This is a genomic window from Novosphingopyxis sp. YJ-S2-01 (assembly GCF_016093175.1).
Taxonomy (GTDB): domain Bacteria; phylum Pseudomonadota; class Alphaproteobacteria; order Sphingomonadales; family Sphingomonadaceae; genus Novosphingopyxis; species Novosphingopyxis iocasae.
Window position 1 is genome coordinate 506,146 of the sequence record NZ_JAEDAI010000001.1, and the last position, 111,712, is coordinate 617,857.

Annotated in this window: 110 protein-coding genes, 1 tRNA gene and 2 pseudogenes (2 of these 113 running past the window's edge); 63 read left to right on the top strand and 50 right to left on the bottom strand. The window is 64.2% G+C overall.

What is annotated here, in order from left to right; genetic code table 11:
- From I6A82_RS02390 to I6A82_RS02410, 5 genes are all read right to left on the bottom strand, one after another.
- Positions 1 to 91, bottom strand: the start of a protein-coding gene (locus I6A82_RS02390; RefSeq protein ID WP_198093577.1) for an MFS transporter. 1,118 nt of this gene lie to the left of the window's left edge; the window shows 91 of its 1,209 coding nt (coding positions 1–91); the start codon lies at positions 89 to 91; its stop codon lies off the left edge, out of view.
- A gap of 183 nt (positions 92 to 274) precedes the next feature.
- Entirely contained in the window at positions 275 to 838 is a 564-nt protein-coding gene (ssb, locus tag I6A82_RS02395; RefSeq protein WP_198093578.1) for a single-stranded DNA-binding protein, read from the bottom strand.
- A 137-nt stretch (positions 839 to 975) separates the two neighbouring features.
- On the bottom strand, positions 976 to 2,841 hold the full coding sequence (gene feoB / locus I6A82_RS02400) for a ferrous iron transporter B (RefSeq protein WP_198093579.1): 1,866 nt from the start codon (positions 2,839 to 2,841) through the stop codon (positions 976 to 978).
- A 24-nt stretch (positions 2,842 to 2,865) separates the two neighbouring features.
- Complete coding sequence (locus I6A82_RS02405; RefSeq protein ID WP_187334874.1) at positions 2,866 to 3,108, bottom strand: FeoA family protein; 243 nt, start codon at positions 3,106 to 3,108, stop codon at positions 2,866 to 2,868.
- Positions 3,109 to 3,239: 131 nt separating this feature from the next.
- Positions 3,240 to 4,337 (bottom strand): alkene reductase, encoded by a 1,098-nt coding sequence (locus I6A82_RS02410; RefSeq protein WP_198093580.1) that lies wholly within the window; start codon positions 4,335 to 4,337, stop codon positions 3,240 to 3,242.
- Between the two features lie 118 nt (positions 4,338 to 4,455).
- Between I6A82_RS02410 and I6A82_RS02415 the strand changes: the two genes are divergently transcribed.
- From I6A82_RS02415 to I6A82_RS02425, 3 genes are all read left to right on the top strand, one after another.
- Positions 4,456 to 5,133 carry a COQ9 family protein gene (locus I6A82_RS02415; RefSeq protein WP_442945046.1) on the top strand — a complete coding sequence of 226 codons (678 nt, stop codon included), beginning with the start codon at positions 4,456 to 4,458 and terminating at the stop codon, positions 5,131 to 5,133.
- A gap of 66 nt (positions 5,134 to 5,199) precedes the next feature.
- Complete coding sequence (locus I6A82_RS02420) at positions 5,200 to 6,330, top strand: CaiB/BaiF CoA transferase family protein (RefSeq protein ID WP_198093581.1); 1,131 nt, start codon at positions 5,200 to 5,202, stop codon at positions 6,328 to 6,330.
- A 12-nt stretch (positions 6,331 to 6,342) separates the two neighbouring features.
- A complete protein-coding gene (locus tag I6A82_RS02425; RefSeq protein ID WP_198093582.1) occupies positions 6,343 to 7,887 on the top strand; it encodes an acyl-CoA synthetase in 1,545 nt (514 codons plus the stop codon).
- A gap of 243 nt (positions 7,888 to 8,130) precedes the next feature.
- Here I6A82_RS02425 and I6A82_RS02430 read toward each other — a convergent pair whose 3' ends face one another.
- A complete protein-coding gene (locus I6A82_RS02430) occupies positions 8,131 to 10,305 on the bottom strand; it encodes an alpha/beta hydrolase family protein (protein ID WP_198093583.1) in 2,175 nt (724 codons plus the stop codon).
- 221 nt (positions 10,306 to 10,526) lie between these two features.
- Here I6A82_RS02430 and paoA point away from each other — a divergent pair, with 221 nt between their 5' ends.
- The 4 genes from paoA to I6A82_RS02450 all read left to right on the top strand — a co-directional run bounded on the left by paoA (position 10,527) and on the right by I6A82_RS02450 (position 15,315).
- Positions 10,527 to 11,162: an aldehyde dehydrogenase iron-sulfur subunit PaoA gene (paoA, locus tag I6A82_RS02435; protein WP_269750365.1), complete on the top strand. Its 636-nt coding sequence runs from the start codon at positions 10,527 to 10,529 to the stop codon at positions 11,160 to 11,162.
- 4 nt (positions 11,163 to 11,166) lie between these two features.
- The gene (locus I6A82_RS02440) at positions 11,167 to 12,117 is read left to right on the top strand and encodes an FAD binding domain-containing protein (RefSeq protein WP_198093584.1); all 951 of its coding nucleotides are present in this window, start codon (positions 11,167 to 11,169) and stop codon (positions 12,115 to 12,117) included.
- Between the two features lie 14 nt (positions 12,118 to 12,131).
- A complete protein-coding gene (gene paoC / locus I6A82_RS02445) occupies positions 12,132 to 14,330 on the top strand; it encodes an aldehyde oxidoreductase molybdenum-binding subunit PaoC (RefSeq protein WP_198093585.1) in 2,199 nt (732 codons plus the stop codon).
- A 115-nt stretch (positions 14,331 to 14,445) separates the two neighbouring features.
- A complete protein-coding gene (locus I6A82_RS02450) occupies positions 14,446 to 15,315 on the top strand; it encodes a 3-hydroxyacyl-CoA dehydrogenase NAD-binding domain-containing protein (protein ID WP_198093586.1) in 870 nt (289 codons plus the stop codon).
- A gap of 24 nt (positions 15,316 to 15,339) precedes the next feature.
- On the opposite strand, the gene I6A82_RS02455 is transcribed toward I6A82_RS02450, so the two are convergent.
- Positions 15,340 to 15,717, bottom strand: coding sequence for a metallopeptidase family protein (locus I6A82_RS02455; RefSeq protein WP_187337117.1), 378 nt, complete (start codon positions 15,715 to 15,717; stop codon positions 15,340 to 15,342).
- On the bottom strand, positions 15,717 to 16,322 hold the full coding sequence (locus I6A82_RS02460) for a DUF3617 domain-containing protein (protein WP_198093587.1): 606 nt from the start codon (positions 16,320 to 16,322) through the stop codon (positions 15,717 to 15,719). The genes I6A82_RS02455 and I6A82_RS02460 overlap by 1 nt, the downstream gene beginning before the upstream one ends.
- A gap of 100 nt (positions 16,323 to 16,422) precedes the next feature.
- Here I6A82_RS02460 and uvrB point away from each other — a divergent pair, with 100 nt between their 5' ends.
- On the top strand, positions 16,423 to 18,600 hold the full coding sequence (gene uvrB / locus I6A82_RS02465) for an excinuclease ABC subunit UvrB (RefSeq protein ID WP_198093588.1): 2,178 nt from the start codon (positions 16,423 to 16,425) through the stop codon (positions 18,598 to 18,600).
- A 172-nt stretch (positions 18,601 to 18,772) separates the two neighbouring features.
- Positions 18,773 to 19,099, top strand: a complete 327-nt coding sequence (locus tag I6A82_RS02470) for a hypothetical protein (protein WP_198093589.1) — start codon at positions 18,773 to 18,775, stop codon at positions 19,097 to 19,099.
- Here the strand turns inward: I6A82_RS02470 and I6A82_RS02475 are convergent.
- The 6 genes from I6A82_RS02475 to I6A82_RS02500 all read right to left on the bottom strand — a co-directional run bounded on the left by I6A82_RS02475 (position 19,096) and on the right by I6A82_RS02500 (position 28,111).
- Positions 19,096 to 21,222, bottom strand: coding sequence for a protein-disulfide reductase DsbD domain-containing protein (locus I6A82_RS02475; protein WP_198095457.1), 2,127 nt, complete (start codon positions 21,220 to 21,222; stop codon positions 19,096 to 19,098). The two genes, I6A82_RS02470 and I6A82_RS02475, sit on opposite strands and share 4 nt — an antisense overlap.
- 85 nt (positions 21,223 to 21,307) lie before the next feature.
- On the bottom strand, positions 21,308 to 22,240 hold the full coding sequence (locus I6A82_RS02480; RefSeq protein WP_442945120.1) for a right-handed parallel beta-helix repeat-containing protein: 933 nt from the start codon (positions 22,238 to 22,240) through the stop codon (positions 21,308 to 21,310).
- 152 nt (positions 22,241 to 22,392) lie between these two features.
- A complete protein-coding gene (metH, locus tag I6A82_RS02485) occupies positions 22,393 to 25,026 on the bottom strand; it encodes a methionine synthase (RefSeq protein ID WP_198093590.1) in 2,634 nt (877 codons plus the stop codon).
- Between the two features lie 96 nt (positions 25,027 to 25,122).
- Positions 25,123 to 26,187 carry a homocysteine S-methyltransferase family protein gene (locus tag I6A82_RS02490; protein WP_198093591.1) on the bottom strand — a complete coding sequence of 355 codons (1,065 nt, stop codon included), beginning with the start codon at positions 26,185 to 26,187 and terminating at the stop codon, positions 25,123 to 25,125.
- Positions 26,184 to 27,128: a methylenetetrahydrofolate reductase gene (gene metF, locus I6A82_RS02495; RefSeq protein ID WP_198093592.1), complete on the bottom strand. Its 945-nt coding sequence runs from the start codon at positions 27,126 to 27,128 to the stop codon at positions 26,184 to 26,186. The genes I6A82_RS02490 and metF overlap by 4 nt, the downstream gene beginning before the upstream one ends.
- Positions 27,125 to 28,111 (bottom strand): ArsR/SmtB family transcription factor, encoded by a 987-nt coding sequence (locus I6A82_RS02500; protein WP_232343501.1) that lies wholly within the window; start codon positions 28,109 to 28,111, stop codon positions 27,125 to 27,127. Before I6A82_RS02500 ends, metF begins: the two co-directional genes overlap by 4 nt.
- A 213-nt stretch (positions 28,112 to 28,324) precedes the next feature.
- Between I6A82_RS02500 and I6A82_RS02505 the strand changes: the two genes are divergently transcribed.
- Positions 28,325 to 28,585, top strand: a complete 261-nt coding sequence (locus I6A82_RS02505) for a hypothetical protein (protein ID WP_198093594.1) — start codon at positions 28,325 to 28,327, stop codon at positions 28,583 to 28,585.
- Between the two features lie 13 nt (positions 28,586 to 28,598).
- A complete protein-coding gene (locus I6A82_RS02510) occupies positions 28,599 to 28,829 on the top strand; it encodes a hypothetical protein (RefSeq protein WP_198093595.1) in 231 nt (76 codons plus the stop codon).
- A 6-nt stretch (positions 28,830 to 28,835) separates the two neighbouring features.
- Here I6A82_RS02510 and I6A82_RS02515 read toward each other — a convergent pair whose 3' ends face one another.
- The 3 genes from I6A82_RS02515 to I6A82_RS02525 all read right to left on the bottom strand — a co-directional run bounded on the left by I6A82_RS02515 (position 28,836) and on the right by I6A82_RS02525 (position 32,589).
- Complete coding sequence (locus I6A82_RS02515; RefSeq protein ID WP_198093596.1) at positions 28,836 to 29,954, bottom strand: serine hydrolase; 1,119 nt, start codon at positions 29,952 to 29,954, stop codon at positions 28,836 to 28,838.
- 134 nt (positions 29,955 to 30,088) lie between these two features.
- Complete coding sequence (gene nadB / locus I6A82_RS02520) at positions 30,089 to 31,672, bottom strand: L-aspartate oxidase (protein ID WP_198093597.1); 1,584 nt, start codon at positions 31,670 to 31,672, stop codon at positions 30,089 to 30,091.
- The gene (locus tag I6A82_RS02525) at positions 31,669 to 32,589 is read right to left on the bottom strand and encodes an ABC transporter ATP-binding protein (protein WP_187334893.1); all 921 of its coding nucleotides are present in this window, start codon (positions 32,587 to 32,589) and stop codon (positions 31,669 to 31,671) included. Before I6A82_RS02525 ends, nadB begins: the two co-directional genes overlap by 4 nt.
- 105 nt (positions 32,590 to 32,694) lie before the next feature.
- Between I6A82_RS02525 and I6A82_RS02530 the strand changes: the two genes are divergently transcribed.
- From I6A82_RS02530 to I6A82_RS02560, 7 genes are all read left to right on the top strand, one after another.
- Positions 32,695 to 32,940 (top strand): zinc-finger domain-containing protein, encoded by a 246-nt coding sequence (locus I6A82_RS02530; protein ID WP_198093598.1) that lies wholly within the window; start codon positions 32,695 to 32,697, stop codon positions 32,938 to 32,940.
- Positions 32,941 to 32,999: 59 nt separating this feature from the next.
- Positions 33,000 to 34,430, top strand: coding sequence for a metalloprotease TldD (tldD, locus tag I6A82_RS02535; protein ID WP_442945047.1), 1,431 nt, complete (start codon positions 33,000 to 33,002; stop codon positions 34,428 to 34,430).
- 47 nt (positions 34,431 to 34,477) lie between these two features.
- A complete protein-coding gene (locus tag I6A82_RS02540) occupies positions 34,478 to 35,017 on the top strand; it encodes a DUF924 family protein (RefSeq protein WP_198093600.1) in 540 nt (179 codons plus the stop codon).
- Between the two features lie 31 nt (positions 35,018 to 35,048).
- A complete protein-coding gene (locus tag I6A82_RS02545; RefSeq protein WP_198093601.1) occupies positions 35,049 to 35,267 on the top strand; it encodes a putative signal transducing protein in 219 nt (72 codons plus the stop codon).
- Positions 35,264 to 35,965, top strand: coding sequence for an endonuclease/exonuclease/phosphatase family protein (locus I6A82_RS02550; protein WP_198093602.1), 702 nt, complete (start codon positions 35,264 to 35,266; stop codon positions 35,963 to 35,965). Before I6A82_RS02545 ends, I6A82_RS02550 begins: the two co-directional genes overlap by 4 nt.
- Before the next feature lie 164 nt (positions 35,966 to 36,129).
- Positions 36,130 to 36,468 (top strand): P-II family nitrogen regulator, encoded by a 339-nt coding sequence (locus I6A82_RS02555; RefSeq protein ID WP_198093603.1) that lies wholly within the window; start codon positions 36,130 to 36,132, stop codon positions 36,466 to 36,468.
- Positions 36,469 to 36,497: 29 nt separating this feature from the next.
- A complete protein-coding gene (locus tag I6A82_RS02560) occupies positions 36,498 to 37,832 on the top strand; it encodes an ammonium transporter (protein WP_198093604.1) in 1,335 nt (444 codons plus the stop codon).
- Positions 37,833 to 37,945: 113 nt separating this feature from the next.
- Here the strand turns inward: I6A82_RS02560 and I6A82_RS02565 are convergent, their stop codons facing one another.
- On the bottom strand, positions 37,946 to 39,328 hold the full coding sequence (locus tag I6A82_RS02565) for a cytochrome P450 (protein WP_198093605.1): 1,383 nt from the start codon (positions 39,326 to 39,328) through the stop codon (positions 37,946 to 37,948).
- 183 nt (positions 39,329 to 39,511) lie between these two features.
- On the opposite strand from I6A82_RS02565, the gene I6A82_RS02570 reads away from it, so the two are divergent.
- Entirely contained in the window at positions 39,512 to 39,673 is a 162-nt protein-coding gene (locus tag I6A82_RS02570; RefSeq protein ID WP_187334900.1) for a hypothetical protein, read from the top strand.
- A 123-nt stretch (positions 39,674 to 39,796) separates the two neighbouring features.
- On the opposite strand, the gene I6A82_RS02575 is transcribed toward I6A82_RS02570, so the two are convergent.
- Positions 39,797 to 40,546, bottom strand: a complete 750-nt coding sequence (locus tag I6A82_RS02575) for a Crp/Fnr family transcriptional regulator (protein WP_198093606.1) — start codon at positions 40,544 to 40,546, stop codon at positions 39,797 to 39,799.
- 249 nt (positions 40,547 to 40,795) lie between these two features.
- Between I6A82_RS02575 and I6A82_RS02580 the strand changes: the two genes are divergently transcribed.
- From I6A82_RS02580 to I6A82_RS02595, 4 genes are read left to right on the top strand one after another with little or no spacing between them, the layout of a single operon-like run.
- On the top strand, positions 40,796 to 44,218 hold the full coding sequence (locus tag I6A82_RS02580) for a response regulator (protein WP_198095459.1): 3,423 nt from the start codon (positions 40,796 to 40,798) through the stop codon (positions 44,216 to 44,218).
- The gene (locus I6A82_RS02585; protein ID WP_198093607.1) at positions 44,218 to 45,042 is read left to right on the top strand and encodes a CheR family methyltransferase; all 825 of its coding nucleotides are present in this window, start codon (positions 44,218 to 44,220) and stop codon (positions 45,040 to 45,042) included. The genes I6A82_RS02580 and I6A82_RS02585 overlap by 1 nt, the downstream gene beginning before the upstream one ends.
- Positions 45,039 to 45,605, top strand: a complete 567-nt coding sequence (locus I6A82_RS02590; protein WP_198093608.1) for a chemotaxis protein CheB — start codon at positions 45,039 to 45,041, stop codon at positions 45,603 to 45,605. The genes I6A82_RS02585 and I6A82_RS02590 overlap by 4 nt, the downstream gene beginning before the upstream one ends.
- Positions 45,602 to 46,732 (top strand): hybrid sensor histidine kinase/response regulator, encoded by a 1,131-nt coding sequence (locus I6A82_RS02595; RefSeq protein ID WP_198093609.1) that lies wholly within the window; start codon positions 45,602 to 45,604, stop codon positions 46,730 to 46,732. Before I6A82_RS02590 ends, I6A82_RS02595 begins: the two co-directional genes overlap by 4 nt.
- A 44-nt stretch (positions 46,733 to 46,776) precedes the next feature.
- Here the strand turns inward: I6A82_RS02595 and I6A82_RS02600 are convergent.
- The 9 genes and pseudogenes from I6A82_RS02600 to I6A82_RS02635 form a co-directional block, all read right to left on the bottom strand.
- Positions 46,777 to 47,613, bottom strand: a pseudogene (locus I6A82_RS02600) (AMP-binding enzyme); the annotation flags it as partial.
- 182 nt (positions 47,614 to 47,795) lie between these two features.
- A pseudogene (locus I6A82_RS14715) lies at positions 47,796 to 47,852 on the bottom strand (hypothetical protein); the annotation flags it as partial.
- Positions 47,853 to 47,927: 75 nt separating this feature from the next.
- Entirely contained in the window at positions 47,928 to 49,448 is a 1,521-nt protein-coding gene (adh, locus tag I6A82_RS02605) for an aldehyde dehydrogenase (RefSeq protein WP_198093610.1), read from the bottom strand.
- 139 nt (positions 49,449 to 49,587) lie between these two features.
- Positions 49,588 to 50,553, bottom strand: coding sequence for a GAF domain-containing protein (locus I6A82_RS02610; RefSeq protein WP_232343229.1), 966 nt, complete (start codon positions 50,551 to 50,553; stop codon positions 49,588 to 49,590).
- 37 nt (positions 50,554 to 50,590) lie between these two features.
- On the bottom strand, positions 50,591 to 52,057 hold the full coding sequence (locus I6A82_RS02615) for an efflux transporter outer membrane subunit (protein WP_198093611.1): 1,467 nt from the start codon (positions 52,055 to 52,057) through the stop codon (positions 50,591 to 50,593).
- A gap of 8 nt (positions 52,058 to 52,065) precedes the next feature.
- A complete protein-coding gene (locus I6A82_RS02620) occupies positions 52,066 to 53,022 on the bottom strand; it encodes an efflux RND transporter periplasmic adaptor subunit (RefSeq protein WP_198093612.1) in 957 nt (318 codons plus the stop codon).
- Positions 53,023 to 53,034: 12 nt separating this feature from the next.
- The gene (locus I6A82_RS02625; protein ID WP_198093613.1) at positions 53,035 to 53,253 is read right to left on the bottom strand and encodes a DUF1656 domain-containing protein; all 219 of its coding nucleotides are present in this window, start codon (positions 53,251 to 53,253) and stop codon (positions 53,035 to 53,037) included.
- Positions 53,250 to 55,316, bottom strand: a complete 2,067-nt coding sequence (locus I6A82_RS02630) for an FUSC family protein (RefSeq protein ID WP_198093614.1) — start codon at positions 55,314 to 55,316, stop codon at positions 53,250 to 53,252. The genes I6A82_RS02625 and I6A82_RS02630 overlap by 4 nt, the downstream gene beginning before the upstream one ends.
- A 134-nt stretch (positions 55,317 to 55,450) precedes the next feature.
- The gene (locus tag I6A82_RS02635; RefSeq protein ID WP_198093615.1) at positions 55,451 to 56,092 is read right to left on the bottom strand and encodes a TetR/AcrR family transcriptional regulator; all 642 of its coding nucleotides are present in this window, start codon (positions 56,090 to 56,092) and stop codon (positions 55,451 to 55,453) included.
- Between the two features lie 62 nt (positions 56,093 to 56,154).
- Here I6A82_RS02635 and I6A82_RS02640 point away from each other — a divergent pair, with 62 nt between their 5' ends.
- The 4 genes from I6A82_RS02640 to leuD are packed head-to-tail and all read left to right on the top strand — an operon-like array spanning position 56,155 to position 61,854.
- Entirely contained in the window at positions 56,155 to 58,758 is a 2,604-nt protein-coding gene (locus I6A82_RS02640) for an alpha/beta fold hydrolase (RefSeq protein WP_198093616.1), read from the top strand.
- 11 nt (positions 58,759 to 58,769) lie between these two features.
- The gene (locus I6A82_RS02645; protein ID WP_198093617.1) at positions 58,770 to 59,843 is read left to right on the top strand and encodes an isocitrate/isopropylmalate family dehydrogenase; all 1,074 of its coding nucleotides are present in this window, start codon (positions 58,770 to 58,772) and stop codon (positions 59,841 to 59,843) included.
- Positions 59,840 to 61,240, top strand: a complete 1,401-nt coding sequence (gene leuC / locus I6A82_RS02650) for a 3-isopropylmalate dehydratase large subunit (RefSeq protein WP_232343233.1) — start codon at positions 59,840 to 59,842, stop codon at positions 61,238 to 61,240. The genes I6A82_RS02645 and leuC overlap by 4 nt, the downstream gene beginning before the upstream one ends.
- Positions 61,237 to 61,854: a 3-isopropylmalate dehydratase small subunit gene (gene leuD, locus I6A82_RS02655; protein ID WP_198093618.1), complete on the top strand. Its 618-nt coding sequence runs from the start codon at positions 61,237 to 61,239 to the stop codon at positions 61,852 to 61,854. Before leuC ends, leuD begins: the two co-directional genes overlap by 4 nt.
- Before the next feature lie 73 nt (positions 61,855 to 61,927).
- Here leuD and I6A82_RS02660 read toward each other — a convergent pair whose 3' ends face one another.
- A complete protein-coding gene (locus tag I6A82_RS02660) occupies positions 61,928 to 63,058 on the bottom strand; it encodes a PepSY-associated TM helix domain-containing protein (protein WP_198093619.1) in 1,131 nt (376 codons plus the stop codon).
- 182 nt (positions 63,059 to 63,240) lie between these two features.
- Here I6A82_RS02660 and I6A82_RS02665 point away from each other — a divergent pair, with 182 nt between their 5' ends.
- Genes I6A82_RS02665 through I6A82_RS02680 form a run of 4 tightly spaced genes read left to right on the top strand, consistent with a single transcriptional unit; the run spans position 63,241 to position 68,946 of the window.
- Positions 63,241 to 65,412: a TonB-dependent siderophore receptor gene (locus tag I6A82_RS02665; RefSeq protein WP_198093620.1), complete on the top strand. Its 2,172-nt coding sequence runs from the start codon at positions 63,241 to 63,243 to the stop codon at positions 65,410 to 65,412.
- An 8-nt stretch (positions 65,413 to 65,420) separates the two neighbouring features.
- Entirely contained in the window at positions 65,421 to 66,155 is a 735-nt protein-coding gene (locus I6A82_RS02670; RefSeq protein ID WP_198095462.1) for an ABC transporter ATP-binding protein, read from the top strand.
- Complete coding sequence (locus tag I6A82_RS02675) at positions 66,152 to 67,570, top strand: ABC transporter permease (protein ID WP_198093621.1); 1,419 nt, start codon at positions 66,152 to 66,154, stop codon at positions 67,568 to 67,570. Before I6A82_RS02670 ends, I6A82_RS02675 begins: the two co-directional genes overlap by 4 nt.
- Positions 67,567 to 68,946 (top strand): ABC transporter permease, encoded by a 1,380-nt coding sequence (locus tag I6A82_RS02680; protein WP_442945048.1) that lies wholly within the window; start codon positions 67,567 to 67,569, stop codon positions 68,944 to 68,946. The genes I6A82_RS02675 and I6A82_RS02680 overlap by 4 nt, the downstream gene beginning before the upstream one ends.
- Positions 68,947 to 69,251: 305 nt before the next feature.
- Here I6A82_RS02680 and I6A82_RS02685 read toward each other — a convergent pair.
- Positions 69,252 to 69,342: transfer RNA gene (locus I6A82_RS02685), tRNA-Ser, on the bottom strand.
- A gap of 78 nt (positions 69,343 to 69,420) precedes the next feature.
- On the opposite strand from I6A82_RS02685, the gene I6A82_RS02690 reads away from it, so the two are divergent.
- The 5 genes from I6A82_RS02690 (at position 69,421) to I6A82_RS02710 (ending at position 73,137) form a co-directional block, all read left to right on the top strand.
- Positions 69,421 to 70,413, top strand: a complete 993-nt coding sequence (locus I6A82_RS02690) for a peptidylprolyl isomerase (protein WP_198093622.1) — start codon at positions 69,421 to 69,423, stop codon at positions 70,411 to 70,413.
- 102 nt (positions 70,414 to 70,515) lie between these two features.
- On the top strand, positions 70,516 to 71,631 hold the full coding sequence (gene ald / locus I6A82_RS02695; RefSeq protein WP_198093623.1) for an alanine dehydrogenase: 1,116 nt from the start codon (positions 70,516 to 70,518) through the stop codon (positions 71,629 to 71,631).
- Complete coding sequence (locus I6A82_RS02700) at positions 71,628 to 71,828, top strand: DUF5818 domain-containing protein (protein WP_187337135.1); 201 nt, start codon at positions 71,628 to 71,630, stop codon at positions 71,826 to 71,828. Before ald ends, I6A82_RS02700 begins: the two co-directional genes overlap by 4 nt.
- A complete protein-coding gene (locus tag I6A82_RS02705; protein WP_232343236.1) occupies positions 71,825 to 72,889 on the top strand; it encodes a sensor histidine kinase in 1,065 nt (354 codons plus the stop codon). The genes I6A82_RS02700 and I6A82_RS02705 overlap by 4 nt, the downstream gene beginning before the upstream one ends.
- 56 nt (positions 72,890 to 72,945) lie before the next feature.
- Positions 72,946 to 73,137 (top strand): DUF1328 domain-containing protein, encoded by a 192-nt coding sequence (locus I6A82_RS02710; RefSeq protein ID WP_198093624.1) that lies wholly within the window; start codon positions 72,946 to 72,948, stop codon positions 73,135 to 73,137.
- Between the two features lie 28 nt (positions 73,138 to 73,165).
- On the opposite strand, the gene rpoN is transcribed toward I6A82_RS02710, so the two are convergent.
- The 5 genes from rpoN to I6A82_RS02735 form a co-directional block, all read right to left on the bottom strand.
- Positions 73,166 to 74,590, bottom strand: coding sequence for an RNA polymerase factor sigma-54 (gene rpoN, locus I6A82_RS02715; RefSeq protein ID WP_198093625.1), 1,425 nt, complete (start codon positions 74,588 to 74,590; stop codon positions 73,166 to 73,168).
- A gap of 44 nt (positions 74,591 to 74,634) precedes the next feature.
- Positions 74,635 to 75,375 carry an LPS export ABC transporter ATP-binding protein gene (gene lptB, locus I6A82_RS02720; RefSeq protein ID WP_232343506.1) on the bottom strand — a complete coding sequence of 247 codons (741 nt, stop codon included), beginning with the start codon at positions 75,373 to 75,375 and terminating at the stop codon, positions 74,635 to 74,637.
- Positions 75,376 to 75,601: 226 nt separating this feature from the next.
- Entirely contained in the window at positions 75,602 to 76,135 is a 534-nt protein-coding gene (locus tag I6A82_RS02725) for an LptA/OstA family protein (RefSeq protein ID WP_198093627.1), read from the bottom strand.
- 10 nt (positions 76,136 to 76,145) lie between these two features.
- Positions 76,146 to 76,871: an LPS export ABC transporter periplasmic protein LptC gene (locus tag I6A82_RS02730; RefSeq protein ID WP_198093628.1), complete on the bottom strand. Its 726-nt coding sequence runs from the start codon at positions 76,869 to 76,871 to the stop codon at positions 76,146 to 76,148.
- Between the two features lie 24 nt (positions 76,872 to 76,895).
- A complete protein-coding gene (locus I6A82_RS02735) occupies positions 76,896 to 77,513 on the bottom strand; it encodes a ribonuclease D (protein WP_187335016.1) in 618 nt (205 codons plus the stop codon).
- 328 nt (positions 77,514 to 77,841) lie between these two features.
- Here I6A82_RS02735 and I6A82_RS14615 point away from each other — a divergent pair, with 328 nt between their 5' ends.
- The 3 genes from I6A82_RS14615 to I6A82_RS14665 all read left to right on the top strand — a co-directional run bounded on the left by I6A82_RS14615 (position 77,842) and on the right by I6A82_RS14665 (position 80,166).
- Positions 77,842 to 78,624: a cold-shock protein gene (locus I6A82_RS14615; protein ID WP_198093629.1), complete on the top strand. Its 783-nt coding sequence runs from the start codon at positions 77,842 to 77,844 to the stop codon at positions 78,622 to 78,624.
- A 202-nt stretch (positions 78,625 to 78,826) separates the two neighbouring features.
- Positions 78,827 to 79,339 carry a hypothetical protein gene (locus tag I6A82_RS02745; protein ID WP_198093630.1) on the top strand — a complete coding sequence of 171 codons (513 nt, stop codon included), beginning with the start codon at positions 78,827 to 78,829 and terminating at the stop codon, positions 79,337 to 79,339.
- Between the two features lie 2 nt (positions 79,340 to 79,341).
- Positions 79,342 to 80,166: a M1 family aminopeptidase gene (locus I6A82_RS14665; RefSeq protein WP_198093631.1), complete on the top strand. Its 825-nt coding sequence runs from the start codon at positions 79,342 to 79,344 to the stop codon at positions 80,164 to 80,166.
- 19 nt (positions 80,167 to 80,185) lie between these two features.
- Here I6A82_RS14665 and I6A82_RS02755 read toward each other — a convergent pair whose 3' ends face one another.
- The 3 genes from I6A82_RS02755 to I6A82_RS02765 all read right to left on the bottom strand — a co-directional run bounded on the left by I6A82_RS02755 (position 80,186) and on the right by I6A82_RS02765 (position 81,723).
- On the bottom strand, positions 80,186 to 80,665 hold the full coding sequence (locus tag I6A82_RS02755; RefSeq protein WP_187335013.1) for a Dps family protein: 480 nt from the start codon (positions 80,663 to 80,665) through the stop codon (positions 80,186 to 80,188).
- A 134-nt stretch (positions 80,666 to 80,799) separates the two neighbouring features.
- Entirely contained in the window at positions 80,800 to 81,363 is a 564-nt protein-coding gene (locus I6A82_RS02760) for a TMEM165/GDT1 family protein (RefSeq protein WP_198093632.1), read from the bottom strand.
- 3 nt (positions 81,364 to 81,366) lie between these two features.
- Complete coding sequence (locus I6A82_RS02765) at positions 81,367 to 81,723, bottom strand: hypothetical protein (RefSeq protein WP_187335011.1); 357 nt, start codon at positions 81,721 to 81,723, stop codon at positions 81,367 to 81,369.
- 214 nt (positions 81,724 to 81,937) lie between these two features.
- Here I6A82_RS02765 and I6A82_RS02770 point away from each other — a divergent pair, with 214 nt between their 5' ends.
- The 4 genes from I6A82_RS02770 to rpmG all read left to right on the top strand — a co-directional run bounded on the left by I6A82_RS02770 (position 81,938) and on the right by rpmG (position 83,688).
- Entirely contained in the window at positions 81,938 to 82,288 is a 351-nt protein-coding gene (locus tag I6A82_RS02770) for a hypothetical protein (protein WP_187335010.1), read from the top strand.
- Between the two features lie 114 nt (positions 82,289 to 82,402).
- A complete protein-coding gene (locus tag I6A82_RS02775) occupies positions 82,403 to 83,011 on the top strand; it encodes a response regulator transcription factor (protein WP_198093633.1) in 609 nt (202 codons plus the stop codon).
- Positions 83,008 to 83,373, top strand: a complete 366-nt coding sequence (locus I6A82_RS02780) for an Hpt domain-containing protein (protein WP_198093634.1) — start codon at positions 83,008 to 83,010, stop codon at positions 83,371 to 83,373. Before I6A82_RS02775 ends, I6A82_RS02780 begins: the two co-directional genes overlap by 4 nt.
- A 147-nt stretch (positions 83,374 to 83,520) precedes the next feature.
- Complete coding sequence (gene rpmG, locus I6A82_RS02785) at positions 83,521 to 83,688, top strand: 50S ribosomal protein L33 (protein WP_022672986.1); 168 nt, start codon at positions 83,521 to 83,523, stop codon at positions 83,686 to 83,688.
- Between the two features lie 169 nt (positions 83,689 to 83,857).
- Here the strand turns inward: rpmG and I6A82_RS02790 are convergent, their stop codons facing one another.
- Entirely contained in the window at positions 83,858 to 84,223 is a 366-nt protein-coding gene (locus I6A82_RS02790) for a response regulator (RefSeq protein ID WP_198093635.1), read from the bottom strand.
- A 70-nt stretch (positions 84,224 to 84,293) separates the two neighbouring features.
- Here I6A82_RS02790 and I6A82_RS02795 point away from each other — a divergent pair, with 70 nt between their 5' ends.
- Genes I6A82_RS02795 through I6A82_RS02810 form a run of 4 tightly spaced genes read left to right on the top strand, consistent with a single transcriptional unit; the run spans position 84,294 to position 86,866 of the window.
- Positions 84,294 to 84,563 (top strand): DUF3572 family protein, encoded by a 270-nt coding sequence (locus I6A82_RS02795; RefSeq protein WP_198093636.1) that lies wholly within the window; start codon positions 84,294 to 84,296, stop codon positions 84,561 to 84,563.
- A 59-nt stretch (positions 84,564 to 84,622) separates the two neighbouring features.
- Entirely contained in the window at positions 84,623 to 85,231 is a 609-nt protein-coding gene (locus I6A82_RS02800; protein ID WP_198095465.1) for an HAD family hydrolase, read from the top strand.
- Complete coding sequence (locus I6A82_RS02805; RefSeq protein ID WP_198093637.1) at positions 85,228 to 85,689, top strand: RidA family protein; 462 nt, start codon at positions 85,228 to 85,230, stop codon at positions 85,687 to 85,689. Before I6A82_RS02800 ends, I6A82_RS02805 begins: the two co-directional genes overlap by 4 nt.
- A 37-nt stretch (positions 85,690 to 85,726) precedes the next feature.
- Positions 85,727 to 86,866: a GNAT family N-acetyltransferase gene (locus I6A82_RS02810; RefSeq protein ID WP_198093638.1), complete on the top strand. Its 1,140-nt coding sequence runs from the start codon at positions 85,727 to 85,729 to the stop codon at positions 86,864 to 86,866.
- Here the strand turns inward: I6A82_RS02810 and I6A82_RS02815 are convergent, their stop codons facing one another.
- On the bottom strand, positions 86,867 to 87,163 hold the full coding sequence (locus tag I6A82_RS02815; protein ID WP_198093639.1) for an SEL1-like repeat protein: 297 nt from the start codon (positions 87,161 to 87,163) through the stop codon (positions 86,867 to 86,869).
- Between the two features lie 74 nt (positions 87,164 to 87,237).
- Entirely contained in the window at positions 87,238 to 88,080 is an 843-nt protein-coding gene (gene panC, locus I6A82_RS02820; RefSeq protein ID WP_198093640.1) for a pantoate--beta-alanine ligase, read from the bottom strand.
- Positions 88,081 to 88,202: 122 nt separating this feature from the next.
- On the opposite strand from panC, the gene I6A82_RS02825 reads away from it, so the two are divergent.
- From I6A82_RS02825 to I6A82_RS02860, 8 genes are all read left to right on the top strand, one after another.
- Positions 88,203 to 88,982 carry a division plane positioning ATPase MipZ gene (locus I6A82_RS02825; RefSeq protein ID WP_198093641.1) on the top strand — a complete coding sequence of 260 codons (780 nt, stop codon included), beginning with the start codon at positions 88,203 to 88,205 and terminating at the stop codon, positions 88,980 to 88,982.
- On the top strand, positions 88,982 to 89,284 hold the full coding sequence (locus I6A82_RS02830) for a hypothetical protein (RefSeq protein ID WP_198093642.1): 303 nt from the start codon (positions 88,982 to 88,984) through the stop codon (positions 89,282 to 89,284). Before I6A82_RS02825 ends, I6A82_RS02830 begins: the two co-directional genes overlap by 1 nt.
- Before the next feature lie 146 nt (positions 89,285 to 89,430).
- On the top strand, positions 89,431 to 90,828 hold the full coding sequence (gene pgmG, locus I6A82_RS02835; protein WP_198093643.1) for a phosphoglucomutase/phosphomannomutase PgmG: 1,398 nt from the start codon (positions 89,431 to 89,433) through the stop codon (positions 90,826 to 90,828).
- Positions 90,829 to 91,037: 209 nt separating this feature from the next.
- Positions 91,038 to 91,241 (top strand): hypothetical protein, encoded by a 204-nt coding sequence (locus I6A82_RS02840; protein WP_198093644.1) that lies wholly within the window; start codon positions 91,038 to 91,040, stop codon positions 91,239 to 91,241.
- A gap of 25 nt (positions 91,242 to 91,266) precedes the next feature.
- Complete coding sequence (locus tag I6A82_RS02845; protein WP_198093645.1) at positions 91,267 to 93,705, top strand: ligase-associated DNA damage response DEXH box helicase; 2,439 nt, start codon at positions 91,267 to 91,269, stop codon at positions 93,703 to 93,705.
- A 201-nt stretch (positions 93,706 to 93,906) separates the two neighbouring features.
- Entirely contained in the window at positions 93,907 to 94,932 is a 1,026-nt protein-coding gene (locus I6A82_RS02850; RefSeq protein WP_198093646.1) for an aspartyl protease family protein, read from the top strand.
- Positions 94,932 to 95,621 carry a ligase-associated DNA damage response endonuclease PdeM gene (gene pdeM / locus I6A82_RS02855; protein ID WP_198093647.1) on the top strand — a complete coding sequence of 230 codons (690 nt, stop codon included), beginning with the start codon at positions 94,932 to 94,934 and terminating at the stop codon, positions 95,619 to 95,621. Before I6A82_RS02850 ends, pdeM begins: the two co-directional genes overlap by 1 nt.
- Before the next feature lie 61 nt (positions 95,622 to 95,682).
- A complete protein-coding gene (locus tag I6A82_RS02860; RefSeq protein ID WP_198093648.1) occupies positions 95,683 to 97,587 on the top strand; it encodes a cation:proton antiporter in 1,905 nt (634 codons plus the stop codon).
- Positions 97,588 to 97,591: 4 nt separating this feature from the next.
- Here the strand turns inward: I6A82_RS02860 and I6A82_RS02865 are convergent, their stop codons facing one another.
- Positions 97,592 to 98,251: a YggS family pyridoxal phosphate-dependent enzyme gene (locus I6A82_RS02865; protein WP_198093649.1), complete on the bottom strand. Its 660-nt coding sequence runs from the start codon at positions 98,249 to 98,251 to the stop codon at positions 97,592 to 97,594.
- Positions 98,252 to 98,274: 23 nt separating this feature from the next.
- Between I6A82_RS02865 and I6A82_RS02870 the strand changes: the two genes are divergently transcribed.
- Complete coding sequence (locus I6A82_RS02870) at positions 98,275 to 98,826, top strand: thiamine phosphate synthase (protein WP_198093650.1); 552 nt, start codon at positions 98,275 to 98,277, stop codon at positions 98,824 to 98,826.
- Positions 98,827 to 98,848: 22 nt separating this feature from the next.
- On the opposite strand, the gene I6A82_RS02875 is transcribed toward I6A82_RS02870, so the two are convergent.
- Positions 98,849 to 99,544 (bottom strand): hypothetical protein, encoded by a 696-nt coding sequence (locus tag I6A82_RS02875; protein ID WP_198093651.1) that lies wholly within the window; start codon positions 99,542 to 99,544, stop codon positions 98,849 to 98,851.
- 310 nt (positions 99,545 to 99,854) lie between these two features.
- Here I6A82_RS02875 and I6A82_RS02880 point away from each other — a divergent pair, with 310 nt between their 5' ends.
- From I6A82_RS02880 to I6A82_RS02905, 6 genes are all read left to right on the top strand, one after another.
- The gene (locus I6A82_RS02880) at positions 99,855 to 100,292 is read left to right on the top strand and encodes a DUF3576 domain-containing protein (protein WP_198093652.1); all 438 of its coding nucleotides are present in this window, start codon (positions 99,855 to 99,857) and stop codon (positions 100,290 to 100,292) included.
- A gap of 10 nt (positions 100,293 to 100,302) precedes the next feature.
- Positions 100,303 to 102,822, top strand: coding sequence for a leucine--tRNA ligase (gene leuS, locus I6A82_RS02885; RefSeq protein WP_198093653.1), 2,520 nt, complete (start codon positions 100,303 to 100,305; stop codon positions 102,820 to 102,822).
- Complete coding sequence (gene lptE, locus I6A82_RS02890) at positions 102,819 to 103,310, top strand: LPS assembly lipoprotein LptE (RefSeq protein ID WP_187334989.1); 492 nt, start codon at positions 102,819 to 102,821, stop codon at positions 103,308 to 103,310. The genes leuS and lptE overlap by 4 nt, the downstream gene beginning before the upstream one ends.
- A gap of 7 nt (positions 103,311 to 103,317) precedes the next feature.
- Complete coding sequence (gene holA / locus I6A82_RS02895) at positions 103,318 to 104,352, top strand: DNA polymerase III subunit delta (protein ID WP_198093654.1); 1,035 nt, start codon at positions 103,318 to 103,320, stop codon at positions 104,350 to 104,352.
- An 82-nt stretch (positions 104,353 to 104,434) separates the two neighbouring features.
- Complete coding sequence (gene msrB, locus I6A82_RS02900) at positions 104,435 to 104,842, top strand: peptide-methionine (R)-S-oxide reductase MsrB (RefSeq protein WP_187334987.1); 408 nt, start codon at positions 104,435 to 104,437, stop codon at positions 104,840 to 104,842.
- Positions 104,843 to 104,926: 84 nt separating this feature from the next.
- Positions 104,927 to 107,083: a PBP1A family penicillin-binding protein gene (locus I6A82_RS02905; RefSeq protein WP_198093655.1), complete on the top strand. Its 2,157-nt coding sequence runs from the start codon at positions 104,927 to 104,929 to the stop codon at positions 107,081 to 107,083.
- Here I6A82_RS02905 and I6A82_RS02910 read toward each other — a convergent pair.
- Genes I6A82_RS02910 through I6A82_RS02920 form a run of 3 tightly spaced genes read right to left on the bottom strand, consistent with a single transcriptional unit; the run spans position 107,077 to position 108,852 of the window.
- Positions 107,077 to 107,820: a M48 family metallopeptidase gene (locus tag I6A82_RS02910; RefSeq protein ID WP_198093656.1), complete on the bottom strand. Its 744-nt coding sequence runs from the start codon at positions 107,818 to 107,820 to the stop codon at positions 107,077 to 107,079. The two genes, I6A82_RS02905 and I6A82_RS02910, sit on opposite strands and share 7 nt — an antisense overlap.
- The gene (locus tag I6A82_RS02915) at positions 107,804 to 108,229 is read right to left on the bottom strand and encodes a YcgN family cysteine cluster protein (RefSeq protein ID WP_187334984.1); all 426 of its coding nucleotides are present in this window, start codon (positions 108,227 to 108,229) and stop codon (positions 107,804 to 107,806) included. Before I6A82_RS02915 ends, I6A82_RS02910 begins: the two co-directional genes overlap by 17 nt.
- Positions 108,226 to 108,852 (bottom strand): SCO family protein, encoded by a 627-nt coding sequence (locus tag I6A82_RS02920; protein ID WP_198093657.1) that lies wholly within the window; start codon positions 108,850 to 108,852, stop codon positions 108,226 to 108,228. Before I6A82_RS02920 ends, I6A82_RS02915 begins: the two co-directional genes overlap by 4 nt.
- Positions 108,853 to 108,915: 63 nt before the next feature.
- On the opposite strand from I6A82_RS02920, the gene I6A82_RS02925 reads away from it, so the two are divergent.
- Positions 108,916 to 109,539, top strand: coding sequence for an ankyrin repeat domain-containing protein (locus tag I6A82_RS02925; protein ID WP_198093658.1), 624 nt, complete (start codon positions 108,916 to 108,918; stop codon positions 109,537 to 109,539).
- Between the two features lie 39 nt (positions 109,540 to 109,578).
- Here the strand turns inward: I6A82_RS02925 and I6A82_RS02930 are convergent, their stop codons facing one another.
- From I6A82_RS02930 to I6A82_RS02945, 4 genes are all read right to left on the bottom strand, one after another.
- Complete coding sequence (locus I6A82_RS02930; RefSeq protein ID WP_187334981.1) at positions 109,579 to 110,067, bottom strand: MmcB family DNA repair protein; 489 nt, start codon at positions 110,065 to 110,067, stop codon at positions 109,579 to 109,581.
- Positions 110,068 to 110,147: 80 nt separating this feature from the next.
- Positions 110,148 to 110,873, bottom strand: coding sequence for a cell wall hydrolase (locus I6A82_RS02935; protein WP_198093659.1), 726 nt, complete (start codon positions 110,871 to 110,873; stop codon positions 110,148 to 110,150).
- 176 nt (positions 110,874 to 111,049) lie between these two features.
- The gene (locus tag I6A82_RS02940; protein WP_198093660.1) at positions 111,050 to 111,394 is read right to left on the bottom strand and encodes a DUF1491 family protein; all 345 of its coding nucleotides are present in this window, start codon (positions 111,392 to 111,394) and stop codon (positions 111,050 to 111,052) included.
- On the bottom strand, positions 111,391 to 111,712 hold the 3' portion of the coding sequence (locus I6A82_RS02945) for a PaaI family thioesterase (RefSeq protein WP_198093661.1). Its footprint extends 158 nt past the window's final position; 322 of the gene's 480 nt are visible here — the last part of the coding sequence; the start codon falls outside the window, past its right edge — the gene reads right to left on this strand; it ends in the stop codon at positions 111,391 to 111,393. Before I6A82_RS02945 ends, I6A82_RS02940 begins: the two co-directional genes overlap by 4 nt.

Consider the following 111,712-nt stretch of genomic DNA (forward strand, 5'->3'; position numbering starts at 1 on the left):
AAAATTCGGTCGAGCCGATCGCAAACCCGCCCAGAGCGAGGGCGAAAAGAACGAGAGCGCGCTTACCCGCGCCGGGATCGCTGGCGGTCATAGACTAAATCCTTGGCTAAAGCGGGCTCATGCGGCGGCTCTCCCGGTCCGGCCGCACCCGCTGGCGTTACAGCGCGCGAAATGGGCCGAAGGCTCCCGGCTTTCGACCCTGAATAGCTATGCAAAGCAAAAGCCCCGCTTTTCGGGCGGGGCTTTCGGTCTCGTTCGCTATGATGAACGCGTCTCAGAACGGCACTTCGTCGTCCAGATCGTCGGCGAAATCGCCGCCCTGGTTCCAGCCGCCACCGCCGCCGGATCCGCCACCCGAGCCGCCGCTTCCGCCGCCGCCCTGGTTCCAGCCGCCGCCCGATCCGCCACCGGACCCGCCGCCGCCATAATTGCCGCCACCGCCGCCATAGTTTCCGCCGCCGCCACCGCCGCCGCCGGAACCGCCCGATGCGCCGTCGAGCATGGTCATCACCGCGCCGGGGCCGCTCAGCACCACCTCGGTCGAGTAGCGATCGTTACCGGACTGGTCCTGCCATTTGCGGGTCTGCAGCTGGCCTTCGACGTAGATCTTGGAGCCCTTGCGCAGGAAGCGCTCGGCCACGCCGACCAGGCCGTCGGACTTGATCGTCACCGTGTGCCACTCGGTCCGCTCGCGCCGTTCGCCCGTCTGGCGGTCCTTCCAGTTTTCCGACGTCGCGATGCGCAGATTGCAGATGCGCCCGCCATTCTGGAAGGTCTTCACCTCCGGATCGGCACCCAGATTGCCGACGAGAATGACCTTGTTGACCGAGCCTGCCATGATTGTCTCCGTGTTCGGTGCGTCTGCCGCACCCATGTCCGTTCGTGCCGAGCTTGTCGAAGCACCGTCTTGCCGGAAGGCTTAGATAAAGGACCGGGCTTCGACAAGCTCAGCCCGAACGGTGCCGGGAAATTCCGCTACAGCCCCGCCGCGCGCGCGGCCCAATAGGTCAGCCCGCTCATCACATAAGCGAGGCCGAACAGGTACACGACCATGAAGGTGGGCCATTTCCAGCCTGCCGTCTCGCGCCGCGTCACCGCGATGGTGGAGATGCATTGCGGGGCGAACACGAACCACATCAGGAAGGCGAGCGCGGTGGGCAGCGTCCAGTCCGCGGCCAACCGGTCGCCCAGCACCACAGCCCCCTCATCATTCTCGGCATCGATCGCATAGACGGTGCCGAGCGCGGAGACGGCCACTTCACGCGCGGCCATGGCCGGGATCAGCGCCAGCGCAATGTCGCGGTTGAAGCCGATCGGCTCCACTGCTGGGGTGATCGTGTTGGCGATGCGGCCCGCCACCGAATAATCGACCTGACTGATGCCGCTGTCCGCAGGCGCCTTGGGGAAGCTGAGCAGCGCCCAGAGCAGGATGGTGGCGAAGAAGATGATTGTGCCCGCGCGGCGCATGAAGATCCAGGCGCGCTGGAACAGGCCGATCGCCACGTCGCGGATGTGCGGCATCTGATATTTCGGCATCTCGATCAGGAAGCCGGACCCCGCGCCCTTCGTCACGCTGCGCCGCAGGACCAGCGAGACGATCATCGCGCCGACGATGCCGAAGAGATAGAGGCCCAGCAGCACCAGCCCCTGCAACCCGATGCCCGGCCCCACGCTGCGCGCGGGAATGAAGGACGCGATGATGATCGTATAGACCGGCAGGCGCGCCGAACAGGTCATCAGCGGCGCGACGAGGATGGTGGTGAGCCGATCCTTCTCGTCGCGGATCGAGCGGGTGGCCATGATGCCGGGGATGGCGCAGGCGAAGCTGGACAGAAGCGGGATGAAGCTGTGGCCGGACAGCCCGACACTCGCCATCATCCGGTCCATCACAAAGGCCGCGCGGGTCATGTAGCCCGTCGCTTCGAGCACCAGGATGAAGAGGAACAGGATCAGGATCTGCGGAAGGAACACGATGACGGATCCGACACCCGCGATCACGCCGTCGACCACAAAGGATCGCACAATGCCGTCGGGCAGCGCGCCGCCCGCAAGGCCAGCCAACCAGTCCATGCCGCCCTCGATCCAGCCGATCGGCGCTTCCGACCAGGCGAATACCGCCTGGAACATCAGGAACATCAGGCCGATGAGGACCACCATTCCGGCCAGCGGGTGCAGCAGCACCGAATCGATCATGCGCGTCCATTGCCGCGTCGCCGTCTCGCTCTTGATTGCAGAGCGGGCAAGCTTGCGGGCGCGCACCGAATAGATGGCCAGCCGGTCTTCATTGTCGAGATCGGCCGGCAGCGGCACGTCCGAACGGCCGCCCGCCAGCGCGTTTTCGATGGCATCGTTCAGCTCGGCGATCCCGCGGCGGCGTACCGCGACGGTTTCGATCACCGGCACGCCGAGCTGCGCGGACAGGTTCTGCGGATCGAGCTCCAGCCCGTCGCGCTTGGCCAGATCGACCATGTTGAGCGCGACGACGACCGGCAGGCCGAGGTCGATCAACTCCAGCGCGAAACGCAGATGGTTGTCGAGGTTGGAGGCATCGACCACCACGACGATGGCGTCCGGGCGGCGCTGGCCGTCCAGCTGCCCGGTTACGACGTCGCGCGTCACCTTTTCATCGAGGCTATGGGGTTTGAGGCTGTAGCTGCCGGGCAGATCGACCACCTCGACCGGGCGGCCGTCCGACAGGAACAGGCGGCCCGATTTGCGCTCCACCGTCACGCCCGGATAGTTGGCGATCTTCTGCCGCGCGCCGGTGAGCGCGTTGAACAGCGCGCTCTTGCCCGCATTCGGGTTGCCCGCCAGCGCGATAAGGGGTTGATGCGTCGTCATAGCTCGCGTCCCGTCCGTCCCGGCCTAGCGCCGTTCCTCGCATTCGATGGCCGCGGCGTGGTGCGTGCGCATCGCCACCGTCATGCGGCCTATCCGCACCGCGATCGGATCGCGCCAGAACAGCATGCCCTTGTGCAGCGTCTCGACGAAAGCGCCAGCCTCGAAGCCGAGCGCGCGCAGGCGGCTGCCTTCGGCGGGGGGGAGCGAATCCCAGTCGATCGCGGCAATGCGGGCCGGGACACGTCGTGGCAGGTCGGACAGTTTCATGAAACTGCGACCGATTATCAATAAAGCCGGGGCTTGGCTAGCACCGATGTAGCAAAGTATCATTATTCCGTTCGGGCCGAGCCGGGTTTCGGCCGGCTCGGCCCGAACGGGTTTGGTCTATCCCGCGAGGCTCAGGCCTCCGCGCGCTGCTCTTCCAGCGTGGGGTAGTCGATATAGCCTTCCGGCCCCTGGCTGTACCACGTCTTCATCTCACCCTCGTTCAGCGGCGCGCCCTGGCGGAAACGCTCCACGAGATCCGGGTTGGCGAGGAAGGGGCGGCCATAGCTGATGGCGTCGGCGCGGTCCGCATCGAGATCGGCCTGACCGTCCTCGACCCCGTAATCGCTGTTGAGCACCAGCGGGCCGTTGAAGGCCTTGCGAATCGCCGGGCTCTTCTTGGGTACTTCGGTGCGCCCGAAGGTGCCGTCCGGGCCGGGCTCGCGCAGTTCCAGGAAGGCGATCTTGCGCTCGTTCAGCAAAGCGGCGGCATGGGTGAACAGCGCTTCCGGATTACTATCGTCGACGCCCTGCGTCGCGCCATTGGGCGACAGGCGCACGGCGGTGCGGTCCGCGCCCCAGATGTCAATCAGCCGATCGGTCACTTCGCGCAGCAGCCGGGTGCGATTTTCGATCGAGCCGCCATATTCGTCTTCGCGCAGATTGCTGTTGTCGCGCAGAAACTGGTCGATCAGATAGCCGTTCGCCGCGTGCAGCTGCACCCCGTCGAAGCCCGCCTTTTTCGCGTTCTCGGCGGCATTGGCATAATCGTCCAGCAGGCGCGGGATCTCGCTGAGTTCCAGCGGGCGAGCCTCCTCGAAATCCTGCTTGCCGTCATAGGTGTGGGCCTGGCCGGGCGCGGTGGTGGCGCTGGCGGAAACGGGCTGTTTGCCCTCGTTCAGGCTGGAATGGTGGATGCGGCCCATATGCCAGAGCTGCGCGATGATCTTGCCGCCCTTTTCGTGCACGGCATCGGTCACCGGCTTCCACGCCTCGGTCTGCTGCGCGTTCCAGAGACCGGGCGCATAGGGCCAGCCGAGCCCTTCCGCGCTCATGCCCGTCGCTTCGCTGATGATCAGCCCGGCGCCGGCGCGCTGCGCATAATAGGTCGCCATCATCTCCACGGGCACATGCGTGCGGGTTGCACGGCCGCGGGTGAGCGGAGCCATCAGGATGCGGTTCTTCGCCTCGATGGCGCCGAGGCGGATGGGATCAAACAGGCTTGCGGCCATGGGTCACTCCTTATCATGAATTCAGTTTCGGTCTGAAACCCAGCTAGGTGCGGCGCGTTCCCGCTGCAATCGAAGGAGTTCTTTGCATGCACGCAGCAAGACTATAGGCTCATCCCCCATGGACCAGGAAACAATGAGCGATCCCGCAGATCTGACATTGGACGAAGTGCGCGTGAAACTCGCGCCGCTGCTTGCGCAGAATGCGGCTTTCGATGGATGGACGCCCGAAGCGGTGACGATGACGGCCGAGGGTGCAGACGTGGATCCGGACATCGCCCGGCTCGCCTTCAAGGGCGGGGCGATGGACATGATCGACGCCTGGATCGAATCGACCGATGCCGAGATGGCCCGGCGGCTTCCGCCGGAAACACTCGATGCGATGAAGATCCGCGACAAGATCCGCTCCATGATCGAAACCCGGTTGGAGATCGCGGAGCCGGACAAGGAGGCGCTGCGCCGCGCGATGGCGATCCAGGCGATGCCGCAGAACCTGCCGCGCACCGCCAGGATCGCCTGGCGCACGTCGGACCGGATGTGGCGGATGGCGGGCGACACCGCGACCGATTACAACCATTATACCAAGCGCATGATCCTGACCGGCGTCTACGGCTCCACGCTGACCGTGTTCGTCAACGACGATAGCGAAGACCATGCCGAAACTCGCGGCTTCCTGGCCCGGCGGATCGAGAATGTGATGCAGTTCGAAAAGGCCAAGGCGCAGTGGACCGGCGGCGGAGACCGCGATCGCCTGAGCCTGTCCCGCTTCATCGGACGGCTGCGCTACCCCGCGCGCTGAGCGCCGACCCCCCGCGGGAGGGCCGGCGCCAAGATCGGCCCCTCGCTTTTGAGAGAGGAGCCTTTCATGGCAGGACCGCTGGCCGGTATCCGCATCATCGAACTGGCAGGCATCGGCCCTGCTCCCTTTTGCGGCATGATGCTGGCCGATCACGGCGCGGAGGTGATCCGTGTGGAGCGCATCGGTGGGCGTATACAGGCCACCGATCCGCTGCTGCGCTCCCGCCGCTCGATCGCGGTCGACATGAAATCGCCCGAGGGCGTCGCGCTGATCCGCGATCTGGCCAAGGATGCCGACGGGCTGATCGAGGGTTTTCGCCCCGGCGTGACCGAGCGGCTGGGCCTGGGCCCCGACATCCTGCTGGGCGACAATCCCAAGCTCGTCTATGGACGGATGACCGGTTGGGGGCAGACCGGGCCCTATGCGCAGGCCGCGGGGCATGACATCAATTATATCGCGCTGTCCGGCGCTCTGCACGGCATCGGCCGCAAGGGCGAAAAGCCGGTGCCGCCGGTCAACTATCTGGGAGATTTCGGCGGCGGCGGCATGATGCTCGCCTTCGGCATGGTGAGCGCGCTGCTGGCCGTGAAGAACGGCGCGGACGGCCAGGTGATCGACTGCGCGATGACCGACGGATCGGCGCTGCTCACCGCCATGACCTGGGGCTTCCGAGCGGCGGGCATGTGGAAGGACGAGGCGGGCACCAACCTGCTCGACGGTGCGGCGCATTTCTACGACAGCTACGAATGCGCCGACGGCAGGTTCATCGCGATCGGATCGATCGAACCGCAATTCTACGCGCAACTCCGCGAAGCGCTGGGGCTCACCGACGATCCCGATTTCGACGCGCAGATGGACGCAGGCCGCTGGCCCGCGCTGAAGGAAAAAGTCGCCTCCATCATTGCCTCCAAACCGCGCGATCACTGGTGCGAGAAGATGGGGCATACGGACATCTGCTTCGCGCCGGTGCTCTCGATGGCCGAAGCGCCCGAGCACCCGCACAATGCCGCGCGTGGCACCTTTATCGAGGTCGCCGGGACGACCCAACCCGCGCCCGCGCCGCGCTATGGCGGCACGCCGACCGATGCACCGACCCCGCCCCCGCAAGCAGGCAGACACAGCGATGATCTGCTCGGCCGATGCGGTTATGACGAGGAAAAGATCGCAGACCTGCGCAAAGCGGGCGTGATCGCTTGAAGGAGAGGAACGATGAGCGAGGCCGTGCGCCTGCACCCGGTTGACCATGCGGTGAACCGTCCCGACCACCCGGCCTATATCATGGCCGCGACCGGGGAGTGCGTGAGTTATGCCGAACTGGACGCGCGTGCCAATCGGGGCGCGCGGCTGATCCGCTCGCTAGGGCTGACACGCGGGCAGGGCATGGCGGTGCTGATGGACAATTCGCCGCGCTATTTCGAAATCCTGTGGGCGGCGGAGCGCAGCGGCATCTACTGCACCTGCATCTCGTCCAAACTGAACGCCGCCGAAGCCGAATATATCGTCCGCGACGGCGATTGCCGGGTGCTGATCGCGAGCAAGGGGGTGGCTGCCCTCGCCGCCGAACTGGCCCCGCGCATGGACGGCTGCGCACTGTTGATGGCGGACGGCACGATCCCCGGCTTTCGTTCCTATGAAGACGCGCGCGACGAGCAGTCCGCGCAGGCGCTGGACGATCCGCGACCGGGCGGCATCATGCTCTATTCCTCCGGCACCACCGGCCATCCGAAGGGCATCAAGCATCCGCTGAGCGAAGAGCCGTTCGGCTCCAATGTCTCGCCGCTCGCGATGCTCGGCAAGGGCCTGTACGGTTTCTCCGCGGACATGGTCTATCTCTCGCCCGCCCCGCTCTATCATGCCGCGCCCCTGCGCTGGTCGATGGCCGTGCAACAGGTAGGCGGCACCGTGCTGGTGATGGACCGTTTCGATCCGGAAGAAGCGCTTCGGCTGATCGAGCGGTACAAGGTCACCCATGCGCAGTGGGTGCCGACGCATTTCATCCGCATGCTGAAGCTGCCGGAGGAGGTGCGGAAGGCCTATGATCATTCCAGCCTGAAGGCCGTCTGGCACGCCGCTGCGCCCTGCCCCGTGCCGGTGAAACGCGCGATGATCGACTGGTGGGGGCCGATCGTCGGCGAATATTATGCCGGCACCGAGGGCAGCGGCCTGTGCGCCATTTCCAGCGCCGAATGGCTTGCCCATGAAGGCTCGGTCGGTCGCAATCTCATCTCCACCACCAAGATCGTGGGCGAGGACGGCACCGTGCTGGGCCCGCGCGAGGAAGGCACCATCTACTTCGCGGGCGGCGCCTCGTTCGAATATCATAACGACCCCGACAAGACCGCCGAGGTTCATAACGAACAGGGCTGGAATACGCTGGGCGATGTCGGCTGGCTGGACGAGGAGGGCTATCTCTACCTTACCGACCGCAAGAGCTTCATGATCATATCGGGCGGCGTGAACATCTACCCGCAGGAGATCGAGAACCTGCTGGTGACGCATCCCGACGTGGCGGACGCCGCCGTGATCGGCGCGCCGCATGAGGAAATGGGCGAGGAGGTGGTGGCCGTGATCCAGCCCGCCGATCCGGAAGCGGACCGCGACGAGCTGGCCGCGCGGCTGGGCGCTTTCGCGCGCGAACATCTCAGCCACGTCAAAGCCCCGCGCCGCTACGATTTCCGCGACGAACTGCCGCGCGCGGAGACCGGCAAGCTCTACAAGCGCCTGCTGCGCGACGAATATTGGGGCAAGAGCTGAAGGGCGGTCCACAGCCTCCACTCCGAAGCCCTGAGCCTGTCGAAGGGCGTTTATCGAACGCGCACCAAGGAGGCGAAACGCCCTTCGACAAGCTCAGGGCTACGGACTGCTGTTTCCTAACGAGCTGGAAAAGCCGTCATTGCGAGGAGCCCGCAGGGCGACGTGGCAATCCAGAGCCGTTACAGCGCTGCAGTCGCCCTGGATTGCTTCGTCGCCTCCGGCTCCTCGCAATAACGTTACCGCTTAAGGCGCAGCAGCCTCCGCGGGAGGCGTCCAGCTAGCCTTGTACTTTTCGAACCATGCCAGGATCGCCGCCGCCTTGGCCGCCGCCTGAGAAGGCCGCGCGGCGATGCTGCCGTGGCTGGCGCCGGGCACTTTGACCAGTGCGGTGGGCACGCCGCGCAGGCGCAGCGCGGTGTAATATTGCTCCGCCTCGCTCACCGGTGTGCGATAATCCTCGCTGCCGACGACAACGAGCGTGGGCGTTTCCACATTGCCGACCAGCGAGAGCGGCGAAAGCTTCCAATAGGCTTCCTGATTTTCCCAGGGTTGGCCGCCGATCCAATAGGGGCCGAAAAAGGCCGGGCCGTCGGCGGTGAGCGCCTGCGTGGTCCAGTTGATCACCGGCTTCTGCGCGGCGGCCGCTTTGAACCGATCCGTCTTGCCGACGATCCAGCTGGTCAGCACCCCGCCGCCCGAACCGCCGGTAACATAGAGCGCGTTCGGGTCGGCCACGCCCATCTCCACCGCCCGGTCGACGATGCTCATCAGATCGAAATAATCATTGCCCGGATAGGCCTTGTCGATCGCATCGGCGAAATCCTCGCCATAGCTCGTAGATCCGCGCGGATTGGCGGAAAGGACGGCATAGCCCGCGGCGGCATAAAGCTGGTTGTCGGTGGAGAAATGCGGACCATAGGCGGCGAAGGGACCGCCATGGATTTCCAGGATCAACGGAACGCGGCTGCCCTCGACATAGCCCGGCGGCAGCGTCAGCCAGCCGTCGATCGAGAGGCCGCCGACGCTGGATGTGGCGGTGATCTTGCGCACCTGCCCCAGCGCCTTGGTGGCACGCATCGAGGCGTTGAGATCGGTCAGGATGCGGGTGCGCCCGTTCGCCGCCAGCTGCACCTCGGCAGGCCGCGTCGCCGTGCCGCCGGTGAAGGCGATCGCATCGTTATCGGCCACCGAAAAGCTGCCGCCGGTATAGGGCCGGTCCAGTCCGCCGCCGTCCACGCCGCTCACCACGTCGCGCAACGATCCGTCGAGGCCGATGCGCGCCACCTTGGTCTCGCCCGCATCGTCATATTGGGCGTAGATGCCGCCGCCGTCATGATCCCAGACGATATTCGCCGGGCTGAAGTCCCAGTTTTCGGTGAGGATGCGCCGGTTCGATCCGTCCGTGTTCATCACATAGAGATCGTCATTCTCATAAGCGCGGCGCGCGTCGTCGAAACCGAGATAGGCGATTTTGCTGCCGTCCGGGGAAACCACGGGATGCCCGTCCGGCCCATCGCGGTCGGTAAGCTGGCGGATCGCGCCGCTGGCGATATCGAGCGCATAGACTTCGCCCTCCACCGGATCGGTCTGCCAGTCGGGCTTGCGGTTCGCACCGAAATAGAGCGTGCGGCCGTCCTTCGACCAGCTGAGCGGACCGCCGTCATGATAGGGCCCGAAGGTGAGCTGACGCGGCGCGCCGCCGCTGGCCGGGATCATGAAGATCTTGTCGAAGCCGGGCTGGATATAGCCCTGCCCGTCGGCGCGGTAGGTGAGCAGGTCGTAGATCTCCAGCGGCTCGGCCCATTTCGCGCCTTCGGGCTTGTCCTTGGGCTGACTGCCGAGCTTCAGCCCCTCATCCTTCACCAGCATGGTGTAGGCGATCGACTGCCCGTCGGGCGACCAGGCGAGGCTGCTCGGGCTGGTGGGAAGGCCGGTGAGGCGCACCGCCTCTCCGCCGTCCATCCAGCGCACCCAGAGCTGCGGGCTGCCGCCGGCGGTGGAGACATAAGCAAGCCGCGTGCCGTCGGGCGACCAGCGCGGCGAAAAGGCATCGCCGTCCTGCCCGGCGAGCGGCGTCTGCCTGCCGGTGGCGGTGTCGATCATCCAGATGTTGCTGACCGCGCGATCCTGCATGATGTCGTTCGACTGGCGCACATAGGCGATGCGGCGGCCGTCCGGGCTGATCTCCGGGTCGGCGGCGACGGCCAGGTTGAACAGATCTTCGCCGGTAAAGCGCCGGTTCGGCCCGGCCTGAGCGCTGCCGGTGGCGGAGCCTGCCATGGGCGGGGGCGTCGCAGCAGGCGCGGCCTCGGTCTGCGCGGGCGCGCCTTCGGGTGGGCTCTGCTCTTCCTGCGCGAAAAGCGGTTGGGCGGTAAGGGCGAACAGGCCGACACCGGCCAGGATCAGGGGGCTTCTCATAAGTCTCGCATGCGCTCCTTCCAGCTCGCTGGCCACTTCGATCCTGCAGGTCTGAACCGCATGTCACCGCTCGTCAATCACGGCGGCCCCGTGCACGACTCGCCCGTCCATGGGCCTAATCGAATCAGCCGATTAGACTTTGTGCGCGCCCGCCCCTACCCTCTTGGCCAAGACGTGCCCCTCCCGCACGCCAAACTCCCGAACGCTTCGGAGCCCGGACATTGACGAACAGCAAATTCCTCCCCCTCACGCGCCGGCACATGCTGGCGGCGAGCGCCGCGTCCGCTGCGGTGGTGAACGCCCCGCATGCCGCGCTGGCACAGCGCAGCCGGAACGAGGCCGCGCCGCCGCCGCAGATGAAGGTGAAGATGAAGGTGAACGGCAAGCCGCATGAGGTGGAGCTCGACACCCGCACCACGCTGCTCGACACGCTGCGCGAACATCTGCAGCTCACCGGTACCAAGAAGGGCTGCGATCATGGCCAGTGCGGCGCCTGCACGGTCATGGTGAACGGCACCCGCGTGAACAGCTGCCTCAGCCTCGCAGTGATGCACGAAGGCGACGAGGTGACCACGATCGAAGGGCTCGGCACACCGGACGATCTGCACCCGATGCAGGAAGCGTTCGTGAAGCATGACGGCTATCAATGCGGCTATTGCACGCCGGGCCAGATATGCTCCGCTGTCGCCACGCTGGAGGAAATCCGCAAGGGCATCCCGAGCCATGTGACCGGCGATCTGACCGGCTCCATCGCCCCCACCAATATGGAAATGCGTGAGCGGATGAGCGGCAATATCTGCCGCTGCGGCGCCTATTCCAACATTGCCGACGCCATGTCTGAAGTGGCGGAGGGCTGAGAACATGAAAAGCTTTACCTATGAACGCGCGGGCGATCCCGCCGCCGCGGCCAAGGCCGTTGCCACCCATCCAAATGCCAAGTTCATCGCCGGGGGCACCAACCTCCTCGATCTCATGAAGCTGGAGATCGAGACGCCCGCGCATCTCGTCGATGTGCAGGATCTGGGACTGGATAGAATCGAAAAGACCGACGATGGCGGGCTTCGCATCGGCACGCTGGTCAGCAACACCGCGCTGTCCGCCGACAGGCGGGTGCGGTCCGACTATGCCGTGCTCACCCGCGCGATCCAGGCGGGCGCGTCCGGCCAATTGCGCAACAAGGCGACGACGGGGGGCAATCTGCTCCAGCGCACGCGCTGTTCCTATTTTTACGACACCAACATGTCTTGCAACAAGCGGCGGCCGGGCAGCGGCTGCTCCGCCATCGGCGGCTCTTCCCGCCAGCTCGGCGTGATCGGCACGTCGGACGCCTGCATCGCCACCTATCCGGGCGATATGGCGGTGGCGATGCGCCTGCTCGATGCGGTGGTGGAGACGGTCAAGCCCGACGGCACTCGGCGCGCCATTCCGATCGCGGATTTCCACCGCCTGTGGGGCGATACGCCGCAGATCGAAACCGCGCTGGAGCCGGGCGAGATCATCACCCATGTGCGCCTGCCGAAGCCGCTGGGCGGACAGCATTTCTACCACAAGGTGCGCGACCGCCGGTCCTATGCCTTTGCGCTGGTCTCCGTGGCCGCCATCGTCATGCCGGACGGCACCGGCCGCGTCGCCTTTGGCGGCGTCGCGCCCAAGCCATGGCGCGTGGAGGAAGCCGATGCCCTGATGCCGCAGGGCGCCAAGGCGGTGGTCGCCCGCGCCTTTGCCGGTGCCCGGCCCACCGAGGACAACAAGTTCAAGATCCCGCTCGCCGAGCGCACGCTGGCCGGCGTGCTCGCGGACGCGAAGGCCTGAGAGGAGCGAACCCCATGGAATTCAACGCACCCGCAGGCGACAACCTGTTCGACAATGCCAAGATCGTCGGCAAGGCCACGCGCCGGATCGACGGCCCGCTGAAGACCAGCGGCCTGGCCCCTTACGCCTATGAACGCCACGATGTGGCGGCCAACCAGGCCTATGGCTGGGTGGTCGGCTCCGCCATATCGAAGGGGCGCATCAAATCGATGACCCTGGACGATGCGCGCGCCGCGCCCGGTGTGATCGCCGTCGTCGCGGCGACCGAGCATGAGCCGGTCGGCAGCAGCAATTTCAACATGGCGCCGCTGTTCGGCGGACGCGATGTCGCGCATTATCATCAGGCGATTGCCGTGGTGGTGGCCGAAACATTCGAGCAGGCCCGCGCCGCCGCCGCCCTGATCCGCACCGATTACGAGCGCGCGAAGGGCGTCCATTCGCTGGAAAAGGTGAAGGCTTCGGCCAAGGTCGGCAAGGGCTATGGCGGCGAGGATATGCGTGAGACGCGCGGCGATTTCGACGCGGCCTATGCGTCCGCCCCCGTCACCATCGACAGCCAATATACGACGCCGGACGAGAGCCATGCGATGATGGAGCCGATGGCGACCATCGCCGCCTGGGACGGCGACAAGCTGACGCTCTGGACGTCGAACCAGATGATCAACTGGTCCAAGCAGGCCATGGGCAGCATCCTGAAGATGCCGGCGGAAAACATCCGGGTGGATTCGCCCTATATCGGCGGCGGTTTCGGCGGAAAGCTGTTCATCCGCGCCGATGCGGTGATGGCCGCCTTGGGTGCCAAAGCAGCCAAGCGCCCGGTTAAAGTGGCGCTCCAACGCCCGCTGATCGCCAATAATTGCACGCATCGCCCCGCTACCATCCAGCGGCTGCGCATTGGCGCGGGCGAGGACGGGACGATCAGCGCGATCGCCCATGAATGCTGGTCCGCCAATATCACCGGCCAGGGCGGCGAGCATGGCACCGCGCAGACGCCCAAGCTCTACGCCGGGGACAACCGACTGGTCGCTTCCTATGTCGGTCAGATCGATCTGCCCGAAGGCAATGCCATGCGCGCGCCGGGCGAGGCGGTCGGCCATCTCGCGCTCGAGGTGGCGATGGACGAAATGGCGGAGAAGCTGGGCATGGACCCCGTAGAGTTCCGCATCGTCAACGAGCCCAAGACGTTGCCGGGCGATCCGTCCAAGCCGTTTTCGGAGCGGCATCTCGTCCGCTGCCTGCGCGAAGGGGCGGAGCGCTTCGGCTGGTCTTCCCGCAAGGCCGAGCCCGGTGCGACGCGCGAGGGGCGCTGGCTGAAGGGCATGGGTGTGGCCGCGGGCTATCGCGGTGCGCCGACGCAGAAATCGGCGGCGCGTGTGCAGCTGTCCGAGGACGGCCGCCTCACCGTGTTCACGGACATGACCGACATCGGCACCGGCAGCTACACCATTATCGCGCAGACCGCGGCGGAAAGCCTCGGCCTGCCGCTGGACCGCGTGCAGGTAGAACTGGGCGATTCGAACTATCCCGTAGCCGCCGGATCGGGCGGCCAATGGGGCGCGGCCTCCTCCACCGCGGGCGTCTATGCCGCCTGCGTCAACCTCCGCCGCAAGATCGGCGAGGCGCTCGGGATCGATGGCGATCAGGCCACCTTCGCGGACGGCTCGATTACATTGGGTGACGGATCCGCGAAGTTGACCGAAGCGGGCGCTGTGTCCGCGGACGGGGAGATGGACTTCGGCAAGTTCCAGCAGGATTACGACATCGGCACCTATGCGGGGCACTTCGTGGAAGTCGCGGTCGACGCCTATACCGGCGAAACCCGCGTCCAGCGGATGCTGGCGGTGTGCGATGCCGGACGCATCCTCAACCCGCTCTCCGCGCGCAGCCAGGTGATCGGCGCGATGACCATGGCCGCGGGCTCCGCACTGATGGAAGATCTGCATGTGGACGAACGCTTCGGCTTCTTCGTGAACCATGATCTGGCGGGTTACGAAGTGCCGGTCCACGCGGACATCCCGCATCAGGACTGCATCTTCCTCGACACGCTCGATCCCGTGATTTCGCCGATGAAGGCCAAGGGCGTGGGCGAGCTGGGCATTTGCGGCCCGGGCGCGGCGATCGCCAATGCGAGCTACAACGCCACCGGCATCCGCGTGCGCGAATATCCGCTGACGCTGGACAAATATCTGGACCGGCTGCCCGCCATCGCCTGACCCGGACGGGGTGGGCGGCGTGAAACCGTCTCCCGCCCCCGACGCGCTTGTCCCAAACGCGCCCATCTTCTAGGCCCGCGCCAACAAGGCGACCACGGGCGAAGGAGACACGGGCATGAACAGCGTAGGCATTATCGGCGCAGGGCAGATGGGCGCAGGCATCGCGCAGGTGTCCGCCGCAGCGGGCTACCGCGTGTTTCTGGCCGATGTGAGCCTGGAGGTCGCCGAAAAGGCCAAGGCGGATATCGGCAAGCGCCTATCCCGCCTGGTCGAGAAGGAGAAGATGGAGGCCAAGGCCGCCGAAACCGCGCTCGGCCGGATCGAGCCGGTCGGCTCCTTCGAACCGATGGCGAGCGCCGGACTGATTATCGAGGCGGCGACCGAGCGCGAAGAGGTGAAGCGCACCATCTTCGGCGAGGTCGGCAAGGTGCTGGGCCACAAGACGGTGCTGGCGTCCAACACCTCCTCCATCCCGATCACGCGGCTCGCCCAGGCCTCGCCCGATCCGGAGCGCTTTATCGGCGTGCACTTTTTCAACCCCGTGCCGGTGATGGACCTGATCGAGGTGATCAAGGGCCTCGCCACGTCCACCGAAACGGTCGAGACCGTGCGCGGTTACGGCAAGGCGCTGGGCAAGCAGATGGTGTTCGCCAACGACGCGCCCGGCTTCATCGTGAACCGCATCCTGCTGCCGATGCTGAACGAGGCCTGCTTCGCGCTGGGCGAAGGCGTGGCGAGCATCGAGGATATCGACACCGCCTGCCGCCTGGGCCTCAACCATCCGATGGGCCCGCTGACGCTGGCCGATTTCATCGGGCTCGATACCTGTCTGGAAATTACCCGCGTGCTGCACGAGACGACGGGCGATCCCAAATACCGCCCCGCGCCGCTGCTGGTGAAATATGTCGAAGCAGGCTGGTACGGCCGCAAATCGGGCCGCGGTTTCTACGACTATAGCGGCGATTCACCCAAGCCGACCCGCTAAGCGCACACCTCTGCGGGACGGGGCTCAGGCCTCGTCCTCCAGCGCGTGCATGTCATCGTCGGACAGGCCGAAATGATGGCCCATCTCGTGGATCATGACATGATGGACCAACCGCTCCACCGGAATGTCCCGCTCGCGTGCCTCCGCCAGGATCGGCAGGCGGAAGAGGTAGATGCGATCGGGCGTGCCGTCGGACACATCCCAGACGCTTTTGTTGTCGATCGGCCGGCCGGTATAGAGGCCCGAAAGCTGCATCGGATGGGTCAGCCCCACCGATTCCAGCATTTCCTGCGTTGCCAGATCCTGCACCCGCACGACCACATCTCCCAGATAGCGGCGGAATTCTTCCGGAAGGTTCGCGAGCGACCGCAGCGCGACCGCCTCCATCGCCGCTTCGTCCATCAGCCTTCACACGATCCGGTGCGCGTGCCGGTCAACTTGCCGGCCAGCTTGATCTTGCCGTTCGGGCTGTTCAGCACCTGGTTGGCCATGGCGAGTTCGAAGCTTTCCGGCTTCAGCTCCCCTTGCATGTCGGTGCGCATCCGGCGTCCACCCTCACCGCCGCAGGTCATGCTGATGGTGGTGAAATCGCCGCTTTGGCTGAACTTGTCGTAGCTGCAATCGCTATTGGTATCATTGCCGAAAAACTCCGGATCGGGCCGTCCGGCCTGATCGGCAGGCAGGCAATGGGCATATTCCTGAGTCGTGCCCTTCAGCGATTGGAGCGGTGCGCGAAGCGGCTCCGGCGCGTCGGGCGCATCGATGCTGGTGACGGTGAAACGCAGCTTCCACAGGCCCGGCTTCAGCTTGTCGGACAGGGTTTGGACCATCGCCTCCTGATTGGCGGCGCTTTCTTCCGGGCTCGCCCGCTCGGCCGCGGCCGCCTCGGGCGCCGCAGCGCTGCTGTCCGCCGCCGGCGCTGCATCCGTGCTTTCCTCCTTGCCCGAACAACCGGCAAGGGTGGCCAAGGCGGCCGCGGCGGCAAGAAGAACGGCGTGGGATTTCATCGGGCAACTCCGGTCGGGATCGGGCCGCTTTAGATAGGCGCGTGCTTCCGCCGTGCCTAGCCGCCTTGGCAGCGGGCCCCACCACCCACATATAGGCGCGATGGCAGAACTGGTGATCCGACGCGGGCTGGAAGAGCCCGAGACCGACGAGAATTTCAAGCCGCACAAGCCGGTTCGCCCCGAAAAGGCGGAAGGTGGGCAGAAGTTCAAGCTCGTCAGCGACTATGAGCCGTCCGGAGACCAGCCGACCGCTATCGCCGAACTGACGGAAAGCGCCCGCGATGGCGAGGCGACGCAGGTGCTCCTGGGCGTCACCGGCTCCGGCAAAACCTTCACCATGGCCAAGGTGATCGAAGAACTGCAGCGCCCGGCGCTGGTGCTGGCCCCCAACAAGATCCTCGCCGCGCAGCTTTACGGCGAGTTCAAGAGCTTCTTTCCGGAGAACGCGGTCGAATATTTCGTCAGCTATTACGACTATTATCAGCCCGAAGCCTATGTGCCGCGCTCCGACACCTACATCGAGAAGGAAAGCTCGATCAACGAGGCGATCGACCGGATGCGTCATTCGGCTACGCGCGCATTGCTGGAACGCGACGATGTGCTGATCGTCGCTTCCGTCTCCTGCCTTTACGGCATCGGATCGGTCGAGACCTATTCGGCGATGGTGTTCGACATCAAAAGGGAAGACACGGTCGACCAGCGCGAGCTGATCCGCAAGCTCGTCGCCCTCCAATACAAGCGCAACGACACCGCCTTTGCGCGCGGTAATTTCCGTGTGCGCGGCGATACACTGGAGCTGTTCCCTTCGCACTATGAAGACATGGCCTGGCGCATCGAATTTTTCGGCGACGAGGTGGAGTCGATCAGCGAGTTCGATCCGCTGACCGGCAAGAAGGGCGCGCAGTTGGACAAGGTGCGCGTCTATGCGAACTCGCACTATGTCACGCCCGGCCCGACGATGAAGCAGGCCGCCGAAGCCATCAAGTTCGAGCTTTCCGAGCGGCTGAAGGAGCTGGAAGCGGAAGGCAAGCTGCTGGAAGCGCAGCGGCTGGAACAGCGCACCAATTTCGATCTGGAGATGATCCACGCCACCGGCAGCTGCAACGGCATCGAGAATTACAGTCGCTTCCTCACCGGCCGCCTGCCCGGCGAGCCGCCGCCGACCCTGTTCGAATATCTGCCCGACAACGCGCTGCTGTTCGTCGACGAAAGCCACCAGACGGTGCCGCAGATCGGTGCGATGGCGCGCGGGGACCATCGGCGCAAGCTGACGCTGGCCGAATATGGCTTCCGCCTGCCGAGCTGCATCGACAACCGCCCCTTGCGCTTCAACGAATGGGACGCGATGCGCCCGCAGACTTTTGCGGTGTCCGCCACGCCCGGAAAGTGGGAGATGGAGGAGACCAGCGGCGTCTTTGCCGAGCAGGTGATCCGCCCCACGGGGCTGATCGATCCGCCGGTGGAGATCAAACCGGTCGAGGAACAGGTCGACGACCTGATCAACGAGGCGCGCATCACCGCGCAGAAGGGCTATCGCACCCTCGTCACCACGCTCACGAAGCGCATGGCCGAAGACCTCACCGAGTTCATGCACGAGGCCGGGATCAAGGTGCGCTACATGCACTCCGACGTCGAGACGCTGGAGCGTATCGAGCTGATCCGGGATCTGCGCATGGGCGTGTACGACGTGCTCGTCGGCATCAACTTGCTGCGCGAGGGGCTCGACATCCCCGAATGCGGGCTGGTCGCGATCCTAGATGCCGACAAGGAAGGCTTTCTGCGTTCCGAAACCTCGCTCATCCAGACCATCGGCCGCGCCGCCCGTAACGTCGACGGGCGCGTGATCCTCTATGCCGATCGCATCACCGGATCGATGGAGCGCGCGCTGGCCGAGACCGACCGGCGGCGCGAAAAGCAGCTCGCCTATAATGAAGAGCACGGCATCACGCCGAAGACGATCCGCAAGAACATCTCCGACATCGTGGCCTATGCCAGCAAGGACGATCGAGCCAAGGCGTCCAAGGACGAGCCCGAAAGCCTCGTGGGCCACAATCTGCGCGCCTATATCGAGGATCTGGAGAAGAAGATGCGCACCGCCGCGGCCGATCTGGAGTTCGAGGAAGCCGGGCGCCTGCGCGACGAGATCCGCAAGCTGGAGGCGGACGAACTCGGCCTGCCAGGCGACGAACAGGTCGCCGCACCGCGCGGCCGCGCCACCGAGGGACGACCGGGCACGCGCAAGATGCGATACGGCAAGACCCAGCGGAAAATGAGCTAAAGGCCGCCCGATTATTACTGCGTTACGATAGCGTAATTTTATTGCACGCATTTGCAGTGACTTCCGGTCATGACCACCAATCCGGGGTTGATGGGGTCGGCCGGGGTCGGCAGATGGGGAGAGGGGGGCGATAGTTCGGTCGCGTGTGACGGCCTGGAGTTTGAGTTTTTTAATGGTATCCAATCCCCCGCGTTCCCATACGGGCGCGCCCAATGCCCGGCTTATCGATTTCGACGAAGCGGTCATCAAAACCGGTCCCATGGGAAGCACGCGCTTCCTTCGCGTGCGCGGCACCCTTCCCGACGATGGCCTGGGCGTGAAGCTTGCGCCCCGCATTTACGCGACAAAGCCTGATTACTGGGTAATCGAAGTGGCCGCGCAGATATCGCGTGACGTGACCGAGCGCGCTTTCGAAGTGTCTATTCCGATCGACGGGGTTACCGGCACAAAGGGAATTATCGTGCGCGGACACACCCACGAAGTGCAGTTCGAAAACTAACGCGCCGCCAGATCGATCAGCATATCCTGGCTGAGCAGTTGCGGTAGCTCTTTCGGCGCTCCGCCGTCTTTTGGGTAGAACAGATAAAAAGGCACGCCCGCCCGGCCATGCGCGGCCAGGAATCGTGCGATGGCCGGATCGCGGCGGGTGAAGTCCCCACTCATCACCGCAACATTGCCCCGTTCGAACGCGCGGGCCACGCCCTCCCGCTCGATCGCGGCAGCCTCGTTCGCCTTGCAGGTGACGCACCAATCAGCAGTGAAATAAAGGAAGATCGGGCGCCCCTCGGCCTGCAATTGCGCCAGCCGCGCCTCATCGAACGGCAGCGAATTGCTGCGGCCATTGTGCGCAGCAAAACTGCTCTCCGGAGCCGCCGCGACCAGCGCGGGGGGCAGCAGCAAAACCGCCAAGGCGCCTGCCGCCAGCAGCGGCACCGCGCCCGCGCCGCCGCGCTGACCGCGACCCAGCAGCAGCAGAATGGCGAGCATCGCCACCGCCGCGACGACGCCCGCGATGATCAGGTTCGGGCCGCCCAGACGCCACAGCAGCCAGCCCAGCGCCAATGCGGTCAGAGCCATCGGCAGCGCCATCCATTTGCGGAAGGTCTCCATCCATGCCCCCGGCTTGGGCAGCCAGCGGCGCAGCGTGGGGATGAACCCGATGGCGAGGAAAGGCAGCGCCAGTCCGATGCCCAGCCCCGCGAACAGCAGCAGCGCGGCCGGAACGGGCAGCAGCAGGGCCGCGCCCAACGCGGCGGCCATGAACGGCCCGGTGCAGGGCGTGGCGACGAACGCAGCGAGCGCGCCGGTCCAGAAGCTGCCGCTCGCCCCGCCCGATCGGGTCAAGCGATCACCCACTGCGAGGCCAGGTACGGTGAACATGCCCAGCAGGTTGGCGACGATCCCCACGGTGAGCAGGAACAGCGCCACCACCACGGCCGGCTCCTGCAACTGGAATGCCCAGCCCACCGCCTCACCGCGCGCGCGCAAAGCGAGCAGCAGACCGCCCAGCGCCAGGCAGGCAAGGATCGCCCCTGCGCCATAAGCCAGCGCATCGCGGCGCGCCTCCGCCTCGCCGATGGCCGCGCGGCTCAGGCTGATCGCCTTCAGGCCCAGGATCGGGAATACACAAGGCAGGATGTTGAGGAGCAGGCCGCCAAGCAGCGCCGCGCCAAAGCTTAAAAGCAGGGTAGGCGCATCGGCGGCGGCGGGATCGCCACTGCCCGCCAGTGGCACTCCCCCGGTCGGCACGGCCCCCGGCGCGGCGGAGATGGAAAGGCCGGTGCCGTCTCCCAGCGCCAGCAGGCCGGAAACGTCCTTGGGTGATGCGCCGGCCGCCCTGGTCTCCATCACCAGCCGGTCACCCACGCGCGAAAACCGCTGGGGCGCGGCGTAATCGACCATGCCGTCGGCGCTCGCAAAGAAATGGGGTGCCGGCGCGGCGGCATCGGCCGGGAAGGGGATGGCGAGCCGCAACAGGCCGTTCGCCACCTCGAACGTTGCGGGCCGATCGAGCGGCGTCGGCAGGGCCGAGCGGAAACCGTCGAACCGTTCGGTGGCCGCCTTTCCGCCCGGACCGGCAACCAGCGTCGTTTCGAAATGGCCAGTCTCCGGCACGCAAATCTCGTCGGTACAGGCGAGCCATTGCGCGTCGAGCGCGATCGGCAGCCGCGTGCCAGGTGCGACGCTCTTGTCCAGCGTCAGATCGAACAGCAGCGCATGCGGCCCTTCATAGACATGGTTCATCAGCCCCGCGATCGTCAGCGTCTGCGGCACCGGAAATTGCGCCTCGCCCACCGTCACGCCCTTCGGCAGCGTCCATTTCAGATCGATCCCGAACCCCGCATCGCCGGGATTGGACCAATAGCCGTGCCAGCCGGCATCCGGCTTGAACGACAGCGCCAGCGTATCACCACCGCCTGGCGCCACCTTGCCGTTCTCGACCAACAGCGCACCGCGGATATGCGTGGCGTTGCCGCCCTGCGCATGGGCCGGGGCCGCCACGCAGAAGGTGGCCGTGAGCGCGATCAGCAGCAACGCCGCAAGGGCCGCGCCGATGCGAACGAAAGGTCGCAAATGTAACGGGACACCCCCGAAGAATTCGGTCGACGCGTGCCCTGCCATCGATGAACGGAGAAGAGCGGCGGTCGGTCGGGCGGTCATGGTGCGCCCCCTATACAGACTGCCCGCCGCGTAGGACAGCGCCGCCTCAGCGCCGCTCGAACGGCTTCAGCTTCGGGCCCAGACGGTTTGCGCCAAGCTGCACCCGGTCTCCCGACCAATCGGCCAGGAAGGTCGTGGTGCGGTCGATGCCGGGGCCGACGCGCGCGTCATTGTTGCGCACGATCAGGCCGTTGCTCGAATGCTCCTTGCCCTCCGCGGCGACGGCGATGAAGGCGGAGTAATTCTCCTTGTCGCGGCCTTGCACAAAGACATTGCCCTCGATCACCCCGGTGGAGCCGTTAGGCAGATCGATCATATAATTGGTGGCGCGCCCGCGCGTGTCGTCAAAGCTCGAATCGGTCACCGTCGTGCGGCGCGCGCGGCTTTTCACATAATGGCCGCCATTGCCCTGCTGAAAGCGGCTGCGCGTGACGCTGAGCGATCCGTAATCGCCGATGTAAATGCTGTGCGCGCAGGACAGCCCCCGGTCACACCGGCCAAGGCCGGAGAAGGTGGAACGATCGATTCGGATGGCAGACGAAGGGTCGTCGGCGGTGAGGATGCCCTGTTCGCTATTGCGGAAATAGCTGTTGGAGACGCTGAGATTGCCCTGCTCCAGCCGGATGCCCGCGCCGTTGCCGTCGGCAACCGCCATGTTCTGGAAGATAATCCCGTTCACCGTCGCGGCCCGTCCGCGCAGGACGAGCGCGGCCTTATCCTCGCAGATCCCGCCGTCGAAAATCGCCTTGCCGGGCACCGCCGCGCGATAGGTCACCGCGCCGCCTTCCTGCACCGCGCAATCACGATGTACGCCGGGGGAGACCAGGATCGTGCCCGTGCCATTGCCGATCGCATCGACTGCGGCTTGCAATGATCCGTAGCCGCGCCCGCTTTCGGCGACGCTGTAGGGCGCAGTGTTTTGCGCAGCGGCAGGCGCCGCAGCCATCAAGGCGAGAGCGCAAAGGGCGAGGCGGGGCATGGTGCGGTTCATGGGACGGGCCGATAGCATGGAGGGGGCGATGGCGACGAACAGCTTAACCATGACTGAAACGCCGCGTTCCAAGACGGGACGAAGGAGGCGGCAAAAGCTGCGTCATTGCGAACCGGAGGGGACGCGATGACACGGCTCTCTTACTCGTTCAAATTCGGCCGCAGCCACTGGCGCGCCTGGTCGATCGAAACGCCGCGCCGCGCCGCATAATCCTCCAATTGATCATCCCCGATCCGCGCCACACCGAAATAGTCCGCGTCCGGGTGGCCGAAATACATGCCGGATACCGCGGCGGTGGGATACATAGCGAAGCTCTCGGTCAGCGTGATGCCCGCGACGTCGCCCGCATCGTCCGCCAGCATATCGAACAGGATGGGCTTCAGGCTGTGATCCGGGCAGGCCGGATAGCCGGGTGCGGGACGAATCCCGCGATATTCCTCCTTGATCAGCGCTTCGTTGGTGAGCTGCTCACCGGGCGCATAGCCCCACAGATCCGCGCGGACGAGCGCATGCATCCGCTCGGCCATCGCCTCGGCCAGCCGGTCGGCCAGCGCCTTCAGCAGGATGTCCGAATAATCGTCATGCGCGGCCTGGAATTCCTTCGACTTCGCCTCGATGCCGTGGCCCGCGCACACCGCGAACCCACCGAACCAGTCGCCCGTAGGATCGATGAAATCGGCCAGGCACATATTCGCGCGCCCTTCGCGCTTGGGCACCTGCTGGCGCAGCATGGGCAGCGCCACGTCCTGCCCGCCTTTCGGAGAGGATTGCACGATCACATCGTCGCCATCGCGCGTGCAGGGCCACAGGCCGATCACAGCCTTCACGCGCAGCCATTTCTCCTCGATGATCCGCTCGAGCATCGCATCGGCATCGCGCTTCAGGTTGCGCGCGCTTTCGCCGACGATTTCGTCATCCAGGATCGCGGGATAGGTGCCCGCCAATTCCCAGGCGCGGAAGAAAGGCGTCCAGTCGATATAATTGCGCAGGTCCGCGATCGGCCACTCGTCGAACCGGTGAATGCCGGGCTTTACGGGCGCATCGGGCTTCAACGCGAAATCCGTCGGGAAGGCGTTGGCGCGCGCTTCTTCCAGGCTGGCGAGCTTCTTCGCCACCTTGCCGCCGCGCGCGACGCGCACCGCCTCATAGTCGGCGCGAATACCGGAGAGATAATCGTCTAGGCCGGTATCGCTCACCAGATTGGTGGCGACGCCGACGGCACGACTGGCGTCGATCACATGCACGGTCGCGCCCGAATAGGCGGGTTCGATCCGGAGCGCGGTGTGCGCCTTGCTGGTGGTGGCCCCGCCGATCAGGAGGGGCAGTTTCAGCCCCGCCTTTTCCATCTCCTCGGCCACTGTCACCATCTCGTCGAGCGAGGGGGTGATAAGTCCCGAAAGGCCGATCATGTCCGCATCATTCTCGTTCGCCGCCTGCAGGATCGTGGGCCAGGGTACCATCACGCCGAGGTCGATCACCTCGAACCCGTTGCACTGCAGCACCACGCCGACGATGTTCTTCCCGATATCGTGGACGTCTCCCTTCACGGTCGCCATCACGATCTTGCCCTTGCCCTTGGACTTTTCGTCCTTCTCCGCCTCGATATAGGGGAACAGGTGGGCGACGGCCTTCTTCATCACGCGGGCGGATTTCACCACCTGCGGCAGGAACATCTGGCCCGATCCGAAGAGGTCTCCGACCACATTCATGCCGTCCATCAACGGACCTTCGATCACCTCGATCGGGCGCCCGCCGGCTTCCTTCACCGCGACGCGCATTTCTTCGGTATCGTCCACGATATGCGCGTCGATGCCTTTGACGAGCGCATGTTCGAGGCGCTTGGCGACCGGATAGCCGCGCCATTCCTCGGCCGCCTTTTCCGCCGCCGCATCTTGGCCGCGATAGCTTTCGGCCAGCTCGATCAGCCGCTCGGTTGCGTCGTCGCGGCGGTCGAAGATCACATCCTCGCATGCTTCGCGTAAGGTCGGTTCGATCTGGTCGTAGATATCGAGCTGCCCGGCGTTGACGATCGCCATGTCCAGCCCGGCGGGGATGGCGTGATAGAGGAACACGCTGTGCATCGCACGGCGCACGATCTCATTGCCGCGGAAGGAAAAGCTGAGGTTGGAGAGCCCGCCGGAGAAATGCGCGTGCGGGCAGCTGACCGAGAGGTGCCGCACCGCCTCGATGAAGTCGATCGCATAGCGGCGATGCTCGTCGATGCCGGTGGCCACGGCAAAGACGTTGGGATCGAAGATGATGTCTTCGGGCGGAAAGCCGTTCTCCGTCAGCAGCTTGTAGGCGCGCTCGCAGATCTCGATCTTGCGCTCCTTCGTGTCCGCCTGGCCGGTCTCGTCGAACGCCATCACCACCGCAGCGGCACCGTAGGAGCGGCATTTGGCGGCGGCTTCCAGGAAGAGTTCTTCGCCCTCCTTCATCGAGATGGAGTTCACAATCGGCTTGCCCGACACGCATTTCAGGCCCGCCTCGATCACCTCCCATTTGGAGCTGTCGATCATGATCGCCACGCGCGCGATGTCCGGCTCCGCCGCGATCCGCTTCAGGAAGCGCGTCATCGCCTCCACCGCGTCGAGCAGGCCTTCGTCCATGTTCACATCGACGATCTGCGCGCCGTTTTCGACCTGATCGCGCGCGACCTCGACCGCGGCTTCATAATCGCCGGCCAAGATCAGCTTCTTGAAGCGCGCCGATCCGGTGACGTTGGTACGCTCGCCGATATTGACGAAATTGGCGGAGGAGGGGGTCTGGGTCATGATATAAATCCGTTAGCCCTGAGCCTGTCGAAGGGCGTCCAGCGCATGCGAGAAACGGGCTTCGACAGGCTCAGCCCTTATAGTTTCGAGAGAAAATCAGGCAGCCATCGTAAAGGGTTCGAGACCGGCGAGGCGCGTGCGCACTTCCGGCGTCGGAATGGTGCGCGGTTCGCGTCCTGCCACCACCTTCGCCATCGCGGCGATATGGCCGGGCGTTGTACCGCAGCAGCCGCCGACGATGTTGACGAGCTTTTCGTCGAGCCACGGACCGATCCGCTCCGCCGTCTCATGCGGCTGCTGATCATATTCGCCCAGATCATTCGGCAGACCGGCATTGGGGTAAGCGAGAATGAGCGTATCTGCCGCCTTGGACAGCGCGGTAAGGTACGGCCTGAGCGTTTCGGGACCGAACGAGCAGTTGAGCCCCACCGCGATCGGCTTCACATGGCGCACCGCATGCCAGAAGGCCTCGACCGTATGGCCGGACAGGTTGCGCCCGGACATGTCGGTCACCGTAAAGCTCAGCATGATCGGCACCTCGCGCCCCGCCGCCTGCGCCGCCTCGGCGGCGGCCATGGCGGCAACCTTGGCGTTCAGCGTGTCGAAGATCGTCTCGATCAGCAGGAAGTCCACACCGCCCTCGATCAGTGCATCGCACTGTTCGCGGTAGACCGCCTTCATCTGATCGAAGTCCACTTCGCGGAAGCCGGGATCGTTCACGTCCGGAGACAGCGAAAGCGTCTTGTTGGTCGGCCCGATCGCTCCGGCGACGAAGCGGCGCTTGCCGTCTTTCGCTTCGGCCGCGTCGCACGCCTCGCGCGCCACCTTGGCGGAGGCGAGGTTCACCTCGCGCACCAGATGTTCGCAGGCATAATCGGCCAACGCGATGGCGGTGGAGCTGAAGCTGTTGGTTTCGATCATGTCCGCGCCGGCGTTCAGATAATCGGTGTGAATATCGCGGATCACGTCGGGTCGGGTCAGGCTGAGCAGATCGTTATTGCCCTTCTGATCCGCCGAAAGCTCCAGATCCCCGCGATAATCGGCTTCGGTCAGCTTGCGGTTCTGGATCGCGGTGCCGTAACCGCCGTCGAACATGAGGATCTGCTTCGCGGCGCGATCGCGAAATTCTTCGGCGGCGGCGGATTTGGTCAGGACGCTCATGCGGCTTTCTCCTTGGACGCGTGGTCGGCCGGGCGTTTGCCGAGCAGGTGGCAGATGGCGTAAGCCAGTTCGGCGCGGTTCAGCGTGTAGAAGTGGAACTGGCGCACCCCGCCCGCATAAAGGCGGCGGCACATTTCGGCGGCCACCGTGGCGGCGACGAGCTGGCGGGCGTCGGGCATATCGTCGAGCCCGTCGAACAGGCGGTTCATCCAGTCCGGAATTTCCGCGCCGCACATACCGGCGAATTTGCGGGTCTGCGCGACGTTGGAGACGGGCAGGATGCCGGGCACGATTTCCTGATCGATCCCGTGCGCGGCGCAGGCATCGCGGAAGCGAAAGAAGCTGTCCGACTGGAAGAAGAACTGCGTGATCGCGCGGCTGGCGCCTGCATCCAGCTTACGCTTCAAATTGTCGAGATCGGAATCCGGGCAATCGGCCTCCGGATGCGTTTCCGGATAGGCGGCGACGGAGATTTCGAAATCGGCGATCTCCTTCAGGCCCTTCACCAATTCGGCGGCGCTGGCATAGCCTTCCGGATGGGGCACGAATTTCGCGCCTTCGCTCGGTGGATCGCCGCGCAGCGCGACGATATGGCGCACACCCGCTTCCCAATATTGTTCGGCGACTTCGCGAATTTCCGCCTTGCTCGCCTCTACGCAGGTCAGATGCGCGGCGGCCGGCAAGCCGGTTTCGCGGATGATGCGCGCCACGGTCTTGTGCGTGCGCTCGCGCGTCGATCCGCCCGCGCCGTAAGTGACTGAGACGAAGCGCGGCTCCAGAGGCGCCAGCGTCAGGATCGAATCCCAGAGCTTCTCCTCCATCTTCTCGCTCTTGGGCGGGAAGAATTCGAAGCTGATTTCCGCATCGCCCGGAAGGCCTGCGAACAGCGGCTCCCCCGTTGCGAACTGCGCCTCATTCAACTGCGCAACCGATAGCGTCATGCGGCCCTCCTCCTCGGCTTATCGCCGACCCGTTCCTCATTGCCCCGTTTGTCGTTCGACGCGCGCGGATGCGCCTCCGCCGGCCCGGCCTTGCGTCCCAGCCAGATCTTAACATCCAGCGTTTCGCCCTCCAGCGTTTCGCGACGCTCGGTCGTCAGCCCCTCGGCATCGAACCACCGCGCCATGGCGCCATCCGAAAAGCCCAGACGGGTGTGGGCGTGCGCGCCGCGCAGCTCCTCCAGCTCGTGCGGCGCGAAATCGACGATCATCAGGCGGCCACCGGGTGCCAGAACGCGCGCGGCCTCCGCAATCACCCGTTCGGGTGCCTGGGCATAGTGCAGCACGAGATGGCAGACGATCATGTCCGCGCTGGCATCGGCAACGGGCAGCGCGGCGATATCGCCCTGCAAAAGTTCGGCCTGCAGCGCGTCGTCCAGCTTGGCGCGGGCCAGGCGCAGCATGTCCGGGCTGCGATCGATGCCGCAGCTGCTGGAGGCGCGCGGGCCGAACAGTTCGATCATCCGGCCGGTGCCGGTGCCGATATCGATCAAGCGGCCAACCGCGCCATTGCCGACCATAGCCAGCATCGTCGCCTCCACCTCCCGCTCGGGAACGTGGAGGGAGCGGATCTCGTCCCATTTGTCCGCCTGCGCGGCGAAATAGGCCTCGGCATTGCGGGTGCGTTCGGCGCGCACTTCGGCGAGACGGCGGCGATCCTCCACCGCCATGGCATCCTCGCGGGTGCCGCAATCCTCCACCAATCTGCGAATACCGGGCAGCGCGGCCGATTGGCCGGGGCGAAGGAACGTCCAGCTGCCCTCGCGCCGCCGCTCGGCCAGTCCGGCATCGCACAGGATGCGGATATGGCGGCTGGCGCGCGGCTGGCTCTGTTCCAGAATCTGCGCGATTTCGCCGACCGCCAGCTCGGTCTCTAGGATCAGCAGCATGATGCGAATGCGGCTATCGTCGGCCAGCGCGCGCATGATCGCGGGCAAATCGCGGTGGCCATCGCTGAACTCTGCGGGCGCGGGGGTGGCGGATGAGGTCATTTGAAATTCGGATATAAAGTTTTCTTTATATGCGGTCAATCGCGCAGCGCGCAGCGCCTTCCGCTTGCCTGCACGGGGCCGGGTGCCTTAGACCGCATCGTGATGAAGGGCGCAGCGCGCCAGATGCTAGAAAAAGGTTCAGTTCCCATGAAGAAACTCATCCTCGCCGCGCTCGTCACCGGTTCGATCGGTCTGGCCGCATGCTCGGACAAGAAGGAAGAGACCGCTCCAACCGAAGAGGTTGCAGTGGAAGCCACCGATGCCGCCCCGGTCGACATGGCGAGCGATGCGGTCGCCGGTGCCGAATCGGATGCCGATGCGATGGGTGAAATGAACGCTGATGCGATGAGCGAAGGCGAAGCGGGCACGGCAACGCCGATGGCGACAACCACGCCTGCGGCAGAATAAGCGCTTTTACGGGATGCGCGCCGGGCCGAACCTGCTGTTTCCGGCGCTCGTCCTGGTGCTGGCCGCCTGCGGGCCGAAGGAAACCGATCCCGGCCCCGGCGGCGTTACGGTTGGCGAGGCGCGCGCGCTCGACGAGGCGGCGGAAATGCTCGACAGCCGCACCGAGCCGCCGCCATTGCCCACGGCTAGCCCGACGCCGCAGCCGAGCGGAGATCAGGCTAGCGGAGATATGGCCGCGAACTAAGCCGCCTTACATCCCGTGGTAGCGGGCCACCGCGCGCGTTACCGACTGCATCAGCCGCATGCGCGCGGGGATGCTCGCGGTGGTATCGCCCAGCATCACGGCAACGGCATAGCGCGTGCCGTCCGGCGCGGTCATGATGCCGATATCGTTATAGCCGGTGGCAATCCCGCCCAGTTCCTGCCCCGTCCCCGTCTTGTGGAGGAAATCCCAGCCGTCCGGCACGCCTGCCTTTAGCCGATTCGGGCCGCTATGCGTGCGCTCCATCGTCTCCAGCATCAAACGGGTCGATTCGGGACTGAGCAGTTCGCCGCGCGCCAGTTTGCCAAGCGCATCCACGATCGCCTGCGGGCTGGCCCCATCCATCGGATCGCGCAGATAATCGTAAAGCGCGGCGCGGCGCGTCTCGACCGGCAGCTCCGCCCGCGCGGCGTAGAAGCGGCGGCCGATCGCATAATCCTGATTCCAGGTAAGCCCCGCGATCTTGGATTGCAGCAGCCGCTCACCCGGCCCGAACCGAATGGCACCAAGCCCCTTGTCGCGGATGAAGGCGTTGACCGCATCCGGCCCGCCTGCCTTCCACAATAGCGCATCATTGGCGGTATTGTCGCTTCGGGTGATGGCTTGCTGGATCAGGCTGTAGACCGTCTCAGTGACCGAACCGTTTGCGATCACTCGGTCGCGGATCGGCTGGTGAAACACGGCCAGATCGTTCACGCCGATGGTGACGGGATCGCTCAGCTTGATGCGGCCCTTGTCGACCTCATCCAATATGGTGAGCGACACCCAGGTCTTGGACACGCTCTGCTGCGGAAACAACTCGTCCTGACGCTTGCCGAAGGACCAGTCGCCATCAATCCGGCGCACCGCGATGCCGGTGGTGCCGGGAAAATTGCGCCACAGCTCATCGATCTCGGCGACCAAGCCAGGCGCCGGACGCTCTGCCGCCGGATTGCGATAGGGCGCGGGCGCGGGCGGCGGCGTTGGCGCGGGCACGCGCTGAACCGGCCCTTTGGCGACGGGCGGCACCGGTTGCGGCGCGCGGGCGCTCGGCACGCAGGCCGCCAGCATGGCAACAGATCCAAGAAACGCGGCGGAACGGATCCGCCCGGTCAAATGAAAACGCATCGAAATCTAATCCTCCCGGAACGCACGGGTATAACCGTCGTGCGTGAACCCGGACTTAAAGGCATGCAGGGGCACGGCGCGGCCAGATGGCTGCGGCGAATCTTTTTCTGTGTGCGATGAATGGAGTAGTGGCCTTAGGGAACGATCACCGTGTCTTCGGCCACCGGCAACAGCTCCGGATAGTCGGTGGTATAATGAAGGCCCCGACTTTCCTTGCGCTTTAGCGCGCTGCGCACGATCAGTTCCGCCGTTTGCAGCAGGTTGCGCAGCTCGACCAGATCGCTGGTTACGCGGAAATTGCCGTAATAGTCCGCCACTTCTCCGTTCAGCAACTGGATGCGGTGCTGCGCACGTTCCAGCCGCTTGGTGGTGCGCACAATGCCGACATAGTTCCACATGAAACGCCGGATCTCGGTCCAGTTCTGCTTGATCACCACCTCTTCGTCCGAATCGGTGACGCGGCTTTCATCCCACGGGCGGATCGGCGGCACCTCACCAAATTCTTCCCAGCGCGCCATGATGTCGCGCGCCGCCGCCTCTCCGAAGACGAAGCATTCGAGCAAGCTGTTGGAAGCGAGGCGGTTCGCGCCATGCAGGCCGCTCTCGGTCGCCTCGCCTGCCGCGTAAAGGCCCGGCAGATCGGTGCGCCCCTGCAGATCGATCAGGATGCCACCACAGGTATAATGCTGCGCCGGCACCACCGGGATCGGCTCCTTCGTCATGTCGATGCCGAGGCCCAGCAGCTTCTCATGGATATTCGGGAAATGGCCGGCCACGAATTCGGGCGGCTGATGGCTGATATCGAGATGGACATAATCCAGGCCGAAGCGCTTGATTTCCGCATCGATCGCGCGGGCGACCACATCGCGCGGAGCCAGCTCCATGCGTGTCGGATCGTAAAATTCCATGAAGCGCTTGCCCGTGCGCGGGTTGATCAAACGCCCGCCCTCCCCGCGCACCGCCTCGGTGATCAGGAAGTTCTTCACTTCCAGATTGTAGAGGCAGGTGGGGTGGAACTGCATCATCTCCATGTTGGAGACGCGTGCGCCCGCACGCCACGCCATGGCGATGCCGTCCCCGGTCGCGCCGCGCGGGGCGGTGGAGAATTGGTAGACGCGTCCAGCGCCGCCGCTGGCAATGATGGTGGCGCGGCCGGTATGCGCCTGCACCTTGCCGCTTTCCTGATCGAGCGCATAGACGCCCCAGACCCGGCCCGAGCCGGAGAATTTCTCTTCATGGTGGCCGGTGATAAGATCGATCGCCACCTGATGCGGCAGCAGCGTGATGTTGGGATTGGCGCGCGCGGTCTTCAGCAGCGCCTCCTGCACCGCCCAGCCGGTGGCATCATCCACATGCACGATGCGCCGATGCGAATGCCCGCCCTCGCGCGTCAGATGCAGCGCGTCCTTTTCCTTGTTGAAGGGCACGCCCATATCGATCAGCCGCTGGATGGCGCCCGGCGCGCCGGCGATCACGCGCTCCACCGTATCGCGCCGGTTCAGCCCCGCGCCCGCGATCATGGTATCGCGGATATGGTTCTCGAACGTATCGCCCTCGTCCAGCACCGCGGCGATGCCGCCCTGCGCCCAGGCGGTGGAGCCTTGCGAAAGATTGCCCTTCGCGAGCACGAGCACGCGGTGTTTTTCAGCAAGCGAAATCGCGGCGGTAAGCCCGGCAGCGCCCGATCCGACGATGACGATATCGTAAGGCGCGCTCACGCTGCGGACCGCGTCAGATTGAGGAACACGTCTTCCAGATCGGCCTCGCGCGTCGAGACGTCGACGATGTTGTGGCCCGCACCGCTGACGGCGGCCAGCACCTCGCCTGCATTGGCGCGGTCCTTGCGATAGCTGATTTCCAGCCGGTTTTCGTCCAGCTTCTCCACCTTCTCGAAACAGCGCGAGTCGGGCATCGTCGCGATCGGGCGTTCCACCGTCACCACCACCACCTTTTCCTGCGCCATGCCGACGAGATCACGGGTCGGTTCATTGGCGATAAGCTTGCCGTGGTTGATGATCGCGATTCGGTCACACAACTGCTCGGCCTCTTCCAGATAATGGGTGGTGAGCACCACGGTGACGCCGTTGTTGTTCAGCTCCGTCACATATTCCCACAGCTGCTGGCGAAGCTCGATGTCCACGCCCGCCGTCGGCTCGTCGAGGATGATGACGGGCGGCGAATGGACCATGGCCTTGGCAATCAGCAGCCGCCGCTTCATGCCGCCCGACAGCGTGCGCGAATAGGCGTCCGCCTTGTCCTCCAGATGCACCGCGCGCAGCAGCGCATCCGTCTGCCGCTTGGCCTTGGGCACGCCGTAAAGCCCGGCCTGCAAATCCAGCGTCTGGCGCGGGGAGAAGAAGGGATCGAACATGATCTCCTGCGGCACGATGCCGATCGAGGCCTTGGCGTTCCGGGGGTTCTCGTTGATATCGAAACCCCAGATGCTGGCATGGCCGCCGGTCTTGTTGACCAGGCCCGCCAGGATATTGATCAGCGTGGATTTGCCCGCGCCATTGGGCCCGAGCAGCCCGAAGATCGAGCCGCGCTCGACATCGAAGCTGACGTCGCTGAGCGCCTGCTTGCCCCCGGCATAGGTTTTGGACAGGTTCTGGATGGAGATCGCGGCATTTGACATGGCGCCACATCTGAACCCTTAGCCGCAGCGCGGCAAGGCTTTCGCAGGGAGCGCGCCGCAAATCGTTGCGCGGGCGGGCGGGCGTTGCTAATCGCCATCCTCGTTATGAACCAACCGCCCGAAACCATCCGCACCCAGCATCGCCGCGTTGCCTGCGACGGCGCAGGAGAGATTTCCCCCGCGCTCGGCCATCCGCGCGTGTGGCTGGAAATTGCCGATGACATCGGCTGGGTGGATTGCGGCTATTGCGATCGCCATTTCGTGCTGATCGGCGGCCCCGCCGACGGCCCGCTAGCCGAGGAGCGGATCGCCGAAGAGCATCAGAGCGAGCACGGTCGCAAGGAAATCTGAGCGACCTCCGCCGCTTCTCCACCTTCCCCCGCCGCGCCCGCGCCCCTATGTCCACTTCCATGGATATTCAGGACCCGCGCAGCTTTCTCTACCGTCCCGGCCAGCTCGATCCGGAGACCGCCAGCCGCGTCACCGGCGAGGTGCTCGGCCAGTGCGACGATGGCGAGCTTTACCTTCAATATAGCGCCAGCGAGAGCTTCGTGTTCGACGACGGCCGGCTGAAGGTGGCCGATTACAATATGGATTCCGGCTTCGGCCTGCGCGGGATCTCGGGCGAGATGACGGGTTTCGCCCACGCCAATGAAATCAGTGAGGCAGCCATCCGCCGCGCGTCCGAGACGCTGAAGCTGATCGAACTCACCAAATCGACGATGGCCGCGCCCCCGCGCCACAACAACCGCCACCTCTATACGGACGACAATCCGCTGGACGCCGTGCCGTTCGAGAAAAAGGCCGCTCTGTGCGCGGAGATCGATGCCGCCGCCCGCGCGCGCGACCCGCGCGTGGCGCAGGTTTCGGTCGGTCTGTCGGGCAGCTGGTCGGTCGTCGAGATCGTGCGGCCGGACGGCTTCGTCGCCACCGATATCCGCCCGCTGGTGCGCCTTAACGTCTCGATCGTCGCCGAAGAGAATGGCCGGCGCGAGACCGGCAGTTTCGGCTTGGGTGGGCGCTATCTCTATGGCCGCCTGTTCGAAAAGGCGGAGTGGGAACGCGCGATCGACACCGCGCTGGAACAGGCGCTGGTCAATCTGCGCTCGGTCGCTGCGCCTGCGGGCGAGATGACGGTGCTGCTCGGCCCCGGCTGGCCCGGCGTGCTGCTGCACGAGGCGATCGGCCACGGGCTGGAAGGCGATTTCAACCGCAAGGGCACCAGCGCCTTTTCCGGCCGCATCGGAGACCGCGTGGCCGTGCCCGGCGTCACCATAGTCGACGACGGGTCAATCGGCGAACGCCGCGGCTCGCTTTCGATCGATGACGAAGGCACCCCGACGCAGGAAACCGTGCTGATCGAGGACGGAATCCTCAAAGGCTATATGCAGGACCGGATGAACGCCCGGCTGATGGGCGTGCCCGCCACCGGCAACGGCCGCCGTCAGGATTATGCCCATCATCCCATGCCGCGCATGACCAACACCTTCATGAAGAGCGGCGAAGACGATCCGGAGGAATTGCTCAGCCGCGTCAAGGACGGCATTTTCGCCAAGAGCTTCGGCGGCGGACAGGTCGATATCGTGTCCGGTAAGTTCGTGTTCTCCTGCACCGAGGCGTACCGGGTGAAGAACGGTAAGCTGGGCGACCCGATCAAGGGCGCCACACTGATCGGCGATGGACCGACGGTGCTCACCAAACTGACCGGGATCGGCAACGATATGGCGCTGGACGAAGGCGTGGGCATTTGCGGCAAGGGCGGCCAGACGGTGCCCGCAGGCGTGGGTCAGCCGACCCTGCTGGTGGGCGGCCTGACGGTAGGCGGTACTGCCGCGGCCTGACGCGAATTGATCGGGGACCTTTGCTGCTTTCCAGCGTTTCCCCGTTCATGAAGACCTGGACTGACGACATCCTACATTTCTGGTTCGAGCATGTCGGGCCGGACCATTGGTTCAATTCCCGCCCCGAGCTCGACCGCGAAATTCGCGAACGCTACCGCCCGCTCTGGGAAGAGATGCGCGGGGAAGAGGCGATGTTCTTCCTGGGTTCGGCCCGCGAGGCAATGGCTGCGGTAATCCTGTTCGATCAGTTTCCCCGTAACATGTTCCGTGAGAAGCCGGATAGCTTCGCCACCGATCCGCTGGCCAAATCCATCGCCACCCAGGCTGTCGACATGGGCTATGAGGAAGCGCTGGAAGGGTCCGAAAAGGCGTTCCTGTTCATGCCCTTCATGCACAGCGAAAGCCTTGAGGATCAGGACCGCGCGGTGGCGCTGTTCAGCCGCGCTGGTCTGGAAGAGAATTTGCAGTTCGCCATCGGCCACCGCGAACTGATCCGTCGCTTCGGACGCTTTCCGCATCGCAATCCCGTGCTGGGCCGCGAAAGCAGCCCGGAAGAGCTTCAGGCTATCGAGGACTGGCATTCGTGAAGGGCATGGCATCAGTCAGGGAGAAGAGCTGATGGGGCTGGTCCGGATCGCGCAATTTCCCGATCGCATGGCAGCAGATCTGGCACGGTTGCAGCTCGCCGCCGAGGGCATCGAGAGCGTCGTCTTCGATGGCGGGATGGCGAGCCTTGGCCTGGGCATGATGACGCCCGCGCGGCTGATGGTGGCAAAAGAGGACGCGGATGACGCGCGCGATCTTCTGGGGAGCGCCGAAACGGACGAGGGCGCATGATCCGCGTCGCCAGCTACAATATCCACAAGGCCGTCGGCACCGATCGCAAACGCGATCCGCAGCGCATTTGCCGCGCGCTGGGTGCGCTGAAGGCCGATGTGGTGACGCTGCAGGAAGCCGATATGCGCTTCGGATCGCGCCAGAGCGTGTTGCCCGAGGCACAGGTGCGCGAGGCGGGTTACGACATCGTACCGTTCCATATCCGCCCCGGCGGCATCGGCTGGCACGGCAATGCAGTGCTGGTGAAGCACGGCCACCGGGTACGCACGGCGCGCGCGCTGGACCTGCCGACTCTGGAGCCGCGCGGCGCGGTGTTGGCCGAGGTCGATATCGACGGGCGCACCATGCGCGTGATCGGCATGCATCTCGACCTGTCCGGCCTATGGCGGCGGCGGCAGGTGCGCAGTGTGATCGCGCATCTTGATGCCTGCGGCGAAGCCATGCCCACCGTGCTGATGGGCGATCTCAATCAATGGTCCAACCGCGGCTGCCTCAGTGAATTTACCGGCCACCCGCATTACCGGCTGCTCGATACCCCGAAGAGCTTCCACAGCCGCAAGCCGGTGAGCCGGCTGGACCGGATCATCACCAGCCACGAATGGCGCTGCGAGGCCACGGGAACGCTGGAAAATGCTGCACTGCAAGCAGGATCGGACCATCTGCCGGTATGGGCGGACCTGAAATTGCATGACCACTGAGCATTGGGTCAAAAACGACTGATCTACAGCTTCATCCCGTAACAAAATTGCAAAAGCGTCTTGTGCGCTGCAACATGAGTTGATAGCCTCCGTGCTCCGGCGCGTCAGAATCGAAGTGAAAAACCACTCGGCTGCCGTGCGATGCAGCAAAAGGGGGCATCGACGTGAAATTATGTATCGCCATCATCAAGCCGCACAAACTTGATGCGGTCCGCGAAGCGCTGACCGACATCGGTATTTCCGGCATGACCATCACCGAAGTGAAGGGCTTCGGGCGCCAAAAGGGCCATACTGAGACCTATCGCGGCGCAGAATATTCGATCAGCTTCGTACCCAAGGTAAAGATCGAGATCGCCTGTTCGGACGATCTGGCGGCGCGCGTCGTCGAAACGCTTCAGGAAAGCGCGGGCAGCGGATCGATCGGCGATGGCAAGATCTTCACCGTGCCGCTGGAGAGCGCTGTGCGCATCCGCACCGGCGAAACCGCGGACGCTGCGCTGTGACCGGATTTCAGACGAACAAGGGGGCCCCGATGCTCAAACTCCTTCCCAAGATTGCGGGCGGCCTGACCGCTGCCGCCTTCGCCGCTCCCGCCGCGGCCATGCAGACGCCCGTCCCGGCGGAAGCGGTCACCGCCGTGGTCGACAAGGGCGACACCGCCTGGATGATGACCGCCACCGTCCTCGTGATGGCGATGATCGTGCCTGGCCTAGCGCTGTTCTACGGCGGCCTGGTGCGCACCAAGAACATGCTCTCGGTGCTGACGCAGATCATCGCGGTGGCCAGCTTCGCCATGATTATCTGGGTGATCTACGGCTATTCCACCGCCTTCGGGCCGGAAGGCAATGCCTTTATCAGCTGGGGCAATCTGTTCCTGGCGAACACCAATGCGGAATCCACCGCGGCGACGTTCTCGGATGGGTTCAAGATCCCAGAATATGTGTTCATCGCCTTCCAGATGACCTTCGCCGCGATCACGGTGAGCCTGGTCGTCGGCGGTCTGGTGGAGCGCATGAAATTCTCTGCGCTGATGATCTTCGCACTGATCTGGCTGACCATCGCTTATTTCCCGATCGCGCATATGGTCTGGGCAACCGGCGGCCTCATCTTCGACATGGGCGCGCTGGACTTTGCGGGCGGTACCGTGGTCCACATCAATGCCGGTATCGCGGCGCTGGTGGGCGCGATGATCCTGGGGCCGCGGCTCGGCTACAAGAAGGATATCATGGCGCCGCACTCGCTCACCATGACGCTGATCGGCACCGGTCTGCTTTGGGTCGGCTGGTTCGGCTTCAACGCCGGTTCCGCGCTTGAAGCGAACGGTTCGGCGGGCCTGGCGCTCATCAACACCTTCGTCGCCACGGCTGCGGGTGTCCTGTTCTGGATGCTGACCGAGCGGATGATGGGCCATAAGGGTTCGCTGCTCGGGGCCTGTTCGGGTGCGATCGCGGGCCTTGTCGCAGTGACGCCCGCCGCAGGAAACAGCGGCCCGTTCGGCGCGATCCTGCTGGGCGCGATCGCTGCGATCCTGTGTGCCTGGTTCGTCGTCGGGGTGAAGCCGAAGTTGAAGCTCGACGATTCGCTGGATGCCTTCGGTATTCACGGCATCGGCGGCATCATCGGCTCGATCGGCACAGCCTTCACCATGCTGCCCGCGCTGGGTGGCCCAGGCGCGGCGGATTACAATGTCATCGGCCAGCTTATCATCCAGATCGAAGCGGTGCTGATCGCCATCGTCTGGTCCGGCGTCGCGGCGGCCATCGCCTTTACGATCGCCAAGCTGCTCACCGGCCTGCGCGTTTCCGAAGAGGTGGAGCGCGAAGGGCTTGACCTCGGCGAACATGGCGAGCGCGCCTATAATTACTGACAAGATTGGCGACGCGGATCACCCTCTCCGTCCGCGTCGCCAAACCGGCGTTCCTCCTGCGAACGAACGACTGGCCGGTGCCCCATGGGGTGCCGGCTTTTTTCTTAACCGGTTCAGCGGTCCAGCGGCACCATGCGTAGCCTCAGCCCGTCCTTCGGCTTCGGGATCGGCCAGGCTTGCCATTCGGGCGCATAGCCCGGCTCGATCTCAAGCCGCATGCGCGTGAGCATGTGATGCACGATGATCTTCATCTGCATATAGGCGAAGTGCAGCCCCAGGCACATATGCGCGCCCCCGCCGAAGGGCACCCAGGCGAAGCGATGCCTCGCCTTTACCTGATCGGGCGTGAAGCGTGTGGGATCGAACCGCTCCGGATCCGGCCAATATTCTGCCATCATATGGGTGAAGCTGGGGCTGACGCTCACCGCCGTTCCCGCCGGAATGTCATAACCACCGAAGGAAAAATCGCGCAGCGCCCGGCGCGGGATGGAGGGCACCGGCGCGATCATGCGCAGCACTTCCTTGAAGAACATCTCGGTCTCTTCCAGCTTGCCGAGATCGTCATAGGCCAGGCCCTCGCCCGCAGGCGCGGCGGACAGGCATTCGGCGCGCAGCCGCTCCTGCCAATCGGAATGCTGCGCCAGATACCAGGCCATCGACGTCACCGAGCTGGTAATCGTGTCGTGCGCAGCCATCATCAGAAAATTCATGTGATCGACGATTTCGGCAGCGGTCAGGCGGGAGCCATCCTCGCGCTCCGCCCGGCAAAATTGGCTGAACATATCCTCGCCGCTTCCATCGGCACGGCGCTGCTCCACCATTGGCCTGAAATAATCGACCAGAAAGGCGCGCCCCTTCACCCCGCGGCCCATCTGCGTGAACGGCAGCGGGCGCCGCACCACGCCCACAGAGGCCTGCACCATATCGACGAAGGCCTGGTTCACCTTCTGCGCATCGGGCCCGAACGGGATACCGAGAAAGGCCGTGGCGGCCAGTTCCAGCGTAAGCTGCTTGATCTCCGGATAGAAACGGATGTCGCGTCCCGCCCAACCGGCGATCCGGTCTCGCGCGCCATCGCGCAGCACCTCTGCATATGCGCGCATCGGCTCCGGCTTGAAGGCTGCCTGCAGCGCGCGCCGGTCCACCCGGTGCTTTTCGAAATCGAGCAGCATCAGCCCGCGCGGGAAAAGCAGGTTCAGGATCGGTCCCCATCCCTGTTCGCTGCTGAACAGTTTATCGCGATCGAACAGGACAAGCTCGTTGGCGTCCGCGCCCGCCAGCGCCACGGTGTCAAAACCGAAGCTTTTCACACGGTAGACAGGCCCGTGCGCGCCATACATCCTGCGCGAAAATGCCGCCGGATCGCGCAGCACCTCCAGTGTCGATCCCAGAACCGGCAGGCCGTCCGCGCCCGGAATAGCGGCGAGCGCCGCGCTGTCCGCTCGTCTGGTCCAATGAGGATTGGCCACCTCTTCGTGCGCCAGCGCCCTTGCCATAATCCGCTCCTGATCAGCACGCATCTAATGACGTCCGTAGCTGGATCATGTGCGATTTCATTTCGAAATGAAACCCTTACGCAGCGTCAGCGGACGGCGTGGCGACGGCTTACCTTCTCGGCGGGAGGAACCCTGCCCGCCCCCGCCGGTTGACCCGGCAAGCAGATATCAAGGACATGAAGAATGAAAAAATCGCGCGACGATGTTGAAGCTCCCGAGGCAGTAAATACCGAACAGCAGGAGGCCGGGCAGGCTCAGGATGTGGCGCAGGACGCGCTCGATCGGCACAACCAGTTCGGCCATGAAAGCACCGACGAGGATAAGCCCGGCAAGTCGGGCGAGTAAAGATACCTCTTCAGGGGCCGGTAACCGATCCGGCTCCCATCCGATAAAAAGCGACTTCGCGCTCCAACGGGCGCGAAGTTTGTGTGCTGGAGATATGGTGCGTCTTAGCCCGTCGACCGACGTTCAGGCGCCGTCATCTTTCAGGCCGTCCAGCGCCAGTTCTCCTTCGCCATAAAGATAGCTGGGATCGAACTCCCCGATGACGCGCAGGCCTTGCTCGTCCAGAATTTCGATCTGGCCGTCGCCATGAGGCTTCAGCAGGCCGCGCTCGCGCAAGTTTCGGAAGCTGCGATTGGCGTGGACTGGCGTAATCCCGCAAGCTTCCGCATAATCGCGCTGCAGCAGCGGGATAGGCAAAGATTGGCCGTCATATTGGCCGATCAACCGCAGCCGCTCGATCAATTCGCAGATCAGGTGCGCTATTCGGCCCTCGGCGTGCAACCGTCCGAGGCGGAATATCCATTCGCGGTGCTGAGCGGCATCGAGCAATGTGGAAAACCACATCGCCCGGCCGAGATGGGGCCAATCGGCGATGAGGCGGGTAAGATCGCTGTGAGCAAACTGGGCGACCACCGTTTCCGTCAGCGTACCGACATGGTGATCGAGCCGCTTCATGGCGTAGCCGTGCAAATCCACGAAATCGCCCTGAACATTCACGCCGAGAAGTTGCCGTTCGCCCTTCTTATCGTCGAGATGCCGCAGCATTGTGCCCTCGACGATAAAATAGCTGTATTCGAGCCGATCGCCCCGCCGGACCAGCGTTTCGCGCGGTCCCAGACGGATAGTGCTGCCGGCGGTCGCTTCGAGCGCGGCCCGTTCATCGTGCGAAAGATCGTGTCGCAGCCGCCCGCGAAGAAAAAGCTTCGTCAGCACATAGGTCTCCTTGGCATCACAGTCCGGTATCAGTGGCCGAGGGGGTGGTCAAACCGACATAGATCAACCGGGGACCAGACAGGGGCGGATCGTATGCCGCAAACCGTGCGCTAAGCGGCAAGCCGTTGTCGCAGCGCGAAGAGCCATTGCGGAGATATCAGCGTCCTCTCCAGCGATATCGATTGATTGCGACCGTAATGCGCCGATAAAGCGGTTTCGAATTTGCTGAAGGTCCAGAATTCCTTGAACATGAAAACAGACGCGCGGACATTTCGGGTTTCCGCGAGCGGATGGGCGCTGGCGGGCCTGTTCGTTGGGGTTGCGTTCTTCATCTTCAGCGCGCTCGCCGCCTATTCAAACGTGCTCGACATGCGCGAATATGATGCGCGCATCCGGAACACCCATGTCGTGCTGAACACGCTCGACGATCTGCTGATATCCGCGTTGAATGCGGAAACGGGCGAGCGCGGATTCCTGGTGACGGGCAATGAATCCTATCTGGAGCCTTTTCATGAGGGCGTCGGCGACGCACGTAGAAATCTCCTCCTACTTGAGCAACTTACGCAGGATAGCGCCGCACAGCGCGCCCACGTCGATACGCTGCGGTCACGGATAGAGAACAAGTTCCGCTTTACTGAGCGAGCAATCCGCACGCGGCGCGATGAGGGGCTGGCGCCGGCTGTCGACCTGACCGAAACCAATGGCGGGAAAATCGCGATGGACGCGATCCGTGATCAGCTGGCGCAGATGGAGCAGGAAGAACTGCGCCTGCGCGAAGAGCATGTGAGCGAGCTTAAGACAGCCACCCGTACCGCCCTGCTAAGCGCCATCGGCACCAGCCTGATCGGTATTGCCCTGACGATCGCGATCTTCATCCTGCTGATCCGCACCAACCGCAGCCGTGAGCGTCAGCAATGGCTACAGACCGCGCAGGTGACCCTGTCCGAAGCGATGCGGGGTGAGAAAACGGTGCGCGAACTGGCGGCAGCGGTGCTGTCCGTGCTGGCGGAGCGAAGCAGCGCGAGCGCGGGTGCGCTGTTCAAGGGCGAGGGCGGGAAATTCCGGCGCGTCGCCATGCTGGGTGTGGCCGACGAAACCGCGGTACCCAGCAGCTTTGGCCAGGGCGAAGGTTTGCTCGGCAAAGTCGCGGCGGACGCGCGCGCGGTGAAGCTGTCCGATATCCCGCCCGGTTATCTCAAGATCGGTTCGGCGCTGGGCAATGACGCACCGCGTCACTTGGTGATCGCCCCGGCCTTTACCGACGGCCATGTGAATGCCGTGATCGAACTGGGCTTTTTCGGCGAGGTCGATGAGCGGGTCCTTGATCTTCTCGAAACCGTCTCCGGCTCGGTGGGCATCGCGCTGCGCTCGGCGCGTTTCCGCGAGCAGTTGCAGGAGGCCCTGGAAGAGACGCAGCGGCAGGCCGGCGAATTGCAGGCGCAGAGCGAAGAACTGCGCGTCTCCAATGAGGAATTGGAAGAGCAGGGCAACGCGCTGAAGGAATCGCAGGCGCGCCTGGAACTGCAGCAGGTAGAGCTGGAACAGACCAATACGCAGCTGGAGGAGCAGGCACAGACGCTCGAGGCCCAGCGCGACGAACTGAGCCGCGCGGCCGCGACGCTTCAGCTGAAAGCGCGCGAGCTGGAGCAGGCGAGCCAGTATAAATCGGATTTCCTCGCCAATATGAGCCATGAGCTGCGCACGCCGCTCAATTCCCTACTGATCCTCTCCAAGCTGCTCGCCGACAATGCCGACGGCAATCTTTCGGCCGATCAGATCAAGTTTGCGCGCACGATCGAGTCTTCGGGCAACGATCTGCTGGTTTTGATCAACGATATTCTGGATCTCTCGAAGATCGAGGCGGGTCATGTCGAGATCGAGGCGGCACCCGTTGCGACCGAGCGGCTCGCCGCCGATCTTCGCAAGACCTTCGAACCGATTGCGCAGCAGCGCGGGCTGACGCTGGACATCTCCGTCGACACCGACGCGCCGCGGTCCTTGGAGACCGACCGGATGCGACTGGAGCAGGTGCTGAAAAACCTGCTGTCCAATGCCCTCAAATTTACCGAGGAGGGCAGCGTTTCGCTCTCGATCGCATCCGGGGAGGATAACCATGTCCTGTTCACGGTCGCCGACACCGGCATCGGTATCGCGCAGGCGCAGCGGGAGGCGATCTTCGAGGCGTTCCAGCAGGCCGACGGCACGATCAGCCGCAAGTTCGGCGGCACCGGCCTTGGTCTGTCGATCTCGCGCGAGCTGACCCGTCTGCTAGGCGGCACCATCCGGCTGGAAAGCGAAGTGGGCAAGGGCAGCACCTTCATTGTGACCATTCCCGCCGCCTATGATCCTGGCAAGGTGGCCCCGCGCCAGCCGCCCCTCGCCGCGGCGGAACTGCCGGCAGTCCCCCCGCCGCCTCCGACATCGAAGCCCGCCCGTGCAGCCCCCGCCGCGCTGGCCGATGATCGCGACAAGCTTAGCGAAGACGAGCGCCTGCTGCTGGTGATCGAGGATGATCCGTCGTTCGCCGCGATCCTGTGCGATCTGTCGCGCGAACTGGGTTTTCAGTGCATCGTGGCGGGAACCGCGCAGGACGCGATCAACCACGCAAAGGAGTATCGGCCGAACGCCATCCTTCTGGACATTGGCCTGCCCGATCAGTCCGGCCTCACCGTGTTGGACCGGCTGAAGCATGACGAGGAAACGCGGCATATCCCGGTCCACGTCATCTCCGGATCGGACCAGAGCCAGACCGCGCTGGCGCTCGGCGCGATCGGTTTTCTGGAAAAACCCGCACCGCGCGAGCAGCTGGCCGAGGTGCTGGCCGGTTTGCAGGAGAAACTCGCATCGCGCATGCGCCGCGTGCTGATCGTGGAAGACGATCAGGTCCAGCGCGAGGCGGTGGGCGCGCTTCTTCGCTCGCAGGACGTGGAGACCGTCGGCGTCGGCACCGCCGCCGACTGTTTGGAGGAGCTGCGCGGCGCGCCCTATGACTGCATCGTCCTTGATCTGTCGCTTCCCGACGCATCGGGCTTCTCGCTGCTGGAAACGCTGAGCGAGGAAGGCGAAGCCGCGCCCCCGCCGGTGATCGTCTACACCGGGCGCGATCTGTCGGCACAGGAGGAGCAGAGGCTGCGGCGCTATTCCAGCTCCATCATCATCAAGGGCGCCAAGTCGCCCGAACGACTGCTGGACGAGGTGTCGCTCTTCCTGCACCGGGTGGTATCGGAACTGCCGCCGGAACAGCGCCAGATGATCGAAAAGGCGCGCCACCGCGATGCCGTTCTGGAAGGCAAGCGCATCCTCATCGTCGAGGATGACGTGCGCAACGTCTATTCGCTCACCAGCGTGCTGGAGCCGCGCGGCGCGCTGACGCGGATTGCGCGTAACGGGCAGGAGGCGATCGATGCGCTGCAGGATGCGGCAGGCGATGCCGATAAGACCATCGATCTGGTGCTGATGGACGTGATGATGCCGGTGATGGACGGGCTTACCGCCGTGCGGGCCATCCGCGCCGATCCGCAATGGCGCAAGCTTCCGATCGTGATGCTGACGGCCAAGGCGATGCCCGATGATCAGCAGAAATGCATCGATGCGGGAGCCAATGACTATATGGCCAAGCCGATTGATGTGGACAAATTGCTGTCCTTGGTGCGGGTCTGGATGCCGCGCTGATGAGCGAGCATATCGAGGATATCGAGATCCAGCTTCTGCTGGACGCGCTCTATCGCCACTATCACTACGATTTCCGGCATTATGCCCGCGCCTCCATCAAGCGGCGCCTGCTGCAAGCGCGCGACAAATGGGGCTTTGACAGTATCTCGGCGATCCAGTCCGCCGTCCTGCACGACGAAACCATGCTGCCGCAGCTGCTCGATTTCCTGACGGTTCAGGTCAGCGAGATGTTCCGCGATCCCGGTTATTTCCGGGCCTTGCGCGAACAGGTCGTGCCGCATCTTCGCACCTATCCGTCGCTGAAAGTCTGGGTTGCTGGCTGCAGCAATGGCGAGGAGCTCTATTCGCTCGCCATTCTGTTCGCCGAGGAAGGGCTGGCGCAGCGGACCATCTTCTACGCTACCGATATCAATCCGGCGGCGCTGAAAGCGGCTCAGGCAGGCATCTATCCTATGGACCGCATTCGCCTGTTCACCGAAAATCACCAACTATCCGGTGGCCGGTCTTCGCTATCGGACTATTATACCGCCAATTATGACCGGGCGATTTTCGACAAATCCTTGCGCGAGCGGACCGTTTTCTCCGATCATAGCCTGGTGACCGACGCGGCCTTTGGCGAAATGCACCTGATATCGTGCAGGAATGTCCTGATCTATTTCGATCGGGCGTTGCAGGACCGCGCCGTCGGCCTGTTCGGCGAATCGCTTGCGCGCGGGGGCTTTCTCGGCATCGGATCGAAGGAAAGCCTCCGCTTTTCCAACCAGGCCGCCGCCTTTGCCCCTTTCGTGCGCGAGCAGAAGATTTATCGCAGGAAGAGCTTGTGAAGAAGCGTGCGGTGGTCATCGGCGCGTCGGCCGGCGGGGTTCAGGCGCTTTCGCAGCTGCTACCGGACCTGCCGCCGGACTTTCCGGTGCCGGTGATGATCGTCGTCCACATTCCGGCGCGCCGGGACAACGCGCTCGTCGAGCTGTTCGATCGCAAGTGCCGGATGGCGGTGAAGGAAGCGGAGGACAAGGAACCGCTGGCCGCGGGCACGATCTATTTCGCGCCGCCCGATTATCATCTGCTGGTGGAAGCCGATGGCACGCTCGCGCTGTCTTCCGATGAAACCGTCAACCACTCGCGCCCCGCGATCGATGTATTGTTCGAAACCGCTGCCGACGCCTTTGGCCCGGCGCTGACGGGCATCCTGCTGACAGGGGCAAATCATGACGGCGCGCGCGGCATGAGGGCCATGTCCGATGCAGGCTCTCTTTGCATCGTTCAGGATCCGGCAAGCGCGGAAATTGCCACCATGCCGGAGGCCGCGCTTGCCGCATGTCCCGATGCCCGCGCAATGGAACTGCACGAAATCGAACAATTACTGGAGGCGATGGTCGAACGATGACCGATCCCGTCAAATTCCTGCTGGTGGACGATCTGGAGGAGAACCTGATCGCGCTGCAAGCCCTGCTCGCGCGGGACGGGTTGCTTCTGCACACCGCCCGAAGCGGTGAAGAAGCGCTCGAGCTGATGCTGGATAATGATTATGCGCTCGCCCTCCTGGATGTGCAGATGCCGGGTATGGACGGTTTCGAACTCGCCGAATTCATGCGCGCCAATGAACGATCGCGGCACATCCCGATCATTTTCGTGACGGCCGGCACGGCAGACGCCTCGCGCCGCTTCCGGGGATATGAAGCAGGCGCGGTCGATTTCATCCAGAAGCCGATCGAAGCGGACATCCTGCGCTCCAAGTCCAACGTGTTCCTGGATCTTTACGCGCAGCGCCGTCAAATCACCGCGCAGCGCGACGAACTTGCCGAGCTGACTGCCGCCCTGCAGGATGCCGACCAGCAGAAGAACCGTTTTCTGGCGGTACTCGCCCACGAATTGCGCAATCCGCTGGCGGTGCTTTCCTCCGGTCTCAACATTCTGGAGCGCGCGTCCGAAGGCAGCAGCGCGGACCGCGTCCGGCAATCGATGCGCCAGAACATGCTCCACGTCTCGCGCCTCGTCGACGATCTGCTCGATATCAACCGGATCGAGCATGGCAAGATTTCGCTGCAAAGCCAGACCGTCGAGCTACAGCAGCTGTTACCCACCGCGCTGGACCTCAACCGGCTCGGCATCGCCGAGGGCAATCATCAGCTGATCGTCGATGTGCCCGACGCGCCGATCCTGCTGGAAGCCGACCCTGCCCGTCTGATCCAGATCATCAGCAATATCGTCGGCAATGCCGCGCGCTACACGACCCGCGGCGGGGAAATCCGGGTCGATGTGTCGCGCGAAGACAGCTTCGCCGTCATCATCATATCCGACAATGGCATCGGCATCGCGCCCGAGAAACAGGCGCGGATTTTCGATATGTTCGAACAGTCAAACAGCGGTCTCGGCACGGTGGGCGATGGGCTGGGAATTGGCCTGGCCCTCGTCAAACAGCTTGTGGAGCTTCACGGCGGCACTATCGGGTTGCGCAAAAGCCTCCCTGGTGAAGGCAGCACTTTTGAAGTGCGCCTTCCCATCAAATCCTAGCGCACGCTGCACATGGCCCGGTCGGCCGCCAAGGATCGCCGGCGTCAGCGGCTGCCGACCATGCCTTCGCACAACTGCTCCACCACCGCCGGATCGGCTAGGGTGGAGACGTCACCGATCTGATCGGGCTGCCCTTCCGCGATCTTCCTCAGCACGCAGCGCATGATCTTGCCGCTGCGCGTCTTGGGCAGGCCGGGCGCGAACTGGATCGCATCGGGCATGGCGATCGGGCCGATCTCGCTGCGCACCCATCTGCACAGCGCGTCGCGCAGCGTTTCGTCGCCCTCCTGATCCGCATTGAGCGTGACGAAGGCGTAGATGTCCTGCCCCTTGATGTCGTGCGGCATGCCCACCACCGCCGCTTCCGCCACCTGCTCATGTGCCGCCAGCCCGCTTTCCACTTCGCCGTACACCTTGCGCATTTGCCCCGGCCAGCTCCGTGTGAGCACCAGATCGCCCTCCAACGTCCGCCCTTCTGTATCGACCAGCTGCAAAAACACGCCCGGCAGCGGCTTCGTCGCCGAGACCGGCTTCGCCTCCGCCACGCCGGGGACGGGCGCGATCAGCGCCGCCCCGGTTTCGGTCTGCCACCAGCTATCGACGATGTCGCAACGCCCGCCGCCGACCACGCGGTGATACCAGTTCCAGGCCTCCGGATTGATCGGCTCACCCACCGTGCCGAGCAGCCGCAGGCGGGACAGATCGTGGCGCTTCACCGGCTCCTCCCCCTCGCGCATCAGCGCGCGGATCGTGGTGGGCGCGGTGGGCGCGGTGTAGAACACGGTGACGCCCAGCCGCTCGCAAGCGAGCATGGCGACCTCCGCTTCGGGCATCATCGGCATGTAGAGGACGACGCGGTCTCCCTTCGCGACGCCCTGCGCCTTCAGCGCATTGGCGAAGCGGCAGACCTCGCATGCAGTTCGCGAAAGCTGAGCGTACGTCCCTCGCCCGGCTCATCCCCTTCGAAGACGATGGCGGGCTGCTCACCGCGGCTTACCAGATGGCGATCGAGACAATTGACTGAGACGTTCAGCTCCCCGTCCGCGAACCACCCAATGCCGAAATCGACTTTGTTGAACCTGCTTCCGTCCGCTTTCGTCGGGAAGACGCTCCAGTCCAAGCGGCGGGCCTCCGGGCGCTACCGGTTGCGGTGAACCCGGCGACGTCAGATGCGATCGCCGGGCGGTGCAGCGCCTCAGAAGAAGCCGAGCTTTTTCGGGCTGTAGCTGACCAGCATGTTCTTGGTCTGCTGGTAGTGGTCGAGCATCATGCGATGGTTTTCGCGCCCGATGCCGGACTGCTTGTAGCCGCCGAAGGCTGCATGGGCGGGATAGGCATGGTAGCAATTGGTCCACACGCGGCCCGCCTGGATCGCGCGGCCGAAGCGATAGCAGGTGTTGGCATCGCGGCTCCACACGCCGGCCCCCAGGCCATAGAGCGTGTCGTTGGCGATGCTCAGCGCCTCGTCCCGATCCTTGAAGGTGGTGACGGAGAGGACGGGACCGAAGATCTCCTCCTGGAAAATCCGCATCCGGTTGTGGCCGCGGAACACGGTGGGTTTCACATAGTATCCGCCCGCGATGTCGCCCTCGAACCGCGCCGCCTCGCCGCCGGTCAGCAGCTCGGCGCCTTCCTGCTTGCCGATGTCGATATAGGAGAGGATCTTCTCCTGCTGTTCGGACGAGGCCTGCGCGCCGATCATCGTCTCCATATCGAGCGGGTTGCCCGCCTTGATCGCCTCGACGCGTTGGATCGCGCGTTCCATGAAGCGGTCGTAGATGTTCTCGTGCACCAGCGCGCGGCTGGGGCAGGTGCAGACCTCCCCCTGATTGAGCGCGAACATCACGAAGCCCTCGATTGCCTTGTCGAGATAATCGTCATCCTCCCGGCACACATCCTCGAAGAAGATGTTCGGGCTCTTGCCGCCCAACTCCAGCGTTACCGGGATCAGGTTTTCGGTGGCATATTGCATGATGAGGCGGCCGGTCGTCGTCTCGCCGGTGAAGGCGATCTTGGCGATCCGGCTGCTGCTGGCGAGCGGCTTGCCCGCCTCCACGCCGAAGCCGTTGACCACATTGACCACGCCTGCGGGCAACAGATCGCCGATCAGCTCCATCAGCACCATGATCGAGGCCGGGGTCTGTTCTGCCGGTTTCAGCACCACGCAGTTGCCCGCCGCCAGCGCAGGGGCAAGCTTCCACACCGCCATCAGGATGGGGAAGTTCCACGGGATGATCTGGCCGACCACGCCGAGCGGCTCGTGGAAATGATAGGCGACCGTGTCGTGGTCGATTTCCGAAATGCTGCCTTCTTGGGCGCGGATGCATCCGGCGAAATAGCGGAAATGGTCGATCGCGAGCGGGATGTCGGCGGCCATCGTCTCGCGCAGCGGCTTGCCATTGTCCCAGGTCTCCGCGATGGCAAGCTTCTGGAGGTTCTCCTCCATCCGGTCCGCGATCCGGTTCAGGATCAGCGCTCGCTCGCCCACGCTCATGCGGCCCCAGGCGTCCTTCGCTGCGTGGGCGGCGTCCAGCGCGGCTTCCACATCCTCCGCCTGGCTGCGCGCGATCCGGCCGACGGGTTTGCCGGTGACCGACGAGATATTGTCGAAATAGCGCCCGTCTTTCGGCGCGGTCCATTTGCCGCCGATGAAGTTATCGTAGCGTTCCGCGAACGGCGCCGTCATCGCAGCGGCGGGGTTGGTCTGCATGTCCATCACGTCATCCTCTCATGTTCGCCGGGCCCTCCCGGTCATGAGCATGATGGTTCCGCGAAATGGGGTGCTTGGCCAGAGCGCCGGGCCGACGCATGCCCACATCTGTCTCGCTATCGAGACAGATCAGGCCGTCGACCCGTCAGCCGCGCGAAAGGCCGGCCTTTTCCATGCGCCGATAGAGCGTGGCACGACCGATACCGAGCGCTTTGGCGGCGCGGGTGGCGTTGCCGTCGGCCGCCGCCAAAGCGCGCCGCAGCACCGCCCTGTCCGAGTCGCGGAAGCTGTCCACCGGGGCGCCGCCCAGAATATCGGACGCGCTGCGGCAGGCGGTCAGGCAGTCGTCGGACAGGCTGAAACGGCGACGCGCGGCGTGCGTGGCACCGATCACCAAGTCGTCGCGGTCCACCGCCAACAGGGCCGCATCGCCGCCGGGCAGGTTCGCATCGATGATCCGGTGGCCCGCGAAATAGCGGCGGAAGACTCCGCTTTCGATCCGGCGCGCCGCATCCTGCACGATCTTTTGAATCAGCGCCGCCGTGGCCAGGCTGTGGTCGTCCCGGCAACTCGAAATATCGAGCGCGCCCACCAGCCGCCCGCCTGCGTCGCGAACGGGCGCGTCCATGCAGCTGATACCGATATTGCGGCAGGCGAAATGCTGATCGCGGTGGATGGTCACCGGGCGGCCTTCCACCAGGCAGGTGCCGATCCCGTTCGTCCCTTCGCGGCTCTCGCTCCAGATGCCGCCGGGGGTGAGGCCCACCTGATCGAACATATCGCGGTCCCCCTCCTGACTCCGCGCCTCCAGGATCACGCCGTCATTGTCGGACAGCATCACGGCGCATCCGGTGGCCGCCACGGTCTGGAAAAGCTGGTCGAGCAGCGGCCGGGCCACTTCCAGCATGAGTTCATGGCGCCGCTGCCGCTGCGTCAGATCGCTTTGGGAAACGAGTTCCGGCTTTTGCGCGGCGCCGGCGTCGAGGCCGTGTTTGAGCCCGGACCGGCACCAGCTGGCCGCAACCAACGACTGCGCGGCGCGCGTCGTTGAGCTTAAGACCCTCTCCACATAGTCCCGATGTCGCTCGGCCATGAAGAGGTCGTAGCGCAATTTCACCCGTTTGGCGACGGGCCTGATATTGGTGCGATTACGGCTCGCGGATCACCGGTGTCAGGGGTTTGCGGATGATCGCGGGCGCATCGCGCCATCCGCCGCCCAGCGCCTCGAACACGCGCACCTGATCGGTGGCGACCTGCGCGCGCGCGCTGGCGAGTTCGGTCTTGGACTGGATCAGCGTGCGCTCGGCATCCAGCACATCGAGGAAACCCGCAACGCCTCCCTTGTAGAGCCGCCGGACATCGCGCGCAGCCAGCGCGGCATCCTCCTCCGCCAGCCTAAGATCTTCCGCCCGGTCCAGATCCTGCGCCAGGCGGGCTATGCTGGTTTCCGTCTCGCGCAGCGCGGTCAGCACGGTACCGTCGAAATCGGCAAGCCGCGCTTCTGCCTGCGAATTTGCCGCGGCAAGCTGCGCGCGCGCGACGCTGCGATTGGGGAAAGTCCAGGTGAGCAGCGGGCCGATGCTCCAGCGAAAGCCGCGATCGCGCACGATATCCTCGATCTTGGTCGCGGTGGTGCCGATCGATGCGCCAAGGCTGATCGAGGGATAGAGATCGGCCGCCTGAACGCCGATCTGCGCGATAGACTGGGCCAGCCGCCGCTCTGCCTCCCGCACGTCCGGGCGGCGGCGCAGCAGCGCGCGTCCGTCCCCGGTGGGGATCGGATCGGCGAGGATTGGCGGCTCGGTACAGGCCGCCGCCGCGCTCGGCTCGTTCTGCGGCAGATCGCCCGTCAGCGTTGCGAGCCGCAGCAGAGCGCTGCGCCGATCGGTAAGCAGGGGCGGCAGCGACGCCTCCGTCTGGCGCAGCAGCGTGCGCGCGCGCACCACATCGTTGCGGCCCGTAATCCCCGCAGCGAAGCGCCGCTGCGTCACGTCCAGATTCTGCTGCGCCCGGCCGATCGCCTCCTTCTGCACCGCGATGCGGAGGTTGGCCGAGCAGCTGTCGACATAAGCGAGCGTCGTCTGCGCAGCGACATTGACGCGGGCAAGATCGAGCGCCGCCAGCGCTGCCCCCGCATTGGCATCCTGCGCCTCCACCCCGCGCTTCAGCCGCCCGAACAGGTCGAAATCGTAGGAGATCATCTCGCCTGCTTTATAAACCGGCCCCGGATCGAGCGCTTGCGGAGCGCCCACCGCATCGGCGGACTGCTGGCCATAGGTCGGGTTGACGCTGAGCGATGTCTCCGGAAGCCGCCGCGCATCCGCCGCCCCCAGCAGTGCCAGCGCACGGGCCAGGTTCGCCGCCGCCGAACGCAGATCGGTGTTGTGGACCAGTGCTTTTTCGACAAGCGCATCCAGCGCCGGATCGCGATAGAGCTGCCACCAATGGTCGGGCAGCGGCTGCTGGGTGAAGGCCGGTCCGTTGTCGGACAGCTCGGGTGCCGGAGCCTCGCCGGTCAGCACCGGCGGCGTGCGATAGTCCGGCCCCGCCGTCTTGCACGCGGCCAGCGAGAGCAGCGCCGAAGCGGCCACCATCGCGGAGAGAATCTTCTTCATCGCCGCGCTCAGTCAGCCAATGGCGGCTGGCCTTGGCGCAGCGTCGTTTTGGGGCGGGCGGGCGTCACGGGACGGCCCACCGTGCGGCGCGGCGCGGCGGTCGGCACGATGGTGACCGAAGCCGTGCGCCCCGCGATCAGGCGCATATCGCGCGGGATCTTGTCGATCACGATGCGCACCGGGACGCGCTGGGCCAGGCGAATCCAGCTGAAGGTGGGCTGGATATTCGGCAGTTCGTTGTTCGAAGGCTGGCTCTCGCGGTCGTCGATCCCGCCGCTGATGCTGTCGACATGGCCCAGGATCGCGCGATCGTCATTGCCCAGCAGCGTGACGCGCGCCTTGTCCCCGATCCGGAACTCATCGAGCTTCGTTTCCTCGAAATAGCCCACCACATAGTAGCTGTCGGTATCCACCAGAGCGAACACCGGTTTGCCGGTCTGCACATAATCCCCCGGCCTGAGGCCGAGATTGGTGACGAGCCCGTTGACCCGCGCACGCACGGTCGCGCGGTCCAGATCCAGCGCGGCCATCTCCCGGTCGGCGATCTTCTGCCGCAGGTCCGCGCGCGCCAGTTGCACCGCAGTCGCGCGCTGATCGCGCACTTCGGCGGACACCAGATCGCCGAGCGACTGATAACGCGCCGAATCGCGCCGCGCATTGGCAAGCGAGGCGCGCGCATTCTCGATTCCCGCGTCCACCTGCGCCAGTTTGGTCTTGAAGCGGGCGCGGTCGATTACGAACAGCGGGTCCCCGGCTTTCACCGGCTGGTTGTCGCGCACCAGCACGTCCGTCACGATGCCAGACACATCGGCGCTCACCTCCACCACATCGACGCGCACCTTGCCATCGCGCGTCCAGGGATCGGTCTCGTAATAGCGCCAGATCCAGACGACCGCCGCGATGGCGAGCGCCACCATCAGCAGAGTCAGCAAAATGCGGCCGATATGGGGAACCAGGCGGGTCATCCGAACCGCGCCTTAGCCCGAAGCAACGGGGTTAGGAAATAGCGCAACGATGGCGCCCGTCAGGATCAGGAAAAGCGCCAGTTCGAAGAGCGGGCGGTTCCAGATGAAGCGGTAAAGCCGCAGCCGTGCGAGCAGCCAGGAAAGAAAGCCCGCAAGCAGCAATCCGCCCAGAACCGCCGGAACGATGGTGGAAATGCTGACCGTATCGCCGATGAGCCATTGGGTCGTCATGCGCCGCCCTCTTCGGCGAAGGGTGTAACGCTGGGCGCCAGCGCGATGCTGAGCCCCACCAGCGCGCGCAGCCTCTCGGGCTCCTTCGTGCCGTGCGAGTGCACCACGTCGCGAACCAGCTGCCGGGACAGCTCCAGCGGTTCGCGAGCCAGCCGGTCGCCAATCCTGAGGTGGCGGAATTCCTCGGCGATACTTTGACGCAGCCGCCCGAAACGGTCCGCGAAATCGGGCGCGAACGCCTGCTCCTGATCGCGCAGCGTCAGAAGGTTCAGCCCCACGCGCAGATCGTCGATCGCATCGACATGCTTCAGCGGCTCGCCGTCTTCCAGCATGTCGATCTCCGGCAGCGCCAGCGCCAGGCGATCGATCGTTAGCAGCAGGAAGCGGTTGCGGTCCGGCACGCGGCGCGCGACGGCGAGATCGGCGATGTCGGTCCAGATCGCCCGGACCTGCCGCCGCGCCAGGAAGCGCGACCGGTTGTAGCTGAGGAGATGCAGCGAGGCGGCGGCGAAGGATACGCCCGCCCCGGCCGCGCCCAGACTGAGCAGCGAGCGCTCGAAATCCGCCGAATAGGCGTTCTGCAGGCCGAGAAAGGCGAACCCCAGCACGCAGATGAGCAGGCCCGCAATCGTCATCGAATAGACCATGCCGAGCGGGAAGAGGGCGAGCGCCAGCACCGCCATCAGCGGCACGAAACTGCTCACCGTGGGAAGCACAGCGAAATTATAGGCGAAGACGAGCGCAAATGCGCAGGAAAACCACATTACGAGGCCGATGATCGAGCGCATCTGCTGCGGTTTGCCCAGAATGAACACGCAGGACAGGAAGGCGAACAGCAGCGCGCCGCCCCCGCTCGCAAAGGCCGTCCAGTACCAGAGGCCCGCGACCCCGAACAAGGCGAGCGCCATCGGCGCGATGTCGCGCAGCGTGAGCAGATAATCATAGGCGCGCACGGGCCGGGCGGCCTTTGCATCCTCCAGCAAATGCCGGGGAAGCGCCTCGTCCTGCCGGATCACCGCGATGAGTTTTCGAAAATCGCCCCAATGCCGCACGAACTGGGCAAGGCGGTCGCAATAGCCGGTCTGGACCAGCCCGTTCCAGTCGGTGCGCTGCACGAAGCGCTCCGCCGTCCGATCGATCATGGCCAGGCAGTCCGCCTGCGTCCGCTCATCCTCCTCGTTCAACCAGCGCGCCACCGCGCCGATGGTGACCGCCAGCGCCGGATCGGGGCCCCCGCCCTCGCGCAATTCCACGGTCCAGTCCTCCAGCGAGGCCATGTCCGAGATCAGATACATGATCGTGCGGCGCAGAATGTTGACGTCGCGGCGGCGCGGCGGCCGGTCCACGATGTCATAGGGCAGCTGGATGGCGAGCTGATCGAGGTTCTGCACCGCACCCACGAGACCCCGCAGCCGCTCCCGCACGTGGACCCGCTCTTGCCCAGGGTCCGAACCGCCATCGACGCGGTTCAGAATGTCGGTCACCCAGCCCCGCGCCTTCTGGCGCCAGTCCTCCATATCGCTTTCGAACTGCGGCATGATGCGGGTGGGCGAAATCACGCTGTCGACTGCCGCAACGGCGAGCACGGCGAGCGTGATCTCCGCCACCCGCGCCGCGGTGAGATCGAAAATCTGGTTTGGCTGCATCAGATTGTTGAACGCGATGAAGCCGGCGGTCAGCCCGATGGTGAACCAGGTATAGGCGCGCGGCGTCCGGTCGATCATCCGGCCGTAGACGGAGGCCAGCACGATCATGATCGCGACGAATACCAGCATCGCTTCATGATCGGCGAATAGCGCCACCGCCGCCAGCACCGCGGCGCCGCCCAACACGGTGCCCACCACACGGTAGATCGCCTTGGTCCGGATCGCACCCGACTGCGGCTGCAGCATCACGATATAGACGGTGAGCGCGGACCAATAGGGATTGGCGAGGTTCTGGCTGAAGCCGATGAACAGCGCCAGCGTGGTCGCGATCAGCGCCTTGGCGGAGAAGATGGCATCGGATTTGGTCGGCCAGCGCAGCGCCTGCCATACTCCGGCGGGACTGAGCGGTGCTGCCACCTCGCTGTTCCTTCCGCTGCCCCATGCGCGCTTCAGGATCGAAGACCGCACCCACAAACTTGCCTATGCCGCTTCAGCGCGCGCCACAACCGAATTAGGATGGGGAGCGGAGTCCTTCGGGCTGCAGGAACAGCCTATCGGGCGTCTTCGGCTATCAGGAGCCGGCAAAACGGCATCGCGATTGCCACCAGATCAGTAATGGGTTCTTTGCATCCACGGGCGATCCAGCTTCTCGCAATCGCCAGAAGTCCGTGCATGGTGCCTGTTTCGCGAAGGGAGCGCGCCTCTGTATCGCGCCATTCGGGATCGAGGGTTTGCGCAAGCAATCGGGCGAATTTCGCGAGGCCCTGTTCGAATGCCATATCGACGGCGGCGCTGATTCCCGACATCTCCGTCACGAACACGCGAGCGGCTGCGGGTTTGTCGCGTAACAAAGCGTAATATGCGTTGAGCATGGCCTCCAGACGCGTTTCGGGTTCCGCTTCGTCCAGTTCGGACGCCGCGGCCTGCACGGTCTCCAGGGCGATCCGGGTGACGGCTTCATATGCGGCGATCAAAAGCGCCTCGCTGTTCGCGAAAGATTCGTAGAAATAACGCGGGGTCAGGCCGGCCGTCCGGCATACGTCCGCCACCGTCGTGTGGCGAAAACCCTGTTCGCCATAGGTATCGACGGCCGCCCTGATAAGCCGCTCCTGCCGCTCCGCCTGTCGTTCGCCCGACGACTGCCCGCCATAAGTCCGGCCTTGTCCGGTTCCGCTTGTCGTCGCTTTCGCCAAGTGATAACGTCCATTTCCAGATGGGAATCGATCTCGCCTCCTCTTGCCGATGGAACCCGAAAATGACCAGTGCTACCGAAACACGCCAAACCCCTTCTGCCTCCGTTAGCCTGGAGCGGTTCGATGTCCTGATCGTTGGCGCGGGTCTTTCCGGTATCGATGCTGGCTACCGCGTATCCACCGAATGCCCGAACAAGAGCTATGCGATCCTTGAGGCGCGCGATGCGATCGGCGGGACGTGGGACCTGTTCCGTTATCCGGGCATCCGATCGGATTCGGACATGTACACGCTGGGTTTCCCCTTCCACCCCTGGCCGAGCGATCAGGCCATCGCCGATGGCGAGGCGATCCGCGATTACATTGTCGACACTGCCCAGAAATTCGGGATCGACCGGCATATTCGCTTCGGTTGCAAGGTGGTGGCGGCGCGCTGGTCCACCCAAGATGCCGAGTGGACGCTGGAGATCGAGGAGAATGGCGAGAAGCGCCATGTCGCCTGCTCGTTCCTCTACATGGGCAGCGGCTATTATGATTATGCGGGCGGCCATACGCCGCATTTCGAAGGCGCGGAGACTTTCCGGGGGCAGATCGTCCACCCGCAGCAATGGCCGGACAATCTGGATTTTGCGGGCAAGCGCGTGATCGTGATCGGCAGCGGCGCGACGGCGGTGACGCTGGTGCCCGCGATGGCGCAGACCGCAGAAAAGGTCACCATGCTGCAGCGCTCGCCGACCTATATCGTCGCGCGCCCATCGGAAGATGCCGTCTCCCGCTGGACGCATGAACATCTGCCGAAACCGCTCGCCGACGGCATTACCAAGTGGAAGAGCGTCGGGCTCGGCATCGCGACCTATGGCTATGCCCGGCGCAAGCCCGCCAAGGTCAAGGCCGCTATCCTCGATGGCGTGCGTGCACAGCTTCCCGAAGGCTATCCCGTCGAACGCGATTTCGAGCCGTCCTACAATCCCTGGGACCAGCGCATCTGCCTAGTGCCCGATGCCGATCTGTTCGACACCATCCGCAGCGGCAATGCGGACGTCGTCACCGATACGATCGAGCGGTTCACGCCCGAGGGAATCGCCCTGTCTTCGGGCAAGGAGCTGCCCGCCGATATCATCGTCACTGCCACCGGGCTCACGCTCACCATGGTGGGCGGCGTCGACCTGTACGTGGACGGCGATCGCGTCGATCCCGCGGACCGGCTGGTCTATAAGGGCATGATGCTGGAAGGCGTGCCGAATATGGCACTCGCATTCGGATACACGAATGCCAGCTGGACGCTGAAATGCGACCTGTCAGCGCGCCATGCTTGCCGGTTGATCAATTATCTCGACGCGCACGACAAGGTGGCCTGCCTGCCGCGCCGCGCCCATTCGGGGATCGAGCCAGAGCCGATGCTTGATTTCAGTTCGGGCTATGTCCAGCGTGCGGCGAATGTGCTGCCGAAGCAGGGATCGGAAGCACCGTGGAAACTGCACCAGAATTATGCGCTCGATCTCGCATCGCACAAGCTGTCGCCCGTCGCCGACGGCACGATGCGTTTCATCGAAGCAGGGCAGGCGCTGGACGACGCGGTTGCGCCCAAGTCGAAGCGCAAGCCGATGGCTTTGGCCGCAGCCGTCGGGACCGCGGCGGTCGGCACCGCGCTGCTCACACGGAGTCAAAGCATGCATGACGAATCAACCGAGAATAGGGGAACGGCGTTGACCTCAGCGAAGCGGATCGGCGGCGGCGCTCTGCTGGCCGGGCTTGTGGGGGGTGCCGCTCTTGCCGGTTTTGCCGCCTTGGCCCGTTCGCGGGCGGAAGCGGCGGTGCCTGCCGATGGCCAGTTCGTCCGCGTAAACGGCAAGCGCGTGCATTACCGGGACGAAGGGTCCGGCCCTGTGGTCGTGATGATCCATGGCCTTGCCGGACAGATGCGTAATTTCTCCTACGCGTTGCTCGATAAATTGGCGAGCGACCACCGGGTGATCCTGATCGACCGGCCGGGGTCTGGCTATTCCGACCCGATCGACAGCGCCACGATCCGCAGCCAGGCGGCGCATATTGGCGATGCTCTGCAGGCGCTGGGTCTCGACCGGCCACTGGTGGTCGGCCACTCGCTGGGCGGCGCCGTCGCGCTCGCCCTCGCGCTCGATCGGCCGGACGCGGTCGGCGGCCTCGCTCTCGTATCGCCGCTCACCCACCCCTTGACCGATGTTTCGCCAGCGTTCGACGGGTTGGCCATTGCCTCGCCCGCAGCGCGCTTTGCCGTGGCCTGGACCCTGGCAGCCCCGATGATGATGATGCGCGGTGAGAAGGGGGCGCAGGCAGCGTTCGCCCCTGAACCGCTGCCCGGCGATTTCGCGACGCGGGGCGGCGGGGCCTTGCTGGCCCGCCCGGGTAATTTCCAGGCGGCGAGCGCCGACCTCAACGCCGCGCCGACAGATTTGCCCGGCATGGTATCCCGCTATCCCGCGCTCGCGATGCCGGTATCGGTCCTGTTCGGCCGCGACGATCCGGTGCTCGACCCGGAAGCGCAAGGGCAAGCCTTCGTGTCCGCCGTCCCCGGTGCCGATCTTACGGTGATCGATGGGGGGCATATGATACCGGTGACGCAGCCTGACACGGTCGCCGACTGGATTCGCAAACGCGTCGGTAATTCCGGCGCTGGTAAAGCCGAGTGACACCCTCCGGCATGACGCGCGATCGGATCTGCGTGATCCCGGGCGAAGATGCCGCTGCCGAAGCGGTTATGCACGTTCTTGGCCTGATGAAGGCACTCGATACCGGTCTCGACTGGCATGTGTGCGAAAACACGTCCGCAATCGGAGAGGACGGCCGGCCGCAGCTGGCTGCCGAAGCGAAAGCGGCGATCGACAGCAGCCGGGCAACGCTGTTCGGCGCCACCGGGGGGCCCAACGCTGCCGCGCTGTTCTATCTGCGCTGGGGCAAGCAGACCTTTGCCAATGTCCGCCCCACGCGGTGGAGCGCCGGCATGCCGAGCCCGCTGGCAAAGCCCGAAGGCATCGATCTCGCGATCGTGCGGGAGAATCTCGAGGACGCCTATGTCCTGATCGAAGGCGATCTCGCGCAGCTCGCCCCGCTGAAGCTCAGGAGCCGGACCGCCGGGATCGGCCCGGAAGCGATGGGCGAGGGGGCTTTCTCCGTAAAGGCGATCACGCGCGAAGGTTCGCTGCGCGTCGCCCGCTTCGCCTTCGAGCTTGCGCGCCAGCGCAAGGCCACAGGCGGCGCGGGGCGGGTGACGGCGAGTGCGAAATACAACATGCAGCCGCGCACCGATGGCCTGTTCATCGAATGCGCCAGAGAGGTCGCGAACGACTTTGCCGATATCGATTTCGACGTTCTGATCGTGGACGATTGCGCCCACCGGATCGTGCGCGATCCGCAGCGCTTCGACGTGCTGTTATTGCCCAATCTCTACGGCGACATCCTGTCCGACGCTGCGGCGGGACTGACCGGCGGCCTCGGCCTTGCGGCAAGCGGCTGTTACGGCGGGGATTACGCCTATTTCGAATCCGCGCACGGCACGGCTCCCGATATTGCGGGCAAAGGCATCGTGAACCCGGTCGCCACGCTGCTGTCCGCTGCGATGCTGCTCGACTATTGCGACCGTGCGCCGATCGCCTCCGCCCTGCGCGACGCGATCGACCGCCTGCACGCAGACGGCCGCGTCCTGACGCCCGATGTCGGCGGCATCGCCTCGACCGCGCAGGTCTGCGACGCCATATTGGAGCATATGCAGATATGACGATGGACCAGAGCCTGTTCGAAAAATTATGGGCGCTCCACCGGGTCGAAGAACTCGAAGGCGCACGCGATCTGATCGCGATCGACCTGCATCTTCTCCATGATCTCAGCGGCCCGGGCGCGCTCAATGCCTTGAAAAAGCGCGGCATGGTCGTCGCCGCGCCCGGACAGACCTTCGCCGTTCCCGATCATGGGGTGGGAACCATGCCCGGACGCGGGGACGACAGCAGCGAGGCGAGCCGCAAGACGCTGCAACCGCTGCGCCGCCTGTGCGCGGACATGGGCGTCACGCTGTTCGATCTCCACTCCGAAGAACAGGGCATCGTCCATGTGATCGGCCCGGAACAGGGGCTGACGCTGCCGGGCCTCTCGATCGTCTGCGGCGACAGCCACACCTGCACGCAAGGCGCGTTCGGCGCGCTGGCCTGGGGGATCGGATCGACCGAGATCCTGCAAGTGCTCGCCACGCAGATGCTGATCGTCGAAAAACCGAAATCGATGCGTGTGACGATCGAGGGCACGCTGGCCGACGATGTCGATGCGAAGGATCTGATCCTCACGATCATCGGCCGCTGGAGCGCGGAAGGCGGGGCGGGGCATGTGATCGAGTTCGCCGGGTCGGCGGTGCGGGCGCTCGGCATGGAGGCTCGGATGACGCTGTGCAATCTGGCGGTCGAATTCGGCGCTCGCTTCGGGTTGATCGCGCCCGACGAGACCACTTTCGATTATCTGCGCGGCCGCCCGTTCGCGCCGCAAGGCGATGCATGGGATACCGCGCTTTCGCACTGGCGCACGCTGCCTTCGGATCCCGACGCTCGCTTCGATGCGGAACTGCATCTCGATGCAAACGAGGTCGTGCCGCACATCACCTGGGGCGTATCGCTCGATCAGGTTGCGCCCGTCACCGGAGCAATTCCCGAGGAGCCAAGCGATGCAGCGGGCGCCAAGGCCCACCGCCAGGCGCTGGACTATATGGAACTGGAAGCAGGCAGCAAAATCGCATCGACCCCCATCGACCGCGTCTTCATCGGTTCCTGCGCGAATGGAAGGCTGTCCGATCTCGAGCGGGCAGCGCAGGTCGTCGCCGGGCGGCGTGTCGCAGACGGGGTCGAGGCGTGGGTCGTGCCGGGATCGCGGTCCGTAAGTCGCGCTGCTCAGGAGCGCGGCCTCGATGCCGTATTTCGCGAGGCGGGCTTCGAGTGGCGCGAGCCGGGCTGTTCGATGTGCCTCGCGATGAACGGCGATCAGGTCGCCAGAGGAGAGCGCTGCGTCTCCACCTCGAACCGCAATTTCGTCGGGCGGCAGGGGCCGGGCGCCCGCACGCATGTAACCGGCCCTGCCGTCGCGGCGGCCAGCGCGATATTGGGGCGCATCGGCACACCGGGAGAGCTGGCATGAACGAAGCATACCCACCGGTTCTGGATTCGCTGGCGGTGGTTCTCCGGCTCGAGAATGTCGACACCGACGTCATCACGCCGATCGGCCGCGTGCTGGAAGGGCCGCAGGCGATCGTCGACTATGCGTTCGAACCGCTGCGTTTCGCCGATGACGGTACCAAGCGCGCCGACGATCCCTTCGCCGACCCCGATCGGCAGAATGCGCAGATCCTGGTCGCCGGGCGCAATTTCGGCTGTGGCAGCAGCCGCGAAACGGCGGCGCAGGCGATCAGGGGCATGGGCTTTCGCTGCGTCATCGCACCCAGCTTCGGCGATATCTTCTATTCGAACTGCCTGAAGAACGGCGTGCTCGCCGTCGCACTCGGCAGCCGGGAGGTCGAGCAGATCATGGCCTCGGCGGATGCCCTTTCGCGGATCATTGTCAGGCTGCCCGAACAGCGAATTGAGCTGGACGGGCAAGTCGCCCAGTTCGAAATCGACCCCCTGTCGAAGCGCATGCTCCTGGGCGGGATCGACGAGATCGGCCTACTGCAAGGTTACGCGGAAGCGAAGGCGAACTTTGATCGCGCGGATGCGGCGACCCGGCCGTGGGTCCGCGCCCGCCGGCGCGCATGATGGCGATGTTCGGGCGAACGCTTGCTGCCAGCGCCGGTAAAGCGGTATCCGTCCCGCGTTTCCCCATGCTCGGCTAGCCGCCTTCCTGACCGCCCTCAGATCGCTGGCGACGTTTAAGATGAATTGGCCGCCGACGACGCAGCAGGAAACGCCAGGTGCCGGTGACTACCAGAAATATGGTGCCGACTCCCGTCAGTAACACCAGCAGACGACCAAAAAGGCCCAGGACTTCGCCTGCGTGGAGAGGGTGCAGCCAGTTCAGAACCTTGTCGCCCGAACTTTCGCTCAGCCCATCACGGATGGCGAGGATCTGGCCGGAATAAGGATCGAGCCAGACGGTGGTGCGTGGAAACCGCCTGCTCGGTTCGCCCGGGCGCGCAAGGCTGATGCGAACCGGCGCGGTGGCATCGGCCGATGTCTCGATCCAGGCAAGCTTCCCGTCGGGAAAGCGTGCCTTGGCCTTCATCACGAGAGGGTCCAGAGGCAGGGCCGCTCTGCCTCTGGGTTCCAGATGAATTGCTGGCGACGCGAAGAGCGGTGAGGCGCGTTCCAGCAAGGGACGCGCATATTGCGGCAACTCCAGCATCACGCCCGTCGGCAAGACAACGAACAACAGAATCAGGATACTGATCGCAGTCAGCTTGTGCAGATCGTACAGGCGGCGGACCGGCGCAGCGCTTCGTTTGAAGCGAAAGGCGTTGCGGATATGGCCGCGCCGCGGCCACCAGGCGACAAGACCGCTGACGAGCAGCACCAACATCGCGGTGCCGGCGATGCCCATGATGATGGTGCCGGTTGTTCCGGCCAGCAATTGCCAGTGAAGTTTGTACAGCCAGGTCGCGGGATACTGGCCCCAGAACCCGCTGCGGATGGTCGAGCTATCGCGCGGGTCCAGCCACAGCATCAACGGCGCGAACAGCTCGCCGCGCGTTTCCACAGGGTCATGATAGCGCACCGGGATAGGGCCGCCCTGTTCCCGAACTTCGATCCGCCAAGCGCCGGTTCGTTCCGGATGGTTGCGCTGCAAGGCCGTGTACACGCTTTGCCAGGACGCGGGCCGCGCGTCGGACGGAACGTCCCGCAGCCCCGGCACTAGGGCCTCATCAATCTCGATATAGAAGACCAGCGCCGCGCCGGTCAGGGCGGACAGGAACACCAGTCCACCCAGGAACAAGCCCAGATAGAGATGGATACGTCGCATCATCACACGCCAATGACGTGGCGCTGCAGAAGCCTGATGCGATTCAGTCGTCACGGCAGCCCATGAAGCAAGCCAGCATCAATTTGTGATGATATATCATTGACTGGCGAGTCTCAGCAATTAAGGGCTCGGGGAACACGAGACATTATCTCATCGCCCGCTCCCACTGCCTTCGAGTTAGCTGAATGACCACCCGTTTCTTCGCCACCTCCGCCCTTTGCTCGCTAGGACTGTTCTTCGCGCCGACGCCGGCGGCCGCCCAGCAGGACGGAAATGAACGCGCTGCCGAATCCAATGACATTGCGGAAGAGGACGGCGCCCAGATCGTCGTCAACGGCGTGCGCCAGGCCTATCGCGGCAATTTCGCGTTGCGGGAAATTCCCCAGTCCATCGACGTCATCGATACCGAGACGCTGGTGGAGAACAATATCGTCCGTCTCAACGATGCGCTGGACCTGAATGCGTCGGTTGCGCGCCAGAATACCCTCGGCGGCCTGTGGGATTCCTTCGCCATCCGGGGCTTTGCCGGCGATGAGAACATCCCGACGGGGTATCTCGTCAACGGCTTCAACGGCGGCCGCGGCTTTGGCGGTGAACGCGATACGGCGGGGATCGAGCGGATCGAGGTGCTGAAAGGCCCCGCCGCCGCCCTTCTCGGGCGCGGCGAGCCGGGCGGCACGGTTAATCTGGTCACCAAGCAGGCGCGGATCGGCGACACATTCGGTACGTTCGGCGTGCAGTTCGGCAGTTTCGACCGGTTGCGGTCCGAAGCAGATCTGAACCTGGCCGTGACGCCGGGACTGAGCGTACGCCTGATCGGCTATATCGAAGGCGGCGACACCTTCCGGGACACGGTGGAGGAATATCGTTGGGGTTTCCTGCCGTCGGTCGGTCTTGCGATCGGGCCTGACACCCGGATCACCTATGATCTCGAAAAGACCCGCGTCGAAGTGCCGTTCGACCGGGGGATCGTGGTGCTGAACGGCGATTTCGAAACCGTTCCGCGCAACCGTTATCTGGGCGAACCGGGCGATGAGGACCATATCGCGCGCGCCGAAGGGCACTCGCTGCGGATCCAGCATGATTTCAATGGGTCGTGGAGCCTGCTGCTCGGCGGCAGCATCCGCGATACGCTGCTGACCGGTTTGTCTTCCGATCCGGACCTTAGCGGATCGCGTCAGAAACTGTTTCGCGATGGACGCTCGCTCGCCCGCGAACGACGCTCACGCCTGTACGATTCCGAACAGAAGGTTATTCGCGGTGAATTGAGCGGCCAGTTCGAGACCGGTCCCGTCAGCCACCGCATCCTGATCGGTGCGGATCACGACGTGTTCGACAATTATCAGCAATTCGGCCGCCGCCGTCCCCCTGCATTGTCGACCAATCCAAGCGACGCGGCATCCTACGTCATCGACATCTTCGATCCGGTCTATGGCCGCTTCGTCCCGCCGACGCCCCTGCCCAACAATGATCGTCTGGATCGCCAGACATCGACCGGCGTCTTCGTTCAGGATCAGATCGAACTGACCGATCGTCTGCAGATAAGGCTGGGCGCGCGCTATGACGACTTCACGCTGCGGACCGAAAACTACATCACCGGCATCAACAGCGAGCGCAAGGACAACCGCGTCAGCCCGCAATTCGGCGTGGTTTATGAGGTGGCGGATCCGGTTACGCTCTATGCCGCCTATAGCGAGGGGTTTCGCGCCAATATCGGCACCGACGTGACGGGGCGCATCTTCGATCCCGAATCCAGCCGTTCGATCGAGGCTGGCGCCAAGCTGGTGCTGCTGAACGGCGCGTTGACCGGCACGTTCACCGTCTACCAGCTCGACAAGGACAATGTCCTTGCCAGCGATATCAACAATCCTGGATTCTCGGTCGCGATCGGCGAAGCGCGCAGCCGCGGCGTGGAGCTGGATATGAACGGGCGTCTGCCGGGCGGCGTCGATCTGCTGCTGAGCTATGCTTATGTCGATGCCGAATCCCGTTCCAGCGTGCTCGACCCGAATTTCTCCTTCGTAATCGCGCCGGGCGACCCGCTGATCAACATCCCCGATCACAGCTTCAACGCGCAAGTCTCCAAGACCTTCCAGCTTGGCACGCGCGAGGCAAAACTTGGCGGCGGCGTGCAATATGTCAGCGATCGTCTGGGCGCGACGGGCACCGACTTCTACCTGCCGGCGCACACGCTGGTCCGCCTGTTCGGCGAGATCGAACTACTGGAAGACGTGACCTTGTTCGGGACGGTCGCAAACCTTTTCGACGAAAATTGGTACGCCAACAGCTATTCCCAGCTTTGGGTTCAGCCCGGCGCGCCGCGCACCGCAACCATCGGCTTCAGGGCGAATTTCTGATGAGCAACATGACTCAAACCCATCCGGCGATCGCGATCACCGGGCTGCATCACAGCTATGGCGCGAATGCGGTGCTCCACGGGCTGGACCTGACGGTGGGCCGCGGGGAAATCTACGCGCTGCTGGGCGGCAACGGCGCGGGCAAATCGACGACCCTTTCCGCGCTGCTGGGCTTCCTCACGCCCAAAGCGGGCACGGTGCGCGTATGCGGCATCGACCCGGTGGCCGATCCGCGCGCCGCGCGCGGAGCCATGGCTTATGTGCCGGAAAATGTGGCGCTCTACGATCACCTCACCGCGCGGGAGAATATCGGCTATTTCCTGGCCCTTGCCAAAGCCGACCGGGACCCCGCAGCGATCGATGACGCGCTGACATCCGTCGGCCTTGCCCCGGCGGCGTGGGACAAGCGGCTGTCCGGCTTCTCCAAGGGAATGCGCCAGAAAGTCGCGATCGCGCTGGCCTTGGCGCGCGATGTCCCCGTGCTGTTGCTGGACGAGCCGACTTCGGGCCTCGATCCGCGCGCGGTGCTGGAATTCAACCAGCTGCTCGATGCCGCACGCGAACGCGAGGTTGCCGTGCTGATGGTCACGCACGACATCGTCAGTGCCGTCGACATCGCGGACCGGATCGGTTTTCTGGGCAAGGGCCGTATCGAGGAAGAGCGCGAGGCCAGCACAAGCGGTGCGCGCTTCGATCTCAACGCTTTGCACGACCATTATACGCAGGCGGGAGCTACAGCATGAACACCGCGATGCTGATCGCGCGTGAAGAGTGGCGTGTGCTGGCGCGCAACCGCGCCGGCCTGATCGCCAGCGCGCTTCTCGTCCTCCTTATCCTTGTTTCCAGCTTCACCAGTCTCGAACGGCGCAGCGCGATCGAAGCGGATCGCGAACGCTATCAGGCGAGCGTCGATACGGACTTCGATGCCCAGCCCAATCGCCACCCCCACCGCATGGTCCATTACGGCCAGTTCGTGTTCCGCCCGATCGCCCCGCTCGCCTTTTTCGATGCGGGCGTGGACAGTTTCACCGGCAACACGATCTTCCTCGAAGGACACCGCCAGAACAGTGCGAATTTCGCCGAGGCACGCCAATCCTCTCTACTGCTGCGCTTCGGCCAGCTGACCCCGGCCTTCGTGCTACAGACGCTGGCACCGCTGCTCCTCATCTTCCTCGCCTTTGCGAGCGTGGCGCGGGAGAAGGAACGCGCCACGCTCAAGCTCATGCTGGCGCAGGGCGTCAGCGGACGCAGCGTGATTGCCGGCAAACTGCTCGGCCACGGCGCCATAGCGCTGGCGGTGGGCCTGCCCGCCTTCGCCGTGCTCGTCGCCTTTGCCGCCAACGGCGCAGCGGACTGGGCCAGTGCGCTTCTGATGATCCTCGGCTATGGCGCGTGGCTGCTGCTGTGGGCGGCGCTCGGCGTCGTGGTTTCCGCTCTCGCCGCCCGGCCGCGCGATGCGCTCGCCATCCTCGTCGGCCTCTGGATGGTCACCGTCATCCTTCTGCCCCGCGCGCTGCCCGAAGCGGCCTCTGCGCAAAGCCAGCTTGCAACCAAGATCGAAACCGAAATCGCGCTTCACCGTGACCTTCTTAAGATCGGCGACAGCCATGATCCGGACGATCCCTATTTCAACGATTTCCGCGACCGCGTTCTCGCCCGCTATGGGGTGGCAACGGTCGAGGAACTGCCGGTGCAATATGCCGGGCTCGTCAGCATCGAAGGCGAGCGTCTGACCACACAGATCTATGCCGATGCGGCAGACCGCCAGATTGCCAGAGAGAACGACCAGAACGCATTCGTCCACGCCTTTTCGGCGCTCAGCCCCATGATCGCCATCCGCCAATTATCGATGGCGCTGGCGGGCAGCGACCCGGCCGCGCATTACGACTTTCTCAATCAGGCGGAGAGCTTCCGCTACGATTTCGTTCAGCAGCTGAACCGGATGCAGGCCGAACTGCTTCCGAGCATCGAGGGTGACGACCCGCGCATTTCCGCCGCAAATTGGCAGAAGGTGCCGCGCTTCTCTTATGAACCGGCCAACCCGCTTGGGCGGCCTGCTGACATTATCTGGCCGTTCGCAGTCCTGCTCGGCTGGATTGCCGCGCTGGCCGGGATTGCCGCCTTTGCTGCACAGCGCATCGGGAGGACCGCACGATGAGCGCTTCCATGTCGATCTGGACTGCCGAGCTGCGCCTGCTGCTGCGCTCCGGCCGAAACCTGCTGGCGCTGATCCTGCTGCTGCTTCTGTCCAGCGCAGCAGTCTGGGCCGGGATAGCAGAAATCCAGAACCAGCGCGCAACCATTGAGCGGGTGGCGGCCGAGCAGGCGCGCGATCTCGCCGCGGTCGAAAAGGCCAATGCCGGGCCGGAGGGCGAGGCCGGCTACAACGCCTATTACGCCTTCATGCTGACGCAGGACCCGCCGCCGCCGCTCTCCTTCGCGGCGATCGGCCAGCGCGATCTGCAGCCCTATGTGCTGCGCGTCCGTGCGCTCGGACTGCAGGCCCAGCTCTACGATTCGGAAACCTATAATCCCGAACTGGCGCTTCCCGGCGTGTTCGACTGGGCGTTTGTGTTGATCTATCTAATGCCCCTGGTGATCATCGCTCTTGGCCATGATCTGGTGACGGGCGAGCGGGAGACGGGGCGGCTGCGCTTGCTGCTGTCGTTACCGGGCGGCGGATTATGGCGCCGCCGCGTCGGTCTACGCTACGCTGCCGTGCTGATCGCGCTCGGCCTGCCGCTGGTGGTGGGCGGGTTCGTAATGGCGGCGCCCGGAACGGGCATCACCATCATGTTGCTGACTGCGGCGCTCTACGCGGCATTCTGGTTCGGCCTCAATATGCTGATCGGGGGGCGTCTGCGCACCTCCTCCACCGCAGCGGCGGTCATGATCGGCTGTTGGATCGTCCTCACCCTTATCCTGCCGACCCTGGCCAATGCGGCCATCGCGCGCGGCGTGCCGGTTGCCAAGGGGATCGACCTCACTTTGGCCCAGCGCGAAATCGTCCATAGCGGCTGGGACATTCCCAAGGAGCAGACCTTCGAGCGCTTCCTCGCGGGCCATCCCGAATGGCGCGGGAAGGAAGAGTTTGAGGGGCGTTTCCACTGGAAATGGTATTATGCCATGCATCAGGTCGGGGACGAGGCGGTGGCAGAAGATGTCGCAGCTTATCGCGCCAGCCTGGCCAAGCGGGAGGAGATGACGCGCGCGCTCGGTTTCGTCCTGCCCGGCGTCGGCACCATGAACGTGCTGCACCGGCTCGCCGACACCGACATCGCAGGACAGCTCGCCTATCAGGACAGCATCGCCGCCTTCCACCAGCGATTGCGCCAATTCTATTACCCCTATCTGTTCAACGACCGCCCCTTCACCCGCGCCGATTTCTCGCAAATCCCACGCTACGCCCCGCGCGATCACGCCGGAACGCTGGAAGCCTCGGCATTGCTGGCGCTCGCTATCATCGCTTTGCTGGCGCTGGGAATCGGCATGGTCCAACTGAACCGCGTCAGCGGGCGATCACGAACTGGATGAGGGCCGCATGTCAGTGCATCGCCTCTCCGCGCCCACAGACAAGGGTTCCAGCACCCCGCTCTGACGCACGCTTACTTCGGAACTACCGCGATGGAGCACGCGCTCGCCGGCAATATCAAGATCAGCCCCTGCTCAGCGTTCGAGGATGAACCGGTACCGGCCTGCCGCGTCGGTATGATGCATGCGGGCCGCAGCCATCCCCACCCTCATGATTGCCATCAATTGAAGCAGAAGCGAAAGGGAGCAAACCAGACCGAAAACCGCGCGGGCTTGCGGAGGAATACGGATCAGGCTGGAAAAGCAGCTGGCGGAGCGGGAGGGATTCGAACCCTCGATACGGTTTTGCCGTATACTCACTTTCCAGGCGAGCGCCTTCGACCACTCGGCCACCGCTCCGCATATCGCTGGAAGGCGCTGCCTCTAATCGTTCGCACACGCTTTCGCAAGACGCGGCTTTGTGCCACCTTCATTCGCATGATCTTGCCAGCTCGCCGCTTCCGCCCCGTCCTTGCCGCCGCCCTGCTGGGTGCGGCGTTTTTCGCGCCTGCCGCCGTCGCACAGGAGGAAGCGAAGACCTATCCCTCGCCCGGCGAGATCGTGGCCGAGGCGGCGCCGTCCGAATGGGTGACGATTGCGCCCGAGGACATGCTGGTGATGGAGCTGGGGCCCGGCGCGAAAGGCGAACCGCGCCGCGTCGTTATCCAGCTGATGCCGCCGCCGTTTGCCCAAGGCTGGATCGGCAATATCCGCAAGCTGGCGGAGGCGCATTGGTGGAACGGCACCAGCGTGAACCGCGTGCAGGACAATTATGTCGTGCAATGGGGCGATGCGACCGAGAAGAAGCCGCTGCCGGATGGGTTGGAGACCGTGCCGGAGAGTGCGTATACCGTGGTTTGGGAAGACTTGTCGCCACCCCTAACGAATAACATCAGTAAGGCGAAAGCTTCTCTTTATCCCTGGCACGCTAAAGATCCTTGGCGTGATGCTTACTCAGGCGGTGCGGATTTCGTATATGGTTGGCCGATAGCGGGGAACGCTGAGAGGGCCTGGCCCATCCACTGCTACGGCATGGTCGGCGTCGGTCGGAACCTTTCGCCGGACACCGGCACCGGCGCGGAACTCTACACCGTGATTGGACAGGCGCCGCGGCATCTGGACAGGAACATTGCGCTGGTCGGGCGGGTGATCGAGGGCATGGAAAATCTTTCCAGCCTGCCGCGCGGCACCGGCGATCTGGGTTTTTACGAGAACCCGGAAGAGCGCACGCCGATCGTTTCGGTCCGGCTGGCCTCCGAGCTGCCGGAAGCAGAGCGGCCTAACTTCCAGTATCTTTCCACTGAAAGCGCCACCTTTGCGCGCTATGCTGAGGCGCGCGCGAACCGGCGCGATCCGTTCTTCAACGTGCCCGCAGGGGGCGCGGATATCTGCAACATCCCGGTGCCGATCCGCAAAACGCCTGCGCAATGAAAATTTCCGCAGGCTGAAACAAAGTAACAGCTTCGGAGTCGCATTCCGTTACGGCGCGCGCTACAGCGGCGATACCAATTCAGTCTGTTCGAGGAACACGTCATGCTCGTCGGAACCGTCCGCGAAATCAAGAATCACGAATATCGCGTCGGCCTGACGCCTGAAAGCGCGCGCGAGCTGGTGGCGCACGGCCATGAGGTGATGGTGGAAACCGGGGCGGGCGAAGGGATTGGCTCGCATGACCGCGAATATGAGGCGGCTGGCGCGCGCATCGTTTCCGACGCGAAGACCGTCTTCGCCGAGGCCGAGATGGTGGTGAAGGTGAAGGAACCGCAGGCCGGTGAACGCGCCATGCTGCGCGAAGGCCAGATCCTGTTCACCTATCTCCACCTAGCCCCCGATCCGGAGCAGACGAAGGACCTCGTCGCGTCCGGCGCGACCTGCATCGCCTATGAAACGGTTACCGGCCCCGGCGGCCAGCTGCCGCTCTTGAAGCCCATGAGCCAGGTGGCGGGCCGCATGTCGGTGCAGGCCGGCGCAAGCGCGCTGGAAAAGGCGCATGGCGGGCGCGGCGTACTGCTGGGCGGCGTGCCCGGCGTGGCGCCGGCCAATGTCACTATCATCGGCGGCGGCGTGGTCGGCTTCAACGCGGCGCAGATGGCAGCGGGCCTCGGCGCGCAGGTGACGATCCTGGACCGCGATCCGGAAGTGCTCGAAAAGCTGGGCAATTATTTCGAGGCGCGTGCGGTCACGCGCTTCTCCAACAAGGCGAACCTGGCCGATTGCGTGGCCAATGCGGACCTCGTCGTCGGCGCGGTGCTGATCCCCGGCGGCACGGCACCCAAGCTGGTGACGCGCGATATGCTGAAGACGATGCAGCCCGGCGCGGTGCTGGTCGACGTAGCGATCGACCAGGGCGGCTGTTTCGAAACGTCCAAGGCGACGACGCATGACGATCCTACCTATGTGGTCGACGATGTGGTGCATTATTGCGTGGCCAATATGCCCGGGGCCGTGGCGCGCACCAGCACTTATGCGCTGAACAACGTGACTCTGCCGCACACGATGAAGATCGCGGAACTTGGCTGGAAGGAAGCGCTGCGGCGCAACGCGCATCTCGCCGAGGGCCTCAATGTGTGGGACGGCAAGGTGACCTACGAAGCCGTGGCCCACGATCTCGGCTATGAATATGTGCCCGTTACGCAGGCACTCGCCTGAGCGACCGGCTCGTCCTCACCGGCACGCTCAAGCGGGCGCCCGGCGGCTTCCTGCTGGTGGCCGACGACGGCGCCCGCTGGCAGCTGGAGCTTTCCCGCACGCCGGTCGATCTGGTCGAGAAGCGCGTGCGGGCCGAAGGCACAGCTATTGACGAGGGCGTCATGCAGGTTGCCGGGCTGCGGGAAGACGCGGAATGAACGTTGTCGAGGAAAGCGCCGCCGGAAGCCGCCCCGTTCGCCGCAGCGCGATGCGCACGATCAGCGGAGTGCTGCGGGGCAATAGCACGCTGGGCCTGTTGTTCGCGGTTGCGGCCTTCGCGCTGGCGCTGATCGTGCGGTTCGAGGTGGGCAGAATATTGCCCAGCGGCTTTCCCTACATCACCTTCTTTCCGGCGATCATCCTGACCACCTTTCTGGCCGGAACGCGGCCGGGCGTCCTATGCGCGGCGCTGTCGGGTATCGCCAGCTGGTACTTCTTCATCACTCCGCTACGCAGCTTCGCGCTGGACGGCCCGGCGGCCACCGCGCTCTGCTTTTTCCTGTTCATCGCGGCGGTCGATATCGCTCTGATTCATTATATGGAGCTGAGCCGCGAACGCCTGAGCGAGCAACGCTCCGTCAGCTCTTCGCTATACGAGCAGCAGCGCGCCATGTTTGCGGAACTGCAGCACCGCGTCGCCAACAATATGAGCTTCGTCTCCTCGCTCCTTTCGCTCGAACAGCGGCGGGTTGCGGCCGATCCGGCATCTGCCGTGGCCGTGATGGAAGAGGCGCAGCGGCGCATCACCGTCATGTCGCGCGTCCATCGACGGCTCTACCGCCCCGAAGCGGTGGAGATGTCTCTAGAGAAATATTTCTGCGATTTATGTGAGGATCTGCGGGAAGGCAGCGGCGCGGGTAATGTGCATTTCGATGTCGATATGGACCCGGTGCGGCTCGATATCGGCAAGATGATGACGCTGTCGCTGCTGGTGACCGAGATCGTCACCAACAGCCTGAAGCATGGGGTGGCGGAGCAGCCCTCCAGCCAGATCGGCGTCATGCTGCGCGATCTGGGCCCTGCCGGGCTCGAGCTGACGGTGCGCGACAGCGGCCCCGGTTTCCCTGATGATCATGAGGAGCGAGCGGGCCACGGTCTTGGATCGCGGATTGCGCGCGGCTTTGCAGCGCAGCTAGGCGGGCAGCTGGCCTATTCCAACGAAGACGGCGCGGTCACGCGGCTGGTGTTCCCTCGCCCGCAGCCGACAGCCGAGACTTAAGCGCAGGCAATCGATGCCGCCGCGGAACCGCATCGTGGCTCGCGGCTTTCAGCATCATGATCAAACTCGCTATTCTCTGCCTCATCATCGCGCTGGTCGCGGCCATCCTCGGCTTCGGAGGCGTGGCGGGCACCTTCGCCAATATCGCCATCTGGCTGTTCGTGATCGCGATCGTTCTTTTCGTGGTTTTCCTGGTTCTCGGCTTCATCGCCGGGAAGAAGGTGACCGACAAGATCGACCGGCTCTAACAGACACGCGAAGCGAAGGGCGGGCCGCTTACAGCCCTGCCATTTTCTTCTGCCGTCGCCGCTGCACGGACGATCCGTGTCCCATCGCCTCGCGATATTTGGCAACGGTACGGCGGGCAATGTCGAAGCCTTTTTCCTTCAACAGCTCGCACAGCCGATCGTCGGACAGGATGTTCTTGGCATCCTCCGCATCGATCAGCTTCCCGATATGGCTCTTCACCGCTTCCGCGCTGGCCGCCTCACCCGCATCGCCTGACGCGACGCCGCTGGAGAAGAAATATTTAAGCTCGAACACGCCGCGTGTGCAGGCGAGATATTTGTTGCTGGTGACACGGCTGACCGTGCTTTCGTGCATCTCGATATCCTCGGCCACTTCACGCAATGTCAGCGGGCGAAGCGCCGTCACCCCTTTATGGAAAAACGCCTCCTGACGCTTCAGAATGGCACTCGATACCTTCAGGATCGTGCGCTGGCGTTGGTCGAGCGCCTTGATCAGCCAGTGCGCTTCGCTGAGGCATTCGCCGATCCAGCTCTTCGTGGCCTTGTCTGCACCGGCTTCCAGATCGGCCTGATACTGCCGGTCCACCAACAAGCGCGGCAGGTTCGCCTCGTTCAGTTCGACGCGCCAGCCGCCCGCATGCTGCCGGATGAAAATGTCAGGCACCACCGGCGGCAGCGTCTCGCTGTCAAAGCGCGAACCGGGCTTCGGGTCATATTCGCGAAGCTCCGCCACCATTTCGGCGAAATCCTCGTCATCCGCCCCGCATAGGCGCTTCAACCGCGTGAAATCGCCCTTGGCGAGCAGATCGAGATGACCGATCAGCATCGCCATGCAGGGATCGAAGCGGTCCGCCTCGCGCGCTTGAATGGCTAGGCATTCGGCCAGGTTGCGCGCGCCCACCCCAGTGGGATCGAACAATTGCACCTCGCCAAGTACCCGCTCGACCTCATCCTCTTCGATCCCCAGCCGCGCGGCGATGACATCCACGCTTTCGCCGAGATATCCCGCGGCGTCGATCTGTTCGATCAGCGCGAGCGCGATGGCGCGGTCGACGGGGCCGAAATGGGCATTGGCCTGCGCTTCGAGATGTTCGTGCAGCGTGGGTTCGGGCGATGCCATCCGGTCGAAATCCGGGCCCTCGCCGGGTTCTGCCGACGGCAGCGAACCGCCGCTGCCGGGCGAACCGAAATGCTCTGCACGCTCGCCGCGCGCTTCGACCGGGTCCACACCCTCGTCAGCGCGCGCTTCTGCCGGTGCATCGCGCACCGCCTGCTCCTGCTCGCCGCCGCGGCTTTCGCTGGCGAGCAGCGGATTGCGCTCCAGCGCATCGTTCAAATAGGCCTCGACCTCGAGATTGCTTAGCGCGAGCAGCTTGATCGCCTGCTGCAACTGCGGGGTCATCACCAGCGACTGGGACTGGCGTAGATCGAGCCTAGGTCCCAGGGAACTCATGTCTGGAAACGCACCTTACTCACACCGGCCCCCTTTGCCTGTTCCTAAAGCGCGAAGCTCTCACCCAGATAGAGGCGGCGGACATTGGGATCCGCCACCAGATCTTCCGGAGAACCCGCGAACAGCACCTGGCCGTCATAGATGATACAGGCCCGGTCCACGATTTCCAGCGTCTCGCGGACATTGTGGTCGGTGATTAGGACGCCGATGTCGCGCTTCTTAAGATCGGCGACCAGATCGCGGATGTCCGCGATGGAGATCGGATCGATGCCCGCAAAGGGTTCATCCAGCAGCATGATCGACGGATCGGCAGCCAGAGCGCGCGCGATTTCGCAGCGGCGCCGCTCACCGCCGGACAGCGCCATCGCCGCGGAATCGCGCAGACGGGTGAGGCCGAATTCGCTGAGCAACTGTTCCAGCCGGTCTTGGCGCGCCTGCTTGCTGGGCTCGACCATTTCCAGCACGGTGCCGATATTCTGTTCCACCGTCATGCCGCGAAAGATCGAGGTTTCCTGCGGTAGATAGCCAAGGCCCAGTACTGCGCGGCGATACATCGGCAGGCCGGTGATATTTTCCCCGTCCAGCACGATACGGCCGCTGTCGGGCTTCACCAGCCCCATGATCGAATAGAAACAAGTGGTCTTGCCCGCGCCATTGGGCCCGAGCAGCCCGACCACCTCGCCCCGGCCGACCGACAGCGAGATGTCCGACAGCACTTGGCGCTTGTCATAACTTTTGGCGATCGAGACCACCGCCAGGCCGCGGTCGAGCGCATGATCGGTCATCGCCGCTTCGGGGCTGATCGCGGTGCTTATGTCATCCATGCGCTTCATGTTCCTGCCGGCCGCTCCCCCGGCGCGAGATAGGCGCGCGCGGCACTGCTTGCAAACACTCGCCGCTCAGAAAGGAAGGGCCGGAAGGGACAGTCCATTAGTCTTGCTTGTGGGCCGCACCTGCAGGTTTCAAGCCGATCTCGACGAACGACGGCGAAACCGCGCGAGGGACGCGGCTCTAGCGGCTGTTTTGCGGAACGGTAAATGTGCCGGTGACGCGGCCCGGCCCGGCGCTTTCGATGCCGGGCGGCGGGGCGCCCCCACCACTGCCGTCGATCACGGCCTTGCCGCTGTCGAGATCGATCACCAGACGGCCGCCGTTCAGATCATTACCGCTCTGGCGCAGCGTAACATCGCCCACCAGGGTGATCAGCCGCCGATCAAGATCGTAGATCGCGGCATTGCCGGTGGCGCGCTCGTCCCCGCGGGTGATTACCACATTTCCCGTCGCGTCGATGCGGTTCACGTTGATGTTCCGCCCGTTGGAATAAGCGATCGTCATGCGCGCCGAGCGCAGCGTGAGATTACCCTGCGTTACCTGAACCCCGCCGGAGAGCACCACCCGGTCGGACCGGTCCTGGATCTCGATCCGGCCCGCGTTGAAATCCACCGGGGCGTTGCTGTTGTGCCCGGTGAGCACCTGCGCGCTGGCCGTCGGCAGCACCATTGCCGATCCGAAAAGGCCAAGGGTGAGTATCGCGATCCGCTTCATATCCATGTCCTTAACGCAAGCGGCCCTGATTGACGTGAACTTTCGCACCGCCGGACAGCGCAATCGTTCCCTTGGCGAGATCCACCGTCAGGCGATCGGCGCGGAACGGGCCTACTTCGGTGCGGCCGGTGACATTGCCCGAAACCACCAGCGTGCGATTGGCAAGATCGGCCTCCAGCCGGTCTCCCTTGAAACTGCCCAGATCGGTGGTCCCAGTGACGCCCCCGGTGGAACTGAGCGTTTGCGGCCCGAAGGCCAGCACGGCATTGCTGGTGGAAATCCGGTAGCCCGGCTCCGCTTCGAATGCGAGCGGGCCCGGTACCAGCGCCGTCTGCGCCTCGACATCGTAGACAGCGCCGCCCGCCTGCACGGATGCCGGGCCGTCATCCAGCATGATGCGCGCCGACAGATCGTTCAGCTGCACCTGCCCCGGCGTGGCGTTGCGCTGCACCGCGCTGCCCGCTTTCAGCGCGAAGGGGCGGCCCTTGTCATCGACGCCGCGATACATTGCATTGTTCGACTGAAGCCGCTCGGGCGCGCGCTCGACACGGTTCTTGTCGAGCACAAAGCTCATTTCTCCACGGTCCGCCAGCGGCGCGAGCAGCAGGATGGCGATGACGACGCCCACCGCCACCGGCAGCGCAATGCGCAAAATGCGGATGGTGCGATCGAACGAGCCGCCTGGCGCAGCGAATTCCTTGCGCTGCGAGCGCTGATCCTCGGCGCGCCGGCTCATGCAGACGCTTCCGTGAGGATGCGATCAGCTATGGGCGAAGATATCGTCATCCGCCCATCCGGCGATATCGAGGCGCGCGCGCATGGGCAGGAAATCGAAACAGGCCTGTGCCATCTCCATCCGCCCCTCGCGCTCCAACCGCGTGATGAACTGCTCGCGCAGCCGATGGAGGAAGCGCACGTCCGACGCGGCATAGTCCTTTTGCGCGTCGCTCAGTTCCGGGCCGCCCCAATCGCTCGACTGCTGCTGCTTGGAAATATCGGCCCCTAGCATTTCGCGCACCAGTTCCTTCAGCCCGTGGCGATCGGTGTAGGTGCGCACCAGCTTGCTGGCGATCTTGGTGCAGAACACCGGCCCGGCAGTGACGCCCAGATAATATTCGATCGCCGCGAGGTCGAACCGCCCGAAATGATAGAGCTTCACCCGTGCCGGATCGGCCAGGATGCGCTTCAGATTGGGTGCGTCGTAAGAAGAGCCCGGCGCAAACCGCACGAGATGTTCATCCCCATCGCCGTTGGAGATCTGCAGTAGGCAGAGCCGGTCGCGCGGCGTGCGCAGCCCCATGGTTTCGGTGTCGACGGCTAGGTCGCCCGTTTCCAGCACGCCGGCCGGCAGGTCTTCTTCATGAAAATGAACCGTCACTGGGGATGCATCCTGTTGCTGGTTGTTTCTCGATCGAACGAACGAATTGGCCAGCCCTTTGCCGCATGGGGGCCGTCAACGCAATGATGGGCCACGCTATGATGGGAAGCCCTGCCCCACTGCGCAATCGGTCCGGCGAGACGCCTTAGCAGTGCGAGCCGTGCGCAGCGCGCGCCAGCCTGTGGAAAACAGATGTCGCAAGCGAGCGAATTTTCCGCTATGCCCTTAGGCTGATGCGATTCCACGCGAGGACGCATCGGCCGCGCAGTCAGTCGTCCTTCGCTGCAATCGGCCGAACCGGGGGGCGAAGCAAGGTGTTTACGACGATATGAGTTTTGACCGTAAGCGGCGCGGCAAGGGCCGTGATAAGCGCGACAGTTTCGGCGACGAGAATTTCGACGGATACAGGGACTCCGCTCCGTTCGACGGCGGCGGACGCGGCGGTTTTGGCGGTGGCCCGCGCGGCTATGATGATGATCGCGGCAGCGGCGGTGGCCCGCGCGGTGGATTCGGCGGCGGTGGAGGCGGCGGCTTCGGCGGCGGTGGCCCGCGTCGCGGCGGCGGCGGCGGTATGCCGGCACAGGTCGTCGGATCGGGCGAAGGCGTGGTCAAGTTCTTCAACGCGCAGAAGGGCTTCGGCTTCATCCAGTGCGATGACCGTCCCGATGACGTGTTCGTTCATATCAGCGCGGTCGAGGCGGCCGGGCTATCCGGTCTGGCCGAAGGTCAGCCGCTCAAGTTCACCCTGGTGGATCGCGGCGGTAAGGTCTCGGCCAGCGATCTCGAGATCGAGGGTGAGCCGATGCCGGTGCAGTCCTTCGATCGCGGCCCGCGTCCGGGTGGGAATGATCGCGGTCCGCGCCCCGGCGGCGGCGCTCCGCAGCGCGAGCTGACCGGCCAGAAGGCCAAGGGCACCGTGAAGTTCTTCAATGATGTGAAGGGCTTCGGCTTCATCGAGCGTGACGATGGCGAAGCAGATGCCTTCGTTCACATCAGCGCCGTGGAACGTTCCGGCATGTCCGCCCTGCAGCAGGGCGACCGCGTCGGCTTCGACATCGAAGTCGATCGCCGCGGCAAATATTCGGCGGTGAACCTGCACTCGACCGATTGATCGGCGTTTTCGTTTTACCCATAGAATAGAGAAGGGCGGTCCCGCGGGGCCGCCTTTTTTGTATATGTTTCGCGCGCCGAGCTTGGTTTTGCTTACGATCGTCGCTTCGCATGCATCCGCCCCTTCGGCGGCACCATCCATCGCTTCTCTCAATCTTCTTTGCCAGCGCTTGGGCTAGGTCCAAACAGAAGGGGGAAGATTGATGGACCGACAATTTCGACTGGCCGCATGCGCCCTTGCGATGGCCACCGCGTCGGAAGGCGCGTTCGCAGCGCCCTCCGCTGCCGACCCAAGCACCGATTATCACGTCGAAGCCTATGAGGTTGCGCTCCGCCCCGACGTCTCGACCACCGCGTTGACCGGTCGCGAGACTATCCGGGTTGTCGCGAACGTCGACCGGCTCGAAACGGTCGCCTTTTCGCCCAACGCGTTGGCGATCGTCGATGCGCGGGTGGACGGCACGCCGGTAATGGTCGAGAGCGACTGGGACGGGATTGTTTTCCATCTGCCCCGCCCGCTCGCGGCGGGAGAGACCGCCCTCCTGTCTTTCGATATTGCGGGTACGCCGGTGCGGGGCGTGAGCACCGGCGACGCGGGCATATGGTCTGGATATTTCGCCTGCGACTGGATGGTCTGTCGGCAAAATTCCCCAGGCGATAAAGCCTCGATCGCACTAGATCTCTACGTGCCCACCGGGCTCGACACCAAGGCGTAGGCGTGAAGTGGGCGGAGCGGGAGCTTGGCGGTGGCCTTACTCTCCATCGGTGGCGCAGCGTCGATCCGGTCTCACCCTATCTGTTCGCCTTCGCCGCAGGTCGTTTCCCGCGAAAGACCATCGAGACGCCGCAAGGCACGCTCCATTACCGCAACGCAACGGGTGCGCCTGCCGACCTCGCCTCACTTTTCGCGGAAACACCGGCGATGGTCGCTTTTTTCGCTGACCGGGCCGGCATGGACTTACCCCGCGGCGGCTACACGCAACTGCTCGTTCCGGGCCGCGAGGCGCAGGAGACGATGAGCTTCTCGTTGATCGGGAGGGGTGAACTGGACCGCGAGACGGATGAACCCGAAGCCGCCTGGGTGATCGCGCACGAGCTCGCACATCAATGGTGGGGCAACCGTGTCACCACCGAAACTTGGCGCGATTTCTGGCTGAACGAGGGCGTTGCTGTTTTCATGACCGCGGCCTGGAAGCAGGAGCGGTTTGGCAACACAACCTATGCGAAGGAAATCGAGATTCTACGTGGTCGCCGCGCCCAATTGATTGAGCGCGGTTGGGACAAACCGCTGGCTTGGAGCGGCGACTACCCATCGCTCGGCTATCGGCGCGCCGTGCAATACAGCAAAGGTGCGCTTTTCCTCGTCGAACTACGCGCCGCGATCGACGAGAAGGCGTTCTGGAGCGGTCTACGCGCATACACCCGCAGCTTTGCCGGAAAGACTGTCGTCAGTCGCGATTTCCAGAAAGCTATGGAAACAGCGAGCGGGAGCGATCTCAGCGCGATATTCGGCGAATGGGTGTACGGCCCGGCAGAAGCTTGAGGCCGTACATCCCGTCCGCTCAGTTCTTTTCGAGCGTGCTTGCCAGGAACCAGGCGCGTTCTTCGGCCATGTCGGTCCAGTCGTCGATCAGGCCATCGGTGGCATTGTCTCCGGTTTCCTCGCACAGCGCCTTCGCTTCCTTCAGCTTGGCAATGTAAGCGAGATTGTCGGTACGCAGATCGTCCAGCATCTGCTCGGCAGAAAGCCCTGCATCGTCGCTATCCTTCAACGACTGATGGCGGGAGATCGAGCCGATCGAGGTGAGCGTGCGTAGACCGATCTTGCGGACACGCTCGGCAATGGCATCGGTGGTGCCGATGATTTCCGCCGCCTGCTCGTCGAGCAGCAGGTGATAATCACGAAAATGCGGCCCATGCATGTGCCAGTGGAAATTCTTGGTCTTCAGATACAGCGCATAGCTGTCTGCGAGGACACCGTTCAGCGATTCGGCCAGCGCCTTCTTGCTGTTGTCGTCGATTCCGGGATGCTTGTCGGTCAAGGTCGGTCCTTTCTGGGATCAGTTTTTCGTTGCTATGCCAGAATAACCCTCGGACCAGCGCGAAGTTTCCACCGACTTTGCCGCTCACAGCGATCCAGCGTTTCGATCAACGCTGGGACCTAATGTCTGTGGGTTCAGATCAAGCCCAAAGCGGCGAGGGACAGGATTACGCCGAGAACAGTGAACAGGCCGCCGCCCACGCGGCGTACCCAGACCAGCGGCAAGGCGCGCGCCAGATGATTGCGAAAGATGACTGCAGGAATGCAGGCAATGGCCAGTCCCAGGAAGCCGCCGATACCGGCCCAAAGCGGCATATCGGTTCGCGCCGCTGTGGCGCCGATCAGAAACTGACTCTTGTCCCCCAGCATCGAGAGAAACAGGGCTACGAATGTACCGAAGAACGCGCCAAGGCCTTGCTCCGGTTCCTCCACGCGGCGGTGAGGTGCGAGCATCATCAGGCCCGCGAACAGGCAGGCCAGCGCGTAGAAAAACATCAGCGCATCCTCGCTGATGGCCGCATGGATGAACGAGCCGAGCCAGGCGGAAATCGCGACATTCAGGAGGATCGCGCAGAGCAGCCCCGCGATCACGCGCCCTTCCCGATCGAACCGGATGGCGCACAGGGCAGCAAGCAATTGCGTGCGTCCGCCGGTTTCGGCGAGTAGCACGGCAAGCATTCCGGTCAGCAGCGCATCCACGTCTCAGCCGGTCATGCGATAGGCGACCGAAGCGAGCAGCGCCTCCGACTGCGCGGGCGTCGCCTCCCCGCATTCCACCGCTTCGCGCATCAACAGCGCATAATCGCGTTCGAAATGGCGGACATTGTCGGCTTGCATGGCGCGTGTGAGCGCGAGCTCGCATTTCTCGGTAACGAAGACGAGCGCCGAAAGCCGGCAGCGGCGCGCTTCGACGCGCAGCTGTTCAAGCTTGAAAAGAAAGTAGGCCGGATCGCGGTCAACTCGGATGGCTTCGAGTTCATCGATAAGCGCGCGGAATTCGGTATAAACCGCCCAGTTGCGCTGGTTGCCAAGCTGAAAACCCTTAGCGTCGTGATACATGCCCCTGCCCTTTTCGTGTGAACGCGTTCCCTGCGAATATTAGCCTTCACGAACATCCTGCACTGAACATGGTTAAAGCCTGGTAAATGGCTGAATTGCCGGGAAAAAGGCCCTTATGACCCCAAGGGGTAATTTCGCATCGCCACGCGTCGGGCCATAAGTGCGTTGTCGCCGGGACGTCACCCGGACCGGCACTGAGGTTGGGAGACCCGTCATGATCCGTTTGAAAACCATCCTGTTCGCAGCTGCCACGCTGGGCACCCTGACATTTTCCGTTCCGGCTGCCGCTGCATCGGCTCCCGCCTCGACCGCATCGTCGGCTCCGACATCCGAAATTGTGAGCGAGCTTATCACCCGCACGCAGAGCGCATGCGCCCGCAATGTACGCGGCGAGGAATGCGGCGCCTATCAGCGCACATTGCTCGCCGCGGTTGCCGCCCTGAACGGCGATGACGGCAAGCATGATCGGGGCCGCGACGTCACCCGGTTGCAGATGGATGCGCTGTTTTCCGCTGTCGACACATCCGCCGCCTCCCCCCTGAAATCCGCCATCGCACGCAGATAATCCGCGAGGCAAACCACTGTCCGATAGAAGCAGTCTCAACCGCTTCTTAACCATCTTCCGCTAGCGCTTGCCCTTCCTCCCCCACATCCGGTGGGCGCTAGCGGGAGCACGGCCATGGCCAGAAGGGCCATCATCGTAGACGATCATCCCATGTGTCGCCGGGCCACGGCGATGGCATTTCAAGCGGTGGATCCCGCCGTGACGCTCGTCGAGTCCGACACATTGGAAGACGCGCGGCGCCTTGCCGCCACCGCCGACATGGTGGCGATGGACATCGCCATGCCCGGCAGCCGCGGCATGATCGGCCTTGCCGAATTTCGCGAAGAATTTCCCGATGTTCCGCTGCTCATCATCAGCGGCAACAGCAATCCCGATATCGAGCGGGAGGTTTCCGGTATCGGTGCCAACGGCTTCCTGTCCAAGGAGGCATCGATGCCCGACATGGTGGAGGCGATCCGAACGGTGCTGGACAACGGCACCTGGTTTTCCGGCGCGCAGGATGGCGGCGGCGAGCCGACCGAGCTGGAGCGCATCCAGACGCTCACCCCGGCGCAGATGCGCGTGCTCAAGGCGATGCAGGACGGCGCGCTGAACAAGCAGATCGCCTATGATCTGGGCCTGTCCGAAGTTACGGTGAAGGCGCATGTGAAGGCCATTCTCAAAAAGCTCTCGGTGCCCAATCGCACGCAGGCGATCCTCATGCTGGCGCGGATCGAGCAATGAGCTTTCTGGACAAGGGCGAGCCGGCATTGGCCGTCCCGCTGCTCGACGCAGAGCAGACCGAGCAACTGCTGCAAACCACCGGATTCGAGGCTTTCTCCGGTTTCATGGCGGGTTTTGTCGGGGAACTGGAGAACCGTCCGGCAATCATCGCGGAGCAATGGACGCTTGGAGACCATGCCGCAGCCCGTGCGAGCGCGCATTATCTGAAGGGGCCTGCCCTGACGATCGGCGCGGCGCGAATCGCGGCGTTGTGCGAATCGATCGAGCGCGGCGACGAAGACCGATCTCAGCGGCTGATCGGGCTGTTGCAGGAAGCTGCGGAAGAGACCGGCCGCGCCGTGCGCGCGCTGATCGCGCTCTGAAACCCGGCCGACGATCGCCAAATCCGGCTTCAACCCCCCGCGCACCCTTGACTTTACAGGCACAAACCGTCATCGCCGCCGCCTTATTGCAGACGGCAACCGAATCGATGCCGCCCGCCTTCATTCTCTAAGCTTAGGAAAAGTGCCATGGCGAAGCCCGCCACCGTGAAGATCAAGCTCGTCAGCACCGCCGACACGGGCTTTTTCTACGTCACCAAAAAGAACCCGCGCAACATCACCGAGAAGATGACCTTCCGGAAATATGATCCGGTTGCGCGCAAGCATGTCGAATTCAAGGAAGCCAAGATCAAGTGATCTGGCGGGGGGCGCTCGCGCGCTTCCCTTTCCTCGATACATCGGCGTCACTTCGCGTCGATATCAAAGCAATCCAGGGCCGTTGCAGCGATGCGAAGGCCCTGGATTGCTTTGCCGCGTCACGGCTCCCCGTAACACTTAGACAGCCAAGGCTCATGCATCGGCGCGATCAGCGCATGGCCTCCTGCACCGCTTCCACGAACTTCATCACCGAAACGGGCTTGGACACATAACCTTCCGCGCCCGCCTCGCGGATGCGCTCCTCGTCCCCTTTGCCCGCATAGGCGGTGACGGCCAGGATCGGGATCGGCTTCAGCGCGCTGTCCTTCTTCATCCGGCCGATCAGATCGAGCCCGCTGACATGCGGCAGCTGAATATCCATGATGACCAGATCGGGCTTGAACTCGCGCGCCGTTTCCAGCGCCTGCCGCCCATCGGTGAGCGGTTCGACAACGAAGCCGTTGGCCCGCAGCAGATCGGTGAACAGCTTCAGATTGAGCTCATTGTCCTCCACGATCAGGATGCGTTTGGCCATGTCGCTCTTTCCGGTTTCTTCTGGGCCAAGCCCGCTTGGCGCTCGGCTCCCTATGCCCTAGACCCGCGGCATGCGCCAGCCCGCCGCCCCTGCAGATCCCGAAGCTCTCGCGCTCGACGCGCTCACTTGGATCATGGAGGATGACAAGCGGGCGGTGCGCTTCCTCGATCTGACCGGCCTTACGCCGGACGGCCTGCGCGCCGGGCTGGCGGACCGCGCCACGCACCGTGCCGTGCTCGGTTTCCTGGAAAGCTACGAGCCCGACCTTGTAAGCTATGCCGAGACACGCCAGATCGACCCCTCGCTGATCCCTGAAGCCGCCCGAAAGCTGGACGCTTGACCCAAGACACCGCCCGCCGCCCGTTAATCATTACCGATTGCGACGAGGTGCTCCTCCATATGGTCGTGCCCTTCGCCGAATGGCTGGATGAGGCGCACGGCATCCATTTCGATCTGGATCGGGGCGGCTTCGCCGAAGCGCTTCGCCACAAGCATGACGGAACCGTGGTGGCGCAGGAAGATGTCTGGCCGCTCCTGAACGAATTTTTTGACGGCCAGATGAGCCGCCAGCAGCCTATCGACGGCGCAGTCACGGCGATCCGGACGCTGGCCGAAAAGGCCGATGTGGTGGTGCTCACCAACCTGCTCGATCACAGACAGGATGCGCGGGCGGAGCAACTTCGCGCCGTCGGGATCGATCACGAAGTGCATTGCAACCAGGGTGGCAAGGGCGCTCCGCTGGCCGAGATCGTGGAGCGGTTCGACCCCACGGTGACCATATTTATCGACGACCTCGCGGTTCATCACGAATCGGTGGAGAAGCATCGTCCGGATGTGTGGCGCCTCCACATGGTGGGCGAGCCGCGCCTGGCGGGCAGCATCGAACCGGCGGCGCACGCGCATGCCCGGATCGATCATTGGGGCAAGGCATTGGAATGGATCGAGGCGCGCCTTGCCGATGGCAATCCGGCCCACGCAATCAAAAAGGAAGAAGGACAAACCGCATGAGCATCGACCAGAAGCTGAAGGACCTCGGCATCACCCTGCCCGAACCGGCTGCACCGGTGGCGTCCTATCGCCCGGCGGTGGAAGCCAACGGCATGCTCTATGTTTCCGGGCAACTTCCTTTCATCAACGGCGAAATCGTGACCGGCAAGCTGGGCGCGGACGTTTCGCTGGAACGCGGTGTCGAAGCGGCGCGCGCATGTGGGATCATGCTGATCGCACAGATCAAGGCCGCGCTGGGCGGTGATCTGGAGCGTGTCGGACAGATCGTGAAGCTGGGTGGCTTTGTCGCCTCGGTGCCTGATTTCACCGATCAGCCCAAGGTGGTGAATGGCGCTTCGGACCTGATGGAGCAGGTGTTCGGAGAGGCTGGCCGCCATGCCCGCAGCGCGGTGGCGACGCCGGTATTGCCGCTCGATGCGGCGGTGGAAGTCGATGCGATCGTGGCGCTGAAGAGCTGAGGGGCCACGCCCGACGCAATGCCTCCCTGCGCAGCCCGTGCCTGACGCCGATATCATCGCAAAGATTGGCCGCGGCGTTGCCGCTCTTCCGGCGGAAGAGTGGGACGCCTGCAACGGCGCGGGCAATCCGTTCCTGAGCCATGCCTTTCTTTCCACGATGGAGGATTCGGGCAGCGTCGGGCGCGGCAGCGGGTGGACACCCGCACCGATCGTCATCGAAGACGATGCGGGCGCAATTGCTGCGGCGCTACCCGCTTATCTGAAATCGCACAGTCAGGGCGAATATGTGTTCGACCAGAGCTGGGCCCACGCCTTCGAAAGCGCGGGCGGGCGCTATTATCCCAAACTTCAGATCGCCGCGCCTTTCTCCCCCGTCCCCGGCCCGCGCCTGCTGTTGCGTGAGCCGGCGCTGGCGCAGCCGCTGCTGAACGCGGCCGAGGCGCTGGTGCTGCAGAACGGCCTGTCATCTGCGCATGCCAGCTTCGTCGCACCGGACCAGATCGCGCATTTCGAGGAAGCGGGCTGGCTGATCCGTACCGACAGCCAGTTTCACTGGAAAAACCGGGATTATCGCAGCTTCGACGACTTTCTGGGCGCGCTATCGAGCCGCAAGCGCAAGAATATCCGCAAGGAACGCGCCGCGGCGCAAAGCGCAGTGCATATCGAACGGCTGACCGGCGAAGCCATCCGGCCTGAACATTGGGACGCCTTCTGGCTGTTCTACCAAGACACCGGCGCGCGCAAATGGGGCCATCCCTATCTGACGCGCGAAGCGTTCGACCTGTTGGGACAGCGCATGGGCGACAGGATCGTGCTCGTCCTCGCCTACGATGGCGACATGCCTATTGCGGGCGCGCTGAACCTGCTGGGTCCGGACACGATCTACGGCCGCTATTGGGGTGCGCTGGCCGAAGTGCCGTTCCTGCATTTCGAGCTATGCTATTATCAGGCGATCGACATCGCCATCGAACGCGGCCTCGCAACCGTAGAGGCCGGTGCGCAGGGGCAGCACAAGCTGGCCCGCGGTTATGAACCGACGCCGACCTATTCGGCGCACTTCATCGCCGATGAGGGGTTCCGCGATGCGGTGGACGATTTCCTGACGCGCGAGCGCGAGGCAGTGGCGCAGGAGATCGAGTTTTTGAACGAGATGGGCCCGTTCAAAAAGAGTGATTGATCAGGCGACGCGCACTTCGGTGGCGCGCAGCCAGGCACGGGCTTCGCGCTGGGCCTCGGCGATTTCGCGCGCCGTCATGTCGTAGGAAATTTCGGCGCGGCACATCATGCCTTCTTCGCTGCCGTTGAGCGCTGCGAGGTTGAACCATTTATGCGCCTCGATCAGATCGAGTTCGACGCCATTGGTACCTGTCGAATAAGCGATTCCGAGATCGTAAAGCGCGTCCGCATTGCCTGCGGCCGCATCCGCCATCCGGCTCTCGATTAAAAAGCGGGCGGTTTTCTCACTGTAACCCATATCCCCTGTCCCATTTGCCTCCAATGGGCACAGAACAACAGAAGATGGTCAACGAATGGTTAACGCGCGCGTCGCTATTTTTGGTCGACCGGATGATTATCGATCAAACGTGTGTCTTCTATCCGCGCCGCCACGAACAGACGCGCGCCCGTCTTGAAGCTTTTCAGCGGTTGCAAAGTATCGCCGTCGCGCATTTCAAGATAATCGATCGAGACGAAGCCGGCATCCAGCATCCGGCGCCTTGCCGCGTCCAGCGCATGCCCCGGATCCTCGCCATCGCGAATCGCTTCGGCCGCGCTCTTCAGCGCATCGGGCAGAGCCACCGCCGCCGCCCGCGCCTCCGCCGACAGATAGGCATTGCGCGAAGAGAGCGCGAGGCCGTCCGCATCGCGCACCGTCGGCACGCCGACGATCTCCACCGGAAAATCGAGATCGCGCGCCATGCGGCGGATGACGGCCAGCTGTTGATAATCCTTCTGCCCGAACAGCGCGATGTCCGGCTGCACCTGGTTGAACAGTTTCGCGACGACCAGAGCGACGCCGTCGAAATGCCCCGGCCGCGCCGCGCCGCACAGCCCCTCGCTCGGGCCAGCGACGCTCACGGTCGTCGCAAACCCATCGGCATAGATTTCATCCACCGGCGGCGCCCAGAGCAGGTCCGCGCCTGCCGCCTCCAGCTTGGCGCGATCGGCCTCCAATGTGCGCGGATAGGCATCCAGATCCTCGCCCTCCCCGAACTGCTTCGGATTGACGAAGATGGACACGGCCACATGATCGGCCCGCGCGCGCGCTTCCTCCACCAGCTTCAGATGACCCGCGTGCAGCGCGCCCATGGTGGGGACCAGCGCAAGCTTTCCACGGCCTTTCATATCGGAAACCGCCATGCGGAGATCGTCCAGCCGATTGATCAATTGCACGCCATCCATCCCTTCGATACACCCTGGCCAACGCCCCGCGCGACGCGATGCGTGGGGCCGTAATCACATGTCAGCCGAGCCCATTCGCCTCAAGCCATATGGCCGGTCCAAGGGGGATTTCCATGGCCGCTTCGGCCCCGCATCATATCGTCTTCGCCAATGAAAAGGGCGGCACCGGCAAATCGACCACCGCGGTCCATGTCGCCGTGGGCCTTGCCATGCAGGGCGCGCGCGTGGCCTGTATCGATCTGGACAGCCGCCAGCGCACGCTGTTCCGTTATCTGGAAAACCGCCGCGATACCGCGCAGCGCCGCGGCGTCGATCTGCCCACACCAACGTTCGAGGCGCTGGAAAACCCGGATCAGGCCGAGCTCAACAAACAGATCGAGCGGATGGGCGAGGGCATGGACTTTCTGCTGTTCGACACGCCGGGCCGCGACGATCCGTTCGCGCGCTTCGTCGCCACCCGGTCCGACACGCTGGTAACGCCGATCAATGACAGCTTCGTTGATTTCGATCTGATCGGGAAGGTCGACGCGGAGAGCTTCAAGGTGACCAAGATCAGCTTTTACGCCGAGCTGATCTGGGAAGCGCGCACCACGCGCGCGCGCAAGGAAGGCAAATCGATCGACTGGGTCGTACTGCGCAACCGCCTGCACAATATGGAAGCGCGCAACCAGCAGCGCGTCGGCAGCGCGCTTGATGCGCTGGCCAAGCGCGTGGGCTTCCGCGTGACGCCGGGCCTCAGCGAGCGCGTGGTCTATCGCGAACTGTTCCCGAGCGGTCTGACCCTGCTCGACAAGGGGCATCTCGGCCAGCTTGGAACCAGCCACATCGCCGCGCGGCAGGAATTGCGCCAGCTGATCGGCGCGCTCAACCTCAAGGTGCCGGTGGCCGCCTGATGGGTAAGCTGCTGCTCTTCGCCATCGTCGCCGCGGTCGTCTGGTTCTGGTGGCGGGGCAAGAGCGAGCGCGAAAAGCGTGAGAAGATCGGGCGGCCGCCCGGGCATGACCGCCGGCTGGAAGACGCCGCAAAACTGCTCCGTGTCGATCCCCGTGCCGATGCCGCCACGATCCGTGCCGCCTGGCGCCGCGAAGTCGCCGCCGCCCGCCCCGATCAGACCAACGATGCCGCCAGCCTCGCCGCCTTGACGGAAGCGCGCGACCTCCTTGTGGCTCGTGCAACCGGTCGGTCAGGACGTTAGTTTACCTGTTCATGTACAGCTACCCACCAACCCCGTGAGTGCTGAGCCTGTTGAAGCACGGATCTCGACTGAGAGACGCCCTTCGACAAGCTCAGGGCTTCCGGTAAAGTAAGCCAGAATTTCGCCAGTTTTCGAAGGATCATTCCATGCCCCATCGTTTCGACCCCAGTTCCTTGCGCGAATATGACATCCGCGGAATCCTCGGCAAGACGCTCGGCGAAGCGGATGCGGACGCGATCGGCCGCGGCTTCGGCACGCTGATCAAGCGCGCGGGCGGCAGCACCGTTGCGGTCGGCTATGACGGGCGTGAAAGCTCTCCCATGCTGGAAAAGGCGCTCGTCGGCGGTCTCACGGCCACGGGCGTGAATGTCGTGCGCGTCGGCCTCGGTCCCACGCCGATGCTCTATTATGCCGAAGCGAGCATGGACGATGTCGATGGCGGCATCATGATCACCGGCAGCCACAATCCGCCCGATTATAACGGCTTCAAAATGGTGTTTCAGGGCCGCCCCTTCTTCGGGGAGGATATCCAGACCCTCGGCACCATGGCCGAAGCCGGCGATTGGGACAGCCCCGAAGGCGGCGAAGGCTCCTCGCGCGAGCAGCCGATGCTGGATGCCTATATCGATCGCATCACCCGTGGCGCCGAGAACTTCACCGGCTTCCGCGTCGGCTGGGATGCGGGCAATGGCGCGGCCGGCCCGGCGCTGGAGCAGCTCATCACGAAGCTGCCCGGCGAACATCACTGCCTTTACACCAAAGTGGACGGCACCTTCCCGAACCATCATCCGGACCCGACCGAGCCCGCCAATCTGGAAGACCTGCAAAAGCTGGTCGCCGACAAAAATCTCGACTTCGGCATCGCCTTCGACGGCGACGGAGACCGGATCGGCGCGATTGACGGCGAGGGGCGCATCATCTGGGGCGATCAGCTGATGCAGATTTTCGCCGCCGATGTGCTGAAGGAAGTACCCGGCGCCACGATCATCGCCGACGTGAAGGCTAGTCAGGCGCTCTACGACCGGATCGCCGAGCTGGGCGGCCAGCCGCTGATGTGGAAGACCGGCCATAGCCTCATCAAATCCAAGATGAAGGAGACCGGCAGCCCGCTCGCCGGCGAGATGAGCGGCCATATCTTCTTCAAGCATGATTATTACGGGTTCGACGATGCGCTCTACGCCGCCGTGCGCCTGATCAAGGCGGCCGGATCGCTCGGCAAATCGGTAACCGAGCTGCGTTCCAAAATGCCGGACATGATCAACACGCCCGAAATGCGCTTCCAGGTCGATGAATCGCGCAAATTCGCCGCAGTGGACGAGATCGTCGAGCGGATGCGCGCGAGCGGCGCGGATATGAGCGATATCGACGGGGCGCGCGTCAACACCGAAGACGGCTGGTGGCTGCTGCGCGCCTCCAACACGCAGGACGTGCTCGTCGCCCGCGCGGAGGCGCATAGCGAAGCCGGGCTGGAACGGCTGATGGCGCAGGTGGACGAGCAGCTGAAGCTCTCCGGTATCGAGCGCGGCGAGACGGTGGGGCACTGAGGCCGCGCTTTAAAAAAACCGACGTCATTGCGAGGAGCCCGAAGGGCGACGCGGCAATCCAGAGCGAATGCAGCACTGCATCCGCACTGGATCGGTTGACCTGCGGTCGCCTCCGGCCGCGCCTGCGGCTCGCAATGACGATGGGCTACAGGGAAAGTTTGCGCCGCCCATCCGTTACGCATCCGACGAATTGATAAAGGAGCATGACTATGGGCTGGGGAATTCTGACGATATTGGGACCAATCGTTCTGGTGGGCGCGATCGCTTGGGCGATTTTGCGCAACAAGAAGGAAACGTCCCGCCGCGACGAGATTCGCACCGAACGCGCGACGCATGAGCTTTACGACAAGGCGGACGAGCAGGACGCCAGGGACGCCCGCCGCGATCCGCTGACGGACGACGGCGAGCGCTGAGAAGCCCGCCGCCGCACCCCGCGACATGACAAAGCCCCCGCCGGGCGCGCCCCTTCCCGCCGCGATTGCCGACTGGTTCGCCGGGCGCGGCTGGCGGGTTCGCGATCATCAGGCGGCGATGTTCGCGGCGGATCGTGCGGGCGACCATGCGCTGCTCGTGGCTTCCACCGGCGCGGGCAAGACGCTGGCAGGTTTTCTGCCCACGCTGGCCGATGCCGCCGAAGGGCCGATCGAGGGGCTTCATACCCTCTACATTTCACCGCTGAAGGCACTCGCCGTCGATATTCAGCGCAATCTGAAAGCGCCGATCGACGAAATCGGGTTGCCGCTCACGGTGGAGACGCGCACCGGCGACACGCCGTCGGACCGCAAGGCGCGTCAGCGCGTGCGCCCGCCCAATATCCTCCTCACCACCCCCGAATCGCTCAGCCTGATGCTCTCGCACGAAGACAGCTTCACGCTGTTTGCGGGATTGAAACGCGTGGTGATCGACGAAGTGCATGCCTTCGCCACGCAAAAACGCGGCGATCTTCTGGCGTTATCACTGGCCCGCCTGCAGCGGATTGCGCCGGAGATGCGCCGCGCCGCTCTGTCCGCCACCGTGGCCGATGCCGACGGTTACCGCGCCTGGATCGCCCCCTATGGCGATATCGACAGCGTGGCGCTGGTGCTTGGCGAAAAAGGCGCGGACCCCGACATCGATATCCTGCTGCCGCTCGGCCGGGTACCCTGGGGCGGGCATTCGGGCCGCTACGCCGCGCCGCAGGTGATGGAGCTGATTGCGGACAACCGCACCACGCTCGTCTTCTGCAACACCCGCAGTCTGGCCGAACTGATCTTTCAGGATCTGTGGAAGGCGAACGATCAGGGCCTGCCCATCGGCATTCACCATGGCAGCCTGGCCGTCGAGGCGCGGCGCAAGGTGGAGGCGGCAATGGCCCGCGGGGAGCTGCGCGCGCTGGTTGCCACCGCCAGCCTCGATCTCGGCGTCGATTGGGGCGATATCGACTGCGTGGTGCAGATGGGCGCGCCCAAGGGCTCCTCGCGCCTACTGCAGCGGATCGGCCGCGCCAACCACCGGCTGGACGAGCCGAGCAAGGCGATCCTGGTGCCCGGCAATCGCTTCGAATATCTCGAGGCGCAAGCTGCGCTCGACGCGGTGGAGGCGGACGAGCGCGATCCGGATATCTTCCGCCCGGGCGGGCTCGACGTCCTCGCCCAGAATATCATGGCCATGGCCTGCGCCGCGCCGTTCAGCGAGGCCGATTTGCTGGAGGAAGTGCAGGCCGCCCTCCCCTACAGCGCGCTGACCCCGGCAGCCTTCGGGCGCATCGTCGATTTCATCCGCGACGGCGGCTATGCGCTGAAGAGCTATGACCGGTTCAAGCGCCTGACGCAGGAGGGCACGGACGACGACGGCAGCCGCCGCTGGCGGGTCAGCCATCCGCGCTTCGTGACGCAGCACCGCATGAATGCCGGGATCATCGTCGATGCCGCGACGCTCGACGTACGCTTCAAGAATGGCCGGAAGCTCGGCACGGTCGAGGAATATTTCGCCGCCTCGCTCTCGCCCGGCGACACCTTCTTCTTCTCCGGCCTCAGCCTGGAGGTGGAGCGGATCAAGGACACCGATTTGATCGTGCGCGCCACCAGCCGCCCCGCGCGCATCCCCACTTATGTCGGCGCGCGCATGCCGCTGAGCACCAATCTCGCCGCGCGTGTGCGCGAATTCCTGTTCGATCGCAGCCAGTGGCGGCGTTTTCCGGACGATGTGCAGGAATGGCTGTCCGTTCAGTCCGACCGCTCCGTTCTGCCCGAACCCGGCCAGCTGCTGGTCGAAACATTCCCGCGCGAGGGGCGGCACTATATGGTGGCCTACAGTTTCGAGGGCTGGAACGCACACCAGTCGCTCGGCATGCTGATCACCAAGCGGATGGAAAAGCGCGGGCTGAAACCGCTCGGCTTCGTCTCCAACGATTATGCCCTCGCCTGCTACGGCCTGGAACCCGTTACCGATCCCGCCGCGCTGTTCTCCAAGGATATCCTGCGCGACGAGTTCACCGATTGGGTGCAGCAATCGGCGTTGCTGAAGCGCGCGTTTCGCGAGGTGTCCGTGATCGGCGGGCTCGTCGAGCGCCAGCATCCCGGCCGCCGTAAGACCGGCAAGCAGGTGACCTTCTCCACCGACCTGATCTACGACGTGCTGCGCAAATATGAACCCGACCATGTGCTGCTGGAGGCCGCCTGGGCCGATGCGCGCGCGCGGCTGACCGATGTCGGGCGGCTCGGCGATCTGCTGGACCGCGCGGCGGACACCATGCTGCATGTCCATCTGGACCGGGTAAGCCCGCTCGCGGTGCCGGTTCTCGTCTTGATCGGGCGCGAGACGGTGGCGACGGGCACTGCCGACGACGCGCTGATCGCTGAGGCCGAGGCACTGGTGGCCGAAGCAATGGGCGACTGAGGCCCAGCCGCGGGAGCATTCGGATTGGCCAGATGTGTCAAAGCCGTTAGCTATCCTACTGACCCTGCTTCTGTTACGGTCGGTACCATGTCCCGCGTGACCGCCCTTGCTGTGATCCAGGCGCGTATCGCCTCGCGCCTTCGGGAAAATTCGGGTCCGGGGAAGAATGCCTCCCCCGTATCGCGACCAATGCGACTTTCCGTGGCCATATCCCTTGCCGTTCTGGCCGCTGGACAAGGCGCGCGGGCTCAAAATGCCGCGCCCTCGCCCTTGCCGCTGCCCGCGCCGGTCACCGACATGCCGCTTCCCCCGATCTTCCAGCCTTTCAAGGTCGATCGCTCCAATCGCGTCGCTGTCGAGGTGCGGGTCAATGGCAGCGGGCCCTATCATTTTATCGTCGATACCGGAGCCGAACGCTCGGTGATCTCGAACGAGCTGGCACAGGGTCTGTCTCTCGAAGCTGGTCCCGTCCTTGGCCTCGCCACCATCGCGGGCAGGCATGTCGCGCCGAGTTTTCACGTGGAACATCTGGCCACTGACAGCTTTGCCATTGAAAATCTGCAAGCACCCGCGCTGAAACGCGGCGATCTTGGTGCAAACGGCCTGATCGGGCTGGACGGGCTGGACGGCCACCGCGTTGTCATGGATTTCGGTAATGATCGCATGAGCGTGGAGAAAACGGGCCGGCGGCTGCGGCCCGGCGTGGCGGCGGACGGCACCATCGTGGTGCAGGCAGAGCGCATGCGCGGGCGGATGGTGATCCATCAGGCCAGGATCAACGGGATCATAGTCGATCTGATTATCGATACCGGCGCGTCCACCAGCATCGGCAACATGCCGCTGCGCGCCGCGCTGCAGGCACGCAAATCGACCAAGCAGGCAGAGGCTTATCTGCTGAGCGTAACGGGCGAGCGGATACGCGCCACCGTGGCGATCGCCGACAGGATCAAAATCGGCGGCGCCACGATCGAGAATCTGCCGATAAGCTTTGCCGATGCCTATGCGTTCAAGGTGTTGAACCTGGATGAGCGGCCTGCGCTGCTGCTGGGCATGGACGTGATCGGCCTGTTCGAAAAGGTTACGATCGATTTCGACAAGCGCCAGGTGCAGTTCGGCATTCGCGAAGGCGCTGCGCCCGGTCCGCGCGGACTGTTCATGGCGGCGGCTGATCCATCCGGCTTCACCACCCCCTTGCCTGCCCGGCGCGGCGCGGCCATAGAACCCTGATGGTTCCTCTTTCGTTCGCCGGTCACCGCCTGTTCGTGGCGGGGGACGCTGCCTTGTGGTGGCCCGAACGGCGCGCCTTGCTGGTGGCCGATCTGCATCTGGAAAAGGGCAGCTTCTACGCAGCGACCGGCCAGATGCTTCCCCCCTATGACAGCCGCGCAACGATGGAGGCGATCGATGCGCTGGTGGAGCGCATCCGGCCCGAGACCATCTACTGCCTCGGTGACAATTTTCATGACGATGCCGGCGAGGAGCGGTTGTCCCCATGTGCCGCCGCCATCCTGCAACGCCTCACCGGTGCGCTCGACTGGATATGGATCCGCGGCAATCATGACCGCGAAGTGAGCGGGCGCTGGGGCGGCCGCGCGCTGGCAGAGTTGGAAGTGAGCGGGCTGCTGCTGCGCCATGAGGCGGAGCCGGGCGAACCGCGGCCGGAGCTTTCGGGCCACTTCCACCCGAAACTGCGGATGAGCGTGCGCGGCCGCCGTATTGCGCGGCGCTGCTTTGTGCGTACCGAAACCAAGCTGATCCTGCCCGCCTTCGGATCGCTCACCGGCGGGCTTGATGCCACCCATTCTGAGATCGCACGTGCCTGCGGAGCCCCTGCCGAAGCGCTGGTGGCGTTGGCGGACCGGTTGGCCCGTTTTCCGCTGGGCCACCGCGCGAAAGCCGAACGGCAGCGGGCCTAGTGCATTGAGCACACGCCTTTTCTCTAGCTTATTTCAGCAATTTTAGCCTAGGCCCGGGTTCATGGTTCTACTCGACTCCCTGATGGTAAAAATCGCGATGATCGGTGTCCTCGGCATCGGCGCGCAATGGGTGGCCTGGCGCACCAATCTTCCGGCAATCGCACTGATGCTGGTCGCTGGCCTGGTTGCAGGCCCTGCCCTCGGCCTCATCGAACCGGAACGCGATTTCGGTACCTTACTGGAGCCGATCGTGAAGCTCGCCGTGGCGGTGATCTTGTTCGAGGGCGGCCTCAGCCTCAATTTCCGGGAGCTGCGCTATGCCGGATGGGGCGTGGCGCGGCTGGTCATCATCGGCGTGCCGATCGGCTGGGCGCTCGGCACGGCCGCGGTGCATTATGTCGCCGGTCTTCCGATCTCGGTCTCTGCGCTATTCGGCGGCATCCTCGTTGTTACCGGCCCCACCGTTATTGGCCCGATGCTGCGCACGCTGCGCGTTCCCAACCGGGTGCGCGACATCCTGAAATGGGAAGGCATCGTCAACGATCCGATCGGTGCCCTGCTGGCCGTGGCGATCTACGCCTTCATCAGCTATCGGGGCGACAGCGTCGATTATGCCGGCATCGGCTTTGAGGTTCTGGGCGCTACCTTCCTTGCGGGCCTGATCGGCGCGGCGCTCGGCTATGCGCTCACCTGGGCCTTTCCGCGCGGTCTGGTGCCCGAATATCTGAAGGCGCCGCTACTCCTCATCACGGTGATATTCGGCTTCGTCGTCGCCGACATCATCATGCACGAAACCGGCCTCGTTACCGTCACCGTGATGGGCGTGGTGATGGCCAACAAGCCGATCCATTCCAGCCGCGCACTGCATCGCTTCAAGGAAGACCTTGCCGTCCTTCTGATCAGCGGCGTGTTCATCATCCTGTCGGCCACGCTGGACTGGGAGACGATCCAGAACTTCCAGGCGCGCTTCGTCTTGTTCCTCGTGGTGCTATTGTTCCTGGTGCGGCCCATCACCGTGCTGGCTAGCCTGTTGTTTTCCGGCATCCCCTATCGCGAGCAATTGTTCATCGCCTGGATTGCGCCGCGCGGGATCGTCGCCATCGCGGTGACCGGCCTGTTCGCGCTGCGGCTCGTCGATCTGGGCTATGACGGCGCGGATGCACTGGTGCCGCTCGTCTTCGGCGTCGTTATCGCCACCATCGTCGCACACGGTTTCTCCGCCGGATGGGTCGCCCGGCGCCTGGGCATCGATATGGGCAAGGGTGAGGGGATCCTGTTCGTAGGGGCCAATCGCTGGACCATTGATCTCGGCAAATTCCTGAAAGGCCTTGGCTACCGCGTGGTCGTATCGGACACGAGCAAGTTCGCGCTGCGCTCCGCCCGGCGGCAGGAGCTTGAGATCCATCAGGGCGAAATTCTGGACGAAGCGCATGGCCATGCCATGGACATGAATCAGTTCCAGCATCTCATCATTGCGACCGAGAATGACAGCTACAACCAGCTTGTCGGTACCGATCTCGGCCCTGAAGTGGGCTATGACCAGATCACGCTCGTAAGCGCAGATGAGGCGAGCCAGCGAACCAGCGCACGCGGCCGGGTGCTGATGGAAAGCAGCCCGACCTTCGAAACGCTGCAGGACAAGCAGCGTGACGGCTGGATCTTCTCCAAAACGCAGATCACCGAGAAATTCAATTACGAGAAGTATCTCGCCAATCTGGATGCAGGCGAGGAGCCGGTGGCGGTGATGAAGCCGGACAAGCGCCTCCTGTTCTTCTCTTCGACCGCACGTCCGACGATCGACGAGGACGATGTCATCATCAGCTTCGTGGCGCCCGAATCGCCCGAAGAATTGAAGGCGCAGAAGATGGAAGAGCGCGCGCGCAAGGAAGAAGCGCGCGAGAAATCGGCAGAGCGTGAAGCGGCAAAGGCACGTGATAGCGGCGGCCCCCTGCCCGACCCGGCCTGACCGTTCAGTCGCGCGGGCCGAATAGGGCAGTGCCCACGCGCACCTCGGTCGCGCCGAGCATGACCGCGGTCTCATAATCGGCGGACATGCCCATGCTGAGCCGTTTCAGCCCATGCTCCCCTGCTATCTTGGCCAATAGGGCGAAATAGGGCGCAGGTTCCACGTCCTGCGGCGGGATGCACATCAGTCCCAAAATATCCAGGCCAGCGGAGCGCGCGCGTTCCAGAAGAGGGCCGATATCGGCAATCGCGCAGCCACCCTTCTGCTCTTCCTCGCCGATATTCACCTGCAGGAAACAGGGCGGCACGGCCTTTCCATCGGCCACCAGCTTGCCCAGCGCCTTGATGAGCGAAGGCCGGTCCACGGTATGGATCACATCGAATAAAGCGGCGGCGTCCTCGGCCTTGTTCGATTGCAGTTGGCCGATCATGTGCAGCGTCACGTCCGGATAATCCGCGCGCAAGGCCGGCCATTTGTCGGCAGCTTCGCCAACACGATTCTCACCGAAATGGCGATGACCTTCCTCCAGCAGCGGCCGGATTTCATCGGCCGCACGCGTCTTGGACACTGCGATCAGATTGACGGCATCATCGCTGCGGCCCGTTCGCTTTGCGGTGGCGGCGATATCCTGCTCGATGGCGGCAAGGGGGGTCGTATCGTTCATGGGCCGGGCCTATAGCCGCCGCCATGGCGAAGGGCAAAGCATCGCGCGCGCCGCGCGTCTGGCTGATGACCGATCCGCGGATCGATGCGGTGCTGCTTGCCAGCGCCCGCGCGTTGCCGTTCGGCAGCGCCATCATCCTGAGACATTATGATTTGCCGCAAGCGGAGCGGCGCGCCCTGTTCGCCCGGCTTCGCCGGATTGCGCGGCAGCGAGGCCATTCGCTCTTTCTCGCAGGCGATGAGCGGACTGCACGCCGCTGGGGTGCCGACGGATTTCACGGCAGAACAAAAAGTCGCACGAATTTGCGGCATAGTACTGCCGTCCACAATCGCCGCGAATTGGCGCTGGCGCACCGCTTGGGTGCTGACACCGTCCTGATCTCTCCAGTCCACCGCACCGCCTCTCACTCCGCCGCACGGCCACTGGGGCCGATGGCGTTTCGCGATCTCGCGATGCTGGCAACGCAGGGTGCTGACGTCGTGGCGCTGGGGGGCATGAACAGCGCCCGCGTCCAGATGATGCGCGCGCTTCCGGTGATAGGCTGGGCCGCGATCGGGGCTTTGGCTAAAAGCTGAAGTCAGCCGAAGCCGATCAGGATCAGAAGCGGATCAGCGTTCCAAGATAAACGGCCTGGCTGTCGCGCTGCTCGCTCACGATGGGCGCTTCCTGCTCGCTCTCGACGCGCAGGCCCGCCGTCACGTCCACACCTTTGGTGATGGAATAGCTGCCACCGACATCGAGCGCATATTCATTTGCCCCGCCAACACGGCGTTGCAAGCCCTTGGCATTGGGCGATTCGAGCGTAACGCGCGTGTTGAACTTGCTGCGCTTGCCCTGCGGTTCATCGTCCAGCGTAAATCCGGCGCCCGAGCTGATCTGGCCGATGGCCGGGGCATCGCTCTTACGGCTTTCGGTCGGCACGGCAAAGCTAGTCCAGCCAGTCGCAGACCCAAGCTCATATTTCGTCGGCTTGACCGACTCGAGCGACTTGATGCTCGACGCGGTACGCGTGCCCGCTTCGCTCGCGGCGATAACGTTGCGAACCGAAACGGCGCGCGGTGCCTCATCATTGCCGGCGCGGACCGCGACGGTCACCGTGCGGTTGCGCGCCTGGCTGACACCGGCCGGCGTAAACAGATATTTGCCGCGACTCGCCACAGCAGCCTGCTTGAAGCGCTCAGCGGATTTGGCATCGAGCCCGGCAGGCGTGAAAACACCCACCGACGGATCGAGCAGAATTTCGGAGAACTTGTCCGCAGAACCGCTGGAAACCGCGGGATAGGCAGATACCATCCCGGTTCCGCACAGCGCAGCGGCGGCTGCCAAGGCACCCCCCATCATCCATAGCTGTTTGCGTCCCGAGGACATTTTTCAGTGACCCACCTGTTGGTGTTGATGGGAATGGACTTAAGCCGGAATTGTTTCAGCTTAAAGCGCGATAGGGGAAATACAGGCCGTTTTAGGGCGGGCTGTGGCCTTTATCTCACAGAATCCGTCTAGCAATCTGAGGTTAACCATGGCTGACGCAGCATCCTTGCCCTTGAGGCGATTGCATCTATAGATGCAGGCCCCGATCCCGTTCTCTCTAGGCCTGAGGTTTCCCATGCGCATCACGCGCCTTTCCGCTTCCGCCCTTATCATCGCCTCCACGCTGGCGCTCGGCGCCTGCGGCGGCAAGGAGCGGCCGCGCGCCGATCTGGCCGCCAGCCAGGTGACTACGATCGGCGTAAACAGCTATTTGTGGCGCGCCTCGCTCGAGACGCTGAGCTTCATGCCGCTGTTGCAGACCGATAGCGCGGGCGGCGTGATCGTGACCGACTGGTACACCAATCCGCAATCCCCGAATGAGCGGATGAAGCTGACCGTCACCATCCTCGATCAGGATCTGCGCGCCGATGCGCTGCGCGTCGCCGCATCGCGCCAGGTGAACCAGAACGGCAACTGGGTCGATGCCCCGGTGCGCGCCGCCACGGTGCAAAAGATGGAGCAGATTATCCTCGGCAAGGCGCGCGACCTGAGGCGCTCCTCGATCGTCGGTTGATCGTTTAGAGATGGCAGACCGCTTCAACCCGCACATCGCCGATGCGCGGTGGCAAAAGGAATGGGAAGCGCAGCAAAGCTTCCGTGCCGATCGCCATCCGGATCGGCCTAAGTCCTATGTGCTGGAGATGTTCCCCTATCCGTCCGGGCGCATCCATATCGGCCATGTGCGCAACTATACGATGGGCGACGTGCTGGCGCGCTACAAGGCGATGACCGGCCATGCTGTGCTGCACCCGATGGGTTGGGACGCATTCGGCATGCCCGCCGAAAATGCCGCGATGGAAAAGAAGGTCCATCCCGGAACATGGACCCGCGCCAACATCGAGCACATGAAATCGCAGTTGAAGCGCATCGGCTTCGCGTTCGACTGGAGCCGCGAGTTGGCGACGTGCGAGCCCGAATATTACGGGCACGAACAGGCGCTGTTCCTCGATCTCTACGACGCGGGCCTGGTCTATCGTAAGGAAAGCGCGGTCAATTGGGACCCGGTCGACATGACCGTTCTTGCCAATGAACAGGTGATCGACGGCAAGGGCTGGCGCTCCGGCGCCCCTGTCGAACGGCGCAAGCTGTCCCAATGGTTCCTGAAGATCACCGACTTCGCCGAGGAGCTGCTGGACGGCCTGGGCGACCTCAAGGACTGGCCGGACAAGGTGCGGCTAATGCAGTCCAACTGGATCGGCAAGAGCCAAGGCCTGCGTTTCAGCTTCGAACTGGCAAGCGGCGCGGATGTGCCCGCCTCTTCCATTGAAGTGTTCTCTACGCGCCCAGACACAATTTTCGGCGCGAGCTTCGTGGCCGTGGCGGCGGACCATCCAATCGCGCTGGCGCTGGCCGAAAAGGACGCCGATCTCGCCGCCTTCGCCGACGACTGCCGCCGCTCCGGCACCAGCGCGGCCGAGCTCGAGACTGCCGAGAAGAAGGGTTACGACACCGGCTTGAAAGCGGTGCATCCGCTCGATCCCGAGTGGGAGCTGCCGGTCTACGTCGCCAATTTCGTGTTGATGGACTACGGCACCGGTGCCGTTTTCGGCGTGCCCGCGCATGACCAGCGCGACTTCGAATTCGCCAGCAAATACGGCCTGCCGATCAACCGCGTGGTGGCCGCCAACGGCGATGCGGAAGAGCCTGTGGGCGACGAAGCTTTCACCGGCGAAGGCACGATCGTCAATTCGCGCTTCCTCGACGGCATGGAGATCGAGGCCGCCAAGACCGCGGTGATCGATCGCGCCGAGGCCGAAGGCTGGGGCGAGGCGACGACGACCTGGCGTCTGCGCGACTGGGGCGTCAGCCGCCAGCGTTATTGGGGCACGCCCATCCCGATCATCCATTGCGACGATTGCGGCGTGCTGCCAGTGCCTAAGGACCAGCTGCCGGTCGTGCTGCCCGAGGACGTCGATTTCGAGACGCCGGGCAATCCGCTCGATCGCCACCCGACCTGGAGCAAGGTCGTCTGCCCGAAGTGCGGGAAACTGGCGCGGCGCGAGACCGACACGCTCGACACCTTCGTCGATTCCAGCTGGTATTTCATCCGCTTCGCCAGCCAACCCGGCGATCGGCCCTTCGACAAGGCGGAAGCCGAAAGCTGGCTGCCCGTCGGCCAGTATATCGGCGGGGTCGAGCATGCGATCCTGCATCTGCTCTATGCCCGCTTCTGGACACGCGCGCTGAAATCGATCGGCAAGATCGACATCGCCGAGCCGTTCGAGAGCCTGTTCACGCAGGGCATGGTGACACACCAGACCTGGTCTGCAGGCGACGGCAGCTGGCTGTCCCCGGACGAGGTGAAGAAGGACGGCGCGGACTGGGTGCGCATTTCCGACGGCAGCCCCGCGATCGCGGGCCGCGTCGAAAAGATGTCCAAGTCCAAGAAGAACGTCGTCGATCCCGATGCGATCGTCGATCAATATGGCGCGGACGCGGTGCGCTGGTTCATGCTGTCCGACAGCCCACCAGAGCGCGATTTGCTGTGGAGCGATGCCGGCATCGAGGGCGCTTGGCGCTTCGTCCAGCGTGTCTGGCGTCTGGTTGGCTCTTCCGATGACAGCCAGGGTGAGGACAAGGCCCTGCTGCGTAAGCTGCACCAGACCATCGCGGGCGTGGGAGAAGATATCGAGGCGCTAAGCTTCAACAAGGCGGTCGCCAAAATCTACGAACTGACCAATGCGGTGGAAAAGGCGGATGCCTCCGCCACCCGCGCACAAGCGATTCGCACGCTCGTGCTGCTGGTGTCGCCAATGGCACCCCATCTCGCCGAAACCTGTTGGGAACGCGTGGGCGGCGAAGGCCTGATTGCCGACGCTGAGTGGCCCACCCACGATCCCGCGCTGCTGGTGGAGGACGAAGTCACCGTCGCCATCCAGGTGAAGGGCAAGCTGCGCGACACGCTCACCGTACCCAAGGGCATGGACAAGGCTGCACTGGAGGAAGCCGCGCTCGCGTCCGACAAGATCCGGCGCACCATCGGTGACGCGGACATCCGCAAGGTGATCGTGGTGCCCGACAGGCTGGTTAACATCGTGATATGATACGCCTCCTGCTCCTAGCTGCTGCGGTGCTGATGCTGCCAAGCTGCGGGCTCCGGCCGCTTTATGCCGGCGGGAGCAACGGCCCCGTCGCCAATGCGCTGGGAAGTGTCGCGGTGGATCCCATTCCGGGCCGGGACGGCTGGCTGGTGCGCAACGCGTTGCAGGAGCGGCTCCAACCGCTTGGCAGCGGCGCACCGCGCTACAAGCTGACGGTGAAGCTGGATGACGACATCACCGGCTTCGGCGTGCGAAGCGACGATGCCGTAACGCGCGAACGGCGCACGCTGCGCGCCCGCTTCCAGCTCACCGAGCTGTCGAGCGGCAACATCATCCTCGACGCGACCGAGGGTACCGACGCGGGCATCGATGTCGTGTCCTCCGAATATGCAGTGATCGCGGCGGAGAACACCGCGCTGGAAAACCTTGCCGACCGGCTGGCGAGCCAGATCGTGACGCGCCTGTCCGTGCAGGCGCGCCCGGCGTCCTGAGCCGGCGATGGCGCGCGCCCCGAGAATTTCCGAACGCGATCTGATCGGAGCGATCGGACGGCGCGACGATATCCGCCTGTTCCTGCTGTTCGGCACCGATCCGTCGACCATCGAGGATATCGCGCGCAAGCTTTCGGCCGAGATGAAGGATGCCGAGCGGATCGATATCGACGGGGCGCAATTGCGATCAGACAGCGCGCTGCTGGCGGACGAGGCCGCGTCGATCTCGCTATTCGGTGACAAGCGTTATATCCGCCTGCGCCTGCAACGCGATGAGGGGCTGGCGGCGATCGAGAACCTGCTGGAAGCGGAGCAGGCCGGCACCCCGGTCATCGCCACCACCGGCAACCTCACCCCCACCAATAAGCTGCGCAAGCTGGCGCAGGGCCACCCAGCGGTGATGGCGATGGCCTGCTACCCCCCGAGCGAGGCCGATGCGGTGGCGCATGTCCAGCGCCTCGCCGAAGCCGCGGGCCTCCGGATGGAGCGCGTTCTTGCACAGCGGCTCGCCGAAAGCACAGGGCATGATCGCACGCTGGCTGCCAATGAGATCGACAAGCTGGCCCTCTATTGCGATGCCGCGCCCAACCGGCCTGCGACGGTGGAGCCGGATATGCTCGCCAAACTGGGCGCCGAAACGCTGGAGGAGGACATCTCGGCACTGCTCGGCGCGGTGATGGCCGGCCAGATCGCCGTTGCCAGCCAGGAAATTGCCAGCGCGCGCGAACTGGGCGTGAATGAGGTGCGGATTGTGAAAGCCCTGCAGCGCCGCGTGGTACAACTCGCCGCGCTGCGCGCCGAAGTCGATCAAGGTGCGCAGATCGGTCCGCTGGTGGACCGCACGCGCAGCATCTTTTTCAAGGAACAAGGCGCTTACAAGAGTGCGCTTGCCGCATGGTCCTCGGCCAAGCTCGCGCGGTTGAACGCCCGCCTGTTCGAGCTGGAGCGGCGGCTGATGACCGGCGGATCGGATCTGGCGGGCCCGGTGCTTTCGAACGAATTGCTGCTGATCGCCCGCGCCGCGCAGCCACGCAGAAGCTGAGGGAACGGCGCGCCGCCCTGGCGCGTTTCCGCAGCATTCCAAATTCCCAGGGTCAAATCCCTCCAGCGATCAAGGACGCGTTATGAGTGAAGTGAAAACCATGAGCGAAGCCGAATGGCGCGAAAAACTGGGGGCCGAGCGCTACCAAATTCTTCGCGAGGGCGGCACCGAGCGCGCATTTACGGGCAAGCTCAACTCCGAAAAGCGCGACGGCACCTATTTTTGCGCCGCCTGCGGCAATGAACTGTTCGATAGCGCCGACAAATATGACAGCGGCTCGGGCTGGCCCAGCTTCACCCAGCCAGCAACCGAAAATGCCGTGGAGGAAGTGCGCGACACCAGCCACGGCATGATCCGTACTGAAGCACGCTGCGCCAATTGCGAGAGCCATTTGGGCCACATCTTTCCGGACGGGCCGCCGCCCACGGGTCTGCGCTATTGCATGAACAGCGCATCGCTGGATTTCGAGCCCGAAGAAGAGGACGCCTGACAGGCCGATAATCGGCATCATTCAGCGCCGGTAAACCCCCACCCCGCTTGTGAGAGCGCGAGCTAGGGAGTATCGGTTCGCTGAATGGCGAGGGGTAAATCAACGCAGAAAAGACGCGGTCCCGTCATGCGCACCTTTGTGCGCCTGGCGCAGATCGGCATTGCTCTTGGGCTGATCGGCCTGATCGCGCTTGTCGTCATGGTAGCGGTCGCGCGCTCGGAACTGCCCAGTTACACCGACCTCAAGAACATCGAGCAGGGCCAGATGATCCGCGTGCGCGCGGTGGACGGCACGATCATCCAGGAAATCGGCCCCAGCTACGGGCGCTGGCTGCCCAGCAGCGAAATTCCGCAAGTGATGAAGGACGCGATGATCTCCATCGAGGATCGCCGCTACCGCTCGCATCTTGGTATCGATCCCAAGGGCTTGGCCCGCGCGATCTACTTTGCATGGCAGAACCGCAACACCGATCGCCGCCTTCAGGGCGCGTCCACCATCACGCAGCAACTGGCGCGGACGATCTTCCTCAACAACAGCTATTCCACGGGCCGCAAGATTCGCGAGGCGATCCTGGCGATGGCCATGGAGAGCAAGTTCTCCAAGGACCAGATCCTCGAGCTGTACTTGAACAAGGTCTATTTCGGCGGCGGCGCCTACGGCATCGACGCCGCCAGCCGCAAATTCTTCGATCATGGCGCAACACAGCTCAGCCTGGGCGAAGCCGCAATTATCGCAGGCCTCGTGAAGGCGCCGTCCAACTATTCGCCCACCGCCGATGCGCAGGCCGCGATCGGCCGTGCCTCGGTGGTGCTGAAGGCGATGGAACAAACCGGCGTGATCACGCCCGGCCAGTCGGCCTCGATCGAACCCGCCGACGTCGCGCTGGCGCCCGAGCCGCCGCAGAACAGTGTGCGCTATTTTACCGATTGGGCCTTGCCCCAGCTAGACACGCTGATCGACGAAACAGTGAAGCCGATCGACGTCTGGACCACGGTGGACCTGTCGATGCAGCGCCTCGCCACGGCCGCGATCCAGGCGAATGTGCCCTCGGGAGCGCAAGGCGCGCTGGTCTCGATGGAAAATGACGGCGCGGTCCGCGCGATGGTCGGCGGATCGGACTATGTCAGCTCGAACTACAACCGCGCGGTGACCGCGGTGCGACAGCCGGGATCGAGTTGGAAGCTGTTCGTCTATCTCGCGGCGCTCGAATCGGGCTACAGCCCCGACGATGTGGTGACCGACGAGCCGGTACAGATCGACGGCTGGACACCGCGTAACAGCGGCGGCAGCTACGCCGGCGCGATGTCTGTGCGCAACGCCTTTGCCTATTCCAAGAACACGGTGGCCGCACAGATCGGCAATGAAGTGGGCTTCAACACCGTTGCCGGTATGGCCCGGCGCTTCGGTATCAGCACACCCATCAACACGCACCCGGCCATGGTGCTCGGCACGTCCGAGGTCCGCCTGATCGACATGACCCGCGCCTTTGCGGAGATTTCCGACGGCGGCCGCGCGATCGATCCTTATGGCATCACCAGGGTGACGACGATCGACAATGAAGTGCTTTATGAGCGCCGCGACCGGCCCGGTGCGGCGCTGGTCGACGGTTATGTCGCTGCAACGATGACCGATCTTCTGCAGACCGCGGTGCAGGCGGGCACCGGCCGCGCGGCACAGATCGGACGCCCGGCGGCGGGCAAGACCGGCACCACGACGAGCAACAAGGACGGCACCTTTTTCGGCTTTTCCAGCGGGCTGACCACCGGCGTCTGGATGGGACGGGATGACGCCAAGGCGGTACGCGGCCTGCAGGGCGGCACCGCGCCCGCCCGCGCCTGGGCTGCCTTCATGAAGGGGGCAACCGCCGATCGCCCGGTGCAGAAATTCGATACCGAGGTGACGCTGCCGGACTGGCAACTGGAGGACGACGACGGCGCGTTCTATGGCGCCCCGGAGGACGGCGCGTTCAGCGATGAATATGGCATGCCGATCGAGGGCAATCCGCCCACCGGCGACGGTCGTTTACCGGCGCAGGACGAGCCGGTGCTCAACCAGAGCTGGATCGATCGCGCTCTGGGCCGTGGGCAGCAGCGGCAGGATCAACAGCCCGCACGGCGCACGGACCAGGGGCAGACACCCGCCCCCGGCACTCCGCGCCGTCCGGATGCCACGCAGGTTCCGCCGCAGCCCAGAAACGATGAACGCCCCAGCGAACAGGGCGAGGATGAATTGATCTACTGATCGTCCGCCGATCGGCCCGCCGCGGCACCGATCATGTGAAGGCCGGTGCCATGGGCTTTCAGCCATGCGTCACAGGCTTTCCGATCGCCTTCAAAGATCTCGTCCAAGAGCGCGTAAAAGCGCGGACTGTGATCCATGTGGACCAGATGCGCGACTTCATGCGCAACCACGGATCGGCGAACCATCGCCGGTGCCATGACGAGCCGCCAGCCAAGACGGATGTGCCCGCGGCTGGAGCAGCTGCCCCAGCGCGACCGTGCATCCCCGATCGACAGCTTCGGCTCTTCCTGCCCCGCGCGCGCGCAGTAGAAAGCAAGGTCTGCCGTCATGAGAGTGCGCGCCTGCCCGCGCAGCCAGCGCTCGACGCGCGCCGCCGCATGGTCCGCCGGGCCGCCCACCAACAGCCGGTCATTCTCCATGCGCACGCCGCGCGCCAAGCCGGCGTCATGAACGATCTCGACAGGCTCGCCGCAAAAGCCAATGCTCTGGCCCGGCATCAGCCGAACCGGATCGGCCGCCGCGGCGAAACGCTCCGCCAGCCAGCGTTGGCGCGATCGGGCAAAGGCCAGCGCCTCGGCGGTGCGTAGGCGCGTGGGACCCGTTACCTTCACCTCGCCGCGCACCGGATCGGCCCGCAAGCTCATGCGCCGTGCCTGGGGAAGTCGCTTTATCCTGACCGGGTAGATGCGCCCGGCCACCTCGACCTGCGGATCGCGCGGTTCAGTCTTCCAGAACATGGTTTTCCAGCGGGCCTGCTTCAATTTCCGAAATCGCGCGGCCACGCACCGAAATACCCGCCTCGTGCACGCTCTCCCGATCGCCGCTGATCAGATAGTGCCAGTCTTGAAGGGGCTTGCCCTCTGCTCGCAGGCGGTAGGCGCAGGTTTTCGGCAGCCAGGGGAACTGATCGATCTTTGCCCGCGAGAGGCGGATGCAGTCCGGCACCAGAAAGCGGCGGCGGCGATAATCGGAACATTGCGCGGTCTGCGTGTCGAGCAGGCGGCAGGACACATTCGTATCATAAATGCGCCCGGTGTCCTCATCTTCGATCTTGTGCATGCAGCATTTGCCGCAGCCGTCGCACAAAGCCTCCCATTCGCCGCGGTCCAGCGCCTCGATCGGCTTCTCCCAGAACGGCGTGCTCATTGGACCCAGCGTTCCAGCTCGGCGGCGATCGCCTGTGCGCTGCCCTCATCCGTGTCTGGGGTGGAGGGCTCGTCCACCGGCAGGATCGCAAGCGGCTGCCCCTCCCGCCCTAGCAAAAAGGGCGTCTGGGAATGAGACATCAGATAATCGTCCGGGCCGGAGCCCTCTTCCTTGGCGTAATAGACCGCAAACTGATCCGCCACTTTCTTGATCTCGTCCGGCGTACCCGTGAGGCCGACCCAGCGGTTGCCAAAGTTGTTCACATAATCGCCCACCACTTTGGGCGTATCCCGCTCCGGATCGACGCTGATGAAGATCGGCTGGATGTCCTTGCCAAGCTGCGGGTGCGCCTTCGTGAAGCGCTGCAACCCCGCGCTGATCTTCTGCATGTCGATCGGGCAGACGTCGGGGCAATAGGTGTAGCCGAAATACACGATCCGATATTTGCCGTCGAAGTTCGAGAAAGAGACAGGCTTTCCGTCGCTTCCGGTCAATGTGAACGGCCCGCCGATGCTGGCACCTTCCAGCGGCGGTCGTTCGGGCACGGTCGGCTCGCTATTACCGCCACCACAGGACGCGAGCAGCAGCGCGGCGAAAATAGGGAGGAATCCGGCTTTGTTCATGACAGGCTTTCTTTTGGTCTGCTAAATAGGCGCGATCAACCATCAATCGGGCCTTTAATTGTCATGCGCCTTATCATCCCTGCCGCCCTGGTCGCAGCCGCTTTCGCGCCGCTACCCACGCCGTTCGCATCGGCGGAAGCCCAACAGGTCTCCCCTGCCTATACCTTTTTGAAGGCAGTGGAGGATCGGGACGGCACCAAGGCGACGTCGATGCTGCAGACGCCGTCCAACAGGGTGGTGAACGCGCAGCGCTCCAGCGATGGCAAGACCGCCATGCATATGGTGGTCGAACGGCGCGATTCCACCTGGATCACCTTCCTGCTCGCCAATAAGGCGGATCCCAATATCGGCGATCGCAATGGTGACACGCCGCTGATGCTGGCGACGCAGCTGGGTTATCTGGACGGGATGGAGCTGCTGCTGAAATATGGCGGCAAGGTGGACGAAGCGAATCGCGCCGGAGAGACACCGCTTATCCGGGCCGTCCAGCTGCGCGACAGCGAGGCTATCCGGCTGCTGATGAAGAACGGTGCCAATCCGAACATTACGGATCATGCCAGCGGTCGCTCGGCACTCGATTACGCCAAGCTGGACCGGCGTTCGAGTGATCTGGTCGATCTTTTGCAGAACAAGCCCGCCGCCGAGCCGGAAAGCAAAGGCGAACTGGACTTCTCCGGCATCAAATAAGTCTGCGGCAGACTTGGTTATGCTGACCGGACAGCTGTCTCAATCGGATGGCTCCGGCCCCCAGCCCACTTCCGGATCGCACAGCATGGTGTGCCGCCGCATGGCGATACGCGCCAGCCGCTGGCATTCGGTCTTGCGCCGCGCCGCCGCCAGCGGCGTGCTGACCGCCGGACGCACAATCGCCGCGTCATACGCATCTGCGACGATCAGGCCCGTGCGCTCTGGCTCCAGAACCTCACGCTCCAGCAACTTGTCGTCCATCTCCGGCGGCACCGCCCAGTAGAACCGGTCACAAAATTCCAGATAGTCGCGCCACTTCTGATCGCCGAGCAGATCGGCGCGCGAGCATTTGATCTCCACGATGATCAGCTGCCCCTTGGCATCGATGCCCATCAGGTCCGCACGTCGGCCGTTGCGCAAGGACACCTCGGGAAGCAGAAAAATCTGGTGCCTCGCGAACATGCGGCGAAGGCCACGGGTGACGGCGGCGGCACCGCAGAGATCGGGTTGGGTAGCGATATCGAGCATGGTCGGAGACTAGAACAGGACGGGAACATAATAAAGGCCCCAAAAGCGGGGCCCTTATCATCCGTCTGTCATGCGCTCGTTCAGCGGTAGAAGATGTGCCGGTCCACCGCTCCGATGCGCGTCAGGCGCCAACCGGGCTTCACATAATTGGCGTGGAAGAACAGGGCATCGTCCACATCGGTCTGCCAGCTATCGTCCAGCGCGATCTTGGCGATGGCCTTGGCGCGCTTCCAGGCCCGGCTGGATTTTGCGATCCGGGGCATCTTTCCGCCGCGCACGAAGCTGAACTGGCTTTTCTGGTAGACAACACCGCAGATCGAATTCGGCCAGCGCGAAGAAGCAGTGCGATTGAGCACCACCTTGGCAACGGCCAGCTGGCCTTCCAGCGATTCGCCCTTCGATTCGAAATAGATGGTTCCGGCCAGGCAGCGCTGCTCGGCATCGAGATCGGCGCTGCTGTCCTGCATATCGACAAGCTGGGCGAGCGAGGTTGCTTCGCTGAAATCGGGGGCCTTCGGAGCAGAGCGCTCGGGCAACGGCATGATCACCGGATTGCTTACGAAGACGATGTTTTCATCATTGGGCTGGGCGGTATCATCTTCCGCCGCAACGGCGGCATCGACAGCCGCTTCATTGGCCTTCAGTTCGGCCAGTACCGCCGGATCGATCCGGATTTCACCGGCGTCCAGAATGTTTTGTTGCTGCTCTTCAGCAGCGAAAGCAGAGCTGACATCGGTCAGCGTGATGGCAGTGAGAGCCAAAACAAAAAGAGCCGCGGCAGCCGCAGCTTTCAGATAATGGAACATTGCATTCGCTTGTTAAGCGGCAGATGCCCGCTGAGCAGAAACCTAAAAAACGCTAACCCAATCTGCTCGGGACGATCTTCCGTCTCGCGTGTTTGCCGATTCTCGTCCCCCCAGACGGAACCATTGGCCACTTGCGCTCGTTATGGGGGGCGCATTTAGCGTGGTTGTTTCCGGAGTCAAACGAAGTCGTGCAGAAGCGCGATGAACCGTTCCGAGTCCGGGATATCCAGATCTATTAACCAAAGATCCGGATCAACTGCTCGCTTCTGGTCGAGAAATACCGTCAATTTCTGTTCGTTTTCAAACAGTTGCGTTTCGGTCTCCCGCCAGCTCGGCGGTCCGTCCCATCGCAGCGCGCGCCGGATGAGCGCAGGCGATCCGCCTCTTTCACGAGAGATGATGAGGATGTCTCCGGCGACAGGATCGCCGCGCGACAGCACCATCGCGAACCCGCCTTCTCGCTCGCAAAGCCGTCGAATCGCGTCGACCTGTACCTTGGCGGCGACGCGCGGTTCGCTCATGCGCTCTTGTAACCGGGCAATCCCGCGAGCGGAATGTGCGATCGCATGAAGGTGCCGGTGCCACGCCCCGCTTCTTCGCCATCGCCATCGATCAGTGTCGCTTCGGCAACATAGACACGCTTGCGACCGCTCAGCCAGCGACCGCTTGCGCGCAGGCGCCCCGGTTTGATCGGCTTCGTAAAGAGCAGGTTGAAGGCGGTGGTGAGCACGAAACGGTCGGTCACCAAGCTGTTCACCGCATAAAAGGCGGCATCGTCGAGCATCTTGAAATAGGATGATCCATGCACCGCGCCCGCGGCATGGAAATAGCGTTCGTCG

Excerpts from the sequence above, each read along its gene's own strand:
- lptE (WP_187334989.1), top strand. The coding sequence starts at position 102,819 with ATGATACGCCTCCTGCTCCTAGCTGCTGCGGTGCTGATGCTGCCAAGC.
- metH (WP_198093590.1), bottom strand. The coding sequence starts at position 25,026 with ATGACCCAGACCCCCTCCTCCGCCAATTTCGTCAATATCGGCGAGCGT.
- metF (WP_198093592.1), bottom strand. The coding sequence starts at position 27,128 with ATGACGCTATCGGTTGCGCAGTTGAATGAGGCGCAGTTCGCAACGGGG.
- I6A82_RS02595 (WP_198093609.1), top strand. The coding sequence starts at position 45,602 with ATGACCGATCCCGTCAAATTCCTGCTGGTGGACGATCTGGAGGAGAAC.
- I6A82_RS02565 (WP_198093605.1), bottom strand. The coding sequence starts at position 39,328 with ATGGCAAGGGCGCTGGCGCACGAAGAGGTGGCCAATCCTCATTGGACC.
- I6A82_RS02730 (WP_198093628.1), bottom strand. The coding sequence starts at position 76,871 with ATGAGCCGGCGCGCCGAGGATCAGCGCTCGCAGCGCAAGGAATTCGCT.
- I6A82_RS02570 (WP_187334900.1), top strand. The coding sequence starts at position 39,512 with ATGAAAAAATCGCGCGACGATGTTGAAGCTCCCGAGGCAGTAAATACC.
- I6A82_RS02775 (WP_198093633.1), top strand. The coding sequence starts at position 82,403 with ATGGCCAGAAGGGCCATCATCGTAGACGATCATCCCATGTGTCGCCGG.
- adh (WP_198093610.1), bottom strand. The coding sequence starts at position 49,448 with ATGGACATGCAGACCAACCCCGCCGCTGCGATGACGGCGCCGTTCGCG.
- I6A82_RS02800 (WP_198095465.1), top strand. The coding sequence starts at position 84,623 with ATGGTCGTGCCCTTCGCCGAATGGCTGGATGAGGCGCACGGCATCCAT.
- I6A82_RS02920 (WP_198093657.1), bottom strand. The coding sequence starts at position 108,852 with ATGAACAAAGCCGGATTCCTCCCTATTTTCGCCGCGCTGCTGCTCGCG.
- I6A82_RS02515 (WP_198093596.1), bottom strand. The coding sequence starts at position 29,954 with ATGCGTTTTCATTTGACCGGGCGGATCCGTTCCGCCGCGTTTCTTGGA.
- I6A82_RS02675 (WP_198093621.1), top strand. The coding sequence starts at position 66,152 with ATGAACACCGCGATGCTGATCGCGCGTGAAGAGTGGCGTGTGCTGGCG.
- paoC (WP_198093585.1), top strand. The coding sequence starts at position 12,132 with ATGGAATTCAACGCACCCGCAGGCGACAACCTGTTCGACAATGCCAAG.
- I6A82_RS02825 (WP_198093641.1), top strand. The coding sequence starts at position 88,203 with ATGGCCGCTTCGGCCCCGCATCATATCGTCTTCGCCAATGAAAAGGGC.
- I6A82_RS02665 (WP_198093620.1), top strand. The coding sequence starts at position 63,241 with ATGACCACCCGTTTCTTCGCCACCTCCGCCCTTTGCTCGCTAGGACTG.
- I6A82_RS02525 (WP_187334893.1), bottom strand. The coding sequence starts at position 32,589 with ATGTCAAATGCCGCGATCTCCATCCAGAACCTGTCCAAAACCTATGCC.
- I6A82_RS02705 (WP_232343236.1), top strand. The coding sequence starts at position 71,825 with ATGAACGTTGTCGAGGAAAGCGCCGCCGGAAGCCGCCCCGTTCGCCGC.
- holA (WP_198093654.1), top strand. The coding sequence starts at position 103,318 with ATGGCGCGCGCCCCGAGAATTTCCGAACGCGATCTGATCGGAGCGATC.
- leuC (WP_232343233.1), top strand. The coding sequence starts at position 59,840 with ATGACGATGGACCAGAGCCTGTTCGAAAAATTATGGGCGCTCCACCGG.
- I6A82_RS02710 (WP_198093624.1), top strand. The coding sequence starts at position 72,946 with ATGATCAAACTCGCTATTCTCTGCCTCATCATCGCGCTGGTCGCGGCC.
- I6A82_RS02420 (WP_198093581.1), top strand. The coding sequence starts at position 5,200 with ATGGCAGGACCGCTGGCCGGTATCCGCATCATCGAACTGGCAGGCATC.
- I6A82_RS02765 (WP_187335011.1), bottom strand. The coding sequence starts at position 81,723 with ATGTATCACGACGCTAAGGGTTTTCAGCTTGGCAACCAGCGCAACTGG.
- I6A82_RS02480 (WP_442945120.1), bottom strand. The coding sequence starts at position 22,240 with ATGCCCCGCCTCGCCCTTTGCGCTCTCGCCTTGATGGCTGCGGCGCCT.
- I6A82_RS02790 (WP_198093635.1), bottom strand. The coding sequence starts at position 84,223 with ATGGCCAAACGCATCCTGATCGTGGAGGACAATGAGCTCAATCTGAAG.
- I6A82_RS02490 (WP_198093591.1), bottom strand. The coding sequence starts at position 26,187 with ATGAGCGTCCTGACCAAATCCGCCGCCGCCGAAGAATTTCGCGATCGC.
- I6A82_RS02745 (WP_198093630.1), top strand. The coding sequence starts at position 78,827 with ATGGACCGACAATTTCGACTGGCCGCATGCGCCCTTGCGATGGCCACC.
- I6A82_RS02580 (WP_198095459.1), top strand. The coding sequence starts at position 40,796 with ATGAAAACAGACGCGCGGACATTTCGGGTTTCCGCGAGCGGATGGGCG.
- I6A82_RS02430 (WP_198093583.1), bottom strand. The coding sequence starts at position 10,305 with ATGAGAAGCCCCCTGATCCTGGCCGGTGTCGGCCTGTTCGCCCTTACC.
- I6A82_RS02640 (WP_198093616.1), top strand. The coding sequence starts at position 56,155 with ATGACCAGTGCTACCGAAACACGCCAAACCCCTTCTGCCTCCGTTAGC.
- I6A82_RS02405 (WP_187334874.1), bottom strand. The coding sequence starts at position 3,108 with ATGAAACTGTCCGACCTGCCACGACGTGTCCCGGCCCGCATTGCCGCG.
- rpoN (WP_198093625.1), bottom strand. The coding sequence starts at position 74,590 with ATGAGTTCCCTGGGACCTAGGCTCGATCTACGCCAGTCCCAGTCGCTG.
- ssb (WP_198093578.1), bottom strand. The coding sequence starts at position 838 with ATGGCAGGCTCGGTCAACAAGGTCATTCTCGTCGGCAATCTGGGTGCC.
- I6A82_RS02875 (WP_198093651.1), bottom strand. The coding sequence starts at position 99,544 with ATGGTATCTGCCTATCCCGCGGTTTCCAGCGGTTCTGCGGACAAGTTC.
- I6A82_RS02545 (WP_198093601.1), top strand. The coding sequence starts at position 35,049 with ATGGGGCTGGTCCGGATCGCGCAATTTCCCGATCGCATGGCAGCAGAT.
- I6A82_RS02585 (WP_198093607.1), top strand. The coding sequence starts at position 44,218 with ATGAGCGAGCATATCGAGGATATCGAGATCCAGCTTCTGCTGGACGCG.
- I6A82_RS02415 (WP_442945046.1), top strand. The coding sequence starts at position 4,456 with ATGGACCAGGAAACAATGAGCGATCCCGCAGATCTGACATTGGACGAA.
- I6A82_RS02805 (WP_198093637.1), top strand. The coding sequence starts at position 85,228 with ATGAGCATCGACCAGAAGCTGAAGGACCTCGGCATCACCCTGCCCGAA.
- I6A82_RS02795 (WP_198093636.1), top strand. The coding sequence starts at position 84,294 with ATGCGCCAGCCCGCCGCCCCTGCAGATCCCGAAGCTCTCGCGCTCGAC.
- I6A82_RS02455 (WP_187337117.1), bottom strand. The coding sequence starts at position 15,717 with ATGGACGAAGCGGCGATGGAGGCGGTCGCGCTGCGGTCGCTCGCGAAC.
- ald (WP_198093623.1), top strand. The coding sequence starts at position 70,516 with ATGCTCGTCGGAACCGTCCGCGAAATCAAGAATCACGAATATCGCGTC.
- I6A82_RS02670 (WP_198095462.1), top strand. The coding sequence starts at position 65,421 with ATGACTCAAACCCATCCGGCGATCGCGATCACCGGGCTGCATCACAGC.
- I6A82_RS02830 (WP_198093642.1), top strand. The coding sequence starts at position 88,982 with ATGGGTAAGCTGCTGCTCTTCGCCATCGTCGCCGCGGTCGTCTGGTTC.
- I6A82_RS02620 (WP_198093612.1), bottom strand. The coding sequence starts at position 53,022 with ATGACCCGCCTGGTTCCCCATATCGGCCGCATTTTGCTGACTCTGCTG.
- feoB (WP_198093579.1), bottom strand. The coding sequence starts at position 2,841 with ATGACGACGCATCAACCCCTTATCGCGCTGGCGGGCAACCCGAATGCG.
- I6A82_RS02910 (WP_198093656.1), bottom strand. The coding sequence starts at position 107,820 with ATGTTCTGGAAGACTGAACCGCGCGATCCGCAGGTCGAGGTGGCCGGG.
- I6A82_RS02530 (WP_198093598.1), top strand. The coding sequence starts at position 32,695 with ATGAACCAACCGCCCGAAACCATCCGCACCCAGCATCGCCGCGTTGCC.
- I6A82_RS02500 (WP_232343501.1), bottom strand. The coding sequence starts at position 28,111 with ATGCGCGCGCTGGCCGACGATAGCCGCATTCGCATCATGCTGCTGATC.
- I6A82_RS02930 (WP_187334981.1), bottom strand. The coding sequence starts at position 110,067 with ATGCTCGATATCGCTACCCAACCCGATCTCTGCGGTGCCGCCGCCGTC.
- pgmG (WP_198093643.1), top strand. The coding sequence starts at position 89,431 with ATGCCCCATCGTTTCGACCCCAGTTCCTTGCGCGAATATGACATCCGC.
- lptB (WP_232343506.1), bottom strand. The coding sequence starts at position 75,375 with ATGACCGATCATGCGCTCGACCGCGGCCTGGCGGTGGTCTCGATCGCC.
- I6A82_RS02615 (WP_198093611.1), bottom strand. The coding sequence starts at position 52,057 with ATGAAGAAGATTCTCTCCGCGATGGTGGCCGCTTCGGCGCTGCTCTCG.
- I6A82_RS02410 (WP_198093580.1), bottom strand. The coding sequence starts at position 4,337 with ATGGCCGCAAGCCTGTTTGATCCCATCCGCCTCGGCGCCATCGAGGCG.
- leuD (WP_198093618.1), top strand. The coding sequence starts at position 61,237 with ATGAACGAAGCATACCCACCGGTTCTGGATTCGCTGGCGGTGGTTCTC.
- I6A82_RS02470 (WP_198093589.1), top strand. The coding sequence starts at position 18,773 with ATGGTATCCAATCCCCCGCGTTCCCATACGGGCGCGCCCAATGCCCGG.
- msrB (WP_187334987.1), top strand. The coding sequence starts at position 104,435 with ATGAGTGAAGTGAAAACCATGAGCGAAGCCGAATGGCGCGAAAAACTG.
- I6A82_RS02450 (WP_198093586.1), top strand. The coding sequence starts at position 14,446 with ATGAACAGCGTAGGCATTATCGGCGCAGGGCAGATGGGCGCAGGCATC.
- I6A82_RS02510 (WP_198093595.1), top strand. The coding sequence starts at position 28,599 with ATGCGCGCCGGGCCGAACCTGCTGTTTCCGGCGCTCGTCCTGGTGCTG.
- I6A82_RS02725 (WP_198093627.1), bottom strand. The coding sequence starts at position 76,135 with ATGAAGCGGATCGCGATACTCACCCTTGGCCTTTTCGGATCGGCAATG.
- I6A82_RS02915 (WP_187334984.1), bottom strand. The coding sequence starts at position 108,229 with ATGAGCACGCCGTTCTGGGAGAAGCCGATCGAGGCGCTGGACCGCGGC.
- I6A82_RS02550 (WP_198093602.1), top strand. The coding sequence starts at position 35,264 with ATGATCCGCGTCGCCAGCTACAATATCCACAAGGCCGTCGGCACCGAT.
- I6A82_RS02460 (WP_198093587.1), bottom strand. The coding sequence starts at position 16,322 with ATGAAATCCCACGCCGTTCTTCTTGCCGCCGCGGCCGCCTTGGCCACC.
- uvrB (WP_198093588.1), top strand. The coding sequence starts at position 16,423 with ATGGCAGAACTGGTGATCCGACGCGGGCTGGAAGAGCCCGAGACCGAC.
- I6A82_RS14615 (WP_198093629.1), top strand. The coding sequence starts at position 77,842 with ATGAGTTTTGACCGTAAGCGGCGCGGCAAGGGCCGTGATAAGCGCGAC.
- I6A82_RS02935 (WP_198093659.1), bottom strand. The coding sequence starts at position 110,873 with ATGTTCCATTATCTGAAAGCTGCGGCTGCCGCGGCTCTTTTTGTTTTG.
- I6A82_RS02880 (WP_198093652.1), top strand. The coding sequence starts at position 99,855 with ATGCGCATCACGCGCCTTTCCGCTTCCGCCCTTATCATCGCCTCCACG.
- I6A82_RS02905 (WP_198093655.1), top strand. The coding sequence starts at position 104,927 with ATGGCGAGGGGTAAATCAACGCAGAAAAGACGCGGTCCCGTCATGCGC.
- I6A82_RS02690 (WP_198093622.1), top strand. The coding sequence starts at position 69,421 with ATGATCTTGCCAGCTCGCCGCTTCCGCCCCGTCCTTGCCGCCGCCCTG.
- I6A82_RS02440 (WP_198093584.1), top strand. The coding sequence starts at position 11,167 with ATGAAAAGCTTTACCTATGAACGCGCGGGCGATCCCGCCGCCGCGGCC.
- I6A82_RS02925 (WP_198093658.1), top strand. The coding sequence starts at position 108,916 with ATGCGCCTTATCATCCCTGCCGCCCTGGTCGCAGCCGCTTTCGCGCCG.
- I6A82_RS02845 (WP_198093645.1), top strand. The coding sequence starts at position 91,267 with ATGACAAAGCCCCCGCCGGGCGCGCCCCTTCCCGCCGCGATTGCCGAC.
- I6A82_RS02540 (WP_198093600.1), top strand. The coding sequence starts at position 34,478 with ATGAAGACCTGGACTGACGACATCCTACATTTCTGGTTCGAGCATGTC.
- I6A82_RS02815 (WP_198093639.1), bottom strand. The coding sequence starts at position 87,163 with ATGGGTTACAGTGAGAAAACCGCCCGCTTTTTAATCGAGAGCCGGATG.
- pdeM (WP_198093647.1), top strand. The coding sequence starts at position 94,932 with ATGGTTCCTCTTTCGTTCGCCGGTCACCGCCTGTTCGTGGCGGGGGAC.
- I6A82_RS02425 (WP_198093582.1), top strand. The coding sequence starts at position 6,343 with ATGAGCGAGGCCGTGCGCCTGCACCCGGTTGACCATGCGGTGAACCGT.
- I6A82_RS02660 (WP_198093619.1), bottom strand. The coding sequence starts at position 63,058 with ATGATGCGACGTATCCATCTCTATCTGGGCTTGTTCCTGGGTGGACTG.
- I6A82_RS02780 (WP_198093634.1), top strand. The coding sequence starts at position 83,008 with ATGAGCTTTCTGGACAAGGGCGAGCCGGCATTGGCCGTCCCGCTGCTC.
- I6A82_RS02645 (WP_198093617.1), top strand. The coding sequence starts at position 58,770 with ATGACGCGCGATCGGATCTGCGTGATCCCGGGCGAAGATGCCGCTGCC.
- rpmG (WP_022672986.1), top strand. The coding sequence starts at position 83,521 with ATGGCGAAGCCCGCCACCGTGAAGATCAAGCTCGTCAGCACCGCCGAC.
- I6A82_RS02505 (WP_198093594.1), top strand. The coding sequence starts at position 28,325 with ATGAAGAAACTCATCCTCGCCGCGCTCGTCACCGGTTCGATCGGTCTG.
- I6A82_RS02865 (WP_198093649.1), bottom strand. The coding sequence starts at position 98,251 with ATGAACGATACGACCCCCCTTGCCGCCATCGAGCAGGATATCGCCGCC.
- I6A82_RS02770 (WP_187335010.1), top strand. The coding sequence starts at position 81,938 with ATGATCCGTTTGAAAACCATCCTGTTCGCAGCTGCCACGCTGGGCACC.
- I6A82_RS02870 (WP_198093650.1), top strand. The coding sequence starts at position 98,275 with ATGGCGAAGGGCAAAGCATCGCGCGCGCCGCGCGTCTGGCTGATGACC.
- I6A82_RS02940 (WP_198093660.1), bottom strand. The coding sequence starts at position 111,394 with ATGAGCGAACCGCGCGTCGCCGCCAAGGTACAGGTCGACGCGATTCGA.
- I6A82_RS02475 (WP_198095457.1), bottom strand. The coding sequence starts at position 21,222 with ATGGCAGGGCACGCGTCGACCGAATTCTTCGGGGGTGTCCCGTTACAT.
- I6A82_RS02860 (WP_198093648.1), top strand. The coding sequence starts at position 95,683 with ATGGTTCTACTCGACTCCCTGATGGTAAAAATCGCGATGATCGGTGTC.
- leuS (WP_198093653.1), top strand. The coding sequence starts at position 100,303 with ATGGCAGACCGCTTCAACCCGCACATCGCCGATGCGCGGTGGCAAAAG.
- I6A82_RS02625 (WP_198093613.1), bottom strand. The coding sequence starts at position 53,253 with ATGACGACCCAATGGCTCATCGGCGATACGGTCAGCATTTCCACCATC.
- I6A82_RS02840 (WP_198093644.1), top strand. The coding sequence starts at position 91,038 with ATGGGCTGGGGAATTCTGACGATATTGGGACCAATCGTTCTGGTGGGC.
- tldD (WP_442945047.1), top strand. The coding sequence starts at position 33,000 with ATGGATATTCAGGACCCGCGCAGCTTTCTCTACCGTCCCGGCCAGCTC.
- I6A82_RS02680 (WP_442945048.1), top strand. The coding sequence starts at position 67,567 with ATGAGCGCTTCCATGTCGATCTGGACTGCCGAGCTGCGCCTGCTGCTG.
- I6A82_RS02560 (WP_198093604.1), top strand. The coding sequence starts at position 36,498 with ATGCTCAAACTCCTTCCCAAGATTGCGGGCGGCCTGACCGCTGCCGCC.